The organism is Shewanella sp. KX20019 (assembly GCF_016757755.1).
GTDB lineage: Bacteria > Pseudomonadota > Gammaproteobacteria > Enterobacterales > Shewanellaceae > Shewanella.
The window spans coordinates 2941242-3056584 of the sequence record NZ_CP068437.1; the positions used below are offsets into that span (position 1 = coordinate 2941242).

The following is a 115343-nucleotide window of genomic DNA, read 5'->3' on the forward strand; positions in this document are numbered from 1 at the left end:
TTGGAGATTAGACCTTATCGGTATGGGGACATTCGCAAGCCAGTTTGATCACCAAGGTAAGTTAAAAATTGATTTAGCAGAGCTGATGCCATCAGCAAGCACTGATACCAGTGCCAAAACGACAACATCTAACGAATTGAGTCTGCTTGAGAAATATAATCTAGCGGCAAAAGAACAGTATCAACTACGACAAGCAGCTAGCGCCCTGTGAAAACGCCAAACCCTTTAGCCTTTATGTTGCTGGCAATGTTGTCAGCAATTTTAATGGCCACGATAGGCATTTTTGCTCGCTACACGCAGCTACCTGCTGAGCATATAACTTTTTACCGGCTCGTGATTGGTGCAAGCTGTATGTTAGCCTTTATGATTTTTACTGGTAAGAGTGACCAAATTAACCATAGACCAACTAAGCGCACCATTATTAACGGCGTGATGCTCTCTAGCTTTATGGTGTTTTACGTACAAGCTATCAACTATATCAGCATGGCCAATGCCGTAATGCTTCTTTATCTAGCGCCGATTATGACCGCTATCTTTGCCCACATTGTTTATAGTGAAAAGCTTACTAAGGTAAACTGCGGATTCATTGTATTAGCATTGTTAGGCTTCCTATTGATGCTACCCACCGATAGTGACACCTTGAGTCAGCACCAAGGAATGGGCTACTTATATGCCATTATGGCGATGCTAAGCTATAGCGGCTTTATGCTCATCAACCGTAAGCCTAGTCAATCTACGCCCTATCAAAGTACTTTGGTACAACTAACCGTCGGCGCTACCTGTTTACTGCCCTTCGTTGTCATCACACCAATAATGCCCTCTGCGGCACAAATGGGTTGGTTAATTGCCATTGGGGTCTTGCCGGGATTTGTTGCCATACTTTTTGCCGTAAAAGCACTACGCGTTTTGCCAGCAGTATCTTTTGGGACCCTTGCCTATTTAGAACCCGTTGCCGTCGTGATATTTGCTTGGTTGCTATTTGCTGAACAGCTAAGCGCCATACAGTTATCTGGTGCACTGCTAATTATAATATCAGGGATTGCCCAAGGTTTTGTCATCAGAGCACGGCAGCCAATAAAAGCCTCTGTTACTGAGTAGATCCATCCTCAACACTGTTTTATGAGCTAAATTTAATAAAAGGCACTGTCGGTTTTTATTATCAAAGCAGCTTTACATGGGGGAAATATGCGTCAGATCACCATAGATTGGCTCAGACTATTTCGCTACTCGTTACTGTTCATCGCATTTAGCCTGATTGTGACTATATTGATGCTAATTTACTTTTCAAGCAGCCTTGAAGAGGCTTGGCAAAAAGGATTAATGCTGACGTTAAAAGAGGTAGAGATCACCATTGAGCTAAGCCTAACGCTATTTATTTACATTAGTTTTCCGGTGTTACTGTTTCGATTTATGTACTACTTTTCGAAGATGCTTTATCGAGGTAGACGAGACGGCGTGGCAATTTTGACCTATAAAACGCTATTTAACCCACTTAATTTTTTGCTGTTCCCAAGCCTGCTCAATCCAAATGGGCTGATGTATCGAAGACGTTGTATTTTAGCGCTGCTGTTACTGCTATTAATCTACTTAGTTATTCTGTTAATCACCTAATCCCAGGCTAAGGTTACTTAATCTGCTCTAAGAATTTAACCACATTGTTCAAATTTCGGGTTCTAGCCATAGGCGGCAGTGAATTTAAAAATGCTTGGCCATAGTGTCGATTAACAATGCGGTTATCACATAAAATAAGTACTCCGCGATCTTTTTCATCACGAATAAGTCTACCAACCCCCTGATTTAGGGAGATAACAGCTTGTGGCAATGAGATCTCGGTAAAAGGATCTTTACCTTCCCTAGAGATGCTCTCGCTACGGGCACGATAGAGATTATCCTCTGGCGATACAAAGGGTAATTTGTCAATAATCACACAACTCAGTAGCCTGCCTCTCACATCGACCCCTTCCCAAAATGCGCCGGTACCAAGTAAGACTGCATTGCCTAGCTGGCGATATTTTTTAAGCAGGCTCTGTTTATTGGCCTGGCCTTGTACCAGCAATGGGTACGACACCCGCCGTTGCAACTCGATAGCGACCAGCTTGAGCATTCGGTGACTGGTAAAGAGAATAAATGTGCGACCTTTTGCCGCTTCGATGGCTTTAATGCATACATCGACAAATTGCGGCAATATAGCATTATGGTTACTGACGCTGGCTAAATGACGAGGCACACAAAATAGCGCATTATTCGCGTAATCAAATGGGCTGTGTAGTAACAACTCTTTGCATTTACCTATGCCTAGTTGCTTGGTAAACAAGCTTAAATCTTGATTTATCTGTAAGGTTGCCGAGGTAAATATCCACGCAATATTTTCATCAAACAGTTTTTTACACTCCTTGGCAACATCTATCGGTGCGATTCGAAGCATCAGATAACGATGTCCATAATCAATGCTGTAGGCAGCCTGATTGTTCTCACACAGAAAAAATAGTTCTAACTTTGCTGTTTGAGCCTCTAATTTTTCGAGTGCATCGTCCAGGTTATCACTGCGTCCAACATGCCCTTGTAGCAAGGACTGCAAAGCGCTTAACTCTTTTAACACCCCCCAAGACAGTGCTGATAACGCCTTATTGCTTAGCATTCGCCGCCAATCGGTATCGCCAGTTGCAAATAGCGCTTGATGCCACTCATGTAACAAAGTTAAGCAACGTGCACTCAATAGCTCGATCTGCTTTGCATCGCGTAACTCGGTGCGATAAATATCGGCAAAACGCTCCAGTAGCTCAGCAATTAACCGCGTTGAGCACTGCTGGCCAAAATAGGTAACGGCGATATCAGGAAGTAGATGGGCTTCATCAAAAATCACCACATCAGAATCGGGCAGCAATTCAGCAAAGCCTGTTTCTTTTATGATCCTATCAGCCAAAAACAGGTGATGATTTACCACGATGACCTGAGCATCCATGGCTCGATTTCGCGCCTTGCGGGTAAAGCAAACGTCGTAGTGGTCACAACGTTGACCTATGCAGCTCTCTTTTGCACTGTTGATCAATGGCAATGCTGCCGAGTTTTCAGACACAGAGACTAAGCCGCCAAGGTCGCCATCAACCGTCTGCCCAGCCCATTGATTTATTCTTAACAGATCATCAAGAATTTGGCTATCCATCGAACTTGCGCCCGACAACTCCTTCTCCATCAGATGTTGGCATAGATAGTTATTACGACCTTTAAGCAGAGCGACTTTAGGCGTGATCCTTAGCATTAACAGTAGTGCAGGAAGATCTTTGTAGAATAGCTGTTCTTGCAAGTTTTTACTGCCAGTGCTGACGATGATCTGCTTATTACTCAGTAGTGCAGGAATTAGGTAAGCAAAGGTTTTACCGACTCCAGTGCCCGCCTCAACGACCAAATTATCACAGCTGGTTATCGACTCACTGACAGCTTCAGCCATCTGTTGCTGCACTTCGCGGCGGCTAAAGCCTTTAATGGCCTTTGCAAGCACACCGTCAGCGGAAAATGTCGACGCGACCTGTTGTGTCAATCTCACACTCAAAAACCACCGTACTTAGTTGTCATAAAGTCCAACATCATTGCATTAGAAGGTAAAAATCACTGAAGTGTAACGTATGCCGCTTTTAGGTTAAATAGCCAAGCAGCTTCAATAGCTGCTCATTTAACAGCTCTATGGGGTGTAGCGATAAATGACATTCTCTGCTTCTTTATTAATATGCATCAATCAAATAAGTATTAAACCCGACAAAAGAGTTTGCTATGATTGTCTTTTTTATAGAACAGTTAGCATTATTCTTAAGCTCGCGGTTAAATAAAGTGACATTTAGATGAACATTACTCATATGCAAAAATAGTGGTTGCAATCAGTTGTAAAACTGATTAATTTAAATGCATCGCAATTGAAGAGTGTCTTCAGTTGGCAGATGTTTTGGTCATCAGACCTCACCGAAAGTCATTTATTGAGAACAGAATATGATACAGCTTACGAACACTATCCATCATCATCACCATATGCGGTAGCCTTCGGAAGCTCACTGCCGAAGGACTCATTCCTTCTGGCGGTTGATTCAAGAATATCAAAAACCCCTAGAAGGAATTCTAGGGGTTTTTTGGTTTTAGATTAACAGATTGTTTTATAAACATTTTTGAATCAACTTAAAGGAAGTAACCATGTCAGAGTCAACAAGATTAAGAATTGCCATCCAAAAGTCAGGTCGTTTATCTAAAGAGTCACTGAAATTATTAAAGAGCTGTGGCGTAAAATTCAACATCAATGAACAGCGACTCATCGCCCACTCTGACAACATGCCTATCGATCTGCTCCGTGTTCGAGATGATGATATTCCAGGCCTTGTGATGGACGGCGTTGTCGACTTAGGTTTTATTGGCGAGAACGTATTAGAAGAGGAGCAGATTGAGCGTCAAACCTTAGGAAAGCCTGCTGAATGTATCAAACTGCGCCAGCTTGATTTTGGCGCTTGCCGTTTATCGCTCGCCGTACCTAACGAGTTTAGCTACCAAGATGCTAACTCACTAGAAGGCCTGCGCATTGCAACGTCTTACCCCAACATACTACGCCGTTATATGCAGCAAAAAGGCATCAGCTACAATGACTGTATGCTAAAGGGCTCTGTTGAAGTCGCGCCAAGAGCTGGACTGTCTGACGCCATATGTGATCTTGTATCAACGGGTGCAACCTTGGAAGCCAATGGCTTATACGAAACTGATATCATCTATCAGTCAATGGCTTGCCTCATCCAGTCTACAAAAAGTCAGCCAGATGATAAGCAAGCATTAATCAACAAAATACTGTCGCGGATCAATGGTGTTGTTCGTGCAAAAGAGAGCAAATATATCCTGCTTCACGCACCGACTGAAACGCTTGAGCAAATTGTCGCGCTACTCCCAGGAGCTGAAAACCCAACGGTATTACCGCTAAATGATGATACCAATCGTGTTGCGATCCACGCAGTCAGCACAGAAGATCTTTTCTGGGACACGATGGAAGAGCTAACCAAGTTAGGTGCCAGTTCTATTCTTGTTATGCCTATCGAAAAAATGATGGGGTAAGCGGATGGACATTCTCAATTGGCAAACGTTAACCCCAACGGCAAAGCAAGCTGCACTAACAAGATCGCCTTTAATCGGCGATGCAAACCTAGAGCAAAGCGTAGCCGCGATCATTGATGCGGTTGTTAATGATGGCGATCAGGCACTGCGTCGTTTCAATGAGCAGTTTGATAACGTTGATATCAACCAGCTCAAGCTCTCAAAAGATGAGATAGCTAATGCTTGCGCAGCAGTACCAGACGACTTAAAGCAAGCCATAGCTCAGGCTAAAGGGAATATTAATGCCTTTCACCAAGCGCAAATCCCAACCAAGGTTGATATAGAAACACAGCCGGGGATCCGCTGCGAGCTTAGAACTGAGCCAATTGAGAAAGTCGGCCTGTATATTCCAGGTGGTACGGCGCCGTTAATTTCAACGGTACTCATGCTAGCACTACCCGCGAAAATAGCCGGTTGTGCCCAGCGAGTTCTAGTCAGCCCGCCTCCTATCAATGATGCGATCATATACGCTGCCAATGAATGTGGCATTACTGAGATCTATCAAGTTGGCGGCGCTCAGGCGATTGCCGCGTTAGCATTTGGCACAGAATCTGTACCGCAAGTCGACAAGATTTTTGGCCCGGGTAACCGTTTTGTGACTGAAGCTAAACGCGCAGTAAGCCAAGATAGTCGTGCAACGGTAAGCATTGATATGCCTGCAGGCCCGTCAGAAGTATTGGTGATTGCAGATGCGGATGCCAATGTCGAGTTTGTTGCGGCTGACCTACTTTCACAAGCTGAGCACGGTCCAGACTCTCAGGTCATGCTGGTGACGAACTCAAGCATAGTGGCTGATAAGGTAAATCAAGCATTAATCCAGCAACTAGCGCTACTTTCTCGCGCAGAGGTGGCAACCACTGCACTAAGTTGCAGCCGCACATTACTCGTTAGCGATATGGTGGAGGCTGCAGCAGTATCCAACCTTTATGGCCCAGAGCATCTCATTATTCAAACCGCAAACCCACGAGACGTGCTTGCTGATATTCGTGCAGCAGGTTCAGTATTTTTAGGGGCTTATACGCCAGAGTCTGTCGGCGATTATGCCAGCGGCACTAACCACGTTTTGCCAACCTACGGCTACAGTAAAACGGTCTCAAGTTTGTCTTTAGCAGATTTTAGCCGCCGATTTACAGTGCAGGAATTAACCCCTGAAGGCTTGATTTCTTTAGGGGATACGGTGATGACATTAGCGGCGGCCGAGCAGCTCGATGCTCATAAAAATGCCGTTGCACTTCGCCTTGCATCGCTTGATGACAATGCGCTTAACAAAACCAGCTTCAAAACAGACAGTCAGGAGGCATGATGAGCACAGCAAACAATCTTGCCCAGCGCCTAGCCAGACCGGAGCTGCTAGATCTCCAAGTTTATCAGTCGGCGCGCCGCATCGGTGGACAGGGTGATGTTTGGGTTAACGCCAATGAATCACCGTTTAATAATAGCGATTTAGTAGGGGTAAATCGTTATCCAGAGTGCCAACCCCCCGCCTTGATTGACGCTTATAGCAGTTATAGTGGAGTGCCTAGCAACAGCATATTAGCTGGGCGCGGCGCAGATGAAGCGATAGAAATTCTGATCCGCACTTTTTGTACCCCAACACAAGATGCAATTGCCAGCTTTGGCCCCACTTATGGCATGTATGCCATCAGCGCCAAGACGGCCAATGTCGCAGTCAATGAACTGCAATTAACAGCTGACTTTCAGCTGCCAAGTGACTATGGCTCTCAGCTCCACAAGGCTTCAGCTAACGCAAGTGTCAAAATAGTGTTTATCTGCAACCCTAATAACCCAACGGGCAGCGTTATTCCAAAGGCTGAGCTTATTAAGGTTATAGACAGTAATCCCCAGCGGATCATTGTCATCGATGAAGCTTATATTGAGTTTAGCCCTGAGTATTCAGTGGCAGATCTTGTCGAAAGCCGCGCCAATTTGGTGGTATTGCGTACGCTATCAAAAGCATTTGCGTTAGCGGGTGCCCGCTGTGGTTTTTTACTGGCCAACCCAGACATCATTGATATGTGTATGCGAGTAATAGCCCCCTACCCAGTGCCGCTCCCCGTGAGTGAGTTAGCCGTAAAAGCACTCAGCCCTACAGGTCTTGTCACCATGCAAAGCCAAGTGGATGAGATGAGTCAGCAAGGACTGCGGTTAGCGCAAACATTACAAACCTATGGTGCAGCTGTGGTCAAAGCCCATGGTAACTATGTATTAGCCCAATTTAGTGATAGAGCGGCAGTGTTACAAAAATTGACTCAAGCTGGCGTCATCGCAAGAAGTTACAGCGATAAACGTTTGGCGGATTCGATCCGCTTTAGTTTTTCAAATCGGTCGCAAACAGATTATTTGGTAAAGCTGTTTTCAACTTCGAACTAACAAAAATAATGATAGCTTGGCTACTAGGTTAAACAGCTCAAGCCAAGTGCAATCTAAAAGAAAACTGGAAGGTATTATCACCATGAAACAGAAAATTCTCTTTATTGACCGAGACGGCACGATTATCGAAGAGCCAGCCATCGACAAACAGGTCGATAGCCTGGCAAAACTAGTGTTTGAACCAAACGTTATTCCAGCATTATTAAAGCTTCAGAAAGCGGGTTACCGTCTGGTTATGGTCAGCAACCAAGATGGTCTTGGAACTCCCTCTTTCCCTAAAGAAGATTTTGATGCACCGCAAGATATGATGATGCAGATCCTAAGCAGCCAAGGCGTGAAGTTTGACGAGGTTCTGCTTTGCCCACATTTCAATGATGAAAACTGCAGCTGCCGCAAGCCAAAACTTGGGCTAGTCAAAGGCTACTTAACCGCTGGCCGTGTCGATTTTACCCAGTCTGCTGTTATTGGCGATCGAGACACCGATATGGGCCTGGCAGAATCAATGGGAATTGAGGGCTTACAGTACAACCCACAAAGTCTTACTTGGGATGACATTGCCGATAAACTTTTGAGTAAAAACCGCATCGCGACGGTAGTGCGCACCACCAAAGAGACCGATATCAAGGTGACTATCGATTTGGACTCTGGCGTAAAAGGCAGTATCGATACGGGGATCGGATTTTTCGACCATATGCTTGAGCAAATTTCAACCCACGGTAACTTTAAGATGGACGTTAATGTCGATGGCGATCTAGAGATTGATGATCACCACAGCGTTGAAGACACCGCGCTGGCGATTGGTGATGCACTGCGTCAAGCATTAGGTGACAAGCGTGGTATTGCACGATTTGGCAATGCATTTGAGCAATCGATCCCGATGGATGAAGCCAGTGCTGAGTGCTTGCTGGATCTGTCAGGTCGCCCGTTTATCAAATTCTCGGCAGAGTTTGAACGAGAAATGGTAGGTACAATGGCGACGGAAATGGTGCCGCACTTCTTCCGCTCCTTTGCTGATGGCCTGCGATGTACCTTGCATCTCACCACGTTAGGCGACAATGATCACCACAAGGTAGAGAGCCTATTTAAAGTGCTTGGGCGTACGTTACGCCAAGCTGTTGCCATTGAAGGAGATGCGCTGCCATCGAGTAAAGGTGTGCTATGAGTCAGCTAGAGTCTCCCAGTCAAAATATCGAAGCGATCACCGGCACGACGGTGATTATAGATACCGGCTGCGCTAATTTAAGCTCTGTACGCTACGCTTTTGAGCGCTTGTTATTATCAAAAGACGAACGTAAAAACTTGATCGTGACAGATGACATCACAGCGATTAAAGCGGCGACTCGCGTCGTGTTGCCTGGTGTTGGTACCGCAGGTGCCGCAATGGCCTCATTGCATAATAAACAGTTAGTTACAGTGATTCAGTCTTTAACGCAACCCGTTTTAGGGGTGTGCTTGGGCATGCAGATGCTGACCCAAGTATCAAAGGAGCGTGGCGCAACTGCCGTTGATTGCGAATGTTTAGGGATTATCCCAACCACTATTGAGCAGTTAGACAGTAAAGGGTTACCGCTGCCACACATGGGGTGGAACCAGATAACGCCTTCTGCGCACCCGATATTTGATGGCATCGACACCGGCGCCTATGTGTACTTTGTGCACAGCTATCGCGCGCCAATAAGCGATTACACTATTGCGACTGCGAACCATGGCGAGTCTTTTAGCGCTGCAATCGCCAAAAACAATTTTATTGGCTTGCAGTTTCATCCCGAGAAAAGTGCCACTGTCGGCGCGAAGATGCTTGAGAACTTCTTACAGATGACACAATCAAGCTTTGAAAGTGACGATAACCAGCAGCAAAAGGCGAAATCATGATAATACCAGCAATTGATCTGATAGAAGGCCAAGTGGTTCGACTCTATCAAGGTGATTATAATCAACAGACTACATTTGACTTAAGCCCTTTAGCACAGCTGCAATCTTATCAAGAGCAAGGTGCAAACTTGCTACACATTGTTGACTTAACCGGCGCTAAAGATCCGATGAAGCGTCAAACCCGGCTAATAGCCAGCTTGGTTAGAGGACTAGATACACCCATTCAAGTCGGCGGTGGGATCCGCACGGAGTCCCAGGTCAGTGAACTATTAGAAATCGGTGTCAGCCGAGTAGTGATTGGCTCTTTAGCAGTAAAAGAGCCGGAATTAGTTAAAAGCTGGTTTTTAAAATATGGCAGCGATGCCATCTGTTTAGCACTCGATGTGAATATCAATGAGCAGGGCGAAAAGATAGTTGCGGTATCGGGCTGGCAATCAGGTGGGGGCAAAACCCTTGAATCCTTAGTGGCAGAGTTTGAGACCGTTGGCTTAAAGCATGCATTAGTGACCGATATTAGTCGCGACGGCACTTTAAAAGGCGCCAACAATGCGCTTTATCAAGAGATAAGCGCGACTTATCCAGATATCGTTTGGCAAGCATCAGGCGGCATTGCAACCCTTGACGATGTTTCTGCGGTAAAAAACAGCGGCGCCAATGGCATCATCATAGGTAAAGCACTGCTTATTAAGCAATTTACGGTTGAGGAGGCGATAGAATGCTGGCCAAACGCATAGTCCCCTGCTTGGATGTAAAAGAGGGCAAGGTCGTTAAAGGAGTACAGTTTCGCAATCATGAAATTGTCGGTGATATCGTGCCATTGGCCGCTCGTTACGCTGAAGAAGGCGCCGATGAGTTGGTATTTTATGATATTACTGCAAGTGCTCATGACCGTGTTATCGATAAATCTTGGGTTAGTCGTGTTGCCGAACGAATTGATATCCCTTTTTGTGTTGCCGGCGGGATCAAAACAATCGAACAAGCCCGAGAAAAACTGGCTTTTGGCGCCGATAAAATATCGGTCAACTCCCCCGCCCTTAGCGATCCTAGTCTGATTGAAAGATTGCAAGATGAGTTTGGCCGTCAATGTATCGTCATCGGAATTGACTCCTATTACGACCACATCAGCGATAGCTACAAGGTGAAACAGTTTACCGGTGACGAGTCTGCGACCAAAGATACCCAGTGGTACACCCCTGATTGGGTCGAAGAGGTTCAAAAGCGCGGTTGCGGAGAGATCGTGCTTAATGTGATGAACCAAGATGGTGTGCGCCAAGGCTACGATATTGAGCAACTATCGATGGTACGTTCCTTGTGTGATGTCCCTTTAATCGCATCTGGAGGCGCTGGTACTATGGCTCACTTTAAAGACGTATTTACCTTAGCCAATGTTGACGCTGCATTAGCAGCCAGCGTATTTCACAAAGGCATCATAGATATCCAAGAATTGAAGCACTACTTGCGTGATAACAAGATTGCAGTACGTATTTAGACTGGCTCAAATGACTGATTTTATTAAACTGGCTTACATAAACTGGTTCTTAAAGTAGTCGCTAATTACGACTCTTATAAATAACATTTTATGAATAGCGATTTGTGAAAAGAAAAGAATTAAGGATGTAATATGACATCGCTTTACCAATCAACAGCAGATGACCGTGAATTATTGAGTCAATTAGACTGGGAAAAAACCGACGGTTTAATCCCTGCAATAGTACAAAACCACTTAAGTGGCAAGGTGCTTATGTTGGGTTATATGGACCAAGCAGCGCTAGACAAAACCTTGTCTACTGGCCAAGTGACTTTCTTTAGCCGCAGTAAAAAGAGGTTATGGACTAAGGGGGAAACTTCTGGCAATACACTAGATTTAGTCGCTATCGATATGGATTGTGATAACGATAGTCTATTAGTGCAGGTGATCCCCAATGGCCCTACTTGCCATAAGGGCACTGAAAGCTGCTGGAAAGACGGTAAATCCCACAGCTTTATCGATAACCTCAGTACATTGATTACTTCTCGAAAGGGCCAAGACCCAAAATCGAGTTATACCGCCTATCTGTTTGACCGCGGCACCAAGCGTATCGCTCAGAAAGTCGGTGAAGAGGGGCTTGAAACAGCATTAGCCGCCGCGACTAATGACAAGCCAGAGTTGATTGATGAAGCCTCAGATCTTATCTATCACTTGCTAGTGTTGCTAGAAGACCAAGCGCTGTCACTTGAAGACATCACAAGCAATCTAATGAAGCGCCATAATGCCGCTAAAAAAGCATAATCAACATCAAGACTAGCTATATCTTTAAAGGTATAGCTAACCTTTTCACATTTCCGCTCATATTCCCCTAACTAAAACAATCAAATAAAATTAGTGAATAATACTTTTAGTAACAGTTACATCCGTTGCGATAGCCTATATACTCCACATTAATGAGCCAACTCTTATTGGGTATTTGTTATGAGCCGTTTTATCAACTCACTTGCCTTAACTTTTGCACTTTTATGCTCTCTCTTAATCCCGTCAGCTACCGCAGAAAAACTCACCTACCTGATCATCGCGGCACAAGCTGAGCCCTATCAAATCAACAATGAAGCCGATCAAATCCAGTCAGGGATCATCACTGACATTGTTGCTGTAATCTCGCAGAAAAGGAAACTTGAAATAGATAATCAGGTCATGCCGTTTAAGCGCTATCTATATGAAATAAAACAGCAGCGATATCCAAATTGGATCAGTTATGGTTCACCTAAATGGCGCGCAGAAGATGGAGAACGCACGCAAAATAAACGTCTTTCTAAGCAGGCATTATTTAGCGCTGACCATATTATGCTGTCACTTAAAAAGAGTGATAGTAAAACTAAAAAGTTTACTGATTTAACCAACAAAACTGTCATTTTATTAAATGGATTTGATTACCCAGGATTAGTGCCAATTCTAGCGCAGAATGAGATGGCCACACTCGAGGTAAATAGTCATAAGAGTGCACTACTAGCGCTTAAAAATGGTCGAGGTGACATCTTCATCGAGATGAAGAGCCGAGTTTTATATAGCATTAAACAGCACCAGATAGATGCATCAATATTTGCCTACGCTGATATTGGCGAGGCTATTGCACCAGTTGAGATCCATCTTAGTTACGGAGATGGTGTTTCACAGGCGCTTGTCGACTGGATCGATCTACAGATTTTACAGATGAAAGCTAACGGTGAGATAGCGCAAATAATTAAGCGTTATCAATAGTGATAGCTAGCTGATTTTCTTTTATTAAGAACACTGTTTTTGAAGAGGATAAAACCGTGCTTGTCATAGTGTCGCCAGATCTAAGTTCTGATACAATCTGCGCCACTAAAATTAAGCTTCTTAATAATAAAAGTGTGCCCTATGAATCTTGCAGATAAAGTTTTAGTCGTAAATGACAACCTTCCCATCCGTACCGACAAGCCAGTCCACTCAGGAAAAGTTCGCAGTGTTTACTGGTTAACAGCAGAAGACAGTGCTCGCTTAATCAAAGATAAAGGCTATGACGTTCCTGCTGACGCCCCATTAGCAATAATGGTTATTAGTGACCGCATATCTGCTTTTGACTGCGTCTGGCAAGGTGAGAACGGTTTAAATGGTGTTCCTGGAAAAGGAACAGCGCTAAACGCTATTTCAAATCACTGGTTCAAGCTATTTAAAGATAAAGGTTTAGCTGACAGCCACATCCTTGATATTCCACATCCACTGGTATGGATAGTACAAAAAGCTCGCCCAGTGATGATTGAAGCGATTGCCCGCCAATACATTACTGGCTCAATGTGGCGTGCTTATAGTAAAGGTGAACGAGAGTTTTGCGGCATTACCCTGCCTGAAGGTTTAGTAAAGGATCAAAAGCTACCAGAGATCCTAATTACCCCTTCAACCAAAGGTGTGTTAACTGGCCTTGAAGGTGTACCAGAAGCCGATGATGTCAATGTCTCACGTAGCGACATAGAGCGTCATTACAAAGGCTTTGAGTTCAGCAACACTCAAGACATCGATCTTTATGAAAAGTTACTCTCTGAAGGCTTTGACGTGATAAGCGCTGCATTAGCTGAGCAAGATCAGATATTTGTCGATACCAAGTTTGAATTTGGTTACGTCAATGACGCTGCAGGCAATGAAAAACTCATCTATATGGATGAAGTTGGCACTCCAGATAGCTCTCGTATTTGGGACGGGTGTTCTCATCGTGACGGTAAAATCATTGAGCAGTCGAAAGAAGGTTTCAGGCAGTGGTTACTGAACCACTTCCCTGATGCGGATATTTTACTCAATAAAAACCGCATGGAAGAGCGCTTAGCACTTGCAACTAACAACAAACTGCCAGAGTCCGTTATGATGGATATCTCCAATACTTATGTTGGTATTGCTGAAAAAGTGATTGGTAAGAAGCTTCATATCAGTGAGAACCCGAAGCAAGAGATCATCGATACGCTGCGCAATGAATACCAGCTCATCGTGTAAGCGCCATTACACTAGCCATTAAATAAAAAGCCGCAATTTATATTGCGGCTTTTTAATGCTAGTTGATAGCCAGGCTAATTAGAGCAACGATTACTTATGCGGCTTCTTTTTATATATTGACTCTTCGCCCTCTGGACGAGTTTTTAACACTTTCAGAAACCACATATACTGTTCAGGGTAAGCTAATATGACCTGCTCTACAGCTTTATTCAACGCTATCGCTTCGTTCTCTTTACCCTGCATAGTTTCAGGTGCAATCGCAGGCATTACCGTTAGCTCAAACTGACGCCTAATTTGGTCATAACCAACCTTGACTGGCATCACTTGTGCGTTTCCGGCTTGCGCTAAACGTCCTACTACCGGCAATGTTGCTTTAGTTGTGCCTAAAAAAGGGGCAAAGATGCTTTTATCCGCTCCAAGATCTTCATCAGGGAGGTAAAAAAAGCTGTTGTTGTGTTTCAATTCCGTGAGCAGTGCTCTAATACCCGCCTCCCGCATATAGATGTTGCCACCTTGCGAGCTGCGCATACGATTATTAAACCAATTAAACAGTTCATTCTTGTGAGCTTTGGCCATCGACACCATAGGTAAGTCAAGGTTTAGCCGCAGCCCCGCATACTCGATTCCCCAAACATGGGGCATAATAAAAATCACCGGCTGCCCAGCATCTCTTGCTTGCTCGACATGCTCAAAGCCAACAAGCTTAACCCTGTTACGAATATTTTGACGAGATCGAACTAATAACTCTGCTTGAGCCAGCAAAATCATCACAAAATTTTCGACATTATCTCGAATTAATGCCTCTATTTCAGCAACCGATTTATCGGGGAAACAGGTGGTTAAATTGGCTCTGGCAACTTCAATCGGTTTTACCGCAATTTTTAATACCAGCTTTGACAACTGACGCGCAATGGGATCTCTTAACCACGCAGGCATCAGACCAAAAAGGACTAACACCAATATCGCTATCCAAGTCAGCCAATACTTGGGATGTAATAAAGATAACCTGAAGCGACGGTCAAAATATTTCGGTTTTCTAGACAAACGCAAAACCTCGTTAGCAAATGAATAACAGAAAAAGCCACTCAAATGAGTGGCCTCTTCATCACGATGCTAGTGCAATTACTTCTTTGCGTTAGCTTCTTCGACGCGACTTTTCAGCTTCTGTCCTGGACGGAACGTCACAACACGGCGTGCAGAAATAGGGATGTCCTCTCCCGTCTTTGGGTTCCTTCCCGGTCTTTGATTCTTATCTCTCAGGTCGAAATTGCCAAAGCCAGATAGCTTGACCTGCTCACCACTTTCAAGCGCTTGACGAACCTCTTCGAAAAACGTCTCAACCATCTCTTTCGCTACTCTCTTATTGATACCTAGCGTTTCAAAAAGATGTTCTGCCATTTCGGCTTTGGTAAGTGCCATACTTTTAGTCCCTCAACGATGCGTTGAACTCGGCTTTCAAAGAAGAAACCACCACATCTACCATCTCTGCGATCTCTTTCTCTTCAAGTGTACGAGTGTTGTCTTGTAATAAGAGTGCGATAGCAAGGCTCTTTTTGCCTTCCTCTACACCTTTACCTTGGTATACGTCGAACAAGTTTATGCCAACCAACTGATTTTCGCCAACTTTTCTTATCATTTTTACAACATCTTCTGCTGCAATAGAGTCATCAACAACGATGGCAATGTCACGGCGGTTAGCTGGAAACTTAGATACAGTCTGGGCTAGCGGTAATTTGGCATGTAACAACGCGTCTAATTCAAGCTCAAAAATAATTGTTTTGCCGTTTAGACCAAATGGCTTTTCAAGGGTCGGATGAACCGTACCTATGATGCCAATAACGCGATCATCTCTTAATATTTCAGCACATTGCCCCGGATGAAGCGCTGGATGCGATGCTGCTCTAAAGCTAAATTCAGTGTCCGCTACAGTCAAACCGATAACAGCTTCTAAATCGCCCTTGAGATCGAAGAAATCAACGGTTTTTGAATCCATTGACCAATGTTCATCGTTCTGGTTACCCGTAATAACAGCAGCAAGCATAGGTTGTTGTGAAACACCCGAGTCTGCAGTTTCATTGGGAACAAAACGCAGGCCTGTTTCAAACATTCTCACGCGGTTTTGCTGACGGCTCTGGTTATAACCGACTGCAGATAAAAGACCGGTAAACATTGATAGACGCATTGCTGACATTTCGACCGAAATAGGATTCGGTAAAATCATCGCCTCTGCATCTGGGTGGATTAAGTTTTGCTGCTTAGGGTCAACAAAACTATAAGTCACTGCTTCTTGGAATCCACGTGCAACCAACATGCTACGAACACGTTTAAGGCTGATATCAGACTCATTGTGATCAGACATGCTCAGCTGTGCAATTGGCGCAATGTTAGGAATATTGTTGTAGCCGTAGATACGAGCAACTTCTTCAATTAGATCTTCTTCGATTGCCATATCAAAACGGTAAGTTGCGGTAGTCACGCTCCACAGCCCTTCACTCACGTCAACGGCAAAGCCTAAACGCTCAAGAATTTCAGTGACATTACTATCTTCGATATGGTGACCTAAAATACGATCTAGCTTACTGCGGCGCAATACGATTTGCACTGGCTGCGGTAAATTAGCATCAGACTTAGCTTCAACGACAGGACCAGCTTCACCGCCACAGATGTCAAGCACTAGACGACTGGCGCGGTCCATCACTTTATGCTGTAGCTCTGGGTCAACACCACGCTCAAAACGGTGTGAAGCATCTGTATGCAAACCAATTTTGCGTGCTTTACCTAAAATAGCTAAAGGTGCAAAAAATGCACATTCAAGCATAATATCGGTAGTGTCTGTGGTCACACCTGAGTATTCGCCACCAAATACACCAGCAAGTGCTAGCGGTTTAGCTTGGTCGGCAATAATCAACATCCCTTCAGGGATAGTGATCTCATTACCATCAAGCAGTGTCAGCTTCTCTTCGCCAATTGGCTTACGAACCTGAATACCACCTTCCAATTTAGCATTATCAAATGCATGCATTGGTTGGCCAAATTCAATCAACACAAAGTTAGTGATATCAACAATTGGGTCGATTGAACGGATGCCACTACGACGTAGCTTTTCCTGCATCCAAAGAGGAGTTGCCGCTTTAACGTTGACGTTTTTGATAACACGAGCTAAATAACGTCCACACTCCTGCTCTGCTTCAATTGCAATACTGACTTCATCAGTAATGGTTGCCGTAACAGCTTCCCAAGTAGGCTCAGTCACCGCTTGACGGTTTAAAACACCCACTTCACGAGCAAGACCCGCCATACCTAAACAGTCAGCACGGTTAGCCGTCAAATCGACATCAATAATTGCATCGTCAAGGTCCAGATAGTCACGGACATCTTTGCCTATTGGCGCATCAACGGGTAACTCAATAATGCCGTCACTTTCGATGTCGATACCTATCTCACCGTATGAACAAAGCATACCGAAAGACGGTTGACCACGTAGTTTTGCTTTTTTGATTTTAAAATCACCAGGCAAAACCGCACCGACCATTGCCACTGCAACTTTAAGGCCTAAACGACAGTTGGGTGCGCCACAAACGATGTCGATTAGCTCATCACCGCCGACATTGATTTTAGTCACGCGAAGTTTATCCGCATCAGGGTGTTGGCCACACTCTACGACCTCACCAACGACAACACCGCTAAAATCTGCAGCCACGGTATCAATACCGTCAACCTCAAGACCCGCCATAGTAATTTGGTGCGCTAACTCTTCACGATTAACACTTGGGTTAACCCATTCACGAAGCCAAGATTCGCTAAATTTCATGCTATACAGCTCCGTTTATTTAAATTGCTTAAGGAAGCGAAGATCATTTTCAAAGAAAGAACGTAGATCGTTTACGCCGTAACGCAACATAGATAAACGCTCAACCCCCATACCGAAGGCAAAACCAGAGTAAACTTCTGGATCGATACCTACGCTACGCAGTACATTTGGATGTACCATGCCGCAACCAAGCACCTCTAACCACTTACCATTCTTACCCATTACATCGACTTCAGCAGAAGGCTCTGTGAACGGGAAGTAAGATGGACGGAAACGTACTTCTAAGTCTTCTTCAAAGAAATTACGCAAGAAATCATGCAATATTCCCTTAAGTTCAGCAAAGTTAACGTTCTCTGCAACCAACAAGCCTTCGACTTGGTGGAACATTGGCGTATGCGTTTGATCATAATCGTTACGATAAACACGGCCAGGAGAGATAATACGTAGAGGTGGCTTCTCATGCTCCATAGTACGAATTTGCACACCAGAAGTTTGAGTACGCAACATCACTTTCGGGTTGAAATAGAAAGTGTCGTGATCAGCACGAGCAGGATGATGCTCTGAAATGTTCAATGCATCGAAGTTATGAAAATCATCTTCGATTTCTGGACCATCTTTAACTGTAAAGCCAAGTTCACCGAAGAAGCTCTCAATACGTTCGATAGTACGTGTAACCGGGTGCAGCCCACCGTTTTCGATACGGCGTCCAGGCAGGCTCACGTCAATACTTTCTGCTTTCAACTGCGCTTCAAGCTCTGCCGCTTTCAATCCATCGATGCGAGTAGACAGTTGCTGTTGAACCGCTTGTTTAGCTTGGTTCACAGCCTGACCAAAGGCCGGTTTCTCTTCAGGGGGTAGCTTCCCCATCATCTTCATCATGTCGGTAATTTTACCTTTCTTACCAAGGTAATCGACACGGAGGTCATCAAGCGCTTTTAAATCTGTAGCGTCTTTGATGGCGGCTAAGGCCTGTTCTACAATCTCTGTTAACTGTGACATCATCTCTTCCAGTGCATGTAGGACAAACCTACGAGTCTTCGGGCTTACATATTTTCTAGGTGAAAATAGAAAAAGACACAAATTTTACGTGAGCAAAGCCCATTTGACTAGGGTTAATTGCACCTTTTTATAAGCTAACTGTTTATTTTGCCTAGTCCTTGTTCAAGTGAAAACCTCTCCCCTAAGCCCTCATTATAAAATTTGTGTTCCTCTCGTTTAATATAAGGTGGTTATTATGCTGCCTCAAATGTACTATCTCGCAGTTCGTTAACCGCAACCAAGCCAAGCTAAATAACGGTTTCAAGCACTTACACACAATGGCGAACAAAAAAAACACAAACAGATAGAAATCTGTAACTAATCGGTTAAGAAATTATTTTTTTTGCCGATGAATAATATGGTCGCCGTTCTAGGGTTGAGAGAAAATTATGAAAGAAGTTAAGTTTCGCTGGGTCGATAAATACCTTATCCATATGACGTTAAAATCAAAATTTACTGTTATGGCAGTTATTCCTATTTTCACTTTGATAGGTCTCACGCTCGTATTAACCAATCATTTCGATGAAAACCTGCAACAATCTCAGCTCACACAAGCCAAGCAATATAATCAACAGATGAGTGATGCGCTGGATAAAGCCTATCAATTAGTTGCAGATGAAAATAAACAGCAGTTTTTAAGTGCTTTAAGCGGTGACATCAGCCTATATGATGAGGAAAAAGCTAGCCGTGATGTCCAAACATCAGCAAATCAGGGCGGCGGCTCCCAAGTACAAGGTAACAGCATCGAAAGTATAAGTCGTAGCAGTCAAAACGGTTTGATCACCGTATCAAATGTTGCAGTAAATCAAGAAAGCACCAATGAATATTTTGTCTACGGTACGCTTATCGGACTTATCTTGATAATTTGGGTCACTGGTTACTACATATCTACCTTTGTTGGTGGCGCACTGTTCACCAACGTAATGGCATTGAAGAAAGCCGCTGATGGTGACTTAACAGGCCGATTAAACTTTTTTGAAGTCAAAGACGAATTTAGTATCTTGGCTATCAGCATTGACACCTTGGTTGAAAGGCAGCATAAGCTTGTCACTCAAATGACCAATGCCAGCACGCAGATCCGTAATGTCGTGCAAGCCTTTAGAGATACTGCCCAAGAGGGCCAATCACTTGCTATGAACCAAAGGCAACATCTAGATTCACTGGCAACCGCAATGGAAGAGATGACCGCAGCGGTAAAAGAGGTAGCCCGTAATGCAGAGCAGTCGTCTATAGAGACACAAGAGGCTAATAACCAGGTTGATGCAGGCTCTAGAGACATCGCAGTGACTGTGGATGCTATTGGTGGGCTCAGTAATGAAATAGCACAAGCATCTGATGCCGTTAATAACCTAAACGAAAACGCGGCTAAGATTGATGAGGTGGTCACCACGATTAATGCCATATCAGAGCAAACTAACCTACTCGCATTAAATGCTGCGATAGAAGCAGCGAGAGCCGGCGAACAAGGACGAGGCTTTGCCGTTGTCGCTGATGAAGTGAGAACACTTGCAGGACGTACTCAAGCGGCAACGGTTGAGATAAAATCGATGATCGAGGCGTTGCAAGCGGGTTCAAGAAACTTAAAGCATGTGATGAGCCGGACGGTCGAAAAGGCAGAGGAAGGCAAAAAACATGTTATAGATACTGGTGAAGATCTACAAAGTATTGCGCATCACAGTGCTAAGGTCTACGAAATGAGCACATTAATTGCAACATCAGCCGATGAACAATCAGCCGTTGCCAATGAAATCGCAACCAACTTAATGGAGATCCGCAATCAATCCCATGATGTTGAACAATCTGCTAATCAGTCTGTTTCAGGTTGCGATGAACTGCACGCAACAGCGGAACAACTTGATACATTATTGATAGGGCTAAAAATCTAGTTTCTTCCGCCAACATTGAAAAGGGTAGTACTTTAGTACTAGCCTTTTTGTGTCACTACCCAAATAATTACAATCCAAACCGCGCATTATTTACATTAATCTAACAAGGATTGTATACTCGTTTTATCGTTTCAATTTTATCCTTAAACAGTATGGATGCTAGTTAAGGACGCAACTCACTATTTGAGCGTAACTTTAGCATGCATAATCGTAAGAACCGCCTCCCTAAATTTACGGACTGGCGTAAAAGTTTACCGATGAAGTTCATGCTCATCCAGCTTGCTGTGGCTGCAATAATCATCTTAGCCAGTGTATGGTTTCTTAAGTCTATCGAAATTAATCGACTTATTGATAACCAACAAACATTGAATATTAATGTCGGTAAAGCAATTACCGCGACGTTACAGCAAAAAACGAATCGAATTGAAAATTTGGCTGTATCAATCAGTGCACTTGGTGAGCTTTATCAGCACAGCCCTACTCTTTTAAACGAAAGTATCCCTGCGTTACTCGATCTGTTAGGCCAAGAAGAGGTCATTCTTGGCGGTGGAGTTTGGCCCGAACCCAAAGCATTTAACAAAGAAAAGCGTAAAGACAGCCACTTTTGGGCTCGTAATAAAGGCGGGGAACTGCTTAAGATTGATGATTATAACCAAGACGACAACCCTGATTACTATAAAGAAAACTGGTATATTCCAGCAAAATATTACCCTGCAGATACCACTTATTGGTCTAAATCCTATATAGACCCTTTTACACAAGATCCCATGATTACAGCCTCTGTGCCAATGTGGTCACATCACGAATTTATAGGTGTTTCTACCGTCGATATAGCACTGTCGAGTCTTGATGATTTTTTCAGAACGGCGCTATCTGGACAGCGTGGTTATGTATTTGCGTTAGATCAGCAAAATAGGTTGCTGTCATTCCCCAGCATAGACGCAGATGTTACTGCAGAGGGTGAGCTAAAACGTTTATTTCAACCTTTTGCAAGATTCACAGAGCAACATGAGTCATTCAAACCACTGCAAATCCAATTAGATAAAATTGATGCCAAATTTATTAATCAGGCAAATATAGATAGAGCCTACACCACAGAGCAGCTTAAAAATGTTACTGCTAATATCCCGGTTCACGAACGTGCCAAATTAACCGCCTTGATCAACCAAAATGCAAAAAGCAAACTGCAAAGCGTTCAATTATTAGCCAGCGTTGAACTCGACAATGATCCACAACTGCAAGAGCCTGTTATTGTCACCGTTTTCCTAATGCCTGGTACCTATTGGAAAATTGTCCTAGTAACACCATTAACAGCGATAGAAAGCAGTGCTAAGTCAATTGCCAGCTCCGTAGGCCTTTATTTAGTTGGCATCCAAATTATTGCACTAATATTGTTATTTATTTTGCAAAATAAGCTGTTTATTAACCCTATTAGTCGAATGGTAAATGCCCTAAACAACAGTAACCCAGCATTGATTGAGCTTGAAAGCAACAATCGCAAAGACGAAATTGGCATGCTCGCTAAAGCTTTCAGTTCCCGAACACATCAGTTAGAGATAGCACTGGCCAGCTTAGATGCCACCAACCTTGCTTTAGAAAAGCAGCTAGAAGTGCAACAACTTGCACAGGCCGAGCTCAAAGAGAGCAAAGAGCATCTTAATTTGATATTGAACTCTGCACACAACTTAATATTCATTAAGAATATAGCGGGTGAACTAACACTGGTGAACGATCTATTCTGCCGTACAGTTGCACTAAATCGAGATGATATAATTGGTGTAAGAGACCATTTGATTTTGCCTAGAGATGTTGCCAAGATAAATAGCGACAACGACAAGCTAGTGATAACGCAAAAACAGGAACTCAGTTATGAGCAAACCTTCCCAAGTGAAGGTGCTCTTCACACTTACTTGGTCACAAAGTTCCCAATTCTTAATCATCAGCATGAAGTTACATCTGTAGGTACCATCGCATTTGATATTAGTGAAACCAAGAATCTGGAGCTTAAAAATAAGGCCCAGTTTGAGATCCTAAGGCAAGAAAAGTCCAAAAATATCCGTTTCATTGAGAAGTTAGAAGAGACTAATAAACGACTTCAACATGAAACAGTACAAGCGCGGATCCAATCAAATAAAGAGTTTAATTACGAAAAGGTTAAATTAGATAATCAAGCACTATACCCTACTCTAGTCGCCAATCTTGTAAGGCCAATATTTAGACAGCAAGATGAGCTAGCGGCGAATGCTTATCGTTTATCGAATGGTACGCTTAATGCTGCAGACTTTGGTGTAGAACTCACAGAGCAAACCGAGCGATTAAGACACTTAGAATATTTACTATCAGCACAAGACTATGGTGCTAAACCAATTGATTTAGTGCAGCTATTAGAGCACACAGTTGCGCTGCTAAAGCCTAAATTCGTCGATTCAAGCGTCAATATAGAGATCCAAAGTGATGACCGACTTATCGTCGACGGGATCCACTGGCACTTTTTAATCCTGTTCTATAGACTCATTAACAATACGTTAACAGATGCATTTAGACCTACTCAAGCTAACAAAAGCATTAAACTTATTTTGGCGAAACAGAAAAATGAACTTGTCATAACCCTCTATGATAATGGTAAAGGGTTTACCCCGAACCAGTTGGATCCATTACAGCAGCAGATGGCTGAAAATGAAATTCACGGCACTATCACAACATTATCGGTGTGGTTGCAAAGTGAGTTTGGCGGTAAAGTACAAATAAGAAGCTTGCAGGCAGAAGCTCAATATAAAACACAAATTAGTTGCTCTTTATCACTGACATAAAAAAGCACTCATCTGAGTGCTTTTTTACCGTTAAAAGAACGTCAATCGAACTACATTGAAACATCCACAATATAATGACCTTGTAGCCAATTTCGGCCAATGAGTAGCTTGTAGGTCATTTTACTTCTGTCTCGCAGATTGACTTTTACTTTATACTCTTCACCTAACTCGCCAATGTTCAGTTCGACCATGTAGCGTGTTTCGCTACCTTGAGCATTACGAATAAGTGAGGTTTCTACGATGCGAGATGTTACAACCTTAGATTCACCCTTTTCGTTCTCGGTGGTAAATTGAATCACCTTGCCGACATTTTTATTCATGTCAGTCTGTTCATTTTCAATTTTAAAATCTACAGCATGTAGTGAGTTTTCCACTGCGCCGGTATCAATACGCGTTTTAAACATCATAGCGGTTTCAACGATGCTAATGGGGGCTGTCGGGCCAATATACTTTTTGTCAGAGACATCCACGACATAACGTCCTTTAAGCCAGTTTCGTCCTATTAGCAGCTTATAATCCATATGACTGCGGTCACGTAAATTGACTCTTACAGTTCGCTCCTTGCCTTTAAAGCCAACATCAAGCTCTACCATATAACGCGTTTCAGAACCTTGGGAGTTACTCACCGTCGATGTTTTAACAATCTTAGCTTTTATGCGTTTAGACTCACCCGCGGCATTTTCAGTGGTGAAAGACAACATTTTACCAATGTTGTCTTTCATCTCTTTAGCATTTCCACCTTCGACTTTAAGATCGACTGCATGTAGAGAGGTATTTACCGCCCCAGTGTCTATACGCGCGACATAGGGTAAATCAGCATGTGCTACAAACATATTTGCCGTAGAGCCAATAACCGCTTTGTCATTGGCCTGTACAGATAATGACGTCATTAAGGTCAACAGGCACCATCCTATTTTTTTTAGCATTGCGATTCCTAAAAGTAGTTAAGTCAATTTATTGCTGGTTCAACGTTATCATAGCAAGAAACTTTGCCGTTTGACGCCAAGCTGTGCTGGCAATTAAGTGAGCCTCTCAGATTTACACTTCAACCACTGAAAATTTTTATCTGTTGTAGGCCAACTAAATAAATTTAGCAGCTTAAACCTGACGTTAAGTTGAACAAGGGGTCTAAAACAAGTTATAAGAAATGAAGAACAAATAGAGCAAACAATATCGCTGAACAAACGCAATGGCATACATACCATCGCTTTTGAAAACTCTCTTTATAAAGCTTAACGTTTCGATAAAGTTGCACCCCTAGCCAAACAAGGATAAATGGCACAAAAGGGAGAGAGATAACCAACGGGAAAAAGCCCCAGCCGAAGTCAAATGCATTCTGGCTAAACAGGCGTAGAAAAAACCAAAAAACAAGCAAGCAAAAATAAACTATTAAATGTTGTCCATTAATAGACCGCTTTAGATTTTCTAGCATTGAATTCCCTATATCCATAACTGAACATTAGGCCTTATTGAAACGAGCAACAAGGACAAATACAGAGAATTCTGTAACTAAATATAAAATTACTCGCCACTAAGCAGCCATGAGTTTAGCAATCTCTTGGTCAAACAAATTCTTGATCAAACATGAAAACTCAGTAATAAACAGTGTCTGCTCAGCAGTCGCCTTATGAGTCGCGACTCTTGCAAGGATCTCCTCTAGATCATACACAATCGAATCAACTTCTCTAATGACGATGTTTCGCTGAGTAAATGTCAAAGAGGGGTTTTGGCCGCAAACCATGATAATTTGAGCAGCAAGTTGTTCTTCAAACAACTCCATGACAGAATCTTCTGCGGCAGATTGTTGTTGCGAGTTTTCAAATATACCTAAATGTTCAGTCAAATATTGAACTAGGTGCATATACCCGTCTTTATCGGTAACCATATCCCATCCGAAATCTGCAAAGTGCATCGATGATAAAGCGGCTCAAAAGGAGCCGCTAAAAATCTTTTGGATAAGAATCTTATCTGAGTTTAAAGTGAAATGATATCGACTAACGCTATTTCTTAAGCATCAAAATAAAGGATACCGGTACCGCTTTACTAATTGCCGACAAACCCGCAATTTCGCGCAATTTGTCTACACCTCGGGTTAGCCCAAAACTATCTGAGTTCACAATCACAGGCATAACACTGGCGACGAATAAATGAGTATCTGAAAGCCTAGCTATACTCACCGTAAAGGGCAGATTCACTTTTTTACCGTGTAAGTCCACAACCCCTTCTATGGTCGCGACTTTCATTTCCCCTACATTAATACTGCTGAGCAGCTTAGTATCCACTTTGGCTGTCAATGTCAGCTTGGGGTACTTATCAACTTCAAACAACAGCGACCCCATGCGTTCATCTCTTATTTCTACACTGGTATCTACGCTCGCAAGAGAAACGCTTAACTCAAAATCACCCTTATCATTGAGCGTTCCGGCTATATTTTTGAAGTGGTGAACTTCAGCAATATCACCTTTTTTCACCGAAATGAAATTTACGTTTGATTCATCATTTGTGACTTTCCAGCTTGCTGCTGAGGTGACAAACGACAACGGAATAAGTAGTAATCCAATAATGACATTTTTCATAATAGCTCCCTCTAGACAAAATAGTTATAGGTATCAATATGCAACACTATGGCAATCGCTAATTTAGCATAACCTCTTACACTACACAGTACATTCTATTTTCACAGTATGAGATTATTTTAGTACACGGGGAGTTTTTACCTACTTAAAAAGCAAAAATGCCACTTAATAAAGTGGCATTTCTATTCACATACAGCTACGGAGCGAGCCTATCGTGTAGCCATTGGTCGTTTGATGATTTCACATAGATAAATCTGTCATGAAGCCTGTTCTCACCACCCTGCCAAAATTCAATGCTGGTTGGTTTAACGATGTAGCCTCCCCAAAATTTTGGCAAAGGAACGTCGCCCTTGGCAAACTTAGCCTTCATCTCTGCGAACTTTGATTCCAGTGCTTTCCTTGCAGAAATAGGGCTAGATTGCTTGGAAACCCACGCTGCTATTTGACTGTCTTTTGGTCGTGACATGAAGTATTTCAAGACTTCAGTCTTTGATAACGGCTCTGCGACCCCTGTGATCGCGACTTGCTTTTCTAACGTATGCCAAGGGAACAGCAAACTGACCTGCGAATTAAGAGCAATGTGCTGCGCTTTACGGCTCTCAAGATTGGTAAAAAATACAAAACCATCATTACCAAACCTTTTAAGTAATACAATCCGTTGAAACGGCTGGCCGCTTTCATCCACAGTGGCCACTGACATCGCCGTCGGATCTTTTATCTCTGAATCCTTGACTACTTCTAGCCAAGATGTAAAAAGTTCCATCGGATCATCAGGAACATTCTCGCTATGCATCTCTCCAAGAGAATATTCACGGCGGATATCGCTTAGCTCTGACATCTATCAATCCTTTCATATTGCATGATAAAAGAGGTACTCCAGATAATTCATCGCTATAGTTTACTTAACTTTGCCGTTAGAATCAGCCCAAACATGCAGTAATTCTAGCCCCAGCGTTGCACCAGCTAATGCGGTGATCTCTGCGCTGTCATACGCAGGCGCCACTTCAACAACATCCATGCCGACAATGTTCATCCCATTCAAGCCACGAATGATCTTCATCGCTTTATCGCTCGTTAGTCCACCGCATACAGGTGTACCAGTGCCCGGCGCAAAAGCTGGATCTAAACAATCGATATCGAATGTGACATATAAAGGCATGTCACCAACTCTTTCTCGAATTTGTGCGACGATTTGAGCTGCACTTTGATCGTTTGCTGCGGCGGCATCAATCACTTTGAAGAGATGATTTGACTGATCATACTCAGTTCTAATCCCAACTTGAATGGAGTGTTCAGCAGCAATAATACCCTCCTTCGGTGCGTGATAAAACATGGTACCGTGGTCATATTTACTACCCTGACTATAGGTATCTGTATGTGCATCGAAATGCAGTAAAGCCATTTTTCCATGTTTTTTATAGTGAGCACGTAATAGCGGTAAAGTAACGAAATGGTCACCACCGAAACTTAGTAGCGCTTTGCCAGACTCAACGATTGCTGTGGCAAAGTCTTCTACTCGCTTAGTAAAATCAGCAGAGTCACCACAGTCATAAACGAGATCACCGGCATCTACCACTTTAATGTGATCGCTTAGTTTAAACTGCCATGGCCAACGCGACTCTTCCCACGCTAAGTTCACTGAGGCTTGACGGATTGCACCCGGTCCCATACGGCCGCCTGAACGTCCTGTGGTAGCCATATCGAAAGGCAAACCTAACACGACAACATCTGCATCGCTCTCCAATGGCTTAAAGTCTAATGGCAATCTTAAATAGCCAAACGCATTTGAGTAAAGCGAATAATCAGGTTTGTCTGCAATAGTGGTCATAAAAGCTCCGTAAAAGGTCTACATTCACAAAATCTGAGCGGTTAGCTTTTCGCTAACAGCTTGAATATAATGTTTATAATTAAAGTTATTCGTCGTATTGAGCCGAAGGTCACAGCTCGCCACTTCAATATCCGCAGAAAAGTCTTTCGCCATAATGTCTTGGTTAACGCCAATTACATCCCAGCTAATGGGGTTAAAAATATTCAACATTGCGGTAAATATATTGAACGAATAGTTTTCAAAGTTCAAGTTTGTTTCAATGCTCACGTAAGCACTCTGTGCTTGTGGTGTAATATGTATGGTTAAGAACTGCTCTCCGTTTAGCCCATTTACCGAGTAGCCACAAGGGTCGAAAAGGTGATCATCAAAAGTAAAGTCAGGTAATAATCTGTGCAAGTTAAGCTTGCTCAATATCATCGACTTTGTTTGATCTGCTTGACGTAGATAGTCAGCTGCATCACCTTTTATGTGGTACATCAATAAGCTCGTGCTACTGCAAAGTTTTTCAGACGTTTCGCTGCAAAAAAGATAATGGTGATGGCCATCTAAATGACCGACACGATATGCACTGCCGTTTAGCCTAGATTTTAATTGTTTGGCATCATCTTCAAAGTGTGTTGATTGGAGATGAGACAAAAACTCGCTCTTCCTCTGATAGTTAAAAGATGAGATGTTATCGACACCCATTTCATCAATCAAAAAAAGACCAGCTTCAACCAGATTGGTATTACCGCATGTAATGAGCAACAATTTGTTATCCCAAACAAAAAGGCTAGATTCACTTAAAATATAGGCATCACAGTCGTCGTTTGACATGACGGAAAGAATGTCTGCCCCCGCGAATGCAAGAGCGCGATCCCAAAATGCACGTTCATAGCTTCGTAGTGAACCCGTTCCGAATTTGATTCGGAGTTCGATTTTCTTTTCTGAACCTTCAAAAAACATCTAGCGACTCTTTTGTGTGTAAAAAATAAGACCAGTGCTGAGTACACTCACCACTGGTCTAACAATTCTCAACCAAAATCTGAACTATGAAAAATCTTCGAGATAAGTATACCCTTTTAAGCCTAACTGCAGCTCTTCAAGAATATTACAACGCTCACCTTCATCAATATGCTTGTTAACTAACTCTTCATAGGTTCTCATAAATGAAACGGCGTCCAAATTTACATACCTAAGCACATCAGCGACGGTGTCACCGGCTAATACTGAATCTATATTAGTACGACCATTATCATCAACTCGCACTACTGCGGAATTCGTGTCGCCAAATAGATTATGCATATCACCTAATATTTCTTGATATGCCCCGACTAAAAAGAAGCCAATAAGGTAAGGGCTTTCTTGGGTCCAAGCAGGTACAGGCAGCGTGGTTTCAATGCCTTGCCCATCAACATATTGATCGACAATCCCGTCTGAATCACAGGTAATATCAAGCATTACCGCACGGCGCTCAGGCTCTTTATCTAACCCCGATAGTGGTAGCACCGGAAATACTTGATCAATTCCCCATGCATCAGGTAATGACTGGAACAATGAAAAATTAACGAAAAATTTATCGGCTAATTTTTCGTTTAGTTCGTCAATCACCGGCCGATGAAAACGATATTTTGAACTCATGCTGCCTTGCAACTCATGGCACACTCGCAAATTAATCTGCTCAGCCCAGGCTCGGTCTGCCAGGCTCAGTTGTCCTAATGCAAATAAAGAGTGTGCTTCACTTAGATCACTTTGACAGTCATGGAAAATTTCAATTAATGCTCTCTGATCCGCTTTGCCACTGACTTCAGTCCAAGACTGCCACATGTTTTGCAGCAATAATGGTGCATCAATGCTAGGAGGGGAGATCGTCTCCGGCTTATAGGACTCAGTGCCAATTACATCCGTTATTAGCACTGCATGATGTGCTGTTAAGTAGCGACCAGATTCTGAGATAATCCTCGGCATCGGCTGTTCATACTCTTTACACATATCATTAAGCACACTAACGATATTATTAGCATACTCAGTTAGACCGTAGTTCATTGAGTTAGCACTCTGACTACGCGTACCATCGTAATCAACCGCGAGCCCGCCACCGACATCAAAGCACTTTACATTAGCGCCAAGCTTCATTAATTCACAGTAGAAACGCCCCGCTTCACTCACACCTTGGCGAATATCTCGAATATTGGCAATCTGGGAACCGAGATGAAAATGCAGTAACTCTAATGAGTTTAACATGCTCGCATCTTTCAATTCATCGATGACTTTGAGTACTTGCGCAGCAGAGAGTCCAAATTTCGACTTCTCTCCGCCACTCGCTTGCCACTTACCTTTGCCTTGAAACGCTAGGCGCACTCGCAGGCCTAATCTCGGCGTTACGCCAAGCTCTTTCGCTTGCGCTAACACCATTTTAAGCTCAGACATTTTCTCAAGCACGATGTAAACCTTGTGCCCAAGCTTCTCGCCAATTAACGCCAAGCGGATATATTCTTTATCTTTATAGCCATTACAAATAATCACAGAGCTGGCTTTTTGAGCCATGGCTAGCACAGCCATTAACTCTGGCTTACTACCCGCTTCAAGCCCTAATTGCGGTACTTCTTTTTCAACCTGACTCGCCAAAATCTCTTCTACAACCGTTTGCTGCTGGTTAACTTTAATCGGGTAGACTAATAAATAATCAGCTTCATATTGGTATTTTTGAATCGCTTGATTAAAAGCCTGGCACAGACTATTAACTCTGTGATGAAGGATCTGTGGAAAGCGGACTAGAACAGGCAGAGCAACGCCTGCTTTAACCATATCTTTGGCAAGTTCATTTAAGCCAATTTTACAATCAGGGCGGCTAGGTTCTGGAGAGACTGTAACTTCCCCATCATCACCAATACCATAGAGCCCTTGGCTCCAATAGTTTACGTTGTAACTTGCACGTGCATCATCAATAGACCAATTGCTCATATTTTCCTAACCTGCCTATTTAACCTATATAACGCTAAATAAAGCCTATAGCCTCATTTAACCATCTTATGACTCAGCGTCATTCACTAAAAACCAATAACTAGCACTGTTCTTATCTTCTTTTCGTACGCTGAAAGCTTACCGTGTTAACTGATAAACATAGCATGTAAAACGTGAGGGTTAAATTCTTCCCGACGTTTTTGTCGATTGTAGCCCTATAAAAAACGGCTCAAACTTCGCCTATTATTAGCTTAATTTAGCAGTGTTTTTTGGGGGCGCAATTAAACCTTGAGAAGGTAAATAAATCAAGCTCAACCTCAAGATACTAACCAACAACTTCTGCATTTGTTTACCTAAAAGCTTAAACAACGCACATATAAAGCAAATACACCGAAAAAAGCCCCGTTTTATTGAGACTAAATCATATCTTCCAGGTATTAGCGCCTTGTGGCTAAAGCATATTGATATAAATTCCACTATAATCGCAGCAGAAGTTAGTCATCATAGTAAAAAGTAGAGAGAAACATGATTGAGATAGGCAAACCCTGCAAGCTTGAAGTTGTAAAACTGGTTGAATTTGGCGTTTATTTGGATGCCAAGGACTTAGGTCAGGTATTACTTCCGAGCAAAGTCGTCCCAAAAGAGTGTCATGTCGGCGATATGGTCAACGTGTTTCTCTATTTAGACTCTGAAGACATGATTATCGCAACCACTAAACGCGCATTAGGGCAAGTAGGTCAATTTGCCTATTTAGAAGCTAAAGTAAATGGTCCTTATGGCGCTTTTCTAGATTGGGGCTTAGATAAAGATCTACTGCTACCTTTTGGTGAGCAACATAGAGAGATTGAAGAGGGTAAATCATACCTTGTTCGTATTTATACCAGTCACGTTGATGACCGTATTGTTGCTTCTTCTAAAATTGATAGATTCCTTGACACGACTGAGCCCACTTATGAAGAGGGTGAAGAGGTGAGTCTCATTATTGGCGGAACCACCGATCTTGGTTTCAAGGCCATTATCAATCATTCACACTGGGGCGTACTCTATAGCAACGAAGTATTTACCCGCCTAAGCTTCGGTCAAAAGATCAAAGGTTTTGTTAAGCGTGTTAGAAGCGACGGAAAAATTGATCTGTCTTTACAAAAAGGCGTCAAAGAAGAGTTAGATAAGCATTCAACAACTATCTTGTTTAAATTGAAACAAGCTGGAGGTTTTTTACCTCTCAATGATAAAACAGCAGCTGAAGTCATATACTCTCAACTCTCTATGAGCAAAAAAGCATTTAAAAAGAGTATTGGCGGCTTGTATAAGAAGGAGCAGATCACGATCTCACCTGATGGGATCCGCTTAGTCGATTGATTCTTAGCTATATAATCTTTGTAGTCTGTGTAAACGGCTATAAATACAGCGATTATAGTTAATGTAAGCGAAACCACCTTTGCATTAAAGCATGGCTCTGTTATAACAAAGCCATGCTTTTTTATTTAGGGACCAAAATGGAACTCACTCAACATGAAGCGCGGATTATTGGTGTGCTACTCGAGAAAGAGCTCACCACACCAGAACAGTACCCTTTATCCCTCAACAGTTTAACATCCGGTAGTAATCAAAAATCCAGCAGAGACCCAGTGCTCAACTTGAGCGAGTCCGATGTTCAAAATACAATCGATAGTCTTGCCAAAAAACGTTTAATCTCAGACCAATCAGGCTTTGGCAGTCGAGTGGTTAAATATAAGCACCGCTTCTGCAATACCGAGTTTAGTGATTTGCAATTAAACCCAGCGCAGCTAGCTATCATTTGCTTGTTATTACTCCGCGGTCCTCAAACACCTGGCGAGCTAAGAACACGTAGCAATCGACTGCATGAATTTAGCGATGTGAGTGAAGTTGAACACGCACTGGTTGAACTCGCTCGCAGAGAAACACCATTAGTCGCTTTATTAGCGAAGGAGCCAGGCAAAAGAGAAGCACGCTACTGTCAACTTTTTACTCCTATGAATGCAAACACTGAATCTAGCGCTTTATTGCCAGTAGACACCGTAAAGCCAAGTCATTCACAACAGGAGCTAAGTGATAAAGTCGCTAAGCTTGAAACTGATCTAAGTGAGTTAAAATTACTGGTGCAGCAGTTACTCGCTAAATAACTAACATTAGGATTAAACAAAAATTAATCCATTAACGCTAACAAATAGTTAACGCCCTTCAGTTGCGGTGGTAACCTGTTAGCTGTTTTAATTCCACTGATTAAGGGAATAGTTTGGAAAATAGCCCACACAACAATAATTTGCGCAATATGCTCTTACTTGCCAAATTTGAAGTCAAGAAGATGTTATTCAACCCTAGAGGGATGATCGCGCTCGCCGCTTTCGCCCTCGTTTGGTTACTTATTTTGCTCTATCCGATCCGAGGCGCATCAGAGTTTCTTATCACTCCTCACTACAAAGATCTTATTGAAGGTATTTTTGGGCCACAGGTTGTCAGTGAGTTATTTAAATGGTCAGTCGCTGAATTAGCCATATACTGGATTGCGGCGCTATACCTGTTTCCACTCTTCAGTATATTTATCGCTGCCGATCAATTTTCTTCTGATAAAGCGCGCGGTTCATTTCGCTTCTTAACGCTTAGAACCAGCAGAGACAGCATTTTCTTTGGCCGCTTTATAGGCTATATGATAATTCAAACTATTCTGGTCTCTTTAACAGTGCTAGCAACCATAGTGCTGGCGGTTAGCAGAGAAACAACACTACTTATACCCGCTTTGACAAGTGGACTGATGGTCACCGTCAATCTCGTCATTGTACTTTTACCTTATACCGCGTTAATGGCTATACTCTCGCTTTATGCAAACTCAGCACGGCAAGCCACCATCTATGCCATTCTCATTTGGGCTGCGATGTCGGTGTCCATCGGTATCATCAATAACTTTCTGCCAATTATTAGCGAACTGAAATGGATCCTGCCGGGTTCACAAATTTCATTAATGATTAATACTCAAGGCTTAGGTAGCTTTGCATATGCACCCGTTGCTTTGTTGCAAACAGTCGTGCTTCTGTTTTTAGGACGCATATATATCAAACGGAGTGCACTATGAAATTAATAGAATGTAAGGGCTTATCAAAAGCCTACGGCAGTAAACAAGCATTAAAGCAGGTTGAGCTTAACTTGGAAGCCGGAGAACCTATTGCTTTAGTTGGACCAAACGGTGCCGGTAAAACGACTCTCTTTAGCCTACTATGCGGTTACATAACACCCAGTGCAGGCGAAATTAGTATCCTTGGCCATAAGCCTGGAGATAATGCATTACTAGGGCGCGTGGCGTCCCTACCACAAGATGCAACCCTTGATCCCAACTTTGATATTCTAACTCAACTTATATTGTTTGGAACACTGCAGGGCTTCTCTAAAGCTGAAGCAAAAGCGGAAGCCCTAAGGGTTTTATCCCTTGTCGACTTGGCCGATAGCGCCTCACAAAAGCCTAAATCGTTAAGCCACGGAATGGCAAAGCGAGTCGCTATCGCACAGGCATTAATTGGGTCACCTGAATTGGTGCTACTCGACGAGCCTACCGCAGGCCTTGATCCCGCCAATGCGAAAAAAATTCGTGAGTTAGTCAGAGAACTTACCGGCAAGACTACATTTATCATCAGCTCACATAACCTAGATGAACTAGAAAAGCTCTGTGGAAAAGTATTATATCTTGAACATGGAGAGCTAACCCAGTCGGTATCGATGGATGATAAACAGCAAAACCAGTATTTAACATTGACCATGCTGCAGTGTGATACCGATAAAATCGTAGATGCTGTGATGGCTTTGCCAGATATTAGTTCAATTGAGAAGAAACAACACAATGAGTTTTTGATAAAGCATAATAGCGAGGAAGATTACGCTATTGAAAGTGCCCTATTCACCTTATTTAAACATAACAACTGGCAATATAAAGCAATACTCAGAGGACGTACCTTAGAGGATAAGCTTTTCTCATAATAGTTGGATCCATTAATAAACAGTACTTCCAAATAATACTCGACCGCCATTGGTACTTATCTGCCAATGGCATTCCTGTCAAACACTCTCAATTACATCCACTCATACCGCTCTCTGACTCTTATCAATTCATGCTGATAATGAATGCAGAGGCACCCTCTTGAATACCGCAGTGCCTAAATACGATGTACCAGCCCTAGTGGCTATTGTTGCGCTTTGGCCGCCCCTCTATTCAATGCAGTCAACTAGTCCAATAAGCTCAACTCTGAAGCGCTATGCTCAGCAGATTTGATCCCAGAGGTATTTCTCTCGGTTCAGTGCCTATGGCATAAATCACAACATCTTGGATCTTTATGATAAGCAAAACTCAACCTAAATCGATAGAGCGAGTAGCGGCTGTATTTTGATAAATACTGGTACTGGTAGCAACAGGTACTAAACAGTTTTGAAAAAACAAATTGATAAGTGTGCAAGATGATTTGGCGTTGTGGTGGTAGGTATTGGTCACGGCAAGGGGAAATAAAAAATGACGGTGCGTTAGTGATTAGACTTTATTGCAATAGCAGCAAGGCTGATAATGTTTTAAAACAGCAAAGAAAAAAGAGCCGTGGTAAACCACGGCTCTTCAGAATTTGTTGCGATTAGCTAGATGCTAATCAAGCTGGTAACTTAAACTACAGTTACGTTCTCAGCTTGTGGGCCTTTTTGACCTTGAGTAACAGTAAACTGAACTTTTTGACCTTCGTCAAGAGTTTTGAAACCGTCAGAGTTGATAGCGCGGAAGTGTACGAATACATCTGGGCCAGACTCTTGCTCGATAAATCCGAAACCTTTATCAGAGTTGAACCACTTAACAACGCCAGTAACTTGAGACATAATATTGAATCCTGTAAATATAAATTAAAGCCTTAACGGCGGTAAAGCTGGAAAATGCCGGTTTACTTAATGTTAACAGGACGAACATTGTCGTATTGAACACATAAAAATAAGCCCTAACCTTCAAGCTGCAGTCACTATAAACCATTTCCATGATAAGTCAACACACATTCATGACTAAATTAAGAGTATTTCGACTCATATATCTACAGTCAGAAAAATCCAGATATTAAATAATATATACAAGCCAAATAACCTATAACAACAAAGGCTTAAATCATGGAGGTCTAACTTAGAAAAAACGACTAGTTCGCTCTAAAAACTTCTATCTTGAAATCTAATTCACAGAAAAAACCCGAAGCTGATAACGCGAGTTTTTGTTCGTCTGTCAATTTCCAGTTATAGGGTGTCATTTGTAAAAAGTGACTAATATCATCTTCATCTTTCAAGCTGAGCATGCTCTCAAGTCGTTTTTGATCGATTAATGTAAAACCTTCAATCTGTGATGACTCTTGGGTATGCTCTTTAGGCGTTTCATATATCAGTTCTTTCAGTGCAAAATGGTGTCTAGGCCCGGCACATACAGTAATCAGGATCCCGCCTGACTTTATCACCCGTTTAAGTTCCGTATCTAATGAAGGCGCATAGATCCTAAGCATAAAGTCAAAACTATCATCAGCGAACGGCATATCAAAAGCACTCGCTACGCTAAAAGCGATATTGGGGTAACGTTTGGCGGCATACTTAAGTGCTGACTTACTAATATCTAATCCAAAAAAGTTAAAACCATCGCCTAATTCATGTGCCAAGCGATTGGAGTAATACCCTTCACCACAACCAATATCGAGACCGTATTTAGCATCATTAGCATAAATCTTTGCCAGCTCATTAACACTGTCACTGAGCTGTTGATAGTAACCTTTATTAAGAAACTCTCTTCTAGCAAACATCATCTCTTTGTTGTCACCAGGATCACTGGATTTTTTCTTTTGAACGGGAAGTAAGTTTACATAGCCCTCTTTCGCACAATCAAACCTATGATTAGACGCACAAAACCAAGTTTTGCTCTGCAGCATTAAAGGTTGTTCGCATATCGGGCAACGGTAAATCATCAATCATTCTCCAGTGCAAATGAACTCTCTGTTCCATCTGCCATAAGTTGTTCTACAATTTCATTTAGCTGTGGTGGCGCTAACAGTTGATAGCTTTCTAGTTTTCTTCTCAATGTATCTTGATCAATATCTAGGTTAGCAGCCAAGTAAAAATTAGCTCGCTCGGTTAGCTGCGAATAAACGCGAGTCAACAGCTGCCTTTTTCTGACTAATTGAGCATCAAGTTGGCTGATATCATTATCGCTATGATTCTGATTTAGCAAACCTTCGTTAGCAAAACGTTTTAAGTCGTTACGAATACTTTCTAACTCGCTAATTTCTACCAAAAGGCTTTCCGCGTTGGGTTCAATATCCATCGAACGGGCGATAATATGCTTTGCTAATTGGATCTCTCTGGCAATAAGTCCTAATCGAAAATCTGCTTCCAAAGGGACTAATTCCCATTGTATTGGTTCAACGATATGAAACCGACCGACATTATCATTATTAATATCAACCGCGATTGACAGCCCCAGTCTTAGCTGCTCAGCACAAAGTTTAGGTGAAATACCTAAGGTTGAAAACAAGCGCCAACCTTGACCAACACCACGACTATTGGACGCCTTTGACAAAACATGTTCTTGCGATTCCAACACCTCTAGCGACAAGTAAGGGTGTAGCCTAACCATCAATGACATTTGTGAATTTGAAACGTTAACCACAACCACTTCTGCTATAGGGCCTGATTGCAGCTGCAATACACTAAAGTTGCCAAACTGTTCAGACAAAACAAGTTTCAATTTAGATTGGTGGTTAATTTCGATAATTTGCGGTTGGATTAATAGCGGTTCAAACATACAGCTCCTCATTGACCTAGCCATATTATACTTGCAATAGAGAGCAGGTTCCAGCTATCAAGCTGATGTAAATTCAAGCAAATAAGTATCTCCGTCCTTGAAGTTAAGACAATTGGACTACTGCGGTGCTATGATGAATCCACTTAATGGAAGTTAATAGCTACGACTTTATGCCTTCAAAAAAACAAAATACCCTCTTCTGGCACGATTACGAGACACCACCACTAAGCTATTAAATAATAACAAATTAAAGCCTCAGAAATATCTCGTAATGCACGCTGCGATGCACAGTTGTAATTTAAACTTTAAATGTAACTCCTAGCAGATACCTTGATTAGTTTGTGATATCGGCAAACATCTGCCCCAAAAAAATTTACGCAACAGCTTATTATTGTACTACGTTTAACACACTAAACAGTTGCTAAGAACGTTATCGAGCGACTAATCAATAAGCTGTTAGCTGCATTCACGAGGTCAGAATACGGAGGTTATTATGACAAAAAGTTTCAAGCCTATATTAGCAACTATTTTAGTATATACTTTATTCTGTGGAGTCTGGTGGATTGGGCATTATTTAGGGAAAGTACAGTTTTCTAATATAAATTCTGTAATGTATTTTTTGTTTATTAATGCAACTCTATGGGCGTTGCCTATTTGTTTAGAAGCAAATGATAATGGTTCAAATTTTAACTTTAAAAGTCACGGGTTTCAGTTGTCTATAATTGCATTAACAAGTCTCATAGCTTTAGCTTCTGGTCTTAGCTTAAAAGGTATTGAACTTGATCATTTTATTGTGAGCTTAAGTTCTATTTTTCTATTAGTGGGTGTCGGGGCTTACATTAATTCAGGAGACAACAAAACTTCAGTAAAACTTCATTGGAGTTACAGATTGGGGTCGTGGATTATTGGTGTGATTTCAGTACAAATATATCTAGTTTATTCGTTAGAAAGTGAGGTCGTATCATGGTCTTTATTTTAATAATCAGTACATTAGTTCTAGTTCTTGGATACATAATTATTGATAGCTACCTAAACCCAAAAGATGCGATTATTGATCATTTAGTTATGTTAATTAATAACAAAAAAGAAAGTAAAAAGAATAACCCTCATCTTTGAACCAGCACCTAATCGGGTAGCCGGAGGTATCTAGCCTCCAGCCCCCACACCACCCTGCATGTGGCTCCGCACAGGGCGGTTCATTTAGAACGCCTAACCTAAACTCTCTGGTTAGCCTATTTATTACAATAGTGAACTGCGATCCATCCATCTCTTAGTGAACATAAACCCGCTTTCTTAAGGTAATCATTACTCAGTGCTTGCTGTATGTATCCCTGATCATGGCATTTAACCAGAGCCGAACTTCACCATGGGCCTTTGCTTGGATCCTGACGCCACGCTTAAGTAAGTTTTGCACCTTAGTCCTTGGTTTTCGCCACTGACGCCAGTAGCACATACGTACCCGACGGCGGATCCAATGGTCTAAGTCGACGCACCCTTGATAAGCGTTGGCTATGCCAAAGTAGTTGATCCAGCCGTGCCATCTTGTTTTAGGACCGGTGCCGTGCTTTAAACAATTGATATCTCATATCCACGACAAAATTTATTGTTATCCAACGATGATAAAACTCACTTTATCTCTGATCTAAGCCGTGTGATTTGGCGGTCAATGGTTGATACTTCGGTATCAGCTTGCTGTGTGATCGCACTCATCTCTTGAGCTAAACTTTGTTGCCAGGTTGCGCCGGCTAGATTGTTGTTAGCGTAGCGGCCTCTGTTTCTTAAATTGACCATGCGTTGATCACGATTTACGAGTACCTTTTTTCGTCTAGTCTTAAGCTTACTAATTTCACGGTCAATTTGCCGGTTACGTATGTAGGTGCTGATTTCAGCTTTTTTATCTGTACTAGCTGCAGACCGTAGGGTTGCGTCAGAAGTGTACAAAGCGTTGTCATTTGCCACAACGCTACCTACATTGCTTAGATCCACAGGCTGACTCGAGTCATCACAGGGATCCGACTGATAAACATCACCTGCACAGCGATAGACCCCTGCCATCGCCGGCAATGTCGTAAAACACACTAAAAACAAAATTGAATACTTCATAAAATCCTCCATGACTTTAGCCTAGTTTATACTTCTATCTCTGTATGTGGCAAATCTGCTGCGGTTCCCAAAACGCGCCCATCTTGCACGTAAACTTTCGCACCAGGTGATCCGCTGCCAATCGCGGTTATCGATAAGCCTGAATCACTGATTAGCTTTACCGTACCATTGCCGTTATCACTCTGTACGGTCATGATCATGCGCGGTAATGACAGCGCTTGTTGTAATTGCTTAAACATAAATCCCCTACTCCAAATGCCTAATTAAGTTCACGCTTTGAGTTATATCTAAGCCACTGCTTTGATCCATGCTAGCGCTAATACTCACGCTATCGCATGTTGCTTTGAATACCTCGCCCTCATACGTAACCCCAATTAACATGCCCTTTTTTAAGGGTGGCAGGTCGGCCATAATTGGTAACGACACCGTAATCAGCTCTTTATTGCCGCTGGCTGCTATCGCGTTGGTACCTGCAAGCCTCGCCGCTTGGTTATCAACAATTAACTGAGCACTAATATCGGCAGTGGGAATATCCCCGGCGGTACCCGCACGTTTAACCTTTGCGCTCACGCCTTGTTGCTCACCTCTAACCCAAGCCGCATTACATGCCTGGTTAATTTGTTTTTTACGGCTAAAGCTCAAGATCACTGAGTCGTGAATATTCACATCAGCAATCGCCTCATCCATTAACCAAGGCGATGTAGGCCAACGCGGAACAACGCTTAACTTGTTGGCAAACTCATCAGCAAGCAGCATACAACCGATTTGAGCACATGCATCATTCACGGCATCGATTGGCGACTTACCCATTATTGAGAATGCACCGGCGGGTACCGTAAAATCAGTTACCCCATCTAGCTCAACCGTCCAACCTGCATTAGTAAGCAGATCTCCCAATATCCCCGCAAATGAGCGGTCAGTATCGTTGGTGTAGCTAATCAATGACCGCCAAGGGGTTGCAAGTTGCGCCGTTCGGCTACGCCCTGCACTGCTATAGGTTTTAGTGCCAAAGCTTGCGCTACTCGATGGCTGCTCAGCCAAAGCAAAAAACTCATAACCATTAATATCAATAAGCAGTAACTCATTTTCAGCACGGGTGGCATCAATAGCGCTACTGAACTGTAGGCTTACAGATTGAGTAAATTGGCTTCGGCTATCATTGATACTCACGCCATCGATCACAATCGGCAATGAGTCGCTGACGCGAGTACATGTTAACGTTGGTTGCATTAAATAAGCCCTGCGGATCTGAGGTTCAATGGGAACTTTAAAATCAAGGTTAGGAATTATTGGATTGGCATCAATCGAGCCACCACCATTGTCGAAATAACAGTGTTTATCTGAAGCTGTAAACCTTAAGGTGATTGGTGACAGAGTGTTATCTAGCCCTGACTCACTAAAGCGCATAGTCAGCAAGCCTACTTCTGGCACTCGATATGTGGTTGAACAAACCCATTTCGCTTTATGTGGCCCCCAAGCGAGGTCTATATGATGATTAACATCGCTATCCGTTGATGCGTAATCAACATTGAGCATGCTAATAACGACATCGTGACTCTTAAGTGTTATCGCGGTGTCACTTTGATAAGAGCCTGTTAACCACCAAGACACTTGCAAGTGACTCTCTGTTGCTGAAAGGCTCAACCAATTAACTGAGGTGGCACTGTGATGTAGAACAGGGGATACCCAAGCAAAGTGGTTCGTTTGCGCTTGCTGCATACCAAGCTGTAATGGCAAGCTGATATGCGTGTTTTGCAGTGGCCCAAGATGCCAGCCTAAAGTAATTTGTTGCTGTGTGGCTTTATCGGCTAGCCACTGGAGTTGATATTGGTTGGTAACTCCAGTGGTATAGCCGAGCATTACCGTCTGCGATTCAACCTGTAATGGCTCTATCCAAGCAAGTACAATATCGAGCCCTAGACTACCGTCACGAATTGGTGGCTTAGGTGGTAATTCCCCCTCGTACCTTAGCTTGAGTGGTGATAGGAAATCGCCCCAAGGTACGTCGAACCTCAATCTAACCCCCTCAAACGGCAGTGTTAGATTTAGCGGTGACTCCGAATTAAACCAAGGTTCATTGAACCTAAGTAAGATTGTCATAAGAGGATATTCGTTACGGTTCCGTCAATAACCTCGGCTTTTACACCATCGGCAAACTTACCATTATATTCGCGTTCATCATCTAATATACCAACCACAAGTTCACTAATGTTGGAGTACCTAAGCGGTACTATTACCTTTACAACACCGCCATTTAACCCACCTTTCAAAAAACTGAAGTTTGGAATAAATCTATCAAATACTAGCAATGTATCAGCGGAATCATCCGTATCAACTTGTATTAACCCTTGGTAATACGGGGAAGCTACCCCACCTTTAATTCTAAGTTTAGTCATACCACTCACCAGTTGTTTGAACCCAGTACGATGCTAACTGTCTTCCAAAGATGGCCTCGAAACTATCATTACCAGCAGCTCTTACGATTGGTAAAGTCGCTCCCCAATATCCGGGGAAATTAGTAGTGTATAATCCTGGAAATGTTCCACGATAGCTCGGGTTAACAGTGTTCTTTGGGTCATTGTGCCAGGCGTAAGCGGGGATCATAATCATTGGTACACCTAGTACACTGGAATCTGCGGTATAACCACTACTAGTATTACCCAAAGCTATCCCATGCGGACTACTGTAATTTTTAGAGACTCCCGAACCATCGGGGGCGTATAGTTGACAAACAGCAGCAACACTTCCACCCAATTGATTCTCTGACGCATCGTTTAGAGTTGAGTCAACACTAGCACTACGGTTGGATCCACCAGACAGCATCGTGAATATGTGTTGGTCATTTGGTACAACTGACTGCATATCACCTATCCAATATGCGGGCATATAGTCATAATAAGACGAAGTAGTCGTTGCCCAAGTTTGATAACCCCACTCTTGCCTAACGTAGAAACTGCGACCACAACCTATCAAAGTCCAACCTCCTACACGAATTGAGTCATTCCGGGTAGTAATCGTTCTATAACCGCATTTCTCTACAAATGTATCTAATGTGGTTATTTCTATAGCGGCAGTCAGCCTGACAAGTTGACCCTCGGCGTCACTGGCAGCATGCGCTTGTACTTGTAAGGCACCACCAGATCCTCCCACTGATGTATCATTTTTAAAAACAGCTTTAAAATTGACTAAATCTTCGAACTCAAGCGTCCAACCAAGTGGTTGTTTAGATCCATAGCCGTCTACTAGGCAAGCTTTAAATATAGCCAGCCAATCTGAAGGCTTTGTAGGCGCTACAACGGGAGCCCCCTCGTCTGTCGATCTAAATACTGTTACTGGTAATCCCATTGTTAAAATCCTTAATCAGTTAGTTTTTAAGACTCATTGCCACGGAACGAAAGTACCGCTTTATCGGTAGTGACTTGGCTATGGCCCGCTTGTACTGTTCGCAGTGCCATTACCGGCTGAGCCGAGGCAATCGTTTCAAACCGCAGCGCTTCGCCCGCGTTCCAGCCGCCCCCAAATGCAGCAGCACGAATGATAAAGAACGGGCTATTAGTGAGGGGGTTAATTGGGGCAAAGTCGCTTATGGTGTCGCCTGTGGCTATTTGTCCAAGACGTTGACCAATGCATCTAAAAGCGGTTGCTGAGGTAAACAGTAATACCCACTCTTCATTGACGGCGGTGTCATTGCTGACTTCAACTGGAAAATCGACGCTGTTGAGATTTCCCGTTGCGGGTGCGCCGTCTAACGCCCAATTGTTAGACCAGGCGGTCATATCGCGAACGGGGCCAACTCGGGCTTGCAAGTCCCCTAATATCTGCACACTGGCCACCGTTGAGTTGATTGGGTACTCTTGAGTTAACTCGCTTGAAAGCAGCAATTCAGCATCGTTAACCACGGCGACCAAGGCCAATTCGCCAATGGTATCGCTGAGGACAAATGGCGCAGTAAAACCGCTAAAGTCACTGTTTAACGTTACAATGCCCGCCTCTTTGTTAACCGTGAAATGCTCATCGGTTGGCGTCCAAAGGCTAGCGCCATTAGCATCGGTAATATCAGTAAAACGCGCCCCTGCACGAATGTTTTTAGTTTGCGCTGCAGCGGGGGCTGAAATGGGTTGGTATTGCGTATGCTGCAGCGCAACCGTTCCCCATTGCCGGAAAATATCAACAATGCCCTCATTGGGAATACGCAGCGGATTTAGGCCATAGATTTCGGCTGGCGGTAGCTGCCGATATTGCTCAGTAATGTCATAGCGCAAGGTCGTTAAGTCCACAGCGCTAGTAAAAAGCAGCTCAACTAAGCCGTTGGTGATGGTGCCGCTAATACCTGCGCCAGTCACTACGCCGTTGCTATCGGCACTCGCGCTAACAATGGCCCTATCTGATATGCGCTCAACTTGCAGATAGAAGGTGTTTAACTTGGGTTCGTTTGCTGAGAGTTGAAATGATACTGTGGTGTCACCTGCGGCCACTACGCTACTAGACTCAACTAACCCCGCATAAGTCAGCGTGAACGTGCCACGGCTAACATTGTGCTTAGTGATATCACCAGTGATGTAATCGACTGTGGCTAACAGCTCAACGCCATCGTATAGCTTGCCTGTAGTTTCACCTGCGCGCTCAAACACCTCTTGGCTTGGATAGTTACTATCATCGAACACCACCGCGCCTTTAATGGTACCAACCGTTAATAGTTTCTCACTGGGGAACGCGGCACTGCTTTGGTAAATCGCGTAACGGTAAGATGATTTGTAACGCAGAGTGATATTGTCGTTAATGTGCGTATGAGCAGATGACGTTAGCGTGACGGTAATGTTCCCCGCACCGATGGTGACGGACTGCACTTGGCTCGAACTTCTAAAGCTCCCTGTCGGCAGCAATGAAATAGCGAGTAAGCCATCAGGATCATCTAATACATCAGGGGTGGTAAATACGTAACTAAAAGTGCCCTCAATACTCGGTTGGGTTAGCGTTTTATCAAACACTTGGCTGGCTGTTAGATCACCGCCATCTTCACTACCGCCTGTGATGGTATTACCCGGCTTGGGTACTTCGGTGGTGATCGCGGGTAACAGTGACGCTTTCGTGCTATCAACCGCCACGCTTTTAGCCGAGGCCGCGGCCGTTAGCCTTGCTACACCGTGAAATACCAACGGTGAAACGGCATTAACAAAACGCAATTTAGTACAGCGACTTTCACCGTTCACGCCTTGGTTTGGCTCCGGGGTGACAAAAGGGATAGCAGGCTCAAAGCGAACGCCTCCCGAGTGACTGGCTGTGCTGGCTGTTGCTGACACCACTTTGCAAAAATGGGTTTTACGCGGCCATTCACCCACTTCATTACCTGAATACTCGACACTGATCGCGATAACAGTACCAGGGCTTAATGTGGTGGTTTTCCAATATTCACGGCCATTAAACAGGGTGCTTGATTGCAAATAGTCGGCTGAAAACGAATTTTGATTAAGCAAAAATCCCGGTCCACCATCACGAATTAATCTACCACTGGTCACGCCTGACTCAATGATCTCTTTCATGTCAGTCATTCTATCGGCGTCTGTCAGCAAGTCAGATTCAACCAACATTAACGACACAAGCGGATCAGTTGGCGGCTCGCTAATAAAGATATGACCATCGAGCAAGGTGCTGGTGTTGTTAGTATCGAGCGCCGGGTAACACTTGGCGATATCGATAGCCGATTGCGCATGGTCAATATCAGAGATTGCGCTAAACAGTTCATTGAGCTTGCCTGATTCAATCGCATTTTTAGTGCGTAAACCGCCAGCCTCATCGCTTGAACCAAGCAATTCTGGCTTAAATACTTTTAAATCGTTACGGGTAATTGTCATAGTTTGCTCACACTGTTAAAAATCGTAATACCACGTTAGTGACCAGGTCATAGCCATTGACTTGATCAAACAAATCAATGCCGCTCACCGCATCGCCGCTGTTATCCCAAATCACTTGCATGGTTTCGTTATCAAGTTTTAAGGTAAATGCAGTTAACACTGTGGCGTTATGCTGTTGTAGCGCTTCAAAATCTGCTCTATCTAAGCCGCTATCTTTAGTACCGAGTTCAATGGGTAAGCCCGATGGGATCAGCGTTTGATTAACAATTAGCGCGCCGTTACTGGCTCGCTTAGAGTTAGCTAATACCTTTTTTTGGTTGTTGCGATTTAACCAAATAAGCTGCTGCAATTTGGGTTGAATGGTGTCAATGACTTGCATGAAAACCTCGGCGTTAACTCGATATGTAAGGCTTACGCCCCTAATTGCTGCTGTCTCTCTATTTCAGCCATCAATTCAGCCAAAATGGTTTTTTTAGTCTGTGTGTCAAACTGCTTATTTCCCACCTGCAGCACTAACACTGCCGAGGTGGTTGAAGTTTGCGTAGGCGTAATGGGTACGGGCGGAGGGACACTATATGAGGTTGCCGGCTCACTTGGTTGACTGATCTTGCTTGCTTGGGCATTTTGCTCTGCAGTTACCTGCTCGGCACTGGATTTATTAGCATTTTCTTGGACCTTAAACTCGTCCATCTTCATCTGATGCACTCGCTTTAAGATCTGTTCAGACTCTAACAAGTCGGCAATCATATTCTTATCACCGCTGATCTGAGCCTGCCTAAGTTGCTCTTTCAACTCAGCTAACTGACGATCATATTCGCGTTGCTCGATAGCTTTATCGTTCCCCTGCAGGCTATCTAGCTCATCTTTCAGTGATGAGAGGGTATCTTGCGCACTGCCGCGTAGCGCATCCATCTTATCTGTAGCGCTATCAATAGCAGATGTGAGGGTCCCCATATCTTGATCATTCACCAACTCTAGCGATTCAGCTGCTCTTTCGGCTTTGCGAACCAGACTAATACTAGCTCCGCCGGTGGCCTCTAACGCCTCAACGAGTTCAAGCAGCTCCATTCGTTGTCGTTGGTAAGCCGCCTCAGTTTTCTTTCCTGCGATTTCAGCTTTGCGGGCAAAGGTACTTATGCCAGTAAAATCGATGGATTTTGCGAGCACATTCTCAAGATCTCTAATTTCGTTAGTGAGACTTTTATATTGCTGCGTCGCTTTTTCTAACTCGCTCGAATCATCAAGCAGTTTATTTTGATGATAAAGCATGTTTTTAAAGTAAACCGTAGCCCCTTCGCTTAACTCAGCAATACCATCGGTTATCCCTTTTAAATAGGCGGTGAAAAACTCAGCGACCCCAGACAGTGCTGTGCCAGCCTGTTCGGCGCTTTTTGTCACCATTCCTACGGTATTCTCTATCGTAGTACCGTAACCTGTTGTCGCATCTGCCGACTTTTGGATGCTTTGCTGGGTTTGATCCATGTTTTGCTGGGTTTGATTGTCAAAGTCGGCCTGTGTCTCTTTCAGCCTTTGATACTGTTCTATGACTTGCTGCAGATCACCAGATAAGCCAAGGGCGGCGGCTTGCTGGCGAATACTAGCATCAACTTGGGTATCACTTGCTGCTGCGGCCTCAACTGCAGCCGCTGCATATTTTAAGAATGCCTGGTTTAGTTCGTAAGTAGAGACAACACCATCTTTGGCACCCTGCTCAACTTGCTTAAACGTTTTACGGGCTGAGGCCTCTTGCTCTTTGAGTGTTTTGATGGTTTCAATGCCAGCCTTAGACATTGTCAGTTGCAGCGCTTTGATACTTGCAGCTTGTTTGTCTTGGGCGCTGATAACCTTAGTTACGGACTTAACTTGCTTATCTGCTGACTTCTCAGCATTGGCAGACATAGTGCTATACGCTTTGGTGGCTGCTTGCTCTACTTCGCCAGTTATCTGCTGCCAGGCTGCGCGAACGTCTTTACCATCTTGCTCCACTTGCGCCACATACGCATCGCTAATGATCTGCAGCGCCGCAGCAGCTTCACGCGCATTTGCAGCTAGCTGATCTGCACCAATAAACTCATGCAGCTTGGCAAAACCCTCCATCATTTGCGCTAGCGACAACGTCACCGCAGCCGCTAAAGTAGAGACTCCCGCGCTTATGCCATTCCAAAACAGACGAATACCACCAGAAATGACATTGAGTGCCGTGGTAAATGCAGTGATGTTCTCAAGTACTGCCTTAAGACTAGAGCCGGAGTCGCGGATCATCGCTGAAAAGAATTGGCTTATATCTTCTGCTGCGGATTTTATTTTTCCGTCTTGATTGAGCTGATCAAACTGAGCATTTAAGTCTTTAAGAAAATCGACCGCCACCTGGTACACACCAGAATCGGCAATAATGCGCTTAAACTCTTCAAACTTATTCGAGATAAGATTAATTTGACCGCTGAGTCTATCGAGGCTTTTCGACGCTTGGCCGTTGGCCTGTTTACCCATTTCATCAAACAGCGCTTTTATTGTCTCGCGGCCTAGCTCACCACTGGCACTTAACTTTTGCAGCTGCGTAACGTTTTTACCGGTAACCTTTTCAAGCAAATCCCATACTGGAACGCCGCGCTCAACCAACTGCAAGATCTCTTCACCCTGCAGCTTTTGCTTAGCCCACGCTTGGCCAACGGCAAGAATAATACCCTCAAGCTTTTCTTGGCTACCGCCTAAACGCGCATTGTAATCAACCATCGACTGCAATGAGCCGTTCATTGGGTCAATACCAAAAGTCTTTAACGCTGAGAAAGCATTTTGCACACTTTCAAGCTTGGTCCCGGTATTGTTAGCAAGCTCTTTAATCCAAGCAACTGCCTGCTCGCCACCGGCAATCGAGCCCATCATAGCTTTCATTTGCACAGAAAAAGACTGCGCATCATCACCCGCGGTCAGAATGCCTTTTAGGCTTTCCCATAACCTATCAACACCAATATATGCCCCAGCCATCGCCACCAGTGATCCGGTCGCTGATTTGATGCTACCGCTAAAGTCATTGGCTGATTTTTTTGACTCGGTGAGTAACTTGTCATGGCGGGCAAGTTGCTTATTGACGCTTGATACCGCGGTTTCTGCTGCAGTCTGTTGCTGTTTTAGCTCTTTACTGGCATCGGCCAGCTTATCCATCGAGTAGCCGGCTTTGGTGAGCTTATTGGTTTGCTGCTCGAGTTCGGTTTTGTTCTTACTAAGGCTTGTCGCTTGCTTATTGAGCTCACTACGGGCATGTTTTACTTTTAATGTGTAGTCGGCTTTTTTACGGGCTGCTTCATCGGAGGCTACAGCAATTTCAACCAGTTCACGGCGCTGGCTATCGAGCGCAGAAGATAACTGCTTGGCACTCTGGGCTGTTGAGGTTTGTGCTTGCTCTAGTTGCTTTAGATCCGTATTGGCTTTGCTTAATGCTATGGCCTGCTCTTTACTGGCCTGACTGCCCTTTTTCTGTTCCGTCGATAACTTATCAACACTGGCTTTAGCCGATAATATTTGTTGTTCATACTGCGCCAATTGTACTTTGGCTTGCTTATACTCTTGCTCGGTTTTATCAGTTTGAGCGGACGCCGCTTTATGGGCTGTATCAAGCTGTTTAACTGCCGCTATCGCCTGTTTTTGCTCTTTAACTAGCTTATCTAGCGCTACGCTGTTGTCACCATAGGCTTTCTCGCCCTTGCTAATAGAGCGTGTCAGCTCATCAATAGCGCCAATTGAGCCCTGTAGATCTTCGAGCTCCTGTAGCCGCTCGCTTAAGGTTTCACTTTGCTGGGCTAAACCCGCTAGTGCCTGTTCTGATTTCTTCGCCTCAGATGAAAAAAGGTCTTTACCCTTGATGACCAAATTGATGACTTGATCTTTAAAGCTCATCTAAAACGCTCCTTTGCTGGCTTAATAAAAAGGCCGTTACCACCTTTAAGCGGTAACGACCTTGAGTTGCAGACCTACACTATTAATGAGTAATTAGGCCGCGCTACGTACAAAGAACTTTGACTTACCCGAGGCAACAATATTCGAATCAGCAAGCACGCCGCCCTCGATATCGAATGAACCAAAGTCATCACCAATCAAATCTAAGCCTGATGTAGGGCTAGGCTTCCACTTGTAAAACTTAAGTGTCCATGGCTTACCGGTAGCATCGTTCACACCGTCAATCACCACTTTTAGCTCTTTGCCTGACTCAACTAAGGCTTGCAGAGCATTACCGGCTTTTGAGGTGTAACTCACTTTTAATACTTGATCCGCTGTGATGTTGCCGCTGCTTAATGGACGAATACCGCCAGCACTGACAACATAATCGACATTCACATCAAAAGTCGTTGCAGCATCATCGCTCTTAACCACTGGCGCAATCGCCAGATCAATCATTTTGTTGGTATCACATAAGCCGTCAAGCACTGCAGTGAGTACCTCATCGCTAATCGCTTCTGCGGTGACAACATCTACCTTTCCGCGCAAAGCCAACGCCATATTAGCGTTGCTAAAGTCATTCATTGTTAACGATAACTTTACCGCCTTAACTTTAGTCACTTCGGCTGCGTTGCCGCCACCACCACGATAATTAGGCAAGGATTTAGTTTCTTGCTCAATGTCTATTTTAACGCCAGAGGCATTACCTACATCGCGGCCATCCGCATACACAATGCCAGAGCCAATATAGCTCTCGGTTACGGTTTCGCTCATAGTTGTTCTCCAAATTCTACGGTTTGAGTTATTGAGAGGGTGATCACCGCTAAGCCATGTTTTTCATGGGCTTCGGGCATAATGTATTTACAAGGTTCACTCTCTTTAAAACCGATAAGCGCAACACCTTTAAGCCAATTAGGTTTATTAATGTCACGTTGATCTTTATAAAAAGAGCTTCTTATGTTTCGCACCAGGTTTATTAGATCCGCTGTTGGGGATTCGGTGCGACTGAGTGTTACCCCCGCAACAATTTGTAGCGCCAAGTCATCACGGTATTTATCGCGGCCATTTACCGCACCGAACCCATCGGTGTAAGGCTGCAAGAAGATAAAACACTGCTCTTTTGCTAAACTTTGAGCATAAAAGCCCTCGCGCACGGTCGCACCGTCAACCATTTTTAAGCGGCTTAAAATAGCGTTAATCATGATGTTTACTCGTTATAGGAGGTTTATGGCGAGGTTCATTTAACTTGCTGGTTATAGCGTTTACGCAAGTGCGCAATAATCGGCACTTCCAGATCATCACGCATGTAAGCAAAGCTATGACCCACTGATGGACCATATAAGGCTTTAACACCTTGCGCTTTAGCCTCTTTAAAGCTGCGCCAACTGTTATCACCCTGCCTACGGGAGTACATCACCTGGTTACCGTTTTTACCGATAAAGGTAAACGCACCTTTAAACCAAGTTGGTTGATTGCGAATTGACCTCACTATCTGGCCACTATTGACGCGCTGAGAACGCTTACCAACTCGATACTTTGGCGTTGCAAAACGCGTTAGTGAACTAGGCCGATAACGCGCGGTAATATGGGCGGTTAAGGTTTTAGGGTTAATGCTAAGGCTGAAGTTTTGTTCAATATACGATTTTGATTTAAAGCCATACTTACTGTAAATCTCATCAATGGCTAACTGCTTACCAAATACCGCCGTATCACTAACCGCTTTGGCAATCGCTGGCGCTTGCGCCTGACGCATTCGCTTAAGCTCTTTGGTTACAGCAGCAAAACCCGTAGTATCAAGCCACATAATGCCCACCGACTAACCCGCTAGAACTCGATATAAACAAAGCTCACCGTTATTTCATCAGTTTCATACAGCCGAGTGAGCACGTACTGTTGTCCGGCTAACTCAAAACGGTCATCACAATTCACGCTGCCATCAGCTTTTAAAAACTCAGCAAGCTTAACCGCTTCGACTACATACTCTGAACTGTCATCACGCTGGGCTTGCTGCAGGTTAACGCCGCGATCAAATGGTGCTTTGCCTGAATGACTAATAAACTGGCAAGGCGTTGCCAGCTTATTAAAGGCTCGTCCGAGCTTACGAACAAACCTTTGGTTAGCAGCGTGAGTTGCCACGCTAGGCATTCACTTTTACCCATACGGTAAGCGATGGGTTACCAGCTGCGGCCCATGCTTTACCCGCTAAGGTGTTACCCGATGCCGTTGAGGTAATATTGCCATCAGCCTTTAAATACACCTGTGTGCCTTGGCCGATATCATCAGCCTCAACTTTGGCCAGCTCAAATACACCCGTGGTGACAAAGGTGCCCTCGGTATCTGCCACTACATTACCCAACGCGACAGCAACAAGCTTACCAATTAGCGTCGGTGCACCGCTTGCAACATCAGCGGTCGGCGTATGGTCGATAGTGTTGCCGTCACAAATATGATTATTCATTACGTTATTCCTAAATCAATATTGAAAGATACAAATGAAAAACCGCCCTTATGCGTTAAACACAAAGAGCGGTTTTAATTGTTGATTGATAATTGTTTTTTACGCTGGCTTACCCGTAGATTTGGCTAAGCCGCGGTGATCAAGTGGTGCCACACCCGCATCGATGCGAACCTTAGTCGCCACACCATCGATACTAAAGCCATCTTGCTGCTCAATATAAGGCGTATCGATACCGTCGAGATAAGCGACTTCAATCGTGTCACGACCCTGCCCAGCAGCAAGGTAATACTCTTCTTTACTATGCTGGCCAAGACGCGCCTCAGAGATCACCTCGGCAAAGTCTTGAATTGGGTTAGCAATGCCAGCATTCACATCGGCACCTTTAACAGAGCTTGATTTGATGATCTGAGTGATAGAGCGTTTTAGGTTTGGCGGTACCAACGCAAACTCAGGCATGATATTAAGTGCGCGAGGGTGCTTGCCACCCGTTGTTTGGCTTTCCATCAACTCAGCCAATGCGCTTAACGAATCAACGCCTGGTGCGCCCGTACTTAAGTTGCCATGACTAGCATGAAATAGCGCTTTACCGTCACCCATATTCGGGTTTTTGGTTAAAATAGCGTAAACCAGATCAGCAACAGTAGCTTTAGCCGCGGAGCCCATCTTCATCGGGATCGAGGTGAGCATATCCATGTCATCATTAATGATGCATTGGCGAGTAATTGAGAAAATCTCACCGTAAGTGGCCAGCGCAATATCTGTTCCGTGATCACCCAAGGTGACATACTTATATTCAGCTCCGGCGCGCACTTCGCGCAAACTGCCAAGTTCATCAAGCCCAACACGCTTAGACACTTTAAAGTCGCCAAGCTGACCTTTCTTGGTCCAGCGTTCAAATGTTTCTTGTGCGGTTTCCCAACCTAACAACACTGACTTATTCGCCACATCAAGCAAGATATTGCCGAAATCAGATGAATCATGGGTAAATGCTAAGCCCACCATCTGCATTTGGTTTAGGCCAGCAATACCAATACCGCGATCTTGCAGTGATGCACGCGCTAACTCTTTTAAGTTATAACTGGCATAACCGTTATCAGCTTGGCGTTCACCGTGACCCGCCTTAGCCATCAAATGTGCGCTAATCGAGTCGCCAACTAAGTTACCGTTACCAACGTGAATGATAGCGCTTTGTGGCTGTGCCCCTGCTGGAGCTGTGCCTTGGCCAAGTGATGCTAGGATTTTATCTTTGGCGGATTCGGCGTTAACAGTTGCATCAGCAATACAGCTGTTTTTTAGTTCACCCAGTTGCGGGAACGCTGCAAAAGCGGCATTAATACCGTCAATCCGTTCTTTGTTCATGGTGGCTGCAGCCGCGGTAATATCCGCTTGTGACGGCGGGTTAATAGCAGCTGGTGCCGATGCTGGCGCTGGAGTTGCGGCAACGGGTGTTGTTGCACTAGGCGCATTGCCTTGCGGTGCAAACAGATTTTTTAGAGCTTCAGGCATATTAGTAAAATCCTTAAGTCGTTTTGAGCTTAGTGATGCTGCCATCTGCAGCGGATCGGTTACGGTATCGGCAAAGCCCTGTTCGAGCGCTTCGCGGCCAGTGAGCCATGTTTCACTAGCGAGTAAAGAGTGCAGTTCATCATCGCTAAGCCCTGTTTTTTGAGCGTAAGCACCAACAAGATTGCCCTCAACTTTATCAAGCAGATCGGCATACTTGCGCATATCATCAGCATCGCCCAAAGTGCCGCCCCAAGGCTTATGCACCATCATCATCGCGTTTTCAGGCATAACAACCTCATCAAACGCCATAGCAATAACCGAGGCCATTGATGCGGCAAGCCCATCGATATGACATACCTTTTGTGCGGGATGCCCCTTAATGATGTTGTATATCGCCATACCCTCAAACACATCACCACCGGGGCTATGGATGCGAGCGGTAATAGATGACACTTTGCCAAGCGCTTGAAGATCACGAGCAAACTGCTTAGCCGTTACCCCCCAACCACCAATTTCATCGTAAATCATGATCTCGGCGTGGCCGTTCTGCGCTTTTAATTCATACCAATTTTTATTAGGTACTGACTCATTATTAATTGCCGGACTCGCCATCCCTTGCGGCGCGATCAGCACGCTGTTGACGGCGAGCGCGGCGAGCGTTGTTGCTAGCATTTTGCTTTGTGCTGGTTTCTTCACTGTTGGATTCTCCAAGTGTGGGATCGGGGTCGTTATCGGTGACCATTTGATGTTCACGGTTGTACTCCACCTCGCGTTTACGCTGGCGTTTTACTTCCGCAGGGTTACGGCCACGAGCGCGAGCCCACTCAGCCTCAGTTGCTGCATTACCGGCAATCATAGCCTCCCAACCTTGCGCCTCTTTGCGCGGGTCAATCCACGGCATAGTGGGACCGTAATACACAGCATCGAACAGGGTGTTGATATCAAGATCATCAGGCAGTATTAGCGGATCAACCTTGTTTAGCTGCTCCATCTTGAGCCAGTTACGAAAAACAGGTCGCGACCAGCCAGCACAAAACCATTGCTGCATGATGCGGTTTGATTCGTCCTGCTCGACCAGCTCTTGCCGCTGGCTTGAATAGTTGCCGCTGTAATCTCGGGATATTGATGAGTAACTGCCACGGGTACCAGCAGCTGCCGCTTTTAACTGGCCATTACGAAAATCGACTAAATGAACGTTGGGGCGATTGGACTCTAGCGTGTCGATATCTTCACCAGGCGCTAATGTGGTGGTCATGCCTGGGCTAAATTTAATATCTTGGGTTTTAGAACCGCCAACATCATATGCATCTGGGGAACCACGCTTGATCACAAAGGCTAGTGCTGCCGAGATCCTTGCCGCGACTCGCTCTGATTCTTCATAATCTTTAATATCGCCAAGACGGGTCATAATGCCGTGAAACATGCTAATGCCGCGCAGTTGATGTAGGCGCTTAAACAAGCCTAAGTGCAGCATCTTTGATTTAGCGATTGCTTTGGTTTTATGCCGAAACCCTTGCTTGTCTGCGGGGTGATCTAGCAGCACATGCACATTAACGACCTGCCCCCAAGCGTTAACCTCTAACCCTTGGCGAATACGCTTAGCCACATCGTTTAACTCAAACGGCACAAAATCAGGCTCCAACGCCTCAATTGAATAGGGAGTGCCTTGCTCGTTAGGGTGAATAAGCTTCGGCACTCGGCCTAATATATGTTGGCCGAACACCTCACCATCACGTAAAGCGGTGCGCAGTGCTAAGCGTTCAAGTTCTGGCCGCGAATAACGGCTGGTAACATCGGGCTTTAATGACCAGTTACCAAAGCGGCGTTGTAGCTCATTGGCAAGATCATCGAGAATATTGCCTTCTAGATCACGGGGCTGCGGCTCTACTACAATCCCTTGGGCTCCAATTACTCGCTCTTCCATTCGGTCGAGTATGCCGATGCTTAAATCGTGGTTTTCATCAAGCCAGCGTGCTTGCTCACGCAGGCTTTTACCTGCAGCGAATACCGCTTGATTAGCACCACGGGCTTCTTTGTTAGCCTTGTGAGTTCGGCTTGCTTTTGCCGCCTCATAGCCTTTTATGGAGTCGTAGCTTTGCCTTGCAGCTTCACGATTCAACGCCCATTTAGGCGATACTTGGGCGATAGCGTTATTTAACCAGCTCATGAATATTCCTTAACCGAAAACTGTGATTAAAACTGCGCTTGGCCAAAGCCTGCATTCGGGCTTGAGTACGCATTTAAGCGGCGCTCCCACTCTTTACGCCCCGCTATAATTGCGGGCAGATCTTCACTGCCCATGGTTTTACCGTTAACTGTCACGGTTTTACCGTCTAATACATCAAGCTCTGCCGTGATGTAGGCATCTATCATTTTTTGTGCGAGCGCTTGGCTCATAGCCAACCTCCTGTTCCTGTGTCACCAAGCCAACTATTTGTTGAGTCGCTGCGTGATTCTGAATGGGCTTTAATTGACTCGGATTGAGCCGTTTGTTGTTCAGTGTCGTTGGCGGCAACAGTGGTTTTAGCCAGTTGCTCTAAGTCGATCCCAAAGCGCTCTTGTGCGATGTAAAGCGCGGCCATCGCATACACCAGGCAATCGAGTGATTCGTTGCGGCGTTTGCCAGCATCCCAGCGATATACAATGCGACCATTACGGCGGACAGGAATTTTGCGCTCAGCCGTTAACTGCTGCAGCTCTGCATCGTCACAAATTGACTCGTTTAGCGGCAGATGAATGGCACCAGGTTTACGAACATGAGGATCTGGCGCGATACGTAGCATCGACATAATCAACTCTTTGGCGTTGTCGGTACCGACCTCAGTCAAATACACGCCTTTACGATTTTTCTTTCTGGGGAAATTGGCAATAGGTTTGCCATAAACGTTGGCGCCTTGAATGGGGATCACCTTCATCACCCCAAGCTTTTTACTCATTGAGTAAACAGTATCGGTGTAGTGGCCTTGCGAGTCCCAAGCTACTAAGCCTAAGTCCAAGCGAACGCCATCGGCGCGAATATAGCTTTTTTGCAATCGCTCACTGACTTTATCGAGCAGCACTTGGCTTGCAGGGTCGCCGTTAAGAATGAATCTATCGACTAAGCAACACTCTTTACCTGCGCCCCATCCCCAAACGCGCCCTTCATAGCGATCATCTTGGGTATCGATACCGGCTGTTAAGTAAACCACCCAATCAGGTAGCTTGTTATCGGGATACATTTCTCGGCGCCTTGCGAGTTCTTCCCACTCCAAGCGCTCGCCGTTATCTTCATCCCAAGGCAAGCCCAGCTTGGTATTAACAAAGGTTTGCATCTTCTCGCGATCACCTTTGGCTTTATAAAACTCGGTAACCAGCTTTGCCCAGCTATTTAGCGAGTTGTAACCCGACCAAACATGGATTGAGATATTGGCAGGGGTGGTGATATCGTTGCCATCAGCATCATAAAAATCGATGTAGTTAACAGTACGAACCCCGGTGTTTTCACAGATCCACACGGCGCGGGCATCAAGCTCCATATCATCGAGTTGATTGTTTTCGATACAGCACGCGCAATGCTCACATAAGTAATAAGCTGTGCTTGGGTCTTGGTTGCCGTTACTGTCGCGCAACCACTTAATACCAAAAGGCTCCTCAGCCCCGCCCCAACGTAGCTGTTGCAGCTCGCCGCAGTGTGGGCAAGGTAAATTAAACTTAAAAAAGTGCGGGCTTTCGCTGCAAGCCTTTTCTATCTGGCAAGTGCCGAGTACTTTTGGCGTTGAACCTCGAATGGATTTAGGAAACATCGACAATTCAACACGAGTGTCACCCAATGATGTTGCGTTACCCTCATGCTCGATGGACTCATCAAAGCCCGCCAATTCATCGTAAGTCACATCGTCGGTTGATATTTCACGGTAGTTCGCCGCGGCGGTACCACCGCGCACCATCAGGGTTTTGCCGTTACTAAATATTTTGTCTTCAAGCGTGCTGTCTTTATGCTTGCGACCGAGCCAAGGGGCCAATTTTCGCCAAACGGGAATATCACGGATCGCCGTTTCAACGTGCTTTTTCATAAAGGTTTTTGCTTGAGTATCACGCGGCTGATAAATCAGTACGTTGCGCTTTTTGTGCTCAACCTTATAAGCGCTATTTGCCATCAGCATCTTGGTATAACCCACACGCGCCGATTTCATTAAATTCAGCGTGGTGATCTGGTCATTACCCATGGCATTTAAAATGCCCACCTGAAACGGTAGGCTTTCCCACTTACCTTCAGTGTATGAGGATTCAGAGGACATATAAAAATGCGTATCAGCGTATTCAGAGCAAGTTAAAATCGGAGGGCGATAGAACGAACGCAAACCAGTGGTTACGGCGGCTTTCAGATTTTTAATCTGCGCTGCCGATATACTCATCTAATAGATCTCCGATAGTGTCTGCCAACTTTGACACCGTGTTTTGGCTCTTAATCACCTCAGCTTTCATGGCTTCAATGAGCTTGTCTGAAATATCAGGAAACTTACGTTTCATGCGTATATGAATTTGATCGAGCACTGGCGCAATTTGCGCGGCAATACGATTGAGAACAAAGATATTAAAATCAACGTCTACAACTTCTTTACGCTCTTTTTCATTTTTAAGTTCTTGGCCATCTGCTTGAGCTTTGGTTAATCGATAACGTTCATAATCAATGTTGTTTTGCTTGTCAGGATCATCTGCTGTCGATTCATGCTTGCTGCGCTCATTGCCAACACGATTAGCTACCACATCGCTCATGGTATAAAGGCACTCTCGGCCTTTCTTGCTATGAATGGGTACCGTCCACTTGTCGAACGCTTGGGTACTAATCCCAAGACTGCGGCATAAGTCGGTTTTATTCAGTAATAGTGGCTCGGTTTTTTGCGCCTTTATTTGAGCCATTCCGCACCTACTTTATTTAAAACAATTATGTTTCTGCCAATTTATCTATCTTGGCTTTAATCAGCTCTTTCTCTAAGTCTTTCACTTCCACATCTCGCCTGTTCTTTTTCGCCTGGTAAACCCAATTGATCACAAAGGTTAACGCCGCAAATAATATGCCTATCCATAGGGCTAACTCATTCACTGAAACGGCTCCTCCTGCAGCGGTAGTGAACGAGGCACTATAGGCCGCAGTTGAAACCGCTTTTTGTGTGGTTGGATCATTTATCATTATGTGACTCCCGCCAATGGCGCAGCCTTACCCAATCAGCCTCGCACTTAGCGAGAACGTTTAGCAGTAACAAGCTGTATTCAAGATGCAAATCGTTAGAAAACTGTTCAGAAGGTGTATTCAACGGTGGGGGTAAGCATTGGCTGATCATTTCCGCTGGTGCTAATACATATTGGGTCTGAGTGGTGATCAGGGTGCGCGCAATAGGCGGCTTGCTTGAGCAAGCGAGCAGCATCAATAGGCATAACAGTATTGGCCCACATTTTAACAGTCTCATTTGGTGATCCCCGGATCTCATCTAGCAATTTACTTTGATGCCGAAAAGCCACTTCGATAGCCACTTTGGCCTTAGCGTTCTGCTGGTTTAGCTTTGAAACATTTTCAGCCTCAAGCCGCAGCTGTTCCTTTTGAAATTCAATCTGCTTAACTTTGTTGGCGACCGCTTCTAGATCACCAACCAACACCGCATTGGCTAGACTCAAGGTTTCAATTTTGCCAGCCTTAATTGCGACCTCGGCTTGGCTAAACTTGAGCGCAGCACCTAAGCCAACCAACATAAGGATCAGCAAGCCGATAAAATATAAATGGAATGATCCACCACTAGTGATTAATTTTCGCCACATCAATAAGCTCCCCTAAACAGATTTGACGCTCCGACTCGCGGCGCTTGATTAACCCAGGTAACTTCTTGCCCTTGGCATAAACCCAGCGTGGCAATTCATTACAGGCACCAATCCGCTGACCGGCTAATAATTTTGCTCGCAACGTCGAGTCTTTAAACGCCCCGGCACCCACGTTATAGATAAAACTCAAATAAGCGGCATGCTCGCCATCGGTCAAAGTGATGGGATACGTTAGTCGCCGCAGCTGCCGATCAAACTGTGAGAGATCATCGGCTAAGCTTTCCAAGCACTGTCGCTCGGTGAAAAACTGCCGTGTCTTCAACTCTGGTCCGGTGTGGCCATAACAACTGGTGAGAACACCCGCCGGATCAATATACGTTTCCAGCACTCGCCCTTCATTAGGTACAACCAAGGCCGCACCACCAAAGGCCACAACCGAAGCTAAGCCAAGGGCCATCAGTTTTTGAGATATATTCATTTGGGACTCACTAAATGAGATAAAGGGCTGCTATTTCTGTTTGAATCAGTCTTTTTCGGCCAAAAAAATGGCTCCTATTAAAGGAGCCATAAAAGGCGATAAAGCATAATCCTACAAACAAGACGTTATTGAGCGTATATAAATCTACCCGTTTTAAAGTGCGTTAAAAAGGTAGTATTCGACCGAAAATCGGTAATAATTGACCTAAAATGTAACGAGGGAATTTAATAAAGGTTTAGTTATCACTTTAGTGATTTGTAATAAATGGTTAGTTATCACTTTAGTGATTTTCGGTAAGGGGATAAAACTACAGCAGGAATTTCTCGATTAGGATAATCAGTTACACCATGATTCACGCTTGCCGCCTACGTATAACCGAGCGTGATTTGCTTCTAGAATCATGTTGGATAGACTCTTACCGTCTAGGTATACATCAGCTATCAATCTGAAATACTTTCCCCTCTGGATATCCTTCAACTCAATTACTTCAGCCTCTCTTAAGGCTTGCACTGTGAACTGTTTAGCTAATCTTGCTAGCTCCTTTTCAGCTTGGCACTTCCCTCTAAGTTCAGGGGTGTCTATGCCATAGATGCGGATCGGTATCCTGTGCCCTACTATGTCAGGCCATTCTTTGATATTTACAGTGAAAGAGTCACCATCATAGATACTGACAACATCAGCATTCGATACCTTGACTGTGGCTGTTACATTGAATGATAGAAGCACTAAGAACGTTAGAAGTATTTTCATATTCCTTCCTTGGATTAATGTACTTTCTTAAGGATAGTTCTAAAACAAAGTTACATAGCCAAAAGACCTAATCAAGGTCCACTAATCTTGAATGGCTTAGTCAATTTTGTTCGTTTAAGATACCATCTAGTATTCAATCATTTCAGTGCAGAAATAAGTCGATTTGATTATGTCCCTACTTCTACGAAATTAACGAGGCCATAAATGCGCTACTGGTGGGTAAATCACAAACAAACACATCGAGAGGAAATCGACGGTGGGTACATCTGGTCGCCAAAAAAGAACGCTAATGGCGCCAATAACAACAGTTATAATAATATGCCAAAAACATCTGTTGGCGATATCGTGTTCTCATTTGCTTTTGCAGAGGTTCGAGCGATAGGTGAAGTAGTTGATTCTTGCGCATCAGCACCAAAGCCAAGCGAGTTTGGAAGTAAAGGCGATAATTGGAACAACGAAGGCTGGTTAGTCAATGTTAAATGGAAAATGATTGATATACCATTTAGAGCAAAAGATCATATAGCTCAAATCCGACCACTACTTACGAGTAAGTATGCCCCAATTCAGCAAAATGGTAACGGAAACCAAAGTTGCTACTTAGCGAGTATTACTGACGAACTAGCTCTACTGCTTTATTCCTTAGCAGGCCAAAAGAATAAAACTAAAATCGACGTCGATGCGGAAGAAATACTAAGAGATAAACAAGAGAGCACAATTGTTCAGCAGATAGAACAAGATATATCTTTAATGCAGACAGAGAAAGAACAGCTGATAAAGTCACGCAGAGGGCAAGGTAAGTATCGGCGCAACTTAGAGTTATTGGAGTCAAAATGTCGTGTTACAGGCTTAGATGACAAGCGATTTTTAGTTGCTAGCCACAGTAAACCATGGCGTAACTCTAATAACCTAGAAAAGCTAGATGGCTATAACGGTTTTCTGTTTTCTCCTCATATTGACCGCCTTTATGATCGAGGGTGGATATCATTTTCCGATAATGGCGAGTTACTGATTATAGAACCACATATCCGCAATATCCTTAAGGCCTGGGGTGTTCCCTACCCTTTCAATATAGGTTCATTTACCTACCAACAAAAAATCTACCTTGCATACCATAGGGAGTTTGTTTTCAAATCTACCTTGCCACAAAATTAGCTTTAGTAAATCAAATTAGAGTGTAATTTAGCGATCGCTAACGGATGAGTTACAAGACCTCCTCACAAAAAGCTCACGATATTGCATGTGAGAATCTAAATTATTCTATAAAGGATCGCTAAGTTGGTATGTTAGATCACAATGTAACCGGCTACTAAACCAGTATCGAAAGCGATTAAAACTTTAACAAAATCAGTTGCGAGCTAACAAATTAGTTAGTTGAATTCAGCAAGGGTTAGATCGCAACCATTAAAACAACAACCAACCCTAAGAAAAGCTCATATGTAGTGAAGCACTGCGCGTCCCCGCCCCCGCAGCAAAGCCACTTAGAAGGACCCATGGTTATTTGCTGAAAGAAAAGGCGCCATAAAGGCGCCTTTTCTTTTAAAAATATTTGAAGTCTACTTAATGCCTTCCAACTGTTTCACTTTTTGGATAGCTTTTGTAAACTTAGTTTTATGCTCTTCATTCCACTCAAAGGAACTTAACCCGGGTACTGGAGCTGATGCTACTACTCGACCTGATGCAATCAAATCAGTGATTTCTGTTTGTATTTGATGTGTGTTCAAAGGTACTCCAACATCATTAGCTGCGGGACGTTTTGACAAATCCATGACATAGCCTCCTCGTAATATAGCTTCCACTATTTCCTTATAATCATAACATGTTCCGGTCAAATTGCTTTCACCAGACTCAAATGAAACGTATTTAGTTACCGGTCCAGTAAAATAATCAGCTTTCGATGCAGATACAACAGCCGTTAATGAACATCGATTAGCATCCCAGCATGTAGCGGCATACAAATCACCTGAACCAGCAAAAACAGATAACATTTTTGAAGTGAACTTACAAAAAAGAGCCTTTTTTTGTCCTGCATCGAAAAGAACTGAGTTCGTAACCTTGTCGATAATCATAAGGCTGACAGCAGTAACACCCTTTTCATCTTGCACAGGTGGAATATTTGACTCATCGAGACTGTTATACCACCAATCTTTCCATTGCGCTATTAAGTTTCCTTGCCCTGCTAGGACCATTACAGCACTTTCACGATCAGCAATCTTTTCGAATAGACAATCATCCACATAAATAATGTACTCATGACCATCAGAAAGCTCGGTGCGAATAGACCACCTTGTATCACTTGCGACTTTCTTACTTTCTAAATCATAGACTGTTGTTGTCATTTGACATCCATATCTTATTTTATTAATTTTATTATACTTTTTTCTCACTATAATAAAAGAAGAATAACTCTATTTATATCTCATATTTACAACTCCAACTCCGCTCTCCTCAACCAATAGATATACGATTTTTGACTATCAAAGCCCATCAACTTCCACTGCCCTTTGCAAACATAGTGTGCACGGATGGCCCGTTTACAATTCGGGCTTAATCGTCCAATATGGCTATCAAGCTCAGTAATATAATCTGGTGGCATGTGGTCACTATTACCACCACTGCAGGTTTGCCTAATAGGTTCTCCCAACCTATCGCAAGCGCTACGACTTGCATAACCCTGCCCTTGTTCTTGTCTAGCCCAGTAACGCCCCCAAGCTTTAAGCTCTGAGCGTAGCTGCTTGATGTTCATCATGGGCTCAATCGGTAAATCATGCTGCATGGCTGGCAACCTCCGTCACTTTGGCTAACGGCATGTGGAATACCTGCTCACAAATCGCTGACAGATCATCGTATGAAACCGATGTATTGCCCCGTTCCCAATTGCGATAAGTTTTAGCACTTACACCATATGTCTGAGCCACTTCATCTTGGGTAAAACCTCTCAGCATACGAGCCGTTCTCAGTAAATCAGCGCCACGTTTAGTCATTAAATCCCCCAAAACTCTCTCATTGCATACTCTATTAGTAATGATGCAGTCATTATTAAACCCACCCACTAGCCATAGGCGTTTGAGCACTCCCATGATCAGCAAGTGATCTAGGCAATATCTCAGGCGCAACAGAAGAAAAACCACGTTCAATCAAATAGGCGTGATATTGCTCTAACGCTTGGCTCATCCCTTTATCCAAAGTTGATTTAACGTAGGTACGCAAAAGCACTGGCAATGCATGGTTAACCAATCGCTCGCCAATCATGGTATCAACACCCAAGTCAGCCAACATGGTCCTAAACAGAATGCGCAGATCATGGCTGGTAAAATATTTAAACCTAATTTGTGTATTCCAATCATGAGCTGTGCGGATCGAGATTGGCCCTTTAACACCTGGGAATAAGATTGAGCGCTTACCAACATGCTTGAGTTGCCATTGTCGGTAATGGTTAATCAGCGCCTTGGCCGATTGAGTTAATGGCATTCTATGTTCTTGCTTATTCTTGGCGTGACTAGCGGGGATCACCCAAGTGTCACCGGCAAAGTATTCCCACCGCGCTTGTCGAGTCTCATTAATCCGAGTGCCAAACATCATCATCAACACAAACAGCATGGTCACCGGCATAGCGGAATCACTCAAGCGAGCAAATAACTCAGTCAAATCAGTTTCAAATAGACGGGTATCTTTGGCGCCATTAAGCTTAATTGAGTCGGTAACTTGGTAACCGGCGATCGGATTAGTAGATATCAACCGCAGCTTTGCTGCAGCAGAGAACGCCACCTTTAATTTATTTACTGCCTCACGAATGTAATTAGGGGCAAACTCATCTTTAAGCATGGTTTTAACTAAACGAGAATCAAGTTCAACAAAGCTGATAGAAGCCAAAGAAAGCGAGCCCAAGCGCGGCAGTAAGTGGCATCGAATCAAAGAACTTACGTTACTGCGCCAGCTGCGACTGTAAGTTGAATTGTTCTTAATGTGCGACTGGTACCAAGTGAGTAAACACCCCACAGTTTCAAATTGACCGGTCACCATATTGCCAACACTCCTTTTGGCCAGCATCACCGGCAGATCACCACTCAAGGTTTTAATACACGCACTCGGCCAGGTCGCTATTTTGTCCCATTTAGTCTTACCACTCTCATTTAACACCAAAAACACACTTGCCTTAGCCCGGTCAGCATTGGCACGTAACCGCAACTCAGGAAAGCGCGGATCTCTAAAATCACGAGTCACCCCACCTTTTAGCCAACGCCTAATCGCGGCATCATTCAATTTGCCAATATCGACACCGCTAGCTGTCATGACTTATGGCCTCTTTTTTCCCTCTGAAACTCTTCCATTCAAATTTAACTAAAACACTGGCTGCGTCTTGTAAGCGTTCATAGGCTCGCTCGCCAAGCAAATCTTGCAAGCCGGTCTTATCCAAATTGGTGATAAACCCTGTTGGTTTTTTTGCATACAAACGCTTATCAAGGATCCGAGTAAACCATAGCAGTTCATCTAGTGAACCACGCTGCAAACCTATCTCATCGATGATCAATAAATCCGGTGATACAAACTCAGCAAGCAAACGTTCTTCCGTTAATCCATTTTTCCCATACGACTCCCTAGCTCGAGCAAACACGTCCATCACGCTCATCAACACAACAGAGTGATTGCGAGAGATCAGTTCATTAGCAATAGCGCTAGCGAGGTGGTTTTTTCCAGTACCCGGTGTACCCGTAAACAAAAAGCCCTTACCCATCAGCCGCAACTCAACAAATCGGTGCGCATACTTACGAGCAATATCAAGCGCCTTAATTTGCCCAGGGCAACTGGTAAAGTAATTATCAAATGTACATTCTAGAAAACGAGTATTGAGGCCTGACTTGCCGCTTAATTTATTCAAAATCTGCAGCTGGTGACGCTTAAAAGACTCGTGTTCATCCTCAGACTTGAGCTGTTCGATATGCGAACGGCTGCAGGGTTTAATATGATCAGGACAACGCAGTTTGCGCAACATAGAACTCAGTACAGTGTTTGTATTCATCATGGTTTGCATCGTTATAGCTCCGTGTCAAAGTCTTGATCGTAAGAATTAAACTGCTCTGAGTTGGCTTGCGAGTGAGTCGGAATCAACAACGGGTTAGATTTACCACCGCTGCTCCCCATGCCCGCATTAATCAACCATTTCGCCTCAAAGCCTACCCAACCCCGCGTAGCACAAGTCGCAATGCAATCCTCAACAGAAAACCCAGCAGCAACCGCATCATGCAAATGCTTAGCAAGACGGTTAATCGCCGTTTGATTTAGTTTTGCTTTTTTATCTTTGCGCATAGCAATCCAGTCAGCCAAAACTTGAACCGTTGGCATAGCTGGCCAGCTTGAAAAATCTAACTTATCAACCGCTGATTTTTTTGAACGAGGCGCTATATCTTTTAAAGGTTCATTGACTGGTTCAAAAGAGTGACTGATTCCGGTGCTATCTGACGGCATACCCCCTGTGCTATCTGCCGGCATACCTGTGCTATCTGACGGCACAGGGGGTGCTATCTGTCGGCATAGGGTCAAAATGTAAAGATTCGAGCTATTTCCCTTTGGCCCTTTACGATTAGTGATAGTAAGAAGTCCCGCTTCCTCTAGCTCCTTGATGTGCTTTCTAACGGTACTTTTGGCGATCTCGCACTGCTCAGCAATATGCTGATAACTCGGCCAGCACTCGCCAGCATCACTCGCATTATCAGCGAGTTTAATTAGCACTAACTTGCGCAAAGGGTTGCCCACTTTGGCTTTCATCGCTTTAACCATCAATTCCATGCTCATGTAGGATTCCCCCACAATGCGTAAAAATTGACGAAACGTACTTGTCTCAGTAACATACTCTTGCCTCTTGTAGGTATTAAGCCCGTTCGGTCTCCAAACTTAAGCGGGCTTTCTTATGTCTTTAATAAACCCAGCGTCATATAACATCGACGAATCCCCTCTTCACTCTTTCAATTAAACGGTTATCACTTAACTGATTCATCACAGCCACTACCCCTTTTCTTTAGCAAGTTTGCTAACTAAAAACGGATACTCCTGCTCCAAAAGCACCATTGATGCTTGTGTAGTTGCCGCAGACTCCCTTAGCTCTCTGTGAGCATTAGCCACTAATTCATTCGATGGCGCTTCGCCTAAATGGATCACAGCCACCTGAGCCTCTGCATTCTCTTTCGTTAATGCCACTGCCATATCCACAGGCTTTAACACGTTGTTATCTGGCCGCTGATCTGCAACCACTGTCACCCCTGCTGCGCTATAAACATCATTGAGATAGTTAACTCGTAAATGAGTTGGCATAGCAGATACGATCGCTTGCTCAACATAAAACAATCGGTCAACGATGGGATGCTGGCCCTCGTACTGCCCCAGCCATCGAAATAACTTCTGCGCATTCACTCGCGCATCGTTATGAACGTCATCGGTATTTGCAAAAGTGACACCCTCTGCAGCCAATAGATCAAGCATGCCCAAACGTTCAACTGCAGCAACAACATCCATCGCAAAAGCAAAACGCGTCATCCGTGGTAGCTCCAACACCCGATGTACAGCTTTCATCAAAAAAGCCAAACGTGATTGTGTTTTCATGCAAACTTTCCTTTTTCCTATTAAAGTTAATGTCAGTGGTTAAGCTGTATTGTCAGAATGAGTCAACTGAGGAACGGCGGTTAACAAGCCATTCGTTAAACGCTCAATTTGATAAGCACGAAGCTCAGGGACATTTTCAGGCCATTGACTTATGGCTGATTTAGATAGCTTCAGCGCTCTAGCAAGTGAACATTTATTCCCAAAGTACGAAATTGCATCTTTTGTCTTCATCAAAGGCTCCAATATATGATCAAAACAAAGGTTAAGAAAACTTGACCACAAAGTCAACAGCAGAATAGGAAACTTGACCAGCATTGAGTTAAGATTGCTTTACTATGATGAATGAACGAATTAAAGAATGTCGCAAGGCTGGGAAATTCACTCAACCAGCAATTGCTAAAACGATTGGCGTTACAAAAGCCACTATCTCGCTTTGGGAGTCAGGTTCCACTTCCCCAAAAGGTGAGAATCTTCATGCGCTTGCAAAAGCCTTAGGATGCACTCCCGAATATTTGTTATATGGGATTAAAGCACCTAAAGTAGAAAAGAATGCTGAGTGGGCCGGTGAATTTGAACCATGGGATAATGGCAGTCTTTTAGGGGCTGATGAAGTAGAGGTACCCTTTTACATGGAAGTAGAGCTAGCTGCTGGAGAAGGTATTGCTGAGGCAGTCGAATATAAAGGACCTAAACTTCGATTTGCTAAATCGACCTTAAAACGACAAAACGTAGACACATATAACGCAGCTTGCGTTAAGGTCAGTGGTAACAGCATGGAGCCGGTATTACCCCACGGTTCAACAGTGGGTATTGATACTGCCGCAATCAATATTGTGGATGGTAAAATGTACGCAATTAACCATGACGGTATGCTACGCGTTAAAATGCTTTACAGACTACCAGGTAACGGACTTCGCCTGCGTAGCTATAACATTGACGAATATCCCGACGAACGCTACGAAGCAGATGCCCTAAAACATATCAAAGTGATCGGCAAAGTGTTTTGGTACTCAGTGTTGATATAAGCGCACGGACAAAGACGTGTTAGAGCTAATGCTCTGGAAATGACTATCGGCATTAGAAAATGTATGCCTAAGCTCTGCGCCCTTATGAACAAATATTAAGGATAATCTCCAATGATATTACCAAATTCATTCACTAACAGTGTCTCGATTACTTAGGGCTTGTATCCTCAATGAGTTTAAACCTTTGCTGTCAAAGGTACTTACAGGGTGTATTTAATCCTTTCTTTTTCTGGGATATGTTTTAGAAAGTCTAAATGTCGAGCCACACCTAAATATCCTGGGTACACTCTTGGAAAGTCGTAACCTAATAATAAAAGCTTATTGTAGAGATCTAAACGTAAACTCGCAGGTAATGTTACTTTTATAAATAGTGGTGCATCACCAAGATTGGCAGGATCTGAATTAACAAGCTCCGAATGAATAATTTCATTTAGAGAGCGCGTATCCGCCAAATTACTAGTCCCTAATATAATGTCGCGTCTTTCTTGTGGAAGACATAGTTCTTCTAATGAAAATCTGTTCCTTTTAAATATCGACGGTGTAAATGTAAATAAACCTTTCTGAGCCGTAACATTCGAATTATCTTTATATTCAGGAGTGAAAAACATAATTGATTCAATTTTCTTAGATTTTTTTAGCATTGAAATCCAATTAGCATTCATCATCCAAACACATAAATCTTCTTCTGTGTTTTTAATATCAGATGTGCATGCGAAAAAAGTAGCAATCATGGAATCATGCGTCCAATCTAAAAGTCTTGTGGGGACCCCGTAATGCTGGGCTAGTGCCGCTAACTCTAATAAATCCTTTGACATCCAGCTTTCATCATTTACTCTATCTTCTCTAGAGAATTGATTACTAGTTAGATGCATATCATTTTTAAACCACAGGCCTGTAGAGGGAGTGTGGAGACCATTTCTATTTGAGATTCGAAAAAACTGTCTTAGTGCATTTATTTCTGCATTGACTTGGTTATGTTCAAATTTAATCTCTTCCCTATCATGCAAAATCTTAGCACTCATCGCGCATAGCTTATCAACACTATAGTCATCTCGCCTAAGTGCAGAGGGAGCTAATTGATAACTACTCTTTCCATGCCCTCTAAAAATAAAACTTCTAAAGTCAATATCTTCATTTAAAAGTGGAGAAAGGTATGACAAAAAAGTTTGTACATCGAAACATTCTTTTGTTATAAATTTTGCATCTACTTCTTCAATGTCCATATGAAATTCTCTGTGATTATTAATGCTGTAATGAACATATCGACTATACCTGAATATTTAAATAAACATATATTGCCGTAGAGGCAATAGAACATTGGCCATCGTTTTCTATGCACTCTTGTAAATCATGTAATATGAAAGCTGCCCCCTCTCCTTACATGAGACGACAATGTATGGCAAACCGACATGGACATATTGCGATTGAGTCGCTGCACTAGCCACTTTTTGGACAAAAATCATTTAGAGCTTAAGCTCTGAAAACAACGATTACCGATAGGAAACGTATGGCAATCGCGTGCTCGATAACGCCTTGTTAATCTACTCAAAACTTAAACCAATCCACCGTATTCACTGAGCTCAACCAAACCAAAAGTGCCGAGCATTAGCAGCCTGCTTGAATAGTTTGTTAGCCTAACTTCACCAGAGCTTTTTAGTTAAGAGCTTATAGGTCGGCATGGGTTCTTCGAATGTTGCCCCAACGATATCGTCAAGCTTGTCTTGTATAGCTTGTAATTGCACTCTAATTACGTCGTCTTCTTCCCATGTGTCCCAGAAAACACCTTCATACTCTTGCATCTCTTTCAAATGTTTCTTGAACTCAGCACCTGACATTTTGACTTTACCCTGACGCTGCCAGTATCTCGTTGCCAGTTGACGAGCGGAGAAAAAAATACTGTTCACAGTCTTATTGGTGTCTTTAAAGATTTCTTCACTATCAGCACCGTAAGTCGCCATGAATTTGTACTTTAACGTTTCAAATCTGGCGAAAACTTCACTCTTCCTCTCATATCGTTCAAATACGATATGACCTCGGTTGAGCAGTTCAGTTTCTTCGGGTTTTTCTCGCTCTCCAACCACTCTACTTTTACCCTCACCGACAGAAGAAAAAGGGCTACGAATAAATGCAATTGTATCCTTGATTTCAAAAAATGTAGCTAAAGTATCTTCAGCAAGTTCAATTCTTCTTTTTCCAATAAATTCACGTTTCCACGCTCCTACACCTGAGACAATAGCCCAGCATGCTGAAATAATTGCGATTGTCTTACCCAATAGGGTTACTACTTCTAACATTTTCTCTTAACTCCAACTGGTAGGCTAACGCTTAAATCTGGAGCGCGGCTTTTTGCATCCCCAATATTCTTAGTTAGGCACTTTTGCTTTTTTATTTGAAAAAATTCTCTGGCCAGAGGTGTTCTGGTAAGTGCTGCCTGACTAACCTTGCTTGAGCTTGATAGCCTCTTGCATCGAGTTCTCTGAGAAATACTGGCCACGGTGGAATATTGCTTGTGTATGCATTGGATGAAGAAGTTGACATGCCTCCACCTTGAGAAGTCGACAAACCGCCATATTGAGACGTAGAAAGGCCGCCATATTGTGAGGTAGACAAGCCTCCATACTGTGACGTAGACAAACCTCCGTATTGCGAAGTTGAAAGACCGCCGTATTGTGAAGTGGACATGCCCCCGTACTGTGATGTTGACATTCCCCCATATTGGGACGTGGACATGCCCCCGTATTGGGAAGTAGACATGCCACCATATTGAGAGGTGGAAAGGCCGCCGCCCTGCGACGTACTTAGGTTTCGCGGCCACACTCTCATATTTTGAATTATTGGTCTGCCCATTAGCTTTCCTCCTTTTTAATTATAATGCCTAACGTCTTAGTATTTGTGCGCATGTGCGTATATTTGGCAAAACGCGCATGCACATTTAATAAATCTATTATTCAATCCTCACTATAGCAAAGCTATTGATTAATAAGCACTCTACCAGAGCGGTGCAGAATAAACGAGCACAAAAAGTTGGAAAGTGGGCATTGATATTGATGCCTTATCGAAAGTAATCAGTAACAGTCATTTATCGATTAGTAATAGTAGGTCAACAGGCTTGTTACTTATCTGTGTAACTTATTGCCTTTAACTCATAAAGGGGCAAAACAGTGTTACATGCTCCCATGGCATGCATGAAAAGGCTTCAATATAAAATGCCTCTGTTTCGCACTTTATTGTTCAGCTTTAATCTTTAAAATTAAGCACCCATTCCCCACTTTTTCCTTTCCTCTATCTATATCTCTTAGCTTCTTAAGATTCAAATAAACATAAAAATCAAGTTTTATAAACACAATGACTTGACTACAAAGTCAAGATAACTTAACTTTGTAGTCAAGTTATCTAATCGAGAAACAAAATGATCCTCACTAGAGTACAAACAACACCCAAGCAACGCATTGAGTTTCGTTTTTTAGTCGCAATTCGTTTTGCTTGCTTAATGGCGAAAGCGCAAGGCATACCTCAACCGATAGATTGTCCACGAGTACAAAGTAGAGCATCTAAATTGGCTAAGTACTTAGCGTATAACCACCCAAGCCAAGCATTCCAAAAACAATATATGCACCACGCTGGTGAGCTTGGGCAACAGTTTAGCCTTCGCTATACCGAACCCAAGCAAGGGATAACCGGAGTAATTAGTGTATGGAGTCATCAGACAAACCTACATCAGTTAACCGCGTAAGTAGATTGATGAAGCAGGTAAGGCACCAGCAACATTACGACCAACTTCTAGCCGAGCAAGATTTAACATGGGCACTTGAATGGTTCGAAAAGCAAATACAAAAACATCACCAAGCTATTAAGTGCTGGCCCCATGAACGTGACACTTTCACCCGCTTAATAGCGCTGAATGAGCAAGCCAAACAAAGAATGATGAACGAACACAAGGCAATAATCGAGCGTGTTGCAATGCGACAACTAGAGGGATAAGCAATGAACTATCTATTAGCAGGTCATGAACCTATCGAGCGAATGCAGCTGCTGATCCAAAAGTTCACCAAGATGAACTCTGTGCCGCAAAAGAATGCCCTCATTGAGCATTATGTCAACGCGCTACCAGTCGAACGCGCCGCAGCACGGTTTGGTATTGAAGTTTCAAACCTGGTCAGAGCCCAAGAACGGCTCGAAGAGGTCGCCAGCAATATCGAACAGGTCAAAGAACTTGATTGGGCGCGTTTTGGCTACACCAGTAACCCTAATCATTTAAGTGATAACAAAGTATCAAGTGCAAGCTAAGGAATAGCATTATGACAATGACAACGACAACAGCACCAAGTAGCTACGCCCAAAGGCTAGCCAAGCTAAAGCAGCAAACACAACACTATCTGAAAGAAGTCGGCGATCAGTGGCAAACACCACCTGCATTGTTTTGGGGTGTATTTGCTAAGTACGGCCCGTTTGTACTGGACCTATTCACCGATGGCAGTAACAACAAATGCCCTAATTTCTACACAGTAGAAGATAACGCCCTAACCCAAGATTGGACTGCCGAACTTAAAGGCGGCAAAGCCTACGCAAACCCGCCCTACTCCCGCGCCAGTATAGAAGATGGCAACGCAGTAACAGGCATGCGCAGTATCATTAAAAAAACGCTAATAGAGCGTGATAAAGGCGCCAAAATGGTTTACGTCATTAAATCGGCCACATCAGAAGTTTGGTGGCCTGAAGATGCCGATCACGTCTGCTTTATTCGTGGCCGCATTAGCTTTGACTTACCAGAATGGTTTAAACCGGCGGATAAAAAACAGGAAGCATCAAGCGCTGGCTTTGCCTGTGCCATAGCCGTATTCGATAAAGATTGGAAAGGCGAGCGCATGAGTTACATCAATCGCGATAATCTACTGCGTGATGGCCAAACCATGCTTGATATGGTCGAAGCTGCAGCACAAGTAAAAGCACCAGGTGATCATCGAAACGAAACTCAGCCTATCGCATCAGCATTTTCAATTACTTTCTGCGTGACTAGAGCTTGGAATGACTACCTTGATAGTGAAAACAGCTTGAGCAAGGAATTAATCACTGCAAACACTGCATTTGATGTAGAAAGTGAATTTGAAGCCTTTGCCAATCACTGCTTACTCAATGGGGATTCTGAACAAGAAGTTAAGCAAAGCCTCATCCAGAGGATTATCGAATTAGCGGCCAATATAAAGATAACTGTTGAGACCGCAGCATGAGCAAATATAGAACACAACATGGCACTGTCGTTCTGTCGGCCCCGTTTGCATCCATCGACCACGACAATAAGCAGATCGAGATTAAGTACACACCGAATAATTATAACGGTTGGGGAATTTGCCGAAGCTACGATGCTGATGACCTTCGCCACTTTATCCAACACGATGCAGAGGCATTTGCACAAGACGCCGAAACAAAACTTAGAACGCAAGGAGCTGCGGCATGAAGTTTAAATTCACTTGTGATATCTGCAACAAGCAAGTTAAACGAGGTGACAAATTCAGAATTGAATCAGATCAATATGACGATGACTCAACATTATATGGGGAGTTTGGAGCAATGGCGTGTAAAGCCTGTCACACAAAAGTTATCACTCACATTAATAGTATTAAAACAGACGCTGCAGCTGCAGCCTAAGGACAAAGCAATGGATTCAACTAAACATCAATCTGAAGATGCACCTATAAAAAACTATTTGATAGATGAAAAATTACTATCAGCCACACAAACCATGAAAATTCTTAGCGTTAGCAGGGCAAAATTTTACACAAAAGTGGTTAAGGACCCCGACTTTACCCAGATAGTTAGACCGCTGTGTTTAATCCAAAATGGCTTAAAGCAATATAGACAGACCGAAATAATTGCATTCATTGAGAGAAAACAAGAAGTGCATTAACGGGAAACAAGCTCGTTTAGATCCAATCTGTCAGTTTTATAGCCATTATGCGACTAAAACTGACAGTAGGTCTCGAAAGCGAGTTAGTTTTAGCAACTAGACCACTGGTCCCATCAACATCATTTTACTGTTGTCCAATCGAGTTTGATCTTTTTACTTGCCGTACAAAGACTGTTTTAGTCTCTTATTTGAGTATCAAAGGAGGCATTAAATAATGCTTATATGCATCAAATCAATGTAAAACATTTATTCACAACGGTGCATTAGCGATGTTATCTTTGGAGTAATGCCAGATCAGACTGGTACAAAATAGCGTTGATATTAAATAAACTGTTGTTTTCTGGGTGTAATGAAGTAGGAATCGATGAAACTTCTCAATGATAGACAAAAGAGCACTTACGAGTGGTATAAAAACCGCTTTAATGAATTGCATATCGAGGCAAAATCAAATGGTGGGAGGTTAGTACGTCATGATATATGGCGTTCTGAATACTACAGCAATCCATACTTGCTTCTTGAAGAAGATGAAACAATTCTAGAAAGATTTGCGGATGTGTTTACAAATAGCCTAGATATTGGTGCTGATGGGAAAATTGGTTTAACGCCGATGATTGACAATGACGCTAGGTTTGGTCGGCTTTTTACAGAGATAATTGAAGAAACCAATTGGAGAGGTATTTTAAGTAAAGGATCTATCGGATATGCATCGGAGCAACTTAAAGCATATTTTAACGACGGAGTACCATTAGGTGTCAGAATGTTTGAGAAGGTTAAGCCTGAACCCAAAAACTGTCTTTTCAAATTCTCTAAAAAACAATATGTTCATGAGATGTTCAAATATGGGCGGTTTAGAATCTCTCCAGCCTCCTATTATGCTAAAGGCAGTCACATCAAGGCAATAAAAGATCTGGAAACTGTAAGGAATTACAGGCTTAAAGCGATTCGAGAAATACTGAAAGGCGAAAGCCACTTTGAGTTTCAAGGTCAAAGAAACCCGATTCTGAACGGGGTGATACCCATTCAATTTGAAATGGGAAACTACTATCTGCTCTGCACTTGCAATGAAATTAGTAGAAGAATGCCAACAGACTTTGAATCTGATGCAGTACTAATGATTAAGGATAAAGCAGAATTCATTAAACGTCTTAAAGATGAGCTTTTGATTAGCTACCCAGACTGGGAATTTATTGAAGGCGACGTGTACTATTATGATCCTTACAACGATACGATTAAGGATCGGAATCAAGAGCTTTATAAACACTTTTCATATGCTTATCAAAAAGAGCATCGTTGTATAATTAGACCGAAAACAGGACAAGGGGCAGCTGGTTCTCTAGAACCTTTTCTAGTTGAGATTGGGCCTCTGGATGACATAGCAGAAATAATAACTGTATAAAAGTTACTCATTGATTGTCTCGATAGTAAGCCCGACTCAAAATACGCGTTGCATGCGCGGGACTTCGCGGTTGGGGCTATAGTACTTATAAGATTGCCATATTTTATCTAATACCAACTGTCGTTACAGAGCTAAAACTCTAACGCACTTTTGTCCCGGTACGCTTTAGAATAATCGCTCTAAGCCACTATTGCCCACCCCACCTTCATCTGCTGCACATAGAAAACTGATGCTTAGCACCATTTTCTGACTCAAAGCACACGCTTCCTTCATTTAAAAAGCAGATTTTCAGCATGTGTAGTTAATGCTGTCATTTGTACAGGGGTATTGTTTATTCGATAATTTTATTAGAGAACTGTGCGCGAACACACTTGTTAGTCACTTGGTTTTTAAGTAATATCAATAAGTTATACTATTAATAATTTAGATGGTAAGCTTATAAAATGCGCATTTATGTGGAAGGTGTATTGAAGTTAATTTCGACTTTAGCTTTTAGTACAAAAGATTAACTGTGCGCCCTTACTAGTCTGAAAGTTAAGTGGACATTCGGACTATACAAATCATAAATTTATATCACATGGAGCGGGATATGGTTGATTTCAAGAAAAGATTGAAAAAGAAAGAGATTGTAAAAAAAATAAATCCAACAGAAATATATGATTCATTGGATAGAAGAAGTGAAGCTGGCCCTCTTCGTGACTCTCAGGAAGATATATTAAATAACTGGTTTACTAATCGAGTAAATAATAAAAATTCAATTATTAAACTTCACACAGGAGAAGGGAAAACACTTATAGGATTACTGGTTTTACAGTCAAAAATTAATGCGGGAAAAGGCCCGGCTGTATTTGTTTGTCCGAATAAATACTTAGCAGAACAAGTAAAACAAGAAGCAAATAAATTCGGTATAGCATTCTGCGATTTTTCAAGTGCTCGAGAGCTGCCTGATGAATTTCTTCTAGGCAAGAAAATATTGATCACGTATGTTCAAAAAATGTTCAATGGAAAGAGTGTTTTTGGAATCGGGAACAGATCAATTCCAGTAAATTCTATCGTCCTCGATGATTCACATGCATGTATAGATTCAATTAAAAGTTCATTAACGATAAAGGTTAACAAAGAACACAGCCTATTCAAAAAAATTATTGAAATTTTTGAAGATGATATAAAAGGCCAGGGAGAAGGGAGCTTTTTAGAAATAAAGAGTGGTGATTACAACACAATGCTTCCTATTCCGTATTGGAGCTGGGAGGACAAGAAAGATACAGTAGCAGCTGCTATTATTGAACACAAAGATGATAGAGAAATAGCCTTTGTTTGGCCAGTTATAAAAGATCAAATATCGAACTGCCAGGCATTTATTTCTGGAAATAGCCTTGAGATTTCACCAAGTTTAATGCCCATAGATTCTTTTGGTAGCTTTAGTAGAGCTGAACATCGAGTACTCATGTCAGCAACGACACAAGATGATTCATTTTTCATTAAAGGGCTTGGTTTTGATATTGAATCAGTCGAAAACCCACTAAGTAATGAAGCTCTAAAGTGGTCAGGTGAGAAGATGATCTTAATTCCATCTCTTATAGACGAAAGCTTAGATCGTGACTCAGTGATAAGCTGGCTTTTGTCACCTAATGCTGAACGACAATTTGGTATTGTCTCGTTAATTCCAAGCTTTAGCCGAAAATCTCAGTATGAGAAAATTGGAGCACACGTAGCAGTTTCAAATGATTTATTCAACTGCGTTCAAAGTTTGAAAAGTGGTATTTTTGATACATCGATGGCATTCGCTAACCGCTACGATGGAATTGATTTACCTGATAACGCATGCCGAATATTAATCTTAGACTCCAAACCATATTTTGACTCATTATTAGACCGATATGAGGAAGATTGTCGGTCTACAAGCGACATAATTAACATAAGGGTTGCACAAAAAGTTGAACAAGGATTAGGTCGCAGTGTTAGAGGAGAGAAAGACTACAGCGTAATTCTACTTGTTGGTGGGGACCTAATTAAATTTGCTAAAAGTCCTATTACATCAAAGTATTTCTCAACTCAAACTAGAAAGCAGATTGAAATTGGAATGCAGGTTGCGGAGTTTGCAGTACAAGACTCAAATAAAACAAATGCATACGAAACTTTAGTCGAGCTAATTAATCAGGTTCTTTCTCGAGATGAAGGCTGGAAAGAGTATTACTCAGAAGAGATGGATCAATTAGAAGGTGGCGGTCACATTGGTAATATTTATCAGGCTTTAGATCTTGAATATAAGGCGGAAAAACAATTTTCTATTGGTGAATATGATAAAGCATGCAAACTTGCTCAAGATTTATGCGATCGATATTCTTCCGATTCACTTGAGAGAGGCTGGTATCTTCAACTCCTGGCGAGGTATAAATACCGAACAAGTAAAGTTGATTCAAATCAATTCCAAAAAGTTGCTTTCCAAAATAACCTTCAACTACTTAAACCTAGAGAAGGTATTAGTTACAAAAAGCTAGAGTACATGAACCAAAATCGTATTAGTAGAATTAAGACGTGGCTTAAACAGCATGATGGCTATGAGAACATGATGCTAGCAGTTGATGGAATGCTTCAAAACTTGTCCTTTGGAATGCCTTCTGAAAAATTTGAGGCTTCATTAAAAGAACTTGGAGAGACGATTGGCTTTTTGAGTCAACGACCAGATAAAGAGATCAAAAAAGGTCCAGATAACTTGTGGTGTGGTGTCGATGATTATTTCTTCCTTATCGAATGTAAGAATGAAGTAGGAGAAGAGCGGGCTGAAATATCAAAACATGAAGCTGGTCAAATGAACTCTCATTGTGGATGGTTTGAGAGTGAGTATAACGATAAGCCATGTAAACGTATTTTGATTATTCCCACAAAAAAATTATCTTACCATGGAGACTTTACTCATGATGTTGAAATTATGAGAAAAGGAAAACTAAACAATTTAAAGTACAATGTGAAAGGTTTTTTTAAAGAGTTCGCCAATATTAATATTCATGAGATTACAGATAACGAAGTACAAAGGTATATTAATGCTCACAAGCTTGATTTGAACAGTATAAAAGATAATTACTCAGAAAAGTATGTTAAAGCTATGAAATAGCAACATACTATAAATGATTAAGTCTACTGTCGCATATTTGCTAAAACGCGGCAGTAAACTTTACCATTGAGCACATATCCAATAGCCATATAATACCGAATAAAAAATCATGAATTAGAGCTTGTGTTCTAACTCACTTTTGTCCGAGAGTGAACTAGTACGACTCAAATACCCATTAGCACGATCAAATCATCTCATTGACCGCCCCTCTATTTAATTATTGGATGAATTTAAGGGGAACCCTGACACATGGGAGTCTTGGACCGTTTATGAGGCATTTCAACATATTTCTACTCGGCCGATTAGAAATGAACGCTTTACTCAAGCACCCTGCAGAATATGCTTTTTTAGCAAATCCCAATACAGTTGATAGGCTATTATCTGCTCGTCATACCAATCATGCTTATTGTAAATGGCCATGATCCCACCCAACTCGTGACCCAACATCTTTTCGGTTACATGGGGCATTATTTTATTCTCACTCAACCGAGTAGAAATTGTTCGCCTGAAATCATGCGGCACAAAGTGTGGGTAATCGAGCTGTTCATTTAGACGTTGCACGTATCGATTTAATGCATGGGTAGAAAGCGCTTTATCCTGGCTTAAACCCTCAATCAAGAAATGCCGGTCTTGGCCATAAATAAAATCTAACGACTCAATGATACTGATGCTTTGGTTACTTAACGGCCGCCGAATCATTTTGCCCGTCTTAGAGCGTTCTTTAGGTAAAATCCAGATGGCTTTATCAAGATCAAATTCGCAGCGTTCAGCGCCTCTAATTTCGGCGTTTCGAGCCCCCGTTAGAATAAGCAGCTTTACGCAGGCTTTAGTTTTAGGTGTTGCCCTACTCGCCTCAACTTGGCGCCATAACCCTGCGACCTCGTCCCACTCTAATACGCGCTCTCTGCGCGACTGGTGAGCGCCTATAGCCTTAATGGGTATATCTAAGCAAGCAGATGACTTAATCTCACCACGCGCTTTTGACCAACGTATAACCGTTTTTAAACGCTTAAGGATACTGCCAGCGTTTGCAGCTGTCGTTTCGAGCCTTACACCATCAAGTAACTTAATCCATTCAGTGTAACGGTATCGCTCAACATCGATGTTGAAATTTGGCACTATGTACTTGGAGATAAAGCTTTCATACAGAACAACTGTCGTTGGCGATAGCTGAGGGTAAGCGTATGCTTTCATAAAGTCGTTGCAGATATCACCAAGCAGCCGCGCAGCACCTCTATTAACGCCGTGGCAACGAGGGTCCAAGTTGTCAACTAACAGCTGCCTATACTCCAGCGCGGTTGCACGAGCCTCGGCAAGTTTGAGATCCGGGTAGCGACCAATTTTGATTCGCTGTTGCTTAGCTTGCCAACGAAAGCGATAATAAAAGGTAATGACAGCATTCTTGGTAATTCGTACACTCAAACCATCACGATCAGCAATCTCAATGGGGCCGTGGTAAGGTGCTTTTATATTCCTTAATTTACTATCAGATAATGCCATTTGACCAACCTTCGCGTGATGCACATTGTTAACATTCGTGATGCACTTTATGATGCACAATTTTATTTTAACACTGTATTTCAAGGTTGAACAGAAACGAACCTAATTCATTCTTAATTATTGATATTTAAAAGAAATAATCACATTTTCGATACATAAGTGAACTATGAAAAACGCTAAGAAACAACCTACTTTATTTTGGCACGATTACGAGACATTCGGCGCAAACCCAGCAAAAGACAGGCCGTCACAATTTGCTGGCGTCAGAACAGACATGGATCTCAACATTATTGAGGAACCAGTGACCTTTTATTGTAAGGTCGCAAACGATTACCTGCCTTCGCCAGAAGCTATTTTGATCACCGGGATCACCCCACAGTTGGCGAATAAAAAAGGGATGCCTGAAGCTGAGTTCATGGCCAAAATAAATCAACAATTCACACAGGAAAATACCTGTGTTGTTGGTTATAACTCAATTCGGTTTGACGATGAAGTCTCCCGCTATGGCTTCTACCGTAACTTCTTCGACCCCTATGCTAGAGAGTGGCAAAATGGTAATAGTCGCTGGGATATCATTGATTTAGTCCGTGCTTGCTATGCATTTAGACCCGACGGAATAAACTGGCCACAAAAAGAAGATGGCTCTCCTAGTTTTAAACTTGAACAGCTCACTGTTGCCAATGGCCTTAGTCATGAAAAAGCGCACGATGCCATGTCTGATGTTTATGCAACCATTGCAATGGCCAAGCTTATCAAATCAGTGCAGCCGAAACTGTTTGAATACTACTTCACCCTGCGCCGAAAACAGGAGGTCTCTAAGCTTATTGATGTGCTGGAGATGAAACCTTTAGTGCATGTGAGTTCGAAGATCAGCGCTCTCAATGGTTGTACAACATTAATTGCGCCGCTGGCCTTTCACTCCACCAATAAGAATGCGGTTATTTGTGTCAATTTAGCCATGGATGTCACGCCACTCATTGAGTTAACTGCCGAGCAAATTCGACAGCGCATGTATACGAGGCGTGATGATTTAGCCGCAGATGAGCTGCCTATCGGCCTTAAACAGATCCATATCAATAAAAGCCCATTTCTAGCTGGTGCTAAAACATTGACTGATGAGAATGCAGCTCGTCTTGATATCGATAAGGCATTCGCGAGAGAGCAATATAAGCGACTTAGACAGCACCCAGAGATAAGAGAAAAGCTGGTTGCCGTGTTTGATATCGAATCAGATCGCGTCATTACAGATCCTGATCTTCAGCTTTACAGCGGTGGCTTCTTTAGTCATGCGGACAAAGCCAAAATGGAGATGATCCGTAATACTAAGCCCATCAACTTGGCAGCACTTGAGCTTTCATTTGATGATGAACGCTTACCGGAGATGTTGTATCGATATAGGGCGCGTAATTATCCTGAAACACTTGATGATTCAGAGCTTGTTCGTTGGCGGGAATTCTGCCAACCAAGGCTTAATGACCCTGACTATATGATCAGGCTTGAGAACATCATTGAAGAAACTGAGCAAGATGAATCAAAGCAGAAATTATTACAGGCTTTATGTCATTATCTTAGAAGCCTTTAGGTTTTTCAGGCCATAAAATGCGATCCATGTCGCATTCTATATGTAACAAGCTTACTAGAATGATATTCCAATAGCGTTAATTGAAAGGAAGTAGCGAATGCAAGACCGATTTTTAAAAAGCATAGCTAATTTACCAGAGTCTCTAGCTAAGGCAATCGTACCGTTACTAGACAAAGACTTTGCAGGGCATATCGATGCTCAACAACTTGATGAATTAAAAACGGCGACCCAAATGGAGGAGCAGGATTTGCTGCTGGCGTTACTGCCAATATCTGCCGCGCTTGCAAGAGTACCTATCAGTAATTTTTATGTTGGCGCGATAGCAAAAGGCAAAAGTGGCGATATATATATGGGTGCCAATCTCGAGTTACCTGGCGAAGCACTGTTTCATTCCGTGCACGCAGAGCAGAGCGCGATTAGCCATGCTTGGCTAAGTGGTGAACGTCAAATTGAAGATGTCATCGTTAACTTCTCACCCTGTGGCCACTGTCGCCAATTCATGAATGAGCTGGTTGAAGGCCAGAAGGTGAACATCCACCTTCCTGAACAAGAAACTCAACCTCTGTCCCATTATCTACCCTACGCCTTTGGTCCGAGCGATCTGAATATCACAGAGCCCTTGCTAACCAAGCAGCATCAAGAGCTGAGTCTGGACAGCTCAGATCCTATGATCATTGAGGCAGTCGATCATGCAGGCCTTAGTTACGCTCCGTACACCAAAAACTATGCAGCCGTGGTATTAGAGACTAATGATGGCGCCACCTATTGTGGCCGCTACGCTGAAAATGCAGCGTTTAACCCGTCTATGTTACCGATGCAAATGGCGCTATCGACTATGGCACGTCACAATCGTGATTTCAGTGACATTAACCGTGCAGTACTCATAGAGTCCTCTAAAGGCATGGTTTCATTAGTGGGTGCAACAATGGATGCACTACACGCTGTCGCTGCTGTAGAACTTGAGCACATCGTGGTTGAACCTGAATAACTCATATTCTAGCGTGTTATTCTAAGCTTAAACTGAAAATGGACTGCCTAGGCAGTCCATTTTTATGTTATTTACATCAAATTAACACCTGTTTTTTTCAAGCTTCGCCAGTAAACTAGAGGTATCCCAACGGTTGCCGCCCATACCTTGAACCTCTGAATAGAATTGATCTACCAGCGCGGTTAATGGCAGATGTGAGCCATTACGACGAGCCTCTTCCAGTGCAATGCCTAAATCCTTGCGCATCCAATCAATCGCAAAGCCAAAGTCATATTCGCCCTGCCACATCGTTTGATAGCGATTCTCCATCTGCCACGATTGCGCCGCACCTTTACTAATCACTTCAACGACTTTTTCACCGTCTAATCCAGCACTGCGGGCAAAGTGCAGCCCTTCTGCGAGTCCTTGTACCACACCTGCAATACAGATTTGGTTAACCATCTTGGTCAATTGTCCTGCGCCTACGTCACCGAGAAGCTCGACGCAACGAGCATAGGAGTCAATAACGGCTTTTACTTTATCAAAGGTCACTACGGCGCCACCGGCCATCACCGTTAACATGCCATTTTCCGCACCAGCTTGGCCACCAGATACCGGCGCGTCGATAAAGCCAATTTCAACTTCACTTGCGGCAACTGCAATCTCCCTCGCCACATCAGCGGAGGCAGTTGTATGATCGACTAAAATAGCACCCGGCTTCATCCCCGCTAACACACCATTAGCTTCAAGGATGACTTGTCGTAAGTCATCATCATTGCCTACACAAACAAAGACGATATCTTGGCCTTCTGCCGCTGCTTTTGGCGTTGAACAATATTGCCCTGAAAACTCCTCACTCCATGCTCTAGCTTTAGACTCGGTACGATTATATACCGTCACATCATGGCCATTTTTAACCAAATGACCCGCCATGGGATAACCCATCACACCTAAACCGATAAATGCAACTTTAGCCATTATTGTTCCTATTATGTAGGGTAATTCTATGTTGTTTTAAGACATTCTACTGTGGTTGGCTTAAACAAAAAAGTCTCTAGTAGATAATAAAAAAGCCAGCAAATGCTAGCTTTCTACTATATATACCCTACTTGAAAGTGCTCGCTTCAGAGGCGATGGGTATAAGTCTGTTTAAGTTAGGCCTGTAGGGTTACATGCGCTTCCATCTCTGCACCAATCTTTTTACGCATCTCCATTAAGCGCACTGCAGATCCACGTAACTCGATATCAGCACTGGTACTCGGTACCCATTCAGGAACCTGGGTCGGTTGACCTTCATCATCAACAGCCACCATAACCAACACACAATGTGTTGTAAGATGTCTTTCAGGGCCTTTGGGATCACCCGCTTTAACATCAATACCTAAATGCATCGAGGTTCTACCGGTATAAATAACCTTCGCAGTTACTTCAACAATGTTACCAACGTGAATAGGTTTAATAAAACGAATTCCGCCAGCATAAGCCGTTATGCAATATTTACCACTCCAACCCGCAGCACAAGCGTAGCCCGCGAGATCGATCCACTTCATTACCGCGCCGCCGTGGACTTTACCACCAAAATTAACGTCTGCAGGTTCTGCTAAAAATCGTAACGTAAGCTGCCTTTCAGTTCCTGCCATATCGACCTCAAAATCAAAACTATCTAGTAGATTGAGTTTACGCGAAATAACTCGCTACAGCACCCAATTAACCAAACTGAATAACTAAAAAGGAGCCGAACAACATGATCGGTAAAGCGAATCGATACAGCCAAAGCTGTACTGTCGTATTAATAAACTTCGACAAACTGATCAGAGAGTAGATGCTGATACCAGCCAAGAATAGAACAAGAACTTCAACGCCGGCAATGACGCTACCCTGCTGGCTGACATCAATGGCAGTAACTAATAGAGCAAACCATATAATGGCAAATGCAGTAATAGCGACATTAAATGTTTTGATCCCAATGGTTAGCTTAGGATGCCACTGAATAGCTTCACCACGAATAAGTTCATTTAGATTAGCAGTAAGCAAGCCTAGGATAGGCATTATGGGTACGACAGAAAGGTTTAACAATTTAGTTTATCCTAAAGATCATTGCATGAATGAGACATTCAATCATGCACTCAGTTTTCGCTGAGTATCTGCTCATTTGGGAAGTTGTTAAAGCAATAAAATCAATATGAAGTAATATTAATTTTCCAAATATATAGAGTTAACCTTTCAATTAATTTACCCGCTTTAGATATAAAAAAAGCGCCAATAGGCGCTTTTAAATTCAACAATTATTCATCTGGAGTGAGTACTAAATTTTCTTAAACAGCAATGAGCCGTTAGTACCACCAAAACCAAATGAGTTGCATAAGCCATAGTCGAACTTACAATCGCGCGCAGTATGAGGAACAAAGTCCAAATCACAACCTTCATCTGGATTATCTAAGTTCAGTGTTGGCGGAATAACCTGATCTCTAAGCGCCAGTAAAGTAACGATAGCTTCAACCGAACCTGCAGCACCTAATAGATGGCCTGTCATCGATTTAGTCGAACTAACGGCTAAGTCATATGCATGAGCACCAAAAGTTGATTTTACCGCTGCAGCTTCCGCTCTATCGCCCGTAGGAGTTGATGTGCCATGTGCATTGATGTAGCCGATAGCTTCGCGACCTACTTTAGCATCGTTAATTGCATTGGCCATGGCCGCTGCAGCACCTGCACCGTCACTTGGTGGTGATGTCATATGAAATGCGTCTCCGCTCATACCGAAGCCCACGAGCTCACCATATATTGTGGCACCACGTGCTTTTGCATGTTCATACTCTTCCATGACCATAACACCAGCGCCATCACCAATAACAAAACCATCACGGTCTTTATCCCAAGGGCGACTCGCCGCTAGAGGGTCGTCATTACGGGTCGAAAGTGCTTTTGCAGAGCCAAAGCCAGCAACTGCTAACGGGCAGGTCGCATCTTCTGCACCACCGGCAACCATAACATCAGCATCGCCATAAGCGATTGTACGCGCTGCAAAACCAATATTATGTACACCGGTTGTACAAGCCGTAGTCACGGCGAAGTTGGGGCCTGTCATGCCGTATTTAATCGACAGGTGACCTGAAATCATATTGATGATGGTGCTTGGCACAAAAAATGGCGATACTTTGCGCGGTCCACCCTTCATTAATGCGGCATGGTTTTTCTCAATCAAAGGCAATCCGCCCATGCCCGCGCCAATGGCTGTTCCGACACGTGTAGGATCAAGCTTATCCATCTCAAGGCCAGAATCGTCTACAGCTTGTATGCCTGCAGCCATACCGTATTGGATAAATAAGTCCATCTTACGGGCATCTTTACGTGACATGTACTGTTCAACGTCAAAGTCTTTAACAGAACCGCTAAAACGAGTCGTGAACTCGCTAGCATCAAATTTGGTTATTGGTGCGATACCACTTTTACCAGCAACGAGTGCTTTCCAAGTAGAATCCACAGTATTGCCTACAGGGCTAACTAGGCCTAAGCCAGTTACGACGACACGACGTTTAGACACGCGATCACCTTTATCTAATTAAAAATGAATTGTTATGATAGTACTTATCGAATTGAACTACCAATACCTTAATGAGCCAGGTCTGATTGGTGTATTGAAGCGGAAGCGAGGAGAATATTGCTTAAAGACTTACATCAATCAGTGGCCTTAACAAACAAAAACAGGCGACATAAATGCCGCCTGTTTTCAGAAATTCTAGATTACTGATTCTTAGAAACGTAATCGATCGCTGCTTGAACAGTAGTGATCTTTTCTGCTTCTTCATCAGGGATCTCGGTATCAAACTCTTCTTCTAGAGCCATAACCAATTCAACAGTGTCTAGAGAATCGGCACCTAAATCGTCAACGAAAGATGCTGCTGATTTAACGTCTTCTTCTTTAACACCTAGTTGCTCGATGATGATTTTCTTTACACGTTCTTCGATGTTGCTCATTGTTTTCTTTCCTAATTCAAATTACACACTTGCGTAAGATTGCCAGTAGTTTATTGAATTTGACGGACATTGCAAGCTTAACTTTTGTGGTCTAACCACAAAATGGACTCACAGTTGATGCAGATCACCCCTGTAAAGAGGTAATAGCCCGTCGTTCCCTAAACCATGTACATACCGCCGTTCACATGGAGAGTCTCTCCAGTGATGTAAGCAGCGGAATCTGACGCCAAAAAGAGGACTGCGTTAGCAATTTCCTGCGCCTGACCAAGCCTTTCCATTGGCACTTGCGACATAATAGCTTGTTGCTGGCTTTCTGTCAGCTCATCTGTCATGTCTGTCTGGATAAATCCAGGAGCAATAGCATTAACTGTTATTTGACGAGATGCAACCTCTCTTGCAAGAGATTTTGTAAATCCAATCAAACCTGCTTTAGCAGCAGAGTAGTTAGTTTGGCCTGCATTGCCCATGGTACCTACCACAGAGCCAATATTGATGATGCGTCCATGACGTTTTTTCATCATCGGTCTCATGACAGCTTTTGAGGTGCGGAACAAAGAGCTCAGGTTAGTGTCAATAATATCTTGCCACTCATCGTCCTTCATACGCATCAATAGATTGTCACGAGTTATACCAGCGTTGTTAACCAAAATATCAACATCGCCCGCTTTTTCTTTAATTGTTGCAAACAAGGTTTTAACCGAGTCGCCATCGGTAACGTTTAAAACGAGACCGTGACCATTATCGCCCAAATAAGCTTGAATAGCTTCAGCGCCGCGTTCGCTTGTGGCTGTACCAATAACGACAGCACCAGCAGACACTAATGTCTCAGCGACTGCACGGCCAATACCACGGCTAGCACCCGTTACTAGGGCTACTTTACCCGTTAGATCAAAATTAATACTCATTAGATTTCCTTATTCGGTCAATGCTGCGAATGACGCAGCATCGTTAATTGCTTTTGCTGTGAGTGAGCGATTAATACGCTTACTAAGCCCGGTAAGCACTTTTCCTGGGCCTATTTCAAATAAGTTAGTGATAGTTTGCGAAGCCATTAGCTCGACAGTTTCCGACCATCTTACTGGGCGATATAGTTGTCGAACCAAGGCGTCTTTAATCTCTTGTGCCGCAACAGGACTAGCGACATCGACATTATTGATCACGGTAACTGAAGGTGCACTGAACTCAATATCATTAAGTGCAGTTGCTAGTTTATCGGCAGCAGGTTTCATCAATTGGCAATGAGAAGGTACACTTACAGGCAGAGCAACCGCCATTTTTGCGCCATTTTCTTTACACAAGGCAGCGGCTCTTTCTACTGCTGCCTTTTCACCAGCAATGACGACTTGGCCAGGGCTGTTGTAATTAACAGGGCTTACTACATCGCCCTGTGAGGCTTCTTCACACGCTTTAGCGATTGCATCATTATCTAAGCCAATAATGGCAAACATGGCGCCAGTTCCTGCAGGTACAGCTTGTTGCATCAACTGACCACGAAGCTCAACCAATTTAATTGCCGCTTCAAAATCTATCACACCAGCGCACACTAACGCTGAGTATTCCCCCAGACTATGGCCTGCCATCATCTTCGGCAATTGCTTACCTGAGGCTACATAGGCACGATAAATTGCAACACTTGCCGCTAGTAATGCAGGCTGAGTTTTGTCGGTTTGATTAAGTGCTTCTACTGGTCCTTGTTGCACCAGTTCCCACAGATCATAACCAAGCACATTGCTTGCTTGTGCAAATGTCTCACCAATTATAGGGTGTGTCTCGGCAAGCTCTGCCAACATTCCCAATGCTTGCGAGCCCTGTCCAGGGAATACAAAAGCTGTATTTTCCATATTAATTACCTTTCAAATTTACGTCTTACCGTTAATACGGCAGTTAAAAGCGAACTAAAGCGCTTCCCCAGGCAAATCCTGCACCGAAGGCTTCAAGCAATATCATTTGACCACGTTGGATCCGACCATCTCTAACGGCTTCATCTAATGCAATCGGCACAGACGCAGCCGAGGTGTTACCGTGCTTTGCCAAAGTCAGTACGACTTTATCAAGACTCATATCCAATTTCTTTGCGGTCGCTTTGATAATTCTAAAATTCGCCTGATGTGGGACCAGCCAATCAATATCAGACTTTTCAATATTATTTTGACGCAATGTTTCAGTTACCACGTGTGATAGTTGCGTTACCGCCACTTTAAACACATCGTTACCTTTCATCGTCATATAACCCATTGCTTCGGATGATTCGCCTTTACGCGGTGGGATAGAACACTTGAGCAAATCACCTTGACGGCCGTCAGCATATATATGCGTTGAAATAATACCTGGTTCTGTTGACGTACCAACTACAGCGGCGCCCGCACCATCACCAAATAAGATAATAGTCGAACGGTCTTCTGGTTCACACAAGCGAGATAATACATCTGCACCGATAACCAACACATTACGTGCCGCACCGGATTTCACATATTGATCAGCAACTGATAATGCGTAAACAAAACCAGAACATGCCGCTGCAATATCAAAAGCAGGAATAGTATGAATGCCAAGCATCGCTTGAATTTCACAAGCCGCGGCGGGAAAAGCATTGCTTGCACTGGTGGTGCCACAAACAATCATATCAATTTCAGTTGCATCGATACCGGCCATTTCGATGGCTTTTAATGCAGCTTGATATCCCATAGTCGCAACAGTTTCATCTACTGCTGCAATTCGGCGTTCCGATATACCTGTGCGTTCAACAATCCATTGGTCGGTGGTTTCCACCATTTTTTCTAGATCTTGATTACTGCGCACTTGTACCGGTAGATAGCTACCAGTACCGAGAATTTTTGTATGCATAAGGAATTTATCAGCTATTAATGTCTAAAAGAATCGACTCAAGACGATCTTCGATCATCTTAGGGAGTCGACGTTGTGCTTCGGTTACTGCCAAGCTTATCGCTTGTAAAAAAGCAGCTTCATCTGCACACCCATGACTTTTTACTACAATTCCGCGCAATCCTATCAGACTTGCTCCATTGTAGTGGTCGGGGTTCATCTGATTTAACAAAGAATGAATGCGGGGCGCGATTATTTTGGCGAGAATACGTACGAAGAAGCCTTTATTCAAGCCTTTCTTCAACTGGTGAGTTAGCAGCCTAGCAATACCTTCAGATGTTTTTAAGGTGATATTACCGACAAAACCATCACAAACGATCACATCGACATTACCCGAATAGATCTCATCACCTTCAATAAAACCAGTGTAGTTCACTTGGGGGATTTGTTGCAGTAGTTGACCGGCCTGTTGAACCTGGTCATTACCTTTAATCTCTTCAATACCGACATTGAGCAAAGCCACTTTTGGCGAAACCGTTTTATCAACCGTTTCACTAAGTACTGATCCCATCACCGCAAATTGAAATAAGGTTTCAGAATCGCAAGAAACGTTTGCACCTAAGTCCAATAAATAAACCGGGGTGTTATTTACCGCAGGTAAACAGCTAACAAGTGCTGGACGGTCAATACCGGGCAACGTCTTAAGCAGTACTTTAGAAATCGCCATTAACGCACCAGTATTACCCGCGCTTAAGCAAGCTTGAGCTTTACCGTCACGCACTAACTCTATTGCGAGCCGCATAGAGCTTTGCTTACGATTTCTTAAGGCATGAACTGGTCGATCAGACATAGTCACCACTTCGGTTGTATGTTTAATCTCAATACGATTTCTAATTGCGGGTTCTGCAGATACTAGATATTCGTCAATCTGGACTTGATCGCCCACGAGAATGACTTTTAAAAGGGGATTTAAGCGAAGTGCCTGCAAAGTTGCAGGCACTGTGATGCGGGGACCAAAGTCGCCCCCCATCGCATCTAACGCAAGCGTCAGATTTGTCATCAGGGTCTCAACAAATTACTTGTTGATAACCTTTTGACCACGGTAAAAACCATCCGCAGTCACATTGTGACGAAGGTGTAGTTCACCGCTCGTTGCATCCACTGATAATTGAGGCGTGCTCAAAGAATCGTGTGAACGACGCATACCGCGCTTTGAACGAGATTTTTTGTTCTTTTGTACTGCCATGGGACCTGTCTCCTAGATTACTTGCTCTTCAGTTTTTCTAACACTGCAAACGGATTTGGACGCTCCTCTTGAGCGGGTTCGATCTCGCCTACTACTACATCTTGTTTACCTTGATGACAATCTTCATTCTCATGCATGGCAATCAAAGGCATAGCGACTATCAATTCATCTTCGATCAATTGATGCAGACGGACTTCGCCAATTTCATTGCACTCAATAGGCTCATACGCATCCGGGAGCTCATCGATTTCAGCTTCAGTCTTACAAAGACCAAAACTAAACTCGACCGTAACCTCAGTGGTAAATAGTGTCATACAACGTTGACAATTCAGAGTGAGCTCCGTCACAGCCTTCCCGTTAAGGTAGACTATCCCCTGTATATCTACGCCACATTCAAGCGACACTACCACATCAGAACAGTCGCCGGCACATAATTCATTTAATCGCTTTAACTGCTTACCGGGCACCAAACCTTCATAGGAAAGTTGACTAGCGGAAGCGCGAACGGGATCAATTGAAACCGGTATCTTTACTGTTTGCATAAGGCGCGCATTTTAGGTGAATTTTAGCAGAAGTCAACACCCTTATACTTTCAAGGTGATTAACCGCCGTTTGATTCAGCTAACGTGAGTTGTTAGGTAACCGCATTGTACAAGAAACCCAAGGCGCATGACATTAAATTTCAGCGGTAAATGAGTTTAAGTGTTCGTAAATCCATCGAAGGCACAAATTTTGTGATGACAACGCAACTAGCCAAGTCATTTTCGTATTAGATTAATCTCAATAAGGTTAAACATTAGCCCTATCTAAAAAAGTTTTTACTAGCACATTTCGAGTAAAGCGGTTATCAAAATGGCGAAAGACTCATCATACTGGCGTTGGGCTAATCACCACTCGAAAAATCTAGGCCTCCTACAACATGATGATAGCTAGCTAACAGGAGATGATTTGCCCCCGAACCAGCCGTTGATATCCAAATCACTCTAGTTTGATCAAGCTTTAGTATCCCCTCTCTCGCGGCCGCAGCCATGGCAAATAAAATAGTGGGGGACAACGGTTAGCTAACGTCACTACATAAGTGAACTACAGCACTGAGCATAATCAATATCGCGGTACAACAACTTAACACCATCTGCTGGTTTCATTTTCACGCCAAAATCGATACCATCAAAACCACAAAGCTAAGTGCATTCATACAATCATTAGATATTGTCGATGATTAAAAACATGTCAGTCCGATAATGACTTGAAAATAGTATTCGTCTTTAGCGAAAACCCTTTTAAAGTATCTTGCTCTTCTCCCCCAAAGGTAAAACCATGTCAAAACCGCTTATACTGGCTTCCACATCTCCCTTTCGAAAGCAACTACTGGAGAAACTCAACTTACCTTTTAGTTGCTGCTCCCCTGAAGTCGATGAGACAGCGTTAGAAAATGAATTACCACAAGATTTGGTGCTAAGACTCGCTAAGTTAAAAGCGGCTGCAGGCGCGACAAAGTTTACTGAGGGGGTCGTAATAGGCTCAGATCAAGTGGCAGTCATCAATAACAAGATTATTGGCAAACCTCTCAATCGTGAAACCGCAATAGAACAGCTCTCCCAATCCAGTGGTCAGTCTATTACCTTCTATACCGGCTTAGCACTTCATGATGTCGATAGTGGTCAGGTAGAAGCCATGGTTGAACCATTCATTGTCCACTTTAGGGTTCTAAGCCAAAGAGCTATAAGCCGTTACGTCGACATCGAACAACCTTTTTATTGTGCCGGTAGTTTTAAATGCGAAGGTTTAGGTATTGCACTATTTGAGCGCCTAGAAGGCAAGGACCCCAATACATTGATCGGTCTTCCACTCATTTCGCTGATAGATTTGTTACACAGACAAGGGATCGAAGTGTTGTAATTAATTATCTCTAAATAAAAAATCAGCATCGCCAAGATACATAGCAAAGCTAATCCTCAGCGACTAAAGTTAGCATATTCCGCAAATCAGTCATTTGGATTAGCGCTCTTTAGCCGACGAGTATAGAGGAAGTGCAGCTACAAATATCGACTTTAGTGATAATCAATATAAGCTCAAAGTGAGTCAGCCCCGCACAAGCGGGACGATGAACGAAGGCGAATCCTATTTAGATAATACTTCTAACAGTGCTAATGGAGTATCTATAATTGCTTTTGGCTTTGCTACAATCAGTTTGTCATAGCTATGCGCGCCGTAGCTGACACCTACTGCGTCAATGCCGGCATTATTAGCCATATTCATATCATGCAATGAGTCACCGACCATCACAGCACGTTCGGGAGCGACATTAAGCTCTTTGAGCAACTCATGCAGCATGTCCGGATTTGGCTTACTTTTTGATTCATCGGCGCAGCGACTAGACTCAAAGTGGTGACCCAAGCCCGTTTCAGCTAAAACACGATCTAAACCACTTCTGCCCTTTCCTGTCGCAACAGCCATACGATAGTTTTTCGTTGCTAGCGCTTGCAGCAATGTCTCGCTACCTTCAAAAAGAGGACTAGGCGTGGTATTAAGTGTTAGATAATGATCTTTATATGATGCGATCATCGGTTCAAAATGGTCTTGCTGCAACATCGGGTAAAGCGCTTTAAGTGCTTCATCCATAGACAAGCCAATAATATCGCGAATCGCATTTTCGGTTGGCTTGACTAAAGATAGAGATCCAGCCATCTGTTGCATGCAGGTGACAATTTTACCGACGGAATCCATTAAAGTTCCGTCCCAATCAAAAATGACTAGCTCGTATGACTTCATACTTTTTTCAACTTATTCAATGTTGATTCTAGAACGGGATCCATAGGTGCTTTGACTTCCATAATCTCATCACTCTCTGGATGAATAAACCTAAGCTGAGCGGCGTGTAAAAAGAGTCGATTCAATCCGTGAACTCGCATCGAATCATCAAATTTTTGCTCACTGTACTTTTCATCACACGCAATAGGGTGACCTGCATACTGACAATGCACACGAATTTGATGAGTTCGACCAGTGATAGGGCTCGCTTGTACCAGTGTTGCATCACTATAGCGCTGCATGATTTTAAAGCGGGTTTCAGACTCTTTACCCTCTTTATTGACTCTGACAATGCGTTCACCAGATTTAAGCGTTAACTTTAATAAGGGGGCTTTAACGGCCTTATCATGTTTTTGCCACTCACCTCTAACAAGCGCAAGATAATCTTTTTGCATCTTCTTATTTCTAAGTTGATCGTGCAGATGTTTGAGCGCGCTGCGTTTCTTGGCAATAAGCAACAGACCTGAAGTGTCTTTATCTAACCGATGAACCAGTTCCAAAAACTTCTGCTGTGTCCGTAAAGAACGCATCGCCTCAATGACACCGAAATCGACACCACTGCCACCATGTACTGCAATGCCTGCTGGTTTATTCAGTACAATAATAAATTTATCTTCGTAGATAATACGGTCTTCTAACTGCGAAACCTTGGTTAATTTCGCTGACGGCCCAGGACGGTCTCCCGACTCTGACACGCGCACAGGTGGGATACGAACCACATCTCCATCTTGTAATTTGTACTCGGGTTTAATGCGCTTTTTATTAACCCGGACCTCTCCTTTACGTATAATCCGATAGATCATACTTTTAGGAACGCCTTTCAATTTAGTGACTAAATAATTGTCGATACGCTGTCCGGTATGGTCTTCATCAATGGTAACCAGTCGAACTTCTACTTTTGGAGATGGAGTATTCATGCTGCGCCGCTATGTGTTTCGTTGCGGCGTATTGTACAACAAGTGAAAAGAATTGTGCCTTTTCAATTGCTGATTTTATCTATTATTGCTATATTTCTCCCGCTAACGGGGATAATTAGTGGATAAACTGTTCACAAGCCCGCCTAGCACAGCGTTAAAGCATGAGACTAAAAACGTTTACAGTTTGATAGTAAATAATTGATTTACAGGTCGTTGTATCAATCAAAAGGTCAATAATTGGGCCTTCACGACTAAATCAAAACGTAATCCCAACTTACAACTGGTTTCTCTGCTGAAAACGACCCAATTTCGAAGAATAATTTTAGCTCGTCGTCAGACGTTACCGTTTCGAATTGGCATTACTGGAAAGTATTTTAAGAATTTATGGGGTTGGTTGACGTTTTTACAACGAATTCCTTGTTTTTGTAAACATTAAAAAATAAGCCATAAATAGGATGCGACACGCAGAGAATGCGTCTAACAGCAATGCGCACCTTGCCTAGAGACTGACCGTGAGGTCCTGTTTTTTAATCCTAGGCCCGTAATGCAGTGAAATAAGTATCGTTTGATGACCTTATTAAAGAAGAATTAAGTCATCATGAAACGGATGTTAATCAATGCAACTCAATCTGAAGAGTTGCGCGTAGCCCTAGTTGATGGGCAACAATTATATGATCTAGATATTGAAAGCCCAGGTCACGAACAGAAAAAAGCCAATATTTATAAAGGGACGATCACTCGTGTAGAGCCGTCTTTAGAAGCTGCTTTTGTTGACTACGGCGCAGATCGCCATGGCTTCCTACCTTTAAAAGAGATCGCACGCGAATACTTCCCAAAAGGTTACTCTTTCCAAGGCCGTCCTAATATTAAGGAAGTGGTTAAAGAAGGCCAAGAAGTTATCATTCAAATTGATAAAGAGGAGCGTGGCAACAAAGGAGCTGCACTTACTACCTTTATCAGTCTTGCAGGCTCTTATTTAGTCCTAATGCCCAACAACCCACGTGCCGGCGGTATCTCTCGTCGTATCGAAGGTGATGAGCGTACCGAACTAAAAGCTGCACTTTCAGAGCTTGATATTCCGCAAGGTATGGGCCTTATCGTCCGTACTGCGGGCGTAGGTAAAGACCCTGCTGAGCTAAAGTGGGACTTAAATGTACTGCAACATCACTGGGCAGCGATTAAAGAATCAGCTGAAAGTGCACCCGCGCCATTTTTAATCCACCAAGAAAGCAACGTTATAGTTCGCGCCATTCGCGACTACTTACGTCGTGACGTTGGTGAGATCCTAATCGATCACCCACGTATTTTTGAAGAAGCTAAAGAGCACGTTTCATTAGTACGTCCTGACTTTGTTGAGCGTATTAAGCGTTATGAAGCTGAAGTACCACTATTCACTCATTTCCAAATTGAAACGCAAATTGAGTCAGCTTTCCAACGTGAAGTACGCTTACCTTCTGGTGGTTCAATTGTTATCGACCCAACAGAAGCACTGACCTCTATCGATATTAACTCTGCTCGTGCTACTAAAGGTAGCGATATTGAAGAGACAGCGCTAAACACCAACCTAGAAGCTGCTGACGAAATTGCACGTCAACTACGCCTGCGTGATTTAGGTGGTTTAGTGGTTATCGATTTCATCGATATGACCCCAGTTCGCAATCAACGTGAAGTTGAAAAGCGTATGCAAGATGCCGTTCACCATGACCGAGCTCGCGTCCAATTAGGTCGTATTTCACGCTTTGGCTTGATGGAGATGTCACGCCAACGTTTGCGCCCATCTTTAGAAGAGTCTGCAGCTCATCTTTGTCCGCGATGCCATGGACAAGGCACCGTCCGTGGTACTGAGTCTCTTTCACTTTCAATTTTGCGTTTGATGGAAGAGGAAGCTATCAAGGAGAACACATCGCAGATTGAAGCAATTGTTCCTGTTGATGTTGCCGCGTTCCTGTTGAACGAAAAGCGTAAAGCGATTCGTATCACTGAAGAGCGTCACAATGTTGAAGTGTATGTGATCCCAGATCCAAACATGACCACACCAGATTATCGCGTAGTGCGTCATCGTAAGGATGATCAAATTAGCGAGTCGAGCTATAAGTTGCTTGAGCAAGAAGAAGCTAAACTTTACGAGCCTCGTAAGCTTGAAAGAGCTGCGCCGCCACAGCCAACACTTAAAGGTTTTTCAACGCCAAAACTAGCGACTCCAGCCACGGTAGAAGCTAAGCCTGCGCCAGTAAAACCAACTGAACCTGGTTTGTTTTCTAAAATTGCAGCCGCTATCAGCTCACTGTTTAGTACTGCTGAAGAAACAAAAGTTGAACCTAAGCAGCAAGATAAAACAAGCCGCAACGGTCAAGCGCGTAACAATAATCGTCGCAATAATAGTAATCGTCGTAACGATCCTCGCCGCAACCGCAACGAAGGACGTAACGAAAATCGTAACGACAATGAGCAAGGTAAAGATAAGCGTACTAAGAGTAATCGAAGTGATGCGAATGATAACCGTGCTAAAACACAAGACGACAACAAGCGTCCTCAACGCAACGAGAAACCTCGTAAAACTGTCGAAGCGAATACTGAAGCTGCAGAGCCTAAGCAAGAAGCTGCTCGTGAGCGTCGCCAACGTCGTAACATGCGTCGTAAGGTTCGCGTTAACAACGAGCAAGAAGAGACAAAAGTCGCTATCGCCGAAGCACCTGTTCAGGCACAAGCTGTTGCAGATGATAAACCAGCTCGTCCAAAGCGTCAGCCTCGCAAGCCAAGAGCTAAGGTTGAAGCTGTAGAGAATACTGAAGCAACTGAAAATGCAGTAGTGGCTAACACTGAAGTAGTCAATGTTGTTGAAAGCAACACAGCTACAGATACTGCGCCGACACCAGAAGTGGCGACTACACCTGTTGAAGCTTCAGAGTCAGTAGCGGTTGAGCAAACTGCAGACGCTACAACTGATGATAAATCACGTGAGCCTCGTGAAGGCCAACGTAGAAGTCGTCGTAGCCCTCGTCATCTTCGTGCCGCAGGCCAGCGCCGTCGTCGTGATGAAGATGAAAACACTTCAGAGACTGCTGTATTTACTCCAAACGAAGCAGTAGAAGCTACAACACCGACTCAAGCGTTTGAAACTCATGCTGAAGCGCCAGTCGCTAAAGTCAGTGAGCCTAAGATTGAGGCAGCTGCACCTGCTGAAGCCAAAGTTGAGGCTCCTGTTGAAGTTAAGGCTAAGCCTGTTGAAGCTAAAGTTGAGGTTAAGGCTGAGCCTGTTGAAGCTGAAGTTAAGGTTGAGGTTAAGGCTGAACCTGTTAAAGCTGAAACAGTAGAAGTCGCAGTTGAAGCTAAACCTGCTAAAGCTAAACCTGCTAAAGCTAAGACTAGTCGCTCTGTCGCAAGTTCATCAGCGATGAATACATCTCCGGTTTATAAGCCTGCAACTGAAGTTAAAGCCAAGCCAGCGCCTGAAGTACAAGTTGAGCCGACCCCAACTCCAGAAGTAGTGGTTGAAACTGCAGTTGTTGCCGAGCCAACACCAGCAGTTAAAGCGGAAGTCGTAACAGCTGAGCCTGCTAAGGTTGACGCTGTTATCATAGAAGCTGCGCCAGAGGCAAAAGCACCCGTTGAGACTAAAGCTGAAGAGACTAAGCCAGCTAAAGCTACTATTAGCTCAAAAGCTGCATCTGCGCCAATGGCTAAACCTGCAGCAATTGTAACTACTGAAAACAAGGCTGTTGAAGTTGATGTTATTCAACCTGCGGTAGTGGAAGCAAAGCCAGTTGTTAAGGCTAAGTCTGCAAGCCGTTTTGGTTCGATGGTAATGTCCGATACGACAAAGCCTGTTGTTGAAGTCAGAGCAAACATCGAGACCCCAACAGGTCGCCAGTATGAAACTACTGAGCAAAATGATGTAGTAAAATCAAAAGTGTCAAACAGCGCTAATTCGGATACGGTACGCACCTAATCTAAATTTAGACCTGTAACAAAAAGCCATGCTTAAGAGCATGGCTTTTTTTATATTAAAATAAGCTGAATTTTGATAGTATTCGCGCCCAGACTTATTCCTATCCACCAAATTGTTAACAGAGGCTAAATGTTCGATCTCATTCGTCACAAAACTACCAGTTCAAGAGCTGACTTACTTTCGGGCTTAACCGTCGCCCTTGCTTTAGTACCAGAAGCGGTTGCATTTGCATTCGTTGCTGGTGTTGAGCCTATGGTCGGTTTGTATGCTGCCTTTATTATGGGGCTAATCACTGCCGTCATCGGTGGTCGCCCAGGTATGATTTCCGGCGCGACTGGCGCTATGGCCGTTGTTATGGTCGCCCTTGTTGCTGAACATGGTGTAGCATATCTTTTTGCAGCAGTGGTACTCGCAGGTCTCATTCAGGTCTCGGCAGGCGTATTTAAGCTCGGTAAATTTATCCGCATTGTGCCCTACCCAGTCATGATAGGTTTTGTTAATGGCTTAGCCATTGTTATTTTCTTAGCCCAGCTAGGACAGTTTCAAACACCTGATGCCAATGGCGTAATGAGCTGGTTACCTCAAGATCAACTGATACTGATGCTAGGACTAGTACTCCTCACAATGGCCATTATTCAGTTCTTGCCTAAGCTAACCACCGCAATTCCATCATCACTAGCTGCTATTCTAACCGTGACGTTATTGGTGACCTTCTTAAATCTAGATACGCGTACCGTACTGGATTTTCTTAAATCAATGAGTGGTGATGAACACGCAACAATTGCGGGTAGCTTACCAACGTTCTCTATCCCAGCAGTTGAGTTTAGCTTAGCGACGCTTTACATCATCTTGCCATACTCACTTATTCTTGCCGCTGTAGGCTTGATTGAATCACTACTAACACTTACCGTTATCGATGAGATGACTGGTACTCGTGGCCGTGGTAACAAAGAGTGTATCGGTCAAGGTGTTGGTAACATCACCAGTGGTTTCTTTGGCGCTATGGGTGGTTGTGCGATGATTGGTCAGTCCATGATCAACATTAACTCTGGTGGTCGTGGTCGTCTATCTGGGATCACTGCAGCGCTAGCACTACTTGCCTTTATCTTGTTCGGCTCATCATTGATTGAAATGATCCCGCTTGCCGCACTTGTGGGTGTGATGTTCATGGTAGTGTTAGGTACGTTTGAATGGGCTAGCTTCAAAGTGATGCGCAAAGTGCCTAAGCATGATGCTTTTGTGATTATCCTAGTGACAATCGTGACCGTATTCACTGATTTAGCATTTGCTGTATTTGTTGGTGTTATTGTATCGGCCTTGGTATTTGCATGGGAACATGCAAAGCATATCAACGTTGAGATCAGCGAAGATAAAAATGGCTGGAAAGTTTATAAGCTAAATGGCCCACTGTTTTTCGGTTCCGTGGCTGAGTTCTTAGAACTGTTTCCTGCTAAGACAGATCCAGAAGATGTGATTGTGGACTTCCAAAACTCTCGCGTCTGTGACCACTCTGCACTTGATGCAATTGATACTCTAGCGGAACGTTATGTCAGTGCAGGCAAGAAACTGCATCTACGTCACCTAAGTAATGACTGTAAAGAGTTGTTGCATAAAGCGGGCGACTTAGTCGAAGTTAACTTGATTGAAGATCCTCACTACAAAGTGGCTGACGATAAACTCGATTCATAAAAGTTGATATCAGAAATAAGAAGACGAGCTTAATAGCTCGTCTTTTTTTTGTTGCGATTAACTATCAGGCAGCTTCACTATATATCTTTAATTATTTACCTTTAATTAATTCAGCAAAGAGAGATTTAATTTTATCCACTTTAGGTTTAATAATTATCTGGCAATAGGCTTGTTCACCATTAAGTGCAAAGTAATCTTTATGTTGCTTTTCAGCAACATAAAAACCATCAAAAGCTGACACTTCTGTCACGATTGGATTTGGCCACACACCGGCATTAGTCAATGTGTTAATCATGCCATTAGCAATCTCTGCTTGTTTCTCGCTATGAATAAACACCACTGAACGATACTGAGGTCCGCTATCATTTCCTTGTCTGTTTAGTGTGGTGGGATCATGGCTCTGCCAAAATACCGCTAGCAAACTCTCATAACTAATGACCTCTGGGTCGAACTCAATATGGACGACTTCAGCATGGCTTGTCATGCCACTGCATACCGCCCTGTAATGTGCATCATCTGCATTACCTCCGGCATAACCAGAAACAACACTTTTTACGCCATCTAAAGCAGAAAAAACAGCTTCGGTACACCAAAAACAGCCACCACCAAAGGTCGCCAGTTCAAGATGTTCGTCAATAGTAGGCGCTGCGGCTGCCGACTTAAAAGTCATCGATACCGAGTTAACGCAATGCCTGATATTCTTGGGCGTAAGAAACTCCCCTTCGAACACATGACCTAAATGGCCATCGCACTGCGCACATACAATTTCAACACGTTGACCATCTGCATCAATATTACGCTTTACTGCACCCGTTATCTCATCATCAAAAGCAGGCCAACCACAATGGGCATTAAACTTACTATCTGAGTGGTATAAGGGAGCATCGCATTTTTTACAGCAATAAGTGCCCTTAGCGTCGTGTTGATGATACTCACCGCTAAAAGGTCTTTCAGTGCCTTTTTGCTCTATGACCTGTTTTTCAAATTCTGTCAGTTTACGCATGATAACCACTCTATATCTCTTGATCCACATAGACCTTAGATTGAAGCTAATGAGCCAGGTAACTGGCCAAATGAGAATGCACTAGCTCCATATTCTAGTTAATGATGTCATAAATCAGCGATAAGACCACTTTATTAACAAAAAAAATTAATTTATTTAGTCGTAGAACACTGCGCTAGTGTTGATTACTAACACTGTGATATCTAGTGCATTATTTCCCATTTAGGCGACACTATTCACCTAGAGAAACAATAAGCAGTGTGACCTAGATCACTAAGGTTTGCTTCACAGTATCCTCGCCGCTAAACTTGCCTCGGGTTAACTAAAAATAAGAACAGATAACATGATTTTAGAGACAATTGATTATAGAGCGACAGGCAGTGCCGAAAAATTTGTAAAGTCACTACGTGACACAGGATTTGGTGTTTTAACTAACCACCCTATCGACAAGCAATTGGTTGAAGATATCTATACCGAGTGGCAAGCTTTCTTTAATACCGACGAAAAAAGACAATTTCTATTTAAGCCTGAAACACAAGACGGATTTTTCCCCGCAGAAATTTCAGAAACAGCGAAAGGCCATACAGTAAAAGACATTAAGGAGTACTACCATATTTATCCATGGGGTCGTATTCCGGAACAACTGAAAGCCAACATTCTAAAGTATTATGACAATGCCAATAGCTTGGCAGCTGAACTGCTCGATTGGGTAGAGCAACACTCACCGCAAGAAGTAAAAGACAAGTTTTCTATGGCGCTGCCTAAAATGATTGAAGACAGTCATAAAACACTTTTACGCGTTTTACATTATCCGCCGATGTCAGGCGATGAAGAGGTAGGTGCTATTCGTGCGGCAGCTCACGAAGACATTAACTTACTCACGGTACTACCGGCTGCAAATGAACCCGGGCTACAGGTGCAACTTAAAGATGGCACATGGATAGATGTCCCAAGTGATTTTGGTAATATTATCATCAATATTGGCGATATGCTTCAAGAAGCATCGGGCGGTTATTTTCCATCTACGAGTCACAGAGTCATTAACCCTGAAGGCAGTGATATGACCAAGGCTCGCGTATCGCTACCACTATTTTTACATCCTAAACCTGAAGTCAAACTATCGGAGAATTACACCGCCGATAGCTATTTGATGGAACGTCTACGAGAATTAGGGGTTATTTAGCAGCTTATCCAGCTAAAAAGCGCTTTCGAGCGCTTTTTATTTGTTAAAATTCGGCCGAACAAGGTAAAATCCTCCTCAATGTAGTTATTCGATATAAGAGCACACACATGGCAATTCAGTGGTATCCAGGACACATGCACAAAGCACGAAAAGAGATCGAAGAGGTTATGCCTCAAGTCGATTTGGTGATTGAAGTGCTTGATGCGAGGATCCCTTACAGTAGTGAAAACCCTATGGTGCAAAAGCTCCGTGGTGACAAACCTTGCATAAAATTGCTCAATAAGTCTGATCTTGCCGATCCCGAAACCACACAAAAGTGGATCGAGTACTTAGAGCAAGAGCAAGGCGTTAAAGCCATGGCGATTACCACTCTACAAGCGTCTCAAGTTAAAAAGATACCCGATCTATGTCGTAAGTTTGTCCCCAGTAGAGACAAGGTTGAGAAAGACATTCGCACCATGATTATGGGGATCCCAAATGTTGGTAAGTCGACCATTATCAATACCCTTGCTGGTCGCACAATTGCTAAAACAGGTAATGAACCCGCTGTAACAAAGACACAGCAGCGTATTAATTTACGTAACGGGATTGTGCTTTCTGATACTCCAGGTATTTTGTGGCCAAAAGTGGATAACGAAAATAGCAGCTACCGCTTAGCGGTGACTGGTGCGATAAAAGATACCGCTATCGAATATGAAGATGTGGCTATGTTTGCCGCTGAGTATTTTTTAGAAGCTTATCCAGAAGCGATGAAAGAGCGCTATAAGCTTAAAGAGTTACCAGATACCGATATTGAATTACTTGAAGCTATTGGCCGTAAACGCGGCGCCCTGCGCCCTGGTGGTCGTATTGATCTACATAAAGTATCTGAATTACTATTGCATGAATACCGTTCAGGTAAAATTGGTAAATTATCATTAGAGACACCTGCAATGGCTGAAGTTGAAAAAGCTAAAGTCGCTAAAATTCTTGCTGAAAAAGAAGCCAAAGAGGAACTTAAACGTGAACAGGAGCGATTAAAGCGCTCTGGAAAACGGTTAAGTTAAGTCATTAGCATATCTTTAAGGCGCTGAATTCAGCGCCTTTTTTATATCTTGTTATCCCTGATACTAGCAACAAGATGACTACAGCTGTTCTCTAGTAGATCTAGGACTAATTCAAAACCGTCACCAGTGCCATAGTAAGGATCAGGCACTTCATCATAAACCACTTCCCCTTCAGCAAATTTACAAGTATCTAAAATCAGACCGAGTTTTGATTGGAGTGGTGATGGACAGATCCCTCTTAAATCATCAAGGTTCTGCTTGTCCGCCGCCAAAATAAGGTCAAATGCACTAAAGTCATCACCCCTCACCTGCCGAGCAGTCATGCCATCAAAACATAAGCCACGCTTAACTCCTGCAGCAATTGAGCGTTTATCAGGAGAGCGACCTTGGTGATAGGCTATTGTTCCTGCAGACTCAACCTTGATATCAAGCTGAGCCTGCTGTACCAGAGCTCTGAACATTGCTTCAGCTGTAGGCGAGCGGCAAATATTACCCATACAGACAAAAAGGACACTTTTGATGGTCATAAAATAAATACTTTCTTGGTTGATAATGCTAAAGGTGTTGGCGAATGCATTAATAATGCAAATAAGCTCGTAAACAGCACACATGGCAGCTTAACCATTAAAATAACATATCTTACACAGCCACCCTAAATTTAGGCCCAGTGAAAAGCCGCTAGAGCTGATTATTAATAGCTCAACAAGATGGCCTAATTGTTTATACCCTTACTACTTGGAGATGCTCGTTTCAGAGAGGTAGGTTTTTTTATTAAGAATCGGCCTGCTCTGTGCTAAAGGTGCTGCTCTTTATGATCAATAGGTGATAGCGGTCGTTATTCGCGCCGCTCTCTATCATCCACACAATAACAATAAAATTCAAAATCGACCGTCAGGTTGATCATTGCTTGAACTTCTCTGTGTAGAATCACTCCACCTGCCATGCCGTAAAGTCATTACACAACACTGATCACACAATACTATGAATAGTAAGTTACTACGCAAAATACATATCTACCTTTCCCTTATCTGTTTCTCATTTCTATTTTTGTTCTGCTTCACTGCCATCACTTTAAATCATCCAACACTTTTCTCAACTGACGCGACTGTTGAGCAGCAACACATCTCAGTCTCGAGCGCTAATCCTAACGCTTATATCACAGCACTAGCATTAAATGGCATCGCACTATCAGATCCTCAAGCGGCGCTACTGCTTAATACGCATGAACTAACAATAGCAACGGCAGGCAAGCGAGTTGATCTCTATATCGATGATGAAAATAACCTGATTGAACTAATAAAAACGGATTTTGGCTTTATCGCCATGCTCAATGAACTACACAAAAATAGGCATAGCCCTGCTATTTGGACCATTATTTCTGATGTTATCGCGTGCATCATCATGCTCATCTGCATCAGTGGTACTTGGCTAAGTTTAAAGCACAAAGCACAGCGTCAACGTTATCTATATATACTCGCAGCGAGTGCTGTTGCACTCATCACCATGGTCTAAATGATATGAACCTCACAATGAAATACCTTATCAATGCACTGTTTTTACTGCTATCACCTGTGGCTTTAGCTGCTCAGGCTAGCGAAGCTGATAGCAATGCCCCCAGAATTACCTCGAGTAATAAACTGTTGATTGAAGTTAATTTAAGCCAGTTTAATATGCTCACAGAAAAACCTTATCTGGCCCTTTGGTATAGCCTACCCAATAAGCAATACACACCGCTTAAAGTGCTTAGAGCAGATAGCAAATGGTTAAGGGATCTCAAATCATTTTGGCGCTATATCGCCCGTTACCAACGTGAAAAGCTAGATGGCATAACCTCAGCGACAGTCAGGTCGGGCAGCCACAAGTTCAGCTTTGAACTTCCGGCTACAGCAGCGACTGAAACACATCGTTATTGGCTCGAAGTCGTAAGAGAAAATGGCACAAGAGAGTTACTAGAGGTTAGCATGGCAGCAAAGCAACCAAGCAGAAACTGTATTAACGGCACTAAAGAGGTCAACCTATTCTGCGTTGAATACCGCTAAGCAATTTAAGTTCAAGCATGTAGTTGCATTTATGTTTAGATGTGCACTCAGTGATATTTGGTTCACGGCAGCAAACATAGAATTGAGAAAGTTATTCACTCTATGGAATTAAAATGAAAAAAGTAATCGTTAACGCCCTACTCATCGCTGGGGTATGCACCCCTGTCACAGCACATGAAGTATGGATAAACAGTGGTAGTTTTGAACTCAACTCAGACGAACAAACTGTTTATAGCTTGGATGTCGCTCGCTCAGCTGATGCATTTATTGCAGAAGCTAATCACCAAGTTAAGTACCTAAACGTGCTTTCACCAACAGGAGCCACTGTCAAACTTAATACTGCGTTTAGTGGCCAAAATAAAGAGGTGTTCGAACAAGACTTTTCAGAAGCTGGAACCTATTACTTCAGAAGCCCAATGACCCAAGTATTCCTCACATTTTATCATGATGCTGCAGGGAAGGAGCACAAGGTTAGGCTGCCTAAGAGCCGTTACAGTGAATTGCCTGATAATGTAAAAATTGAGAAAACCGTAGAAAAACAGATGATAACCGAAACCTACATCAGTTATAACGGATTTTCAGAGCCCAAAGTTATCCAGCAAGAAGGGATCACTCTTACCAGCTCTATTCACCCAAATATGTTTACCGTCGGTGACAAGATTAGCTTTACCGCGAAATACCAAAATCAGCCACTGGCCAATGCAGAGTTTGCCATCAAAAGCATGAATAGCATCTATGACAACGAATTTGAAGAAGTAGAGCTTTTCACCAATAGCAACGGCCAAGTTGAGTTTACGCCTACTAACACTGGGCGCTATATCATTGCAGTTGAGCATGCAATAGAGCTAAAAAACGATAAAGGTGCCGATCAACGATCTATTGAACTGTTTAGAAGCTTTGACGTAGTGCAATAAATTTGAGTACCTCTCGCTAACGAGAGAGTGGCTAACTAGCCTCTTTATGGGCACCTGTTGCCGACACTCTCTAGCGAAACGCTTCCCCTATTAACTATGGCGCCATCTTCCCGAGGCGCCCTATTTCGTTAGTAACAACAGAAATAAAATCAAATGATATTTTATCGATGCAGATGAACTTTGCTTCACAGTTGCAACACTATACTCACGCCGAACTCAACATGATAACAATTATCATTTGCATTAAACGGAACTGTATCAACTATGAAACCATTAAAAGTCACTTACATCGCCAGCTGTATAGCCTTAGCTTTTTCGTGCCAAACAGCCCAAGCTGAAGAGAGTAAAGGAAGCTCAGAAACAGTCTATCGTCTTGATAACATAACCGTGTCGACTCAAGCTGAAGAGCAGCAAGACCCGTTAACAATGACTCAGTCAGTTAATGCAATTTCAAGAGACACCATACAAAATTTGAGCCCAACTAACGTTCCAAATGCACTTGAGATCATTCCAAATGTCGATATACAGGGCGGTCCATCATCGAGTAATCAAAACATCACTATACGTGGTCTACCTCAATCACATGCTTATGTTGTTATTGATGGGATCTACCAGAGTAACTACGCCTCAAAACGCGGTAGTTGGTACCTGAACCCCAACTTGGTCAACAACATACAAGTCACTGCAGGCCCAAGTTCTGGCGCGGCTGCCGGAAAAATTAGTATCAGCACAATCTCAGCATTAGACTTACTCAGTGAGGATGAGAAGTTTGGAGCAAAGGTAGATTTAGGTTATCGCAGCAACAATGCCCAGCAAGATTCTGGCTTAACGATATTTGGTAAAAGTGGTGCGACCGATTACCTACTTTCTGGTAATTATATGGATAAAGATGCCTATGAGATCGGAGGGGGTGGCAGCTATTACAAAACATCAGGCCGTCAACAGAGTGGCTTATTCAAATTGGGACACCAATTCTCAACAGACCAACGATTACAATTCACACTGAACCTCGATGACACCCATGGACATCAGGTGCGTAACGACATTGGCTACCGAGATGAACAGTACACTGGCGCTTCACTTATTTGGGAAGACAGCGGATCTGATAACCCATACCTTAATCTTAATACAACTATTTACTACAATGGCGTAGATTCCTACAGTGCAGAGCAAGGTCGTTCAGCAGAACAAATACAAGATATCAAAGATAGTAGCATTGGTTTTGTAGTCAGCAATGACAGTATCTTCAGTTTTGCAACAACAGACACGCTATTGCACTATGGCGTATCGGGACACTTCACTGATCATGATGGCCTTATCTATGATAAAGACTATGACACAGGTGAAATTACTGATGATAGCGCTACAGATGAAGCGACGACTGCCAGTCGAAAGTTAGCCGCTTGGGTCAATTACCAATTGCCCATAACAGAGTCGCTGGAGTTAATTCCTGGGTTACGCTACGACCAGTTTTATATTGAGTCAGCCAATGCCGTTGACGCAAATGGTCAACCTCTATTGCGAGATGGCCGTAGTGAAAGCCGTTTATCAAAGTCACTTAACCTCAACTACTACTTAAGCGATGACATCACCCTGTTTGCCTCTTATGCCGAAGCGCTTAATGCTCCGCGAAATGGCGAATTATTTACTTCTGGTAGAGGCTTTAAACCCAATCCATATTTAAAATCTGAACGAGCAGACAATAAAGAGATTGGTGCAGTTTGGGACACCCAAGCACTTTTTAGCGAGCAAGACAGCTTTACCACGCGAGTTAATATTTTCAGGAATGACATTCAAGACTATATAGGTACCGCTTACACCGACAATGAAAACTATCCAGATGGGGTCAAAGTGAATATCGGTGAAGCAAGGCTAGAAGGATTTGAATTTGTCTCAAGCTACAGTCTCAATGATTGGAATATGAGCTTGAGTTATGGTCAAACACGTGGCACCGATATGACCACTGGCTGGTACTTAGCTGATATACCATCGGACAAATTCAACCTAAATATTGATACCAAGATCAACGACAGCCTTTTAATCGGTACTCGAGCGACCTACGCATTGACCCATGACAAAGTACCAACACAGCAGTTGGGCGAAAACGGGGTGATAGAAGAGATCCCCGCAGCAGGTTTTGATGCTTGGTTCACCATGGATCTCTACGCCAGCTATACCCCAATGAGCATTGACGGCCTTGTTGCTAGGCTTTCGGTCACTAATTTATTCGACAAAGCCTACGCCCATCAACTGGACTTTGAGCGTGATGGCACTGAAAAACCTGTCAATGAATACTATGAAGAGGGTCGTTCAATTAATTTGCAGCTGAGTTACCAATTCTAAACGACGGTTCTAATACCTAACAACCTCCGCCCGCAGCATCTATTGACTGCGGGCAACTAAATACAAACGACTCTCATTAACGTTGACATTTCATTGACAAGCTTAGTGTTAGGCTTCCGTTCCAAACGGAAAGTAAGCGACTCGGTTCAACCGCAACCGCGTTCACAAAAGCGTGCCTAATAATCGATACTATAGAAGTGGAATGGCTAAAAATGATTGAAAAATCACAGGTGTTACTCGTTGAAGACAATAACGAACTCGCTGGCTCTGTTGCAGATTACCTCAGCGCACTTGGATATGGTGTTGATTTTGCTTTTAATGGCGCCGCGGGACTGCAGTTACTAGAAAGCAACCAATATGACATCGTTATTTTTGATGTCGCCATGCCTAAAATGAGTGGTTTAGAGCTGTGCCATAAACTGCGCCATGAACTGTTTAACCCTATCCCGGTTATCTTCTTAACCGCTAGAGATACTCTAGAAGACAAAAAAGCTGGTTTTCAAGCGGGTGCCGACGACTACCTGGTAAAACCCTTCGCACTGGAGGAGCTGCACCTGCGCTTACAAGCCTTACTCTCTCGAGGGCCAAGACGTGATATTGGGCTCCAGAAAATCGCAGGTTTAACGGTAGATCATAACCAGTCATTAGTAAGTTATGAGGGGAAACAAGTGCGCTTATTAAGTCTACAAATGCATATCTTAACCATACTGCTAAAACACTATCCCAACGTGGTTTCAAGGCAGATGCTAGAGCAAGCTATTTGGGATGGAGTGCCACCAGAAAGTGATCCTCTTCGCACGCATATCTACCGCTTGCGAGCAACATTAGAAGTCGCATTTGAAAAAACGGTTATCCGCACGGTTTATGCAAAGGGCTATCAGATTGTTTAAAGTTGACAAGTTTAACCATGTCCTGACCGCTACTTTTCTGGTGTATACCAGTATCTTGTGTGCAGTTTATGCTTATTTACTTTTTCATGCCGTACATGAAATTGAGAACCAAGCCGCGCAGATCTACTTACAGAATGCACAAGTGGAAGTACTCAAAGAACTCAATGCAATAGAGTTGCAACTTCAATCGAACACAGTAGATCTTCAACACCGCGCCATGTTGCCAAAAGATTTGAGCAGTGTCTCAGATGAAGAGCTCATCAATCTACTAATCGAACATTTCAAGCAAAGCCGTCCACAATTGCACATTTACAGTTCGATTACGGCCAATATTCCAGCGTATCTCACCCCGCTCTCTATTGGGTTTCATGAATTCCAGCCTGAAGATGCCCAAATTTTAGTATCCAAGCTTCCCCGTCGCAATATCAGCCTCTATTTAGTTTATGACGAAACTAACGCCTCTAAATTAGACGAAAGTACCCCAGACATCATCGTCGGGCTAGCGTCGGTAGCGATCCTCATTTGCTTAATTGGCATCATGGTTTCGATTATTCTAGGCCGAAAAATTGCAGCGCCCCTAAAACGCTTAACTATGGAAGTGAGTAAAGCGGAACCCCAGCTCCCTCTGGTAGGCCATAATCGTGCCGACGAAATAGGCACACTCAGCCGCAGCTTTACCGCCTCTATTGAGCGGGCAAAACAATTCCTATACCGAGAAAAGCAGTTTTCGCGTCATGTTAGCCACGAGCTACGTACACCGCTCGCAATTATTGGTAATTGCATGAGTTTGCTCAAACTTGAGCATGCAAGCGAAGATGCTAAAGCCACGGCGCTGTCGCGAATTGATAGAGCAACCAGCAACATGGTGCAGCTAATTGAGACGTTCCTTTTACTCGGGCGTGAGCAACAAAACGCCAGTCTTAGCACGGTTAATCTACGCCAAGCCATTTTCAACGAGCTAGACAAAATAGACTCCTCAAATCCGAGCGACGCAACGCCAGCAAAGTTCCTGATCTGTCACGATGGCATGGTCCGCTCGGACGCTGCACTGTTAGGCATATTGATCAATAACCTACTGCGCAATGCCCTCGCCTCATCTAACAAATTGGTACGGATCACGCTAAGTGACAATCAGTTACTGATTGATAATGACATCGTTAAAGATCTAAGCACTTCAACGCCTGGGTTTGGTTATGGCACTGAGATCATAAACCGAATTGCCGAGTGTTTACGTTGCCAGCTGACAATAAACAAAAATGAGCATAGATATAGAGTCATTGTGACTTTCAATGACTCTATACAACTACCAGTTTCTAATTAAAAAATTAGCAACATAACCCATTTACATCTCATTTATTTAAAAGGACATACAGTGAACTCTCCAGATTGGCTAATTCAAGGTGGCTGGTGCCTATGGCTGCTTATCGGTTTATCAGTAAGCTCATTGAGCCTAATAATCAATAAACTGATTAGCTTCGCTAAGTTTGGCTTTAATCAACAAAGCGAGTATCAGTTTTGGTTAAATTCAATGTCAACCATAGAAAAAATGACCTTTACTGACAAACACCTACGCTTAAACCACCCCGCCACTAGACTGATACAGTTTTGTAACGCCATCTTACCTAATGCCATTAATAGACAAGCATTCGAAGACAAAGTAGCCATAAAAGCGGAACAGGAGATTATGCAGCTCAAGCAAGGAATGCGACCTCTTGAAGTTATCTCAGCACTGGCGCCCCTTATCGGTTTGCTCGGCACTGTACTAGGGATGATTGATGCCTTCCAAAACCTTCAACAAGCAGGCACTAAGGTCGACCCTGCAATGTTGTCGGGAGGAATATCCCAAGCATTACTCACCACTGCAGCGGGACTTATCGTTGCCATACCATCGACCGCCGCATGGCACTTTTTTGACAATATCATTAGCCAACATAGTGCGGCCATGGAACATCTGCTGACCGATTACAGCTCTCTACCATCGACTCGTATGGCCTTCTCATGAAATTAAAAATGGCAAGTAAAACTCGGCCTCAAATAAGCTTAACCCCGTTAATTGATGTGGTATTTATCTTGCTAATCTTTTTCATGTTGGTGACAAAAATGACGTCCTATCAGTCGTTAGAGCTCTATTTATCGCAAAAAAATAACCAAGCTAACAGCTCAAAGCCACAAAAAGAGGTTGATATAACCTTAATGACAACCGGCGATATTATGTATCAAAAGCAGAGTTACAGCCTGGTTAACTTTAGCCAGCTAGTTCCGCCTAACACTGTCGTTAAGCTTAATCTTAATATTGAATTTACGGTTACTGCACAGCAGTTTGTATCCGTAAAAGAGACGTTATTAAGTTACGGTTATACCAATATTGTAGAGTGGATAATCCCCAATGAAAATCAACGCTGAGATCAGCTCACGCCCCGTCATTGAGCCCATGTTATCGCTAATTAATGTGGTGTTTTTATTGCTTGTTTTCTTCTTAGTGGTTGGGCATATCGACACCGAGCAACAGATTGAGTTGCAGATGTTGACCACGCAAAGCCAACACTCTGAACTCACCGAAGCCAATGATAACTGGCTTTACGTTACGCTAACGGGTGAGTGCTATTACCATGAAAAACGATTAAGACTTGAGCAGTTTCAAGCTGCGTTTCCCAGCAATAAAAGCCTATATGTGGCTGTTGATGCTTCACTCACAATGGGGAAATTACAACATATCGTTACCGAGCTAAAGCAACTCGATATCGCTGATATCTCCTTGATTACTCGTTTAGACAAAAGTCAGATTAAATGAAACCTCCAGCGGCAACATGGGCTGCCATAACAATTGCAGTCATCATTCATGCGCTAGTATTTGTGCAACTGTTGTGTGATCTGCATACAACTCCATCGGCTACGCCAACGGCGGCATATTCGGTGACAAAAATATCTTTTTCCCGCCAACAGCAAACATCCGATAGCGCTGATGCGCAGCAAAGCCTGCCAGAGTTGCCACCAAGCGAAACTAACGCGTCTGCGATATTGGACACCAAGGCACAAAACTCAGCAATAGTGCAAAAGCGATCGCCAATTAGAGAAGTTACTGATAAACCGGTAAAAACTAAACCCCAGAGAAAGTTAGCCCAAAATAGAAAAAAGGCCATAACCAAACAATCGGTGACATCAATAACCACCTCAAACAGTAATAAGCCGTTAGCAACACAAGCAATAGTGACATCAACTGCGCCAATGAACACTTCCGCCGTCTTATCGGTGTCAGGAGCTGTCACAGCAATAGAGACTAATCGTCATGCTAGCAACAAAAACAGCCAAGTTATTGACCCCAATGAGCACAAAACCAATCAATATATAAACTTTGTCAGAACAGAGATATTAAAACACAAACACTATCCTAAGCAGGCTAAATTACGCCGTCATCAAGGCAGCGTAACCGTGGCTTTTACCTTAACTGCCGAGGGAGATATTAAAAATATAAAATTGCTGCAAAAGTCATCGAGTAAGTATCTCAATAAAAGTGTACGCAAATTACTCCGCCGTATTCACTTACCTGCTGCGGAGCAACAAATTAGGCTCTCTTTTCCGAAACAGATCACCTTAACACTGGAGTTTTCGTTAGACACATTAGCCAGTTGACTCTAGTTCAATATTTAACATCACAACATGCCAGCGCAAAAAATTTCAGATCCGATGTCCTATTTTGACATTCCCTTCACACCAATTTAGTTAGCTTACTGGCTAATGAATGATGAGACACAACGGGCTCATTGAACCAGTGCAAATAAGTGTGATTAACCTAGGTAACAAAATGACTGCCACAAATGATAAAAATAGTCTCGATAAATTGGGCTACCCAGCGACATTTAAAAAGTACCTGCCATTGTGTTTGGTCATCGTCGCGGTATTAACTGCATATATTTTACAAGTTACCTCGCCGTCTGCAGCGGTAAAGCCAGACAGTGAACAGGTTATCAGTGTCAATGTGATTGACGTAAAACAACGGGCGTTCACTCCAAGCTACACCGCATACGGTACGGTTATGGCTAAAAATAAACTCACGTTAACAGCCCAAGTTGAAGGCCTACTCAGTCACCTTGCTGACAATGTGATTGCAGGTGGAATACTCAATAAAGATGATAATATTTTTCAGCAAGACGCATCCGATCTATCCGCATTACTGGCGCAGCGACAAGCCGAAGTTGAGATTGCCAGCGCTCAACTCTCATTAGAGCTAGGCCAGCAACGCATTGCAGAGAAAGACTATCAAATGATGCAGAAGGACTTTAATGAAAATGAATGGCAGCTGGACCTCGAACTCCTACTAAGAAAGCCGCAACTAGTCCAAGCCAGAGCCCAACTCTCGATTGCACAACATGCGCAAACCATAGCTCAGCGCGATCTAATACGCAGTCACTGGCACAGTGACAAGCGTTATTTTGTTGAGTCTAAAAGTGTTTCTGAAGGGGATTATTTAGTCAAAGGCGACGAAATAGCCAAGCTAGTCGACATTAGTCAGCTAAGAGTCCCTATCTATCTACCGAGAGAACTAGCATCAAAAGTCACTATAGGCCAAGCCGTTTCGCTCTACCAACCCGATACTCAACGTACTGTTAACGCTAAAATCAGCCATGTATTTCCCATGCTTGAAAATAATATTCAGCTACAAAAAGTGTTCGCTGAATATCAACCTGCAGCTAATGATCTTAGCCCATTGATTATAGGTGACTTTGTCGAGGCGAAGTTGCTATTCCCCTCCATAGTAAATACGTTAAAGATACCGCTATCTGCCATCGATGATAATCACATTTGGTTGGTGACAGCCAACAGTACTCTCAAACAAGTGCCCGTGAGCATCTTACATCAAGATAGAACCAGTGCAGTGATCATCAACACCTTAAGTGAAAGTGAACAGATCATCAGCAATAAAATACATGCTCCACAAGCCAATTTAAGCGTTAACATTGTGGAGGTACTCTAATGAGCCAGCAAACCTCTACAGATCATTCGCAACCTCCAACAAATTCGCGTTCTCTCATCAATAGATTCATAAGTTGGATGATTGATAATCCTGTCGCCGTTAACTTGCTTACCGTTGCGATACTCGCGCTTGGCATCTACAGCTATGGTGATATTAGGCAGGAAACATCACCGTCATTTAGCGTCGATGAAATTGCGATTAGTGCAAGCTTCCCTGGCGCAACACCAAAAGAGATAGAGCAAGGTATTGTATTACCTATCGAACATAGCCTGAGAGAAAATAGCCAAATTGATCGACTCTCTGCCACCGCTATGGAGGGGGAGGCAAATATTGTGCTGACACTCAATGACGGTGTCGATGCCAATAGCATGATTGCCGAGGTTAAAAATGATCTCGATGCCATAAACAGCTTTCCGGCGAGTATGGAGCCTCTGCAAATATCCTTAGTCGAAGAGCTTGATTCCTTAGTTGAATTTGGTATCTACGGCGATCTTTCAGAGCTTGAACTAAGGCAACAAGGAACAGAGTTAAAAAAAGCACTGTTAACCCAGTTTGATATTGCCAAGATTGAAATAGCGGGCGTCAGAGAGCCAGAGATCATTATTGAGATCAGCCAAGATAAGCTTTATCAATACCAGCTTACGCTTGCTGACATCACTGAAAAAGTTGCAGCAGAGGTCACCGATATCTCTGCAGGTAATATCAGTACTAATGCTGGCGATGTGCTCATTCGTACACTTGGTCGAAAAGACCAAGTTAGCCAATTCAAGCAAATTAAGATTAAAGCCCTAGTTGATGGTGCTGAAATAAGACTAGGTCAAATAGCCAAAGTTAGTTTTGGCTATTCTCAGCAAGAAGCGCCCTTTTTAATCAACGGTAAACAAGGTGCTATGCTGGTTATTTACCAAAGCAAAACTGCCAAACCACTTAAGCTCAGCGCTGAGATACAAGACTTTGTTACTCAATATCAACAGACGCTTGCAGTAAATGCAGAAATTATCGTACTGGATGACCAAGCACACTCTTTTCAAACCCGTATCGAT

The 115343-nt window shown here is 43.3% G+C and carries 115 protein-coding genes, 1 pseudogene and 1 other annotated feature (2 of these 117 cut by a window edge); of the genes and pseudogenes, 50 read left to right on the forward strand and 66 right to left on the reverse strand.

Translation table 11 applies throughout. The features are described 5' to 3' along the window. The 3 genes from JK628_RS12875 to JK628_RS12885 form a co-directional block, all read left to right on the forward strand. Positions 1–211: the final stretch of a hypothetical protein gene (locus tag JK628_RS12875; protein WP_202285022.1), read on the forward strand. 725 nt of this gene lie to the left of the window's left edge; 211 of the gene's 936 nt are visible here — the last part of the coding sequence; the start codon falls outside the window, past its left edge; it ends in the stop codon at positions 209–211. After that, the gene (locus tag JK628_RS12880) at positions 208–1098 is read left to right on the forward strand and encodes a DMT family transporter (RefSeq protein ID WP_237524013.1); all 891 of its coding nucleotides are present in this window, start codon (positions 208–210) and stop codon (positions 1096–1098) included. The genes JK628_RS12875 and JK628_RS12880 overlap by 4 nt, the downstream gene beginning before the upstream one ends. An 87-nt stretch (positions 1099–1185) precedes the next feature. After that, positions 1186–1611: a hypothetical protein gene (locus JK628_RS12885; RefSeq protein ID WP_202285024.1), complete on the forward strand. Its 426-nt coding sequence runs from the start codon at positions 1186–1188 to the stop codon at positions 1609–1611. Between the two features lie 13 nt (positions 1612–1624). Here the strand turns inward: JK628_RS12885 and JK628_RS12890 are convergent, their stop codons facing one another. Next, a complete protein-coding gene (locus JK628_RS12890; protein WP_202285026.1) occupies positions 1625–3550 on the reverse strand; it encodes an ATP-dependent DNA helicase in 1926 nt (641 codons plus the stop codon). Between the two features lie 454 nt (positions 3551–4004). Continuing rightward, positions 4005–4124 (forward strand) — a sequence feature (His leader region). Between the two features lie 55 nt (positions 4125–4179). On the opposite strand from JK628_RS12890, the gene hisG reads away from it, so the two are divergent. The 10 genes from hisG (at position 4180) to JK628_RS12940 (ending at position 13837) form a co-directional block, all read left to right on the forward strand. Further along, entirely contained in the window at positions 4180–5079 is a 900-nt protein-coding gene (gene hisG / locus JK628_RS12895; RefSeq protein ID WP_202285028.1) for an ATP phosphoribosyltransferase, read from the forward strand. Between the two features lie 4 nt (positions 5080–5083). Beyond that, the gene (gene hisD, locus JK628_RS12900) at positions 5084–6421 is read left to right on the forward strand and encodes a histidinol dehydrogenase (RefSeq protein ID WP_202285030.1); all 1338 of its coding nucleotides are present in this window, start codon (positions 5084–5086) and stop codon (positions 6419–6421) included. Then, positions 6421–7488: a histidinol-phosphate transaminase gene (gene hisC / locus JK628_RS12905; protein ID WP_202285032.1), complete on the forward strand. Its 1068-nt coding sequence runs from the start codon at positions 6421–6423 to the stop codon at positions 7486–7488. Before hisD ends, hisC begins: the two co-directional genes overlap by 1 nt. 82 nt (positions 7489–7570) lie before the next feature. After that, positions 7571–8650, forward strand: a complete 1080-nt coding sequence (gene hisB / locus JK628_RS12910; protein ID WP_202285034.1) for a bifunctional histidinol-phosphatase/imidazoleglycerol-phosphate dehydratase HisB — start codon at positions 7571–7573, stop codon at positions 8648–8650. Then, complete coding sequence (gene hisH / locus JK628_RS12915; protein WP_202285037.1) at positions 8647–9360, forward strand: imidazole glycerol phosphate synthase subunit HisH; 714 nt, start codon at positions 8647–8649, stop codon at positions 9358–9360. The genes hisB and hisH overlap by 4 nt, the downstream gene beginning before the upstream one ends. Continuing rightward, positions 9357–10094: a 1-(5-phosphoribosyl)-5-[(5-phosphoribosylamino)methylideneamino]imidazole-4-carboxamide isomerase gene (hisA, locus tag JK628_RS12920; protein ID WP_202285039.1), complete on the forward strand. Its 738-nt coding sequence runs from the start codon at positions 9357–9359 to the stop codon at positions 10092–10094. The genes hisH and hisA overlap by 4 nt, the downstream gene beginning before the upstream one ends. Then, positions 10076–10849, forward strand: coding sequence for an imidazole glycerol phosphate synthase subunit HisF (gene hisF / locus JK628_RS12925; RefSeq protein WP_202285041.1), 774 nt, complete (start codon positions 10076–10078; stop codon positions 10847–10849). Before hisA ends, hisF begins: the two co-directional genes overlap by 19 nt. A gap of 132 nt (positions 10850–10981) precedes the next feature. Beyond that, on the forward strand, positions 10982–11629 hold the full coding sequence (hisIE, locus tag JK628_RS12930; RefSeq protein ID WP_202285043.1) for a bifunctional phosphoribosyl-AMP cyclohydrolase/phosphoribosyl-ATP diphosphatase HisIE: 648 nt from the start codon (positions 10982–10984) through the stop codon (positions 11627–11629). Between the two features lie 180 nt (positions 11630–11809). Continuing rightward, the gene (locus tag JK628_RS12935; protein ID WP_202285045.1) at positions 11810–12592 is read left to right on the forward strand and encodes a substrate-binding periplasmic protein; all 783 of its coding nucleotides are present in this window, start codon (positions 11810–11812) and stop codon (positions 12590–12592) included. Positions 12593–12733: 141 nt separating this feature from the next. Next, positions 12734–13837: a phosphoribosylaminoimidazolesuccinocarboxamide synthase gene (locus tag JK628_RS12940; RefSeq protein ID WP_202285047.1), complete on the forward strand. Its 1104-nt coding sequence runs from the start codon at positions 12734–12736 to the stop codon at positions 13835–13837. Positions 13838–13927: 90 nt separating this feature from the next. Here the strand turns inward: JK628_RS12940 and lpxM are convergent, their stop codons facing one another. The 4 genes from lpxM to pheS all read right to left on the reverse strand — a co-directional run bounded on the left by lpxM (position 13928) and on the right by pheS (position 18647). Then, complete coding sequence (gene lpxM / locus JK628_RS12945; RefSeq protein ID WP_202285049.1) at positions 13928–14881, reverse strand: lauroyl-Kdo(2)-lipid IV(A) myristoyltransferase; 954 nt, start codon at positions 14879–14881, stop codon at positions 13928–13930. Between the two features lie 78 nt (positions 14882–14959). Then, complete coding sequence (ihfA, locus tag JK628_RS12950) at positions 14960–15256, reverse strand: integration host factor subunit alpha (protein WP_101091201.1); 297 nt, start codon at positions 15254–15256, stop codon at positions 14960–14962. Positions 15257–15260: 4 nt separating this feature from the next. Beyond that, positions 15261–17648 (reverse strand): phenylalanine--tRNA ligase subunit beta, encoded by a 2388-nt coding sequence (pheT, locus tag JK628_RS12955; RefSeq protein ID WP_202285051.1) that lies wholly within the window; start codon positions 17646–17648, stop codon positions 15261–15263. A gap of 15 nt (positions 17649–17663) precedes the next feature. Then, positions 17664–18647 carry a phenylalanine--tRNA ligase subunit alpha gene (gene pheS, locus JK628_RS12960; RefSeq protein WP_202289814.1) on the reverse strand — a complete coding sequence of 328 codons (984 nt, stop codon included), beginning with the start codon at positions 18645–18647 and terminating at the stop codon, positions 17664–17666. Positions 18648–19075: 428 nt separating this feature from the next. Between pheS and JK628_RS12965 the strand changes: the two genes are divergently transcribed. Beyond that, complete coding sequence (locus JK628_RS12965; protein WP_202285053.1) at positions 19076–20572, forward strand: methyl-accepting chemotaxis protein; 1497 nt, start codon at positions 19076–19078, stop codon at positions 20570–20572. 200 nt (positions 20573–20772) lie between these two features. After that, the gene (locus JK628_RS12970; protein WP_202285055.1) at positions 20773–23382 is read left to right on the forward strand and encodes a PDC sensor domain-containing protein; all 2610 of its coding nucleotides are present in this window, start codon (positions 20773–20775) and stop codon (positions 23380–23382) included. Positions 23383–23432: 50 nt separating this feature from the next. On the opposite strand, the gene JK628_RS12975 is transcribed toward JK628_RS12970, so the two are convergent. The 7 genes from JK628_RS12975 to speA all read right to left on the reverse strand — a co-directional run bounded on the left by JK628_RS12975 (position 23433) and on the right by speA (position 30729). Then, positions 23433–24308, reverse strand: coding sequence for a putative ATP-dependent zinc protease (locus JK628_RS12975; protein WP_202285057.1), 876 nt, complete (start codon positions 24306–24308; stop codon positions 23433–23435). A gap of 605 nt (positions 24309–24913) precedes the next feature. Then, positions 24914–25267 carry a DUF3802 family protein gene (locus JK628_RS12980; protein WP_202285059.1) on the reverse strand — a complete coding sequence of 118 codons (354 nt, stop codon included), beginning with the start codon at positions 25265–25267 and terminating at the stop codon, positions 24914–24916. A gap of 115 nt (positions 25268–25382) precedes the next feature. Then, positions 25383–25958: a YceI family protein gene (locus tag JK628_RS12985; protein WP_202285061.1), complete on the reverse strand. Its 576-nt coding sequence runs from the start codon at positions 25956–25958 to the stop codon at positions 25383–25385. A gap of 196 nt (positions 25959–26154) precedes the next feature. Then, positions 26155–26796, reverse strand: coding sequence for a pyridoxamine 5'-phosphate oxidase (gene pdxH / locus JK628_RS12990; RefSeq protein WP_202285063.1), 642 nt, complete (start codon positions 26794–26796; stop codon positions 26155–26157). A 60-nt stretch (positions 26797–26856) separates the two neighbouring features. Next, the gene (gene speB, locus JK628_RS12995) at positions 26857–27786 is read right to left on the reverse strand and encodes an agmatinase (protein WP_202285064.1); all 930 of its coding nucleotides are present in this window, start codon (positions 27784–27786) and stop codon (positions 26857–26859) included. Between the two features lie 24 nt (positions 27787–27810). After that, complete coding sequence (locus JK628_RS13000) at positions 27811–28731, reverse strand: adenosylmethionine decarboxylase (protein WP_202285065.1); 921 nt, start codon at positions 28729–28731, stop codon at positions 27811–27813. An 84-nt stretch (positions 28732–28815) separates the two neighbouring features. After that, a complete protein-coding gene (gene speA, locus JK628_RS13005; RefSeq protein WP_202285066.1) occupies positions 28816–30729 on the reverse strand; it encodes a biosynthetic arginine decarboxylase in 1914 nt (637 codons plus the stop codon). A 525-nt stretch (positions 30730–31254) separates the two neighbouring features. Here speA and JK628_RS13010 point away from each other — a divergent pair. The 4 genes from JK628_RS13010 to JK628_RS13025 all read left to right on the forward strand — a co-directional run bounded on the left by JK628_RS13010 (position 31255) and on the right by JK628_RS13025 (position 34716). Further along, positions 31255–32088 (forward strand): CvfB family protein, encoded by an 834-nt coding sequence (locus JK628_RS13010; RefSeq protein ID WP_202285067.1) that lies wholly within the window; start codon positions 31255–31257, stop codon positions 32086–32088. 137 nt (positions 32089–32225) lie between these two features. After that, on the forward strand, positions 32226–32873 hold the full coding sequence (locus JK628_RS13015; protein WP_202285068.1) for a YceH family protein: 648 nt from the start codon (positions 32226–32228) through the stop codon (positions 32871–32873). A gap of 113 nt (positions 32874–32986) precedes the next feature. Continuing rightward, positions 32987–33820, forward strand: coding sequence for an ABC transporter permease subunit (locus JK628_RS13020; protein ID WP_237524014.1), 834 nt, complete (start codon positions 32987–32989; stop codon positions 33818–33820). Beyond that, complete coding sequence (locus JK628_RS13025; RefSeq protein WP_202285069.1) at positions 33817–34716, forward strand: ABC transporter ATP-binding protein; 900 nt, start codon at positions 33817–33819, stop codon at positions 34714–34716. The genes JK628_RS13020 and JK628_RS13025 overlap by 4 nt, the downstream gene beginning before the upstream one ends. 669 nt (positions 34717–35385) lie before the next feature. Here JK628_RS13025 and JK628_RS13030 read toward each other — a convergent pair. The 3 genes from JK628_RS13030 to JK628_RS13040 all read right to left on the reverse strand — a co-directional run bounded on the left by JK628_RS13030 (position 35386) and on the right by JK628_RS13040 (position 37540). Then, on the reverse strand, positions 35386–35592 hold the full coding sequence (locus tag JK628_RS13030) for a cold-shock protein (protein WP_012155714.1): 207 nt from the start codon (positions 35590–35592) through the stop codon (positions 35386–35388). A 305-nt stretch (positions 35593–35897) separates the two neighbouring features. Beyond that, positions 35898–36704, reverse strand: a complete 807-nt coding sequence (gene rlmA, locus JK628_RS13035) for a 23S rRNA (guanine(745)-N(1))-methyltransferase (RefSeq protein WP_202285070.1) — start codon at positions 36702–36704, stop codon at positions 35898–35900. Beyond that, positions 36704–37540, reverse strand: coding sequence for a hypothetical protein (locus tag JK628_RS13040; RefSeq protein ID WP_202285071.1), 837 nt, complete (start codon positions 37538–37540; stop codon positions 36704–36706). The genes rlmA and JK628_RS13040 overlap by 1 nt, the downstream gene beginning before the upstream one ends. 493 nt (positions 37541–38033) lie before the next feature. Here JK628_RS13040 and JK628_RS13045 point away from each other — a divergent pair, with 493 nt between their 5' ends. Next, a complete protein-coding gene (locus JK628_RS13045; protein WP_202285072.1) occupies positions 38034–38519 on the forward strand; it encodes a hypothetical protein in 486 nt (161 codons plus the stop codon). Between the two features lie 253 nt (positions 38520–38772). On the opposite strand, the pseudogene JK628_RS13050 reads toward JK628_RS13045, so the two are convergent. The 24 genes and pseudogenes from JK628_RS13050 to JK628_RS13160 all read right to left on the reverse strand — a co-directional run. After that, positions 38773–39074 (reverse strand): annotated as a pseudogene (locus JK628_RS13050) (group II intron maturase-specific domain-containing protein); the annotation flags it as partial. A 92-nt stretch (positions 39075–39166) separates the two neighbouring features. Then, positions 39167–39643: a hypothetical protein gene (locus tag JK628_RS13055; protein ID WP_202285073.1), complete on the reverse strand. Its 477-nt coding sequence runs from the start codon at positions 39641–39643 to the stop codon at positions 39167–39169. A 26-nt stretch (positions 39644–39669) separates the two neighbouring features. Beyond that, positions 39670–39882 carry a hypothetical protein gene (locus JK628_RS13060; protein ID WP_202285074.1) on the reverse strand — a complete coding sequence of 71 codons (213 nt, stop codon included), beginning with the start codon at positions 39880–39882 and terminating at the stop codon, positions 39670–39672. 7 nt (positions 39883–39889) lie between these two features. After that, positions 39890–41743: a hypothetical protein gene (locus tag JK628_RS13065; RefSeq protein WP_237524015.1), complete on the reverse strand. Its 1854-nt coding sequence runs from the start codon at positions 41741–41743 to the stop codon at positions 39890–39892. Then, complete coding sequence (locus tag JK628_RS13070) at positions 41740–42039, reverse strand: hypothetical protein (RefSeq protein ID WP_202285075.1); 300 nt, start codon at positions 42037–42039, stop codon at positions 41740–41742. The genes JK628_RS13065 and JK628_RS13070 overlap by 4 nt, the downstream gene beginning before the upstream one ends. Next, entirely contained in the window at positions 42032–42988 is a 957-nt protein-coding gene (locus JK628_RS13075; protein WP_202285076.1) for a hypothetical protein, read from the reverse strand. The genes JK628_RS13070 and JK628_RS13075 overlap by 8 nt, the downstream gene beginning before the upstream one ends. A gap of 26 nt (positions 42989–43014) precedes the next feature. After that, a complete protein-coding gene (locus JK628_RS13080; RefSeq protein WP_202285077.1) occupies positions 43015–45495 on the reverse strand; it encodes a hypothetical protein in 2481 nt (826 codons plus the stop codon). 7 nt (positions 45496–45502) lie between these two features. Then, entirely contained in the window at positions 45503–45874 is a 372-nt protein-coding gene (locus JK628_RS13085; RefSeq protein WP_202285078.1) for a hypothetical protein, read from the reverse strand. 32 nt (positions 45875–45906) lie between these two features. Beyond that, complete coding sequence (locus JK628_RS13090; RefSeq protein ID WP_202285079.1) at positions 45907–49389, reverse strand: tape measure protein; 3483 nt, start codon at positions 49387–49389, stop codon at positions 45907–45909. A gap of 93 nt (positions 49390–49482) precedes the next feature. Then, on the reverse strand, positions 49483–50202 hold the full coding sequence (locus JK628_RS13095; protein WP_202285080.1) for a hypothetical protein: 720 nt from the start codon (positions 50200–50202) through the stop codon (positions 49483–49485). Further along, on the reverse strand, positions 50199–50630 hold the full coding sequence (locus JK628_RS13100; RefSeq protein WP_202285081.1) for a hypothetical protein: 432 nt from the start codon (positions 50628–50630) through the stop codon (positions 50199–50201). The genes JK628_RS13095 and JK628_RS13100 overlap by 4 nt, the downstream gene beginning before the upstream one ends. 35 nt (positions 50631–50665) lie before the next feature. Then, complete coding sequence (locus JK628_RS13105; RefSeq protein ID WP_202285082.1) at positions 50666–51232, reverse strand: hypothetical protein; 567 nt, start codon at positions 51230–51232, stop codon at positions 50666–50668. Between the two features lie 20 nt (positions 51233–51252). Then, positions 51253–51573 (reverse strand): hypothetical protein, encoded by a 321-nt coding sequence (locus JK628_RS13110; RefSeq protein ID WP_202285083.1) that lies wholly within the window; start codon positions 51571–51573, stop codon positions 51253–51255. After that, entirely contained in the window at positions 51566–51886 is a 321-nt protein-coding gene (locus tag JK628_RS13115) for a DUF2190 family protein (RefSeq protein WP_202285084.1), read from the reverse strand. Before JK628_RS13115 ends, JK628_RS13110 begins: the two co-directional genes overlap by 8 nt. Positions 51887–51985: 99 nt before the next feature. Further along, positions 51986–54088, reverse strand: a complete 2103-nt coding sequence (locus tag JK628_RS13120) for a ClpP-like prohead protease/major capsid protein fusion protein (RefSeq protein ID WP_237524016.1) — start codon at positions 54086–54088, stop codon at positions 51986–51988. Next, complete coding sequence (locus tag JK628_RS13125) at positions 53985–55559, reverse strand: phage portal protein (RefSeq protein WP_202285085.1); 1575 nt, start codon at positions 55557–55559, stop codon at positions 53985–53987. The genes JK628_RS13120 and JK628_RS13125 overlap by 104 nt, the downstream gene beginning before the upstream one ends. 26 nt (positions 55560–55585) lie before the next feature. Next, the gene (locus JK628_RS13130) at positions 55586–55789 is read right to left on the reverse strand and encodes a hypothetical protein (protein ID WP_202285086.1); all 204 of its coding nucleotides are present in this window, start codon (positions 55787–55789) and stop codon (positions 55586–55588) included. Then, the gene (locus JK628_RS13135; protein ID WP_202285087.1) at positions 55786–57786 is read right to left on the reverse strand and encodes a phage terminase large subunit family protein; all 2001 of its coding nucleotides are present in this window, start codon (positions 57784–57786) and stop codon (positions 55786–55788) included. Before JK628_RS13135 ends, JK628_RS13130 begins: the two co-directional genes overlap by 4 nt. Beyond that, the gene (locus tag JK628_RS13140) at positions 57761–58291 is read right to left on the reverse strand and encodes a terminase small subunit (protein WP_202285088.1); all 531 of its coding nucleotides are present in this window, start codon (positions 58289–58291) and stop codon (positions 57761–57763) included. Before JK628_RS13140 ends, JK628_RS13135 begins: the two co-directional genes overlap by 26 nt. A 25-nt stretch (positions 58292–58316) precedes the next feature. After that, positions 58317–58562 (reverse strand): HP1 family phage holin, encoded by a 246-nt coding sequence (locus tag JK628_RS13145; RefSeq protein ID WP_202285089.1) that lies wholly within the window; start codon positions 58560–58562, stop codon positions 58317–58319. Continuing rightward, a complete protein-coding gene (gene lysC / locus JK628_RS23565) occupies positions 58552–58767 on the reverse strand; it encodes an Rz1-like lysis system protein LysC (protein ID WP_443020010.1) in 216 nt (71 codons plus the stop codon). The genes JK628_RS13145 and lysC overlap by 11 nt, the downstream gene beginning before the upstream one ends. After that, complete coding sequence (locus JK628_RS13150; RefSeq protein WP_202285090.1) at positions 58670–59185, reverse strand: hypothetical protein; 516 nt, start codon at positions 59183–59185, stop codon at positions 58670–58672. Before JK628_RS13150 ends, lysC begins: the two co-directional genes overlap by 98 nt. Next, positions 59163–59663 carry a lysozyme gene (locus JK628_RS13155; protein WP_202285091.1) on the reverse strand — a complete coding sequence of 167 codons (501 nt, stop codon included), beginning with the start codon at positions 59661–59663 and terminating at the stop codon, positions 59163–59165. The genes JK628_RS13150 and JK628_RS13155 overlap by 23 nt, the downstream gene beginning before the upstream one ends. Positions 59664–59999: 336 nt before the next feature. Then, entirely contained in the window at positions 60000–60413 is a 414-nt protein-coding gene (locus JK628_RS13160; protein WP_202285092.1) for a thermonuclease family protein, read from the reverse strand. 204 nt (positions 60414–60617) lie between these two features. Here JK628_RS13160 and JK628_RS13165 point away from each other — a divergent pair, with 204 nt between their 5' ends. Beyond that, a complete protein-coding gene (locus JK628_RS13165; protein ID WP_202285093.1) occupies positions 60618–61565 on the forward strand; it encodes an HNH endonuclease in 948 nt (315 codons plus the stop codon). Positions 61566–61966: 401 nt separating this feature from the next. Here the strand turns inward: JK628_RS13165 and JK628_RS13170 are convergent, their stop codons facing one another. The 8 genes from JK628_RS13170 to JK628_RS13205 all read right to left on the reverse strand — a co-directional run bounded on the left by JK628_RS13170 (position 61967) and on the right by JK628_RS13205 (position 67238). Then, positions 61967–62749 (reverse strand): hypothetical protein, encoded by a 783-nt coding sequence (locus tag JK628_RS13170; protein ID WP_202285094.1) that lies wholly within the window; start codon positions 62747–62749, stop codon positions 61967–61969. A gap of 86 nt (positions 62750–62835) precedes the next feature. Next, positions 62836–63186: a hypothetical protein gene (locus tag JK628_RS13175; RefSeq protein ID WP_202285095.1), complete on the reverse strand. Its 351-nt coding sequence runs from the start codon at positions 63184–63186 to the stop codon at positions 62836–62838. Further along, complete coding sequence (locus tag JK628_RS13180) at positions 63176–63394, reverse strand: helix-turn-helix domain-containing protein (protein WP_202285096.1); 219 nt, start codon at positions 63392–63394, stop codon at positions 63176–63178. Before JK628_RS13180 ends, JK628_RS13175 begins: the two co-directional genes overlap by 11 nt. Before the next feature lie 55 nt (positions 63395–63449). After that, a complete protein-coding gene (locus JK628_RS13185) occupies positions 63450–64703 on the reverse strand; it encodes a tyrosine-type recombinase/integrase (RefSeq protein WP_202285097.1) in 1254 nt (417 codons plus the stop codon). Further along, positions 64693–65433 (reverse strand): ATP-binding protein, encoded by a 741-nt coding sequence (locus JK628_RS13190; protein ID WP_202285098.1) that lies wholly within the window; start codon positions 65431–65433, stop codon positions 64693–64695. The genes JK628_RS13185 and JK628_RS13190 overlap by 11 nt, the downstream gene beginning before the upstream one ends. Positions 65434–65444: 11 nt before the next feature. Further along, positions 65445–66203 carry a helix-turn-helix domain-containing protein gene (locus JK628_RS13195; RefSeq protein WP_202285099.1) on the reverse strand — a complete coding sequence of 253 codons (759 nt, stop codon included), beginning with the start codon at positions 66201–66203 and terminating at the stop codon, positions 65445–65447. Between the two features lie 210 nt (positions 66204–66413). Further along, on the reverse strand, positions 66414–67007 hold the full coding sequence (locus tag JK628_RS13200; RefSeq protein ID WP_202285100.1) for a hypothetical protein: 594 nt from the start codon (positions 67005–67007) through the stop codon (positions 66414–66416). Positions 67008–67046: 39 nt separating this feature from the next. Beyond that, the gene (locus JK628_RS13205) at positions 67047–67238 is read right to left on the reverse strand and encodes a Cro/CI family transcriptional regulator (protein ID WP_202285101.1); all 192 of its coding nucleotides are present in this window, start codon (positions 67236–67238) and stop codon (positions 67047–67049) included. A gap of 104 nt (positions 67239–67342) precedes the next feature. Here JK628_RS13205 and JK628_RS13210 point away from each other — a divergent pair, with 104 nt between their 5' ends. Beyond that, entirely contained in the window at positions 67343–68032 is a 690-nt protein-coding gene (locus JK628_RS13210) for a S24 family peptidase (protein WP_202285102.1), read from the forward strand. Positions 68033–68232: 200 nt separating this feature from the next. On the opposite strand, the gene JK628_RS13215 is transcribed toward JK628_RS13210, so the two are convergent. From JK628_RS13215 to JK628_RS13225, 3 genes are all read right to left on the reverse strand, one after another. Continuing rightward, positions 68233–69255 carry an FRG domain-containing protein gene (locus JK628_RS13215; protein ID WP_202285103.1) on the reverse strand — a complete coding sequence of 341 codons (1023 nt, stop codon included), beginning with the start codon at positions 69253–69255 and terminating at the stop codon, positions 68233–68235. A 417-nt stretch (positions 69256–69672) separates the two neighbouring features. Then, positions 69673–70326 (reverse strand): hypothetical protein, encoded by a 654-nt coding sequence (locus JK628_RS13220; RefSeq protein ID WP_202285104.1) that lies wholly within the window; start codon positions 70324–70326, stop codon positions 69673–69675. 91 nt (positions 70327–70417) lie between these two features. Continuing rightward, positions 70418–70714 (reverse strand): hypothetical protein, encoded by a 297-nt coding sequence (locus JK628_RS13225; RefSeq protein ID WP_202285105.1) that lies wholly within the window; start codon positions 70712–70714, stop codon positions 70418–70420. Between the two features lie 727 nt (positions 70715–71441). Between JK628_RS13225 and JK628_RS13230 the strand changes: the two genes are divergently transcribed. From JK628_RS13230 to JK628_RS13270, 9 genes are all read left to right on the forward strand, one after another. Continuing rightward, positions 71442–71765 (forward strand): hypothetical protein, encoded by a 324-nt coding sequence (locus JK628_RS13230; RefSeq protein ID WP_202285106.1) that lies wholly within the window; start codon positions 71442–71444, stop codon positions 71763–71765. A gap of 8 nt (positions 71766–71773) precedes the next feature. Then, complete coding sequence (locus JK628_RS13235) at positions 71774–72013, forward strand: hypothetical protein (protein WP_202285107.1); 240 nt, start codon at positions 71774–71776, stop codon at positions 72011–72013. 3 nt (positions 72014–72016) lie between these two features. Continuing rightward, positions 72017–72319: a hypothetical protein gene (locus tag JK628_RS13240; RefSeq protein WP_202285108.1), complete on the forward strand. Its 303-nt coding sequence runs from the start codon at positions 72017–72019 to the stop codon at positions 72317–72319. A gap of 11 nt (positions 72320–72330) precedes the next feature. Further along, positions 72331–73260, forward strand: a complete 930-nt coding sequence (locus JK628_RS13245) for a phage N-6-adenine-methyltransferase (protein WP_237524017.1) — start codon at positions 72331–72333, stop codon at positions 73258–73260. Then, positions 73257–73487, forward strand: a complete 231-nt coding sequence (locus tag JK628_RS13250; RefSeq protein ID WP_202285109.1) for a hypothetical protein — start codon at positions 73257–73259, stop codon at positions 73485–73487. The genes JK628_RS13245 and JK628_RS13250 overlap by 4 nt, the downstream gene beginning before the upstream one ends. Beyond that, positions 73484–73678, forward strand: coding sequence for a hypothetical protein (locus JK628_RS13255; protein ID WP_202285110.1), 195 nt, complete (start codon positions 73484–73486; stop codon positions 73676–73678). Before JK628_RS13250 ends, JK628_RS13255 begins: the two co-directional genes overlap by 4 nt. Before the next feature lie 10 nt (positions 73679–73688). Beyond that, positions 73689–73937 carry a hypothetical protein gene (locus JK628_RS13260; protein WP_202285111.1) on the forward strand — a complete coding sequence of 83 codons (249 nt, stop codon included), beginning with the start codon at positions 73689–73691 and terminating at the stop codon, positions 73935–73937. A gap of 364 nt (positions 73938–74301) precedes the next feature. Continuing rightward, entirely contained in the window at positions 74302–75333 is a 1032-nt protein-coding gene (locus tag JK628_RS13265) for a hypothetical protein (RefSeq protein WP_202285112.1), read from the forward strand. 589 nt (positions 75334–75922) lie between these two features. Continuing rightward, entirely contained in the window at positions 75923–78448 is a 2526-nt protein-coding gene (locus JK628_RS13270; protein ID WP_202285113.1) for a DEAD/DEAH box helicase family protein, read from the forward strand. A 321-nt stretch (positions 78449–78769) separates the two neighbouring features. Here JK628_RS13270 and JK628_RS13275 read toward each other — a convergent pair whose 3' ends face one another. Further along, positions 78770–79948, reverse strand: coding sequence for a tyrosine-type recombinase/integrase (locus JK628_RS13275; RefSeq protein ID WP_202285114.1), 1179 nt, complete (start codon positions 79946–79948; stop codon positions 78770–78772). Positions 79949–80114: 166 nt separating this feature from the next. Here JK628_RS13275 and sbcB point away from each other — a divergent pair, with 166 nt between their 5' ends. Together sbcB and cdd are read left to right on the forward strand one after the other, a co-directional pair. Continuing rightward, the gene (gene sbcB / locus JK628_RS13280) at positions 80115–81530 is read left to right on the forward strand and encodes an exodeoxyribonuclease I (protein WP_202285115.1); all 1416 of its coding nucleotides are present in this window, start codon (positions 80115–80117) and stop codon (positions 81528–81530) included. Between the two features lie 97 nt (positions 81531–81627). Continuing rightward, complete coding sequence (cdd, locus tag JK628_RS13285; RefSeq protein ID WP_202285116.1) at positions 81628–82518, forward strand: cytidine deaminase; 891 nt, start codon at positions 81628–81630, stop codon at positions 82516–82518. Positions 82519–82599: 81 nt separating this feature from the next. On the opposite strand, the gene JK628_RS13290 is transcribed toward cdd, so the two are convergent. From JK628_RS13290 to yceD, 11 genes are all read right to left on the reverse strand, one after another. Beyond that, complete coding sequence (locus tag JK628_RS13290; protein ID WP_202285117.1) at positions 82600–83475, reverse strand: NAD(P)-dependent oxidoreductase; 876 nt, start codon at positions 83473–83475, stop codon at positions 82600–82602. Positions 83476–83651: 176 nt separating this feature from the next. Then, on the reverse strand, positions 83652–84137 hold the full coding sequence (locus tag JK628_RS13295) for an acyl-CoA thioesterase (RefSeq protein WP_202285118.1): 486 nt from the start codon (positions 84135–84137) through the stop codon (positions 83652–83654). Between the two features lie 67 nt (positions 84138–84204). Next, complete coding sequence (locus tag JK628_RS13300; RefSeq protein ID WP_202285119.1) at positions 84205–84573, reverse strand: hypothetical protein; 369 nt, start codon at positions 84571–84573, stop codon at positions 84205–84207. Between the two features lie 229 nt (positions 84574–84802). Further along, complete coding sequence (gene fabF, locus JK628_RS13305) at positions 84803–86041, reverse strand: beta-ketoacyl-ACP synthase II (RefSeq protein ID WP_202285120.1); 1239 nt, start codon at positions 86039–86041, stop codon at positions 84803–84805. A gap of 200 nt (positions 86042–86241) precedes the next feature. Continuing rightward, the gene (gene acpP, locus JK628_RS13310; protein WP_011496723.1) at positions 86242–86475 is read right to left on the reverse strand and encodes an acyl carrier protein; all 234 of its coding nucleotides are present in this window, start codon (positions 86473–86475) and stop codon (positions 86242–86244) included. 158 nt (positions 86476–86633) lie between these two features. Then, positions 86634–87380, reverse strand: coding sequence for a 3-oxoacyl-ACP reductase FabG (fabG, locus tag JK628_RS13315; protein ID WP_202285121.1), 747 nt, complete (start codon positions 87378–87380; stop codon positions 86634–86636). Between the two features lie 9 nt (positions 87381–87389). Further along, the gene (fabD, locus tag JK628_RS13320) at positions 87390–88316 is read right to left on the reverse strand and encodes an ACP S-malonyltransferase (protein WP_202285122.1); all 927 of its coding nucleotides are present in this window, start codon (positions 88314–88316) and stop codon (positions 87390–87392) included. 43 nt (positions 88317–88359) lie between these two features. After that, positions 88360–89319, reverse strand: coding sequence for a beta-ketoacyl-ACP synthase III (locus tag JK628_RS13325; RefSeq protein WP_202285123.1), 960 nt, complete (start codon positions 89317–89319; stop codon positions 88360–88362). A gap of 10 nt (positions 89320–89329) precedes the next feature. Beyond that, positions 89330–90358 (reverse strand): phosphate acyltransferase PlsX, encoded by a 1029-nt coding sequence (gene plsX, locus JK628_RS13330; protein ID WP_202285124.1) that lies wholly within the window; start codon positions 90356–90358, stop codon positions 89330–89332. Positions 90359–90373: 15 nt separating this feature from the next. Beyond that, positions 90374–90544 (reverse strand): 50S ribosomal protein L32, encoded by a 171-nt coding sequence (rpmF, locus tag JK628_RS13335; RefSeq protein ID WP_202285125.1) that lies wholly within the window; start codon positions 90542–90544, stop codon positions 90374–90376. A 17-nt stretch (positions 90545–90561) separates the two neighbouring features. Continuing rightward, on the reverse strand, positions 90562–91086 hold the full coding sequence (gene yceD, locus JK628_RS13340; protein ID WP_202285126.1) for a 23S rRNA accumulation protein YceD: 525 nt from the start codon (positions 91084–91086) through the stop codon (positions 90562–90564). 775 nt (positions 91087–91861) lie between these two features. Here yceD and JK628_RS13345 point away from each other — a divergent pair. Continuing rightward, positions 91862–92443 (forward strand): Maf family protein, encoded by a 582-nt coding sequence (locus JK628_RS13345; RefSeq protein WP_202285127.1) that lies wholly within the window; start codon positions 91862–91864, stop codon positions 92441–92443. A gap of 222 nt (positions 92444–92665) precedes the next feature. Here the strand turns inward: JK628_RS13345 and JK628_RS13350 are convergent, their stop codons facing one another. Both JK628_RS13350 and rluC read right to left on the reverse strand, forming a co-directional pair. Next, entirely contained in the window at positions 92666–93316 is a 651-nt protein-coding gene (locus JK628_RS13350; RefSeq protein WP_202285128.1) for an HAD family hydrolase, read from the reverse strand. Beyond that, on the reverse strand, positions 93313–94272 hold the full coding sequence (rluC, locus tag JK628_RS13355; RefSeq protein ID WP_202285129.1) for a 23S rRNA pseudouridine(955/2504/2580) synthase RluC: 960 nt from the start codon (positions 94270–94272) through the stop codon (positions 93313–93315). The genes JK628_RS13350 and rluC overlap by 4 nt, the downstream gene beginning before the upstream one ends. A 598-nt stretch (positions 94273–94870) precedes the next feature. Between rluC and rne the strand changes: the two genes are divergently transcribed. After that, positions 94871–98221, forward strand: coding sequence for a ribonuclease E (rne, locus tag JK628_RS13360; RefSeq protein ID WP_202285130.1), 3351 nt, complete (start codon positions 94871–94873; stop codon positions 98219–98221). Between the two features lie 129 nt (positions 98222–98350). Then, positions 98351–99910, forward strand: a complete 1560-nt coding sequence (locus JK628_RS13365; RefSeq protein WP_202285131.1) for a SulP family inorganic anion transporter — start codon at positions 98351–98353, stop codon at positions 99908–99910. Positions 99911–100001: 91 nt separating this feature from the next. Here the strand turns inward: JK628_RS13365 and JK628_RS13370 are convergent, their stop codons facing one another. After that, positions 100002–100913, reverse strand: a complete 912-nt coding sequence (locus JK628_RS13370; RefSeq protein WP_202285132.1) for a bifunctional methionine sulfoxide reductase B/A protein — start codon at positions 100911–100913, stop codon at positions 100002–100004. 343 nt (positions 100914–101256) lie between these two features. Here JK628_RS13370 and JK628_RS13375 point away from each other — a divergent pair, with 343 nt between their 5' ends. Further along, entirely contained in the window at positions 101257–102096 is an 840-nt protein-coding gene (locus tag JK628_RS13375; protein WP_202285133.1) for an isopenicillin N synthase family dioxygenase, read from the forward strand. A gap of 107 nt (positions 102097–102203) precedes the next feature. Further along, positions 102204–103142, forward strand: a complete 939-nt coding sequence (gene ylqF, locus JK628_RS13380; protein ID WP_202285134.1) for a ribosome biogenesis GTPase YlqF — start codon at positions 102204–102206, stop codon at positions 103140–103142. Between the two features lie 41 nt (positions 103143–103183). On the opposite strand, the gene JK628_RS13385 is transcribed toward ylqF, so the two are convergent. Further along, the gene (locus JK628_RS13385; RefSeq protein WP_202285135.1) at positions 103184–103669 is read right to left on the reverse strand and encodes a low molecular weight protein-tyrosine-phosphatase; all 486 of its coding nucleotides are present in this window, start codon (positions 103667–103669) and stop codon (positions 103184–103186) included. 454 nt (positions 103670–104123) lie between these two features. Here JK628_RS13385 and JK628_RS13390 point away from each other — a divergent pair, with 454 nt between their 5' ends. The 12 genes from JK628_RS13390 to JK628_RS13445 form a co-directional block, all read left to right on the forward strand. Then, positions 104124–104654: a PepSY-associated TM helix domain-containing protein gene (locus JK628_RS13390; RefSeq protein WP_202285136.1), complete on the forward strand. Its 531-nt coding sequence runs from the start codon at positions 104124–104126 to the stop codon at positions 104652–104654. Positions 104655–104659: 5 nt separating this feature from the next. Then, on the forward strand, positions 104660–105181 hold the full coding sequence (locus JK628_RS13395) for a DUF2271 domain-containing protein (RefSeq protein ID WP_202285137.1): 522 nt from the start codon (positions 104660–104662) through the stop codon (positions 105179–105181). A 113-nt stretch (positions 105182–105294) separates the two neighbouring features. Continuing rightward, positions 105295–106095 (forward strand): DUF4198 domain-containing protein, encoded by an 801-nt coding sequence (locus JK628_RS13400; protein WP_202285138.1) that lies wholly within the window; start codon positions 105295–105297, stop codon positions 106093–106095. A 264-nt stretch (positions 106096–106359) separates the two neighbouring features. Further along, the gene (locus tag JK628_RS13405; protein ID WP_202285139.1) at positions 106360–108438 is read left to right on the forward strand and encodes a TonB-dependent receptor domain-containing protein; all 2079 of its coding nucleotides are present in this window, start codon (positions 106360–106362) and stop codon (positions 108436–108438) included. A gap of 212 nt (positions 108439–108650) precedes the next feature. Continuing rightward, on the forward strand, positions 108651–109328 hold the full coding sequence (locus JK628_RS13410; RefSeq protein ID WP_202285140.1) for a response regulator transcription factor: 678 nt from the start codon (positions 108651–108653) through the stop codon (positions 109326–109328). Continuing rightward, positions 109321–110649, forward strand: coding sequence for a histidine kinase dimerization/phospho-acceptor domain-containing protein (locus JK628_RS13415; protein WP_202285141.1), 1329 nt, complete (start codon positions 109321–109323; stop codon positions 110647–110649). The genes JK628_RS13410 and JK628_RS13415 overlap by 8 nt, the downstream gene beginning before the upstream one ends. 51 nt (positions 110650–110700) lie before the next feature. Further along, the gene (locus JK628_RS13420) at positions 110701–111330 is read left to right on the forward strand and encodes a MotA/TolQ/ExbB proton channel family protein (protein ID WP_202285142.1); all 630 of its coding nucleotides are present in this window, start codon (positions 110701–110703) and stop codon (positions 111328–111330) included. After that, on the forward strand, positions 111327–111731 hold the full coding sequence (locus JK628_RS13425) for an ExbD/TolR family protein (protein ID WP_202285143.1): 405 nt from the start codon (positions 111327–111329) through the stop codon (positions 111729–111731). Before JK628_RS13420 ends, JK628_RS13425 begins: the two co-directional genes overlap by 4 nt. After that, positions 111715–112119 carry a biopolymer transporter ExbD gene (locus tag JK628_RS13430; protein ID WP_202285144.1) on the forward strand — a complete coding sequence of 135 codons (405 nt, stop codon included), beginning with the start codon at positions 111715–111717 and terminating at the stop codon, positions 112117–112119. Before JK628_RS13425 ends, JK628_RS13430 begins: the two co-directional genes overlap by 17 nt. After that, positions 112116–112958, forward strand: coding sequence for an energy transducer TonB (locus JK628_RS13435; protein WP_202285145.1), 843 nt, complete (start codon positions 112116–112118; stop codon positions 112956–112958). The genes JK628_RS13430 and JK628_RS13435 overlap by 4 nt, the downstream gene beginning before the upstream one ends. A gap of 172 nt (positions 112959–113130) precedes the next feature. Then, positions 113131–114300 carry an efflux RND transporter periplasmic adaptor subunit gene (locus tag JK628_RS13440; protein WP_202285146.1) on the forward strand — a complete coding sequence of 390 codons (1170 nt, stop codon included), beginning with the start codon at positions 113131–113133 and terminating at the stop codon, positions 114298–114300. Continuing rightward, positions 114300–115343, forward strand: the 5' portion of a protein-coding gene (locus JK628_RS13445) for an efflux RND transporter permease subunit (RefSeq protein WP_202285147.1). The gene runs 2118 nt beyond the window's last position; only the first 1044 of its 3162 coding nucleotides appear in the window; its start codon is at positions 114300–114302; its stop codon lies off the right edge, out of view. Before JK628_RS13440 ends, JK628_RS13445 begins: the two co-directional genes overlap by 1 nt.

Coding starts and splice junctions, on each gene's coding strand:
- JK628_RS13195 (WP_202285099.1), bottom strand. CDS start 66,203: ATGAGCATGGAATTGATGGTTAAAGCGATGAAAGCCAAAGTGGGCAAC.
- hisC (WP_202285032.1), top strand. CDS start 6,421: ATGAGCACAGCAAACAATCTTGCCCAGCGCCTAGCCAGACCGGAGCTG.
- JK628_RS13390 (WP_202285136.1), top strand. CDS start 104,124: ATGAATAGTAAGTTACTACGCAAAATACATATCTACCTTTCCCTTATC.
- fabD (WP_202285122.1), bottom strand. CDS start 88,316: ATGGAAAATACAGCTTTTGTATTCCCTGGACAGGGCTCGCAAGCATTG.
- JK628_RS12940 (WP_202285047.1), top strand. CDS start 12,734: ATGAATCTTGCAGATAAAGTTTTAGTCGTAAATGACAACCTTCCCATC.
- JK628_RS13325 (WP_202285123.1), bottom strand. CDS start 89,319: ATGCATACAAAAATTCTCGGTACTGGTAGCTATCTACCGGTACAAGTG.
- JK628_RS13180 (WP_202285096.1), bottom strand. CDS start 63,394: ATGACTAAACGTGGCGCTGATTTACTGAGAACGGCTCGTATGCTGAGA.
- JK628_RS13075 (WP_202285076.1), bottom strand. CDS start 42,988: ATGGGATTACCAGTAACAGTATTTAGATCGACAGACGAGGGGGCTCCC.
- JK628_RS13270 (WP_202285113.1), top strand. CDS start 75,923: ATGGTTGATTTCAAGAAAAGATTGAAAAAGAAAGAGATTGTAAAAAAA.
- cdd (WP_202285116.1), top strand. CDS start 81,628: ATGCAAGACCGATTTTTAAAAAGCATAGCTAATTTACCAGAGTCTCTA.
- hisD (WP_202285030.1), top strand. CDS start 5,084: ATGGACATTCTCAATTGGCAAACGTTAACCCCAACGGCAAAGCAAGCT.
- JK628_RS13435 (WP_202285145.1), top strand. CDS start 112,116: ATGAAACCTCCAGCGGCAACATGGGCTGCCATAACAATTGCAGTCATC.
- hisB (WP_202285034.1), top strand. CDS start 7,571: ATGAAACAGAAAATTCTCTTTATTGACCGAGACGGCACGATTATCGAA.
- JK628_RS13365 (WP_202285131.1), top strand. CDS start 98,351: ATGTTCGATCTCATTCGTCACAAAACTACCAGTTCAAGAGCTGACTTA.
- JK628_RS13395 (WP_202285137.1), top strand. CDS start 104,660: ATGAACCTCACAATGAAATACCTTATCAATGCACTGTTTTTACTGCTA.
- JK628_RS13275 (WP_202285114.1), bottom strand. CDS start 79,948: ATGGCATTATCTGATAGTAAATTAAGGAATATAAAAGCACCTTACCAC.
- JK628_RS12980 (WP_202285059.1), bottom strand. CDS start 25,267: ATGGTTACCGATAAAGACGGGTATATGCACCTAGTTCAATATTTGACT.
- JK628_RS13070 (WP_202285075.1), bottom strand. CDS start 42,039: ATGACTAAACTTAGAATTAAAGGTGGGGTAGCTTCCCCGTATTACCAA.
- JK628_RS13205 (WP_202285101.1), bottom strand. CDS start 67,238: ATGAAGACAAAAGATGCAATTTCGTACTTTGGGAATAAATGTTCACTT.
- JK628_RS13210 (WP_202285102.1), top strand. CDS start 67,343: ATGATGAATGAACGAATTAAAGAATGTCGCAAGGCTGGGAAATTCACT.
- JK628_RS13375 (WP_202285133.1), top strand. CDS start 101,257: ATGATTTTAGAGACAATTGATTATAGAGCGACAGGCAGTGCCGAAAAA.
- JK628_RS13350 (WP_202285128.1), bottom strand. CDS start 93,316: ATGAAGTCATACGAGCTAGTCATTTTTGATTGGGACGGAACTTTAATG.
- JK628_RS13000 (WP_202285065.1), bottom strand. CDS start 28,731: ATGTTTTTTGAAGGTTCAGAAAAGAAAATCGAACTCCGAATCAAATTC.
- JK628_RS13370 (WP_202285132.1), bottom strand. CDS start 100,913: ATGCGTAAACTGACAGAATTTGAAAAACAGGTCATAGAGCAAAAAGGC.
- JK628_RS13170 (WP_202285094.1), bottom strand. CDS start 62,749: ATGACAACAACAGTCTATGATTTAGAAAGTAAGAAAGTCGCAAGTGAT.
- JK628_RS13085 (WP_202285078.1), bottom strand. CDS start 45,874: ATGCAAGTCATTGACACCATTCAACCCAAATTGCAGCAGCTTATTTGG.
- JK628_RS13045 (WP_202285072.1), top strand. CDS start 38,034: ATGACAAAAAGTTTCAAGCCTATATTAGCAACTATTTTAGTATATACT.
- JK628_RS13015 (WP_202285068.1), top strand. CDS start 32,226: ATGGAACTCACTCAACATGAAGCGCGGATTATTGGTGTGCTACTCGAG.
- JK628_RS13190 (WP_202285098.1), bottom strand. CDS start 65,433: ATGATGAATACAAACACTGTACTGAGTTCTATGTTGCGCAAACTGCGT.
- rluC (WP_202285129.1), bottom strand. CDS start 94,272: ATGAATACTCCATCTCCAAAAGTAGAAGTTCGACTGGTTACCATTGAT.
- JK628_RS13105 (WP_202285082.1), bottom strand. CDS start 51,232: ATGTGGCTTGATACTACGGGTTTTGCTGCTGTAACCAAAGAGCTTAAG.
- JK628_RS13150 (WP_202285090.1), bottom strand. CDS start 59,185: ATGTGGCGAAAATTAATCACTAGTGGTGGATCATTCCATTTATATTTT.
- JK628_RS13430 (WP_202285144.1), top strand. CDS start 111,715: ATGAAAATCAACGCTGAGATCAGCTCACGCCCCGTCATTGAGCCCATG.
- JK628_RS13165 (WP_202285093.1), top strand. CDS start 60,618: ATGCGCTACTGGTGGGTAAATCACAAACAAACACATCGAGAGGAAATC.
- JK628_RS13410 (WP_202285140.1), top strand. CDS start 108,651: ATGATTGAAAAATCACAGGTGTTACTCGTTGAAGACAATAACGAACTC.
- fabG (WP_202285121.1), bottom strand. CDS start 87,380: ATGAGTATTAATTTTGATCTAACGGGTAAAGTAGCCCTAGTAACGGGT.
- pdxH (WP_202285063.1), bottom strand. CDS start 26,796: ATGTCAGAGCTAAGCGATATCCGCCGTGAATATTCTCTTGGAGAGATG.
- JK628_RS13155 (WP_202285091.1), bottom strand. CDS start 59,663: ATGAATATATCTCAAAAACTGATGGCCCTTGGCTTAGCTTCGGTTGTG.
- sbcB (WP_202285115.1), top strand. CDS start 80,115: ATGAAAAACGCTAAGAAACAACCTACTTTATTTTGGCACGATTACGAG.
- JK628_RS13235 (WP_202285107.1), top strand. CDS start 71,774: ATGAAGCAGGTAAGGCACCAGCAACATTACGACCAACTTCTAGCCGAG.
- ylqF (WP_202285134.1), top strand. CDS start 102,204: ATGGCAATTCAGTGGTATCCAGGACACATGCACAAAGCACGAAAAGAG.
- hisG (WP_202285028.1), top strand. CDS start 4,180: ATGTCAGAGTCAACAAGATTAAGAATTGCCATCCAAAAGTCAGGTCGT.
- speA (WP_202285066.1), bottom strand. CDS start 30,729: ATGAGCAATTGGTCTATTGATGATGCACGTGCAAGTTACAACGTAAAC.
- JK628_RS13055 (WP_202285073.1), bottom strand. CDS start 39,643: ATGAAGTATTCAATTTTGTTTTTAGTGTGTTTTACGACATTGCCGGCG.
- JK628_RS13220 (WP_202285104.1), bottom strand. CDS start 70,326: ATGTTAGAAGTAGTAACCCTATTGGGTAAGACAATCGCAATTATTTCA.
- JK628_RS13225 (WP_202285105.1), bottom strand. CDS start 70,714: ATGTCCACTTCACAATACGGCGGTCTTTCAACTTCGCAATACGGAGGT.
- hisA (WP_202285039.1), top strand. CDS start 9,357: ATGATAATACCAGCAATTGATCTGATAGAAGGCCAAGTGGTTCGACTC.
- JK628_RS13295 (WP_202285118.1), bottom strand. CDS start 84,137: ATGGCAGGAACTGAAAGGCAGCTTACGTTACGATTTTTAGCAGAACCT.
- JK628_RS13115 (WP_202285084.1), bottom strand. CDS start 51,886: ATGAATAATCATATTTGTGACGGCAACACTATCGACCATACGCCGACC.
- JK628_RS13090 (WP_202285079.1), bottom strand. CDS start 49,389: ATGAGCTTTAAAGATCAAGTCATCAATTTGGTCATCAAGGGTAAAGAC.
- JK628_RS13025 (WP_202285069.1), top strand. CDS start 33,817: ATGAAATTAATAGAATGTAAGGGCTTATCAAAAGCCTACGGCAGTAAA.
- yceD (WP_202285126.1), bottom strand. CDS start 91,086: ATGCAAACAGTAAAGATACCGGTTTCAATTGATCCCGTTCGCGCTTCC.
- rlmA (WP_202285070.1), bottom strand. CDS start 36,704: ATGATTTACCGTTGCCCGATATGCGAACAACCTTTAATGCTGCAGAGC.
- hisF (WP_202285041.1), top strand. CDS start 10,076: ATGCTGGCCAAACGCATAGTCCCCTGCTTGGATGTAAAAGAGGGCAAG.
- JK628_RS12885 (WP_202285024.1), top strand. CDS start 1,186: ATGCGTCAGATCACCATAGATTGGCTCAGACTATTTCGCTACTCGTTA.
- JK628_RS13175 (WP_202285095.1), bottom strand. CDS start 63,186: ATGCAGCATGATTTACCGATTGAGCCCATGATGAACATCAAGCAGCTA.
- ihfA (WP_101091201.1), bottom strand. CDS start 15,256: ATGGCACTTACCAAAGCCGAAATGGCAGAACATCTTTTTGAAACGCTA.
- JK628_RS13095 (WP_202285080.1), bottom strand. CDS start 50,202: ATGAGCGAAACCGTAACCGAGAGCTATATTGGCTCTGGCATTGTGTAT.
- JK628_RS13065 (WP_237524015.1), bottom strand. CDS start 41,743: ATGACAATCTTACTTAGGTTCAATGAACCTTGGTTTAATTCGGAGTCA.
- JK628_RS13230 (WP_202285106.1), top strand. CDS start 71,442: ATGATCCTCACTAGAGTACAAACAACACCCAAGCAACGCATTGAGTTT.
- JK628_RS13200 (WP_202285100.1), bottom strand. CDS start 67,007: ATGAAAACACAATCACGTTTGGCTTTTTTGATGAAAGCTGTACATCGG.
- JK628_RS13215 (WP_202285103.1), bottom strand. CDS start 69,255: ATGGACATTGAAGAAGTAGATGCAAAATTTATAACAAAAGAATGTTTC.
- JK628_RS13345 (WP_202285127.1), top strand. CDS start 91,862: ATGTCAAAACCGCTTATACTGGCTTCCACATCTCCCTTTCGAAAGCAA.
- JK628_RS13040 (WP_202285071.1), bottom strand. CDS start 37,540: ATGTTTGAACCGCTATTAATCCAACCGCAAATTATCGAAATTAACCAC.
- JK628_RS13440 (WP_202285146.1), top strand. CDS start 113,131: ATGACTGCCACAAATGATAAAAATAGTCTCGATAAATTGGGCTACCCA.
- JK628_RS13060 (WP_202285074.1), bottom strand. CDS start 39,882: ATGTTTAAGCAATTACAACAAGCGCTGTCATTACCGCGCATGATCATG.
- pheT (WP_202285051.1), bottom strand. CDS start 17,648: ATGAAATTTAGCGAATCTTGGCTTCGTGAATGGGTTAACCCAAGTGTT.
- JK628_RS13255 (WP_202285110.1), top strand. CDS start 73,484: ATGAAGTTTAAATTCACTTGTGATATCTGCAACAAGCAAGTTAAACGA.
- JK628_RS13100 (WP_202285081.1), bottom strand. CDS start 50,630: ATGATTAACGCTATTTTAAGCCGCTTAAAAATGGTTGACGGTGCGACC.
- pheS (WP_202289814.1), bottom strand. CDS start 18,647: ATGTCACAGTTAACAGAGATTGTAGAACAGGCCTTAGCCGCCATCAAA.
- JK628_RS13250 (WP_202285109.1), top strand. CDS start 73,257: ATGAGCAAATATAGAACACAACATGGCACTGTCGTTCTGTCGGCCCCG.
- JK628_RS12935 (WP_202285045.1), top strand. CDS start 11,810: ATGAGCCGTTTTATCAACTCACTTGCCTTAACTTTTGCACTTTTATGC.
- JK628_RS13080 (WP_202285077.1), bottom strand. CDS start 45,495: ATGACAATTACCCGTAACGATTTAAAAGTATTTAAGCCAGAATTGCTT.
- JK628_RS13260 (WP_202285111.1), top strand. CDS start 73,689: ATGGATTCAACTAAACATCAATCTGAAGATGCACCTATAAAAAACTAT.
- JK628_RS13135 (WP_202285087.1), bottom strand. CDS start 57,786: ATGAGTATATCGGCAGCGCAGATTAAAAATCTGAAAGCCGCCGTAACC.
- speB (WP_202285064.1), bottom strand. CDS start 27,786: ATGACCACTATTGCAGACAAACCTGATTATTCGCTTTACTCAAATGCG.
- JK628_RS13010 (WP_202285067.1), top strand. CDS start 31,255: ATGATTGAGATAGGCAAACCCTGCAAGCTTGAAGTTGTAAAACTGGTT.
- JK628_RS13265 (WP_202285112.1), top strand. CDS start 74,302: ATGAAACTTCTCAATGATAGACAAAAGAGCACTTACGAGTGGTATAAA.
- acpP (WP_011496723.1), bottom strand. CDS start 86,475: ATGAGCAACATCGAAGAACGTGTAAAGAAAATCATCATCGAGCAACTA.
- JK628_RS12970 (WP_202285055.1), top strand. CDS start 20,773: ATGCATAATCGTAAGAACCGCCTCCCTAAATTTACGGACTGGCGTAAA.
- JK628_RS13245 (WP_237524017.1), top strand. CDS start 72,331: ATGACAATGACAACGACAACAGCACCAAGTAGCTACGCCCAAAGGCTA.
- JK628_RS12965 (WP_202285053.1), top strand. CDS start 19,076: ATGAAAGAAGTTAAGTTTCGCTGGGTCGATAAATACCTTATCCATATG.
- hisH (WP_202285037.1), top strand. CDS start 8,647: ATGAGTCAGCTAGAGTCTCCCAGTCAAAATATCGAAGCGATCACCGGC.
- JK628_RS13425 (WP_202285143.1), top strand. CDS start 111,327: ATGAAATTAAAAATGGCAAGTAAAACTCGGCCTCAAATAAGCTTAACC.
- hisIE (WP_202285043.1), top strand. CDS start 10,982: ATGACATCGCTTTACCAATCAACAGCAGATGACCGTGAATTATTGAGT.
- JK628_RS13130 (WP_202285086.1), bottom strand. CDS start 55,789: ATGAGCCAAGCGCTCGCACAAAAAATGATAGATGCCTACATCACGGCA.
- JK628_RS13160 (WP_202285092.1), bottom strand. CDS start 60,413: ATGAAAATACTTCTAACGTTCTTAGTGCTTCTATCATTCAATGTAACA.
- JK628_RS13385 (WP_202285135.1), bottom strand. CDS start 103,669: ATGACCATCAAAAGTGTCCTTTTTGTCTGTATGGGTAATATTTGCCGC.
- JK628_RS13400 (WP_202285138.1), top strand. CDS start 105,295: ATGAAAAAAGTAATCGTTAACGCCCTACTCATCGCTGGGGTATGCACC.
- JK628_RS13030 (WP_012155714.1), bottom strand. CDS start 35,592: ATGTCTCAAGTTACTGGCGTTGTTAAGTGGTTCAACTCTGATAAAGGT.
- JK628_RS13185 (WP_202285097.1), bottom strand. CDS start 64,703: ATGACAGCTAGCGGTGTCGATATTGGCAAATTGAATGATGCCGCGATT.
- plsX (WP_202285124.1), bottom strand. CDS start 90,358: ATGACAAATCTGACGCTTGCGTTAGATGCGATGGGGGGCGACTTTGGT.
- JK628_RS13140 (WP_202285088.1), bottom strand. CDS start 58,291: ATGGCTCAAATAAAGGCGCAAAAAACCGAGCCACTATTACTGAATAAA.
- JK628_RS13405 (WP_202285139.1), top strand. CDS start 106,360: ATGAAACCATTAAAAGTCACTTACATCGCCAGCTGTATAGCCTTAGCT.
- JK628_RS13110 (WP_202285083.1), bottom strand. CDS start 51,573: ATGCCTAGCGTGGCAACTCACGCTGCTAACCAAAGGTTTGTTCGTAAG.
- JK628_RS13125 (WP_202285085.1), bottom strand. CDS start 55,559: ATGAGCTGGTTAAATAACGCTATCGCCCAAGTATCGCCTAAATGGGCG.
- rpmF (WP_202285125.1), bottom strand. CDS start 90,544: ATGGCAGTACAAAAGAACAAAAAATCTCGTTCAAAGCGCGGTATGCGT.
- JK628_RS12985 (WP_202285061.1), bottom strand. CDS start 25,958: ATGAAAAATGTCATTATTGGATTACTACTTATTCCGTTGTCGTTTGTC.
- JK628_RS12975 (WP_202285057.1), bottom strand. CDS start 24,308: ATGCTAAAAAAAATAGGATGGTGCCTGTTGACCTTAATGACGTCATTA.
- JK628_RS13240 (WP_202285108.1), top strand. CDS start 72,017: ATGAACTATCTATTAGCAGGTCATGAACCTATCGAGCGAATGCAGCTG.
- rne (WP_202285130.1), top strand. CDS start 94,871: ATGAAACGGATGTTAATCAATGCAACTCAATCTGAAGAGTTGCGCGTA.
- JK628_RS13290 (WP_202285117.1), bottom strand. CDS start 83,475: ATGGCTAAAGTTGCATTTATCGGTTTAGGTGTGATGGGTTATCCCATG.
- JK628_RS13145 (WP_202285089.1), bottom strand. CDS start 58,562: ATGATAAATGATCCAACCACACAAAAAGCGGTTTCAACTGCGGCCTAT.